Annotated in this window: 103 protein-coding genes, 1 tRNA gene, 1 other RNA gene and 1 riboswitch (1 of these 106 running past the window's edge); of the genes, 66 read left to right on the plus strand and 39 right to left on the minus strand. The window is 62.4% G+C overall.

Annotated elements, in window-relative coordinates; all coding sequences use genetic code 11:
* Nucleotides 1-25: 25 nt before the first annotated feature.
* Nucleotides 26-274 carry a WhiB family transcriptional regulator gene (locus PQ627_RS06560; protein WP_003804966.1) on the minus strand — a complete coding sequence of 83 codons (249 nt, stop codon included), beginning with the start codon at nt 272-274 and terminating at the stop codon, nt 26-28.
* A 238-nt stretch (nt 275-512) separates the two neighbouring features.
* Here PQ627_RS06560 and PQ627_RS06565 point away from each other — a divergent pair, with 238 nt between their 5' ends.
* A complete protein-coding gene (locus tag PQ627_RS06565; RefSeq protein ID WP_274259440.1) occupies nt 513-1,001 on the plus strand; it encodes a hypothetical protein in 489 nt (162 codons plus the stop codon).
* 31 nt (nt 1,002-1,032) lie between these two features.
* On the opposite strand, the gene PQ627_RS06570 is transcribed toward PQ627_RS06565, so the two are convergent.
* A complete protein-coding gene (locus PQ627_RS06570) occupies nt 1,033-5,271 on the minus strand; it encodes an FtsK/SpoIIIE domain-containing protein (RefSeq protein ID WP_274259441.1) in 4,239 nt (1,412 codons plus the stop codon).
* A gap of 154 nt (nt 5,272-5,425) precedes the next feature.
* Here PQ627_RS06570 and PQ627_RS06575 point away from each other — a divergent pair, with 154 nt between their 5' ends.
* The 7 genes from PQ627_RS06575 to PQ627_RS06605 all read left to right on the plus strand — a co-directional run bounded on the left by PQ627_RS06575 (nt 5,426) and on the right by PQ627_RS06605 (nt 13,080).
* Nucleotides 5,426-6,043 carry an acyltransferase gene (locus tag PQ627_RS06575; RefSeq protein ID WP_373458764.1) on the plus strand — a complete coding sequence of 206 codons (618 nt, stop codon included), beginning with the start codon at nt 5,426-5,428 and terminating at the stop codon, nt 6,041-6,043.
* Nucleotides 6,040-7,131, plus strand: a complete 1,092-nt coding sequence (locus PQ627_RS06580; protein WP_144659799.1) for a DegT/DnrJ/EryC1/StrS family aminotransferase — start codon at nt 6,040-6,042, stop codon at nt 7,129-7,131. The genes PQ627_RS06575 and PQ627_RS06580 overlap by 4 nt, the downstream gene beginning before the upstream one ends.
* Complete coding sequence (locus PQ627_RS06585) at nt 7,131-8,117, plus strand: Gfo/Idh/MocA family protein (RefSeq protein ID WP_144659800.1); 987 nt, start codon at nt 7,131-7,133, stop codon at nt 8,115-8,117. The genes PQ627_RS06580 and PQ627_RS06585 overlap by 1 nt, the downstream gene beginning before the upstream one ends.
* 183 nt (nt 8,118-8,300) lie before the next feature.
* Nucleotides 8,301-9,485, plus strand: a complete 1,185-nt coding sequence (glf, locus tag PQ627_RS06590) for a UDP-galactopyranose mutase (protein ID WP_274259445.1) — start codon at nt 8,301-8,303, stop codon at nt 9,483-9,485.
* Complete coding sequence (locus PQ627_RS06595) at nt 9,482-11,491, plus strand: glycosyltransferase (protein WP_274259447.1); 2,010 nt, start codon at nt 9,482-9,484, stop codon at nt 11,489-11,491. Before glf ends, PQ627_RS06595 begins: the two co-directional genes overlap by 4 nt.
* 2 nt (nt 11,492-11,493) lie before the next feature.
* Nucleotides 11,494-12,351: an ABC transporter permease gene (locus PQ627_RS06600; RefSeq protein WP_144659803.1), complete on the plus strand. Its 858-nt coding sequence runs from the start codon at nt 11,494-11,496 to the stop codon at nt 12,349-12,351.
* Nucleotides 12,352-13,080 carry an ABC transporter ATP-binding protein gene (locus tag PQ627_RS06605; protein ID WP_144659804.1) on the plus strand — a complete coding sequence of 243 codons (729 nt, stop codon included), beginning with the start codon at nt 12,352-12,354 and terminating at the stop codon, nt 13,078-13,080.
* A gap of 189 nt (nt 13,081-13,269) precedes the next feature.
* Here PQ627_RS06605 and PQ627_RS06610 read toward each other — a convergent pair whose 3' ends face one another.
* The 8 genes from PQ627_RS06610 to PQ627_RS06645 form a co-directional block, all read right to left on the minus strand.
* Nucleotides 13,270-15,513 carry a hypothetical protein gene (locus tag PQ627_RS06610; protein WP_274259450.1) on the minus strand — a complete coding sequence of 748 codons (2,244 nt, stop codon included), beginning with the start codon at nt 15,511-15,513 and terminating at the stop codon, nt 13,270-13,272.
* 99 nt (nt 15,514-15,612) lie between these two features.
* Nucleotides 15,613-16,641, minus strand: coding sequence for a lysylphosphatidylglycerol synthase domain-containing protein (locus tag PQ627_RS06615; RefSeq protein ID WP_274259452.1), 1,029 nt, complete (start codon nt 16,639-16,641; stop codon nt 15,613-15,615).
* Nucleotides 16,638-17,393: a glycosyltransferase gene (locus tag PQ627_RS06620; protein ID WP_274259453.1), complete on the minus strand. Its 756-nt coding sequence runs from the start codon at nt 17,391-17,393 to the stop codon at nt 16,638-16,640. The genes PQ627_RS06615 and PQ627_RS06620 overlap by 4 nt, the downstream gene beginning before the upstream one ends.
* Nucleotides 17,394-17,605: 212 nt before the next feature.
* Nucleotides 17,606-20,701 carry a chitobiase/beta-hexosaminidase C-terminal domain-containing protein gene (locus PQ627_RS06625; protein ID WP_274259454.1) on the minus strand — a complete coding sequence of 1,032 codons (3,096 nt, stop codon included), beginning with the start codon at nt 20,699-20,701 and terminating at the stop codon, nt 17,606-17,608.
* The gene (locus PQ627_RS06630; protein ID WP_260842356.1) at nt 20,701-21,027 is read right to left on the minus strand and encodes a hypothetical protein; all 327 of its coding nucleotides are present in this window, start codon (nt 21,025-21,027) and stop codon (nt 20,701-20,703) included. The genes PQ627_RS06625 and PQ627_RS06630 overlap by 1 nt, the downstream gene beginning before the upstream one ends.
* Before the next feature lie 285 nt (nt 21,028-21,312).
* Nucleotides 21,313-22,122 (minus strand): hypothetical protein, encoded by an 810-nt coding sequence (locus PQ627_RS06635; protein WP_274259455.1) that lies wholly within the window; start codon nt 22,120-22,122, stop codon nt 21,313-21,315.
* Nucleotides 22,123-22,286: 164 nt separating this feature from the next.
* A complete protein-coding gene (locus tag PQ627_RS06640) occupies nt 22,287-23,633 on the minus strand; it encodes a hypothetical protein (RefSeq protein ID WP_274259456.1) in 1,347 nt (448 codons plus the stop codon).
* Nucleotides 23,634-23,890: 257 nt separating this feature from the next.
* Nucleotides 23,891-26,632 (minus strand): GH25 family lysozyme, encoded by a 2,742-nt coding sequence (locus PQ627_RS06645; protein ID WP_443192744.1) that lies wholly within the window; start codon nt 26,630-26,632, stop codon nt 23,891-23,893.
* Between the two features lie 280 nt (nt 26,633-26,912).
* Between PQ627_RS06645 and PQ627_RS06650 the strand changes: the two genes are divergently transcribed.
* The 14 genes from PQ627_RS06650 (at nt 26,913) to PQ627_RS06715 (ending at nt 38,452) form a co-directional block, all read left to right on the plus strand.
* On the plus strand, nt 26,913-28,136 hold the full coding sequence (locus PQ627_RS06650) for a CpaF family protein (protein WP_144659810.1): 1,224 nt from the start codon (nt 26,913-26,915) through the stop codon (nt 28,134-28,136).
* On the plus strand, nt 28,136-28,990 hold the full coding sequence (locus PQ627_RS06655; protein WP_274259458.1) for a type II secretion system F family protein: 855 nt from the start codon (nt 28,136-28,138) through the stop codon (nt 28,988-28,990). The genes PQ627_RS06650 and PQ627_RS06655 overlap by 1 nt, the downstream gene beginning before the upstream one ends.
* Entirely contained in the window at nt 28,987-29,928 is a 942-nt protein-coding gene (locus tag PQ627_RS06660; protein WP_274259459.1) for a type II secretion system F family protein, read from the plus strand. The genes PQ627_RS06655 and PQ627_RS06660 overlap by 4 nt, the downstream gene beginning before the upstream one ends.
* Nucleotides 29,929-30,016: 88 nt before the next feature.
* Nucleotides 30,017-30,265 (plus strand): hypothetical protein, encoded by a 249-nt coding sequence (locus PQ627_RS06665; protein WP_274259777.1) that lies wholly within the window; start codon nt 30,017-30,019, stop codon nt 30,263-30,265.
* Nucleotides 30,265-30,663, plus strand: coding sequence for a TadE/TadG family type IV pilus assembly protein (locus PQ627_RS06670; protein WP_260842369.1), 399 nt, complete (start codon nt 30,265-30,267; stop codon nt 30,661-30,663). The genes PQ627_RS06665 and PQ627_RS06670 overlap by 1 nt, the downstream gene beginning before the upstream one ends.
* Nucleotides 30,644-31,177: a hypothetical protein gene (locus PQ627_RS06675; protein WP_274259460.1), complete on the plus strand. Its 534-nt coding sequence runs from the start codon at nt 30,644-30,646 to the stop codon at nt 31,175-31,177. Before PQ627_RS06670 ends, PQ627_RS06675 begins: the two co-directional genes overlap by 20 nt.
* A complete protein-coding gene (locus tag PQ627_RS06680; RefSeq protein ID WP_337993545.1) occupies nt 31,174-31,737 on the plus strand; it encodes a pilus assembly protein TadG-related protein in 564 nt (187 codons plus the stop codon). The genes PQ627_RS06675 and PQ627_RS06680 overlap by 4 nt, the downstream gene beginning before the upstream one ends.
* Before the next feature lie 84 nt (nt 31,738-31,821).
* Nucleotides 31,822-32,943: a peptide chain release factor 2 gene (gene prfB, locus PQ627_RS06685; protein ID WP_274259461.1), complete on the plus strand. Its 1,122-nt coding sequence runs from the start codon at nt 31,822-31,824 to the stop codon at nt 32,941-32,943.
* Nucleotides 32,944-33,130: 187 nt separating this feature from the next.
* Nucleotides 33,131-33,895, plus strand: coding sequence for a cell division ATP-binding protein FtsE (gene ftsE / locus PQ627_RS06690; RefSeq protein WP_144659817.1), 765 nt, complete (start codon nt 33,131-33,133; stop codon nt 33,893-33,895).
* Nucleotides 33,892-34,806 carry a permease-like cell division protein FtsX gene (ftsX, locus tag PQ627_RS06695; protein WP_144659818.1) on the plus strand — a complete coding sequence of 305 codons (915 nt, stop codon included), beginning with the start codon at nt 33,892-33,894 and terminating at the stop codon, nt 34,804-34,806. The genes ftsE and ftsX overlap by 4 nt, the downstream gene beginning before the upstream one ends.
* Before the next feature lie 52 nt (nt 34,807-34,858).
* Entirely contained in the window at nt 34,859-36,274 is a 1,416-nt protein-coding gene (locus PQ627_RS06700) for a M23 family metallopeptidase (RefSeq protein WP_274259464.1), read from the plus strand.
* Between the two features lie 65 nt (nt 36,275-36,339).
* On the plus strand, nt 36,340-36,810 hold the full coding sequence (gene smpB, locus PQ627_RS06705; RefSeq protein WP_144659820.1) for an SsrA-binding protein SmpB: 471 nt from the start codon (nt 36,340-36,342) through the stop codon (nt 36,808-36,810).
* Nucleotides 36,811-36,914: 104 nt separating this feature from the next.
* Nucleotides 36,915-37,283, plus strand: a transfer-messenger RNA (tmRNA) gene (gene ssrA / locus PQ627_RS06710).
* Between the two features lie 188 nt (nt 37,284-37,471).
* Nucleotides 37,472-38,452, plus strand: coding sequence for a S1C family serine protease (locus tag PQ627_RS06715; protein WP_144659821.1), 981 nt, complete (start codon nt 37,472-37,474; stop codon nt 38,450-38,452).
* Between the two features lie 7 nt (nt 38,453-38,459).
* On the opposite strand, the gene PQ627_RS06720 is transcribed toward PQ627_RS06715, so the two are convergent.
* Nucleotides 38,460-38,834 carry a hypothetical protein gene (locus tag PQ627_RS06720; protein WP_274259465.1) on the minus strand — a complete coding sequence of 125 codons (375 nt, stop codon included), beginning with the start codon at nt 38,832-38,834 and terminating at the stop codon, nt 38,460-38,462.
* A 31-nt stretch (nt 38,835-38,865) separates the two neighbouring features.
* On the opposite strand from PQ627_RS06720, the gene PQ627_RS06725 reads away from it, so the two are divergent.
* Nucleotides 38,866-40,320 carry an MFS transporter gene (locus PQ627_RS06725; RefSeq protein WP_274259466.1) on the plus strand — a complete coding sequence of 485 codons (1,455 nt, stop codon included), beginning with the start codon at nt 38,866-38,868 and terminating at the stop codon, nt 40,318-40,320.
* Between the two features lie 18 nt (nt 40,321-40,338).
* Here PQ627_RS06725 and PQ627_RS06730 read toward each other — a convergent pair whose 3' ends face one another.
* The 7 genes from PQ627_RS06730 to PQ627_RS06760 form a co-directional block, all read right to left on the minus strand.
* Nucleotides 40,339-41,052, minus strand: coding sequence for a metal-dependent transcriptional regulator (locus PQ627_RS06730; RefSeq protein ID WP_274259467.1), 714 nt, complete (start codon nt 41,050-41,052; stop codon nt 40,339-40,341).
* Between the two features lie 9 nt (nt 41,053-41,061).
* The gene (locus tag PQ627_RS06735) at nt 41,062-41,883 is read right to left on the minus strand and encodes a class I SAM-dependent methyltransferase (RefSeq protein ID WP_274259468.1); all 822 of its coding nucleotides are present in this window, start codon (nt 41,881-41,883) and stop codon (nt 41,062-41,064) included.
* A 102-nt stretch (nt 41,884-41,985) separates the two neighbouring features.
* Entirely contained in the window at nt 41,986-43,389 is a 1,404-nt protein-coding gene (locus PQ627_RS06740; protein ID WP_274259469.1) for an aminotransferase class V-fold PLP-dependent enzyme, read from the minus strand.
* Nucleotides 43,390-43,419: 30 nt separating this feature from the next.
* Nucleotides 43,420-43,533, minus strand: a riboswitch (SAM riboswitch).
* 171 nt (nt 43,534-43,704) lie between these two features.
* The gene (gene hisN / locus PQ627_RS06745) at nt 43,705-44,529 is read right to left on the minus strand and encodes a histidinol-phosphatase (RefSeq protein ID WP_144659826.1); all 825 of its coding nucleotides are present in this window, start codon (nt 44,527-44,529) and stop codon (nt 43,705-43,707) included.
* A gap of 54 nt (nt 44,530-44,583) precedes the next feature.
* Nucleotides 44,584-45,699 (minus strand): ribosome small subunit-dependent GTPase A, encoded by a 1,116-nt coding sequence (rsgA, locus tag PQ627_RS06750; protein WP_144659827.1) that lies wholly within the window; start codon nt 45,697-45,699, stop codon nt 44,584-44,586.
* Nucleotides 45,700-45,701: 2 nt separating this feature from the next.
* A complete protein-coding gene (aroA, locus tag PQ627_RS06755; protein ID WP_274259470.1) occupies nt 45,702-47,069 on the minus strand; it encodes a 3-phosphoshikimate 1-carboxyvinyltransferase in 1,368 nt (455 codons plus the stop codon).
* Between the two features lie 6 nt (nt 47,070-47,075).
* Nucleotides 47,076-47,591 carry a DoxX family membrane protein gene (locus tag PQ627_RS06760; RefSeq protein WP_144659828.1) on the minus strand — a complete coding sequence of 172 codons (516 nt, stop codon included), beginning with the start codon at nt 47,589-47,591 and terminating at the stop codon, nt 47,076-47,078.
* 180 nt (nt 47,592-47,771) lie between these two features.
* On the opposite strand from PQ627_RS06760, the gene PQ627_RS06765 reads away from it, so the two are divergent.
* Complete coding sequence (locus PQ627_RS06765) at nt 47,772-48,575, plus strand: sigma-70 family RNA polymerase sigma factor (RefSeq protein WP_144659829.1); 804 nt, start codon at nt 47,772-47,774, stop codon at nt 48,573-48,575.
* The gene (gene rsrA, locus PQ627_RS06770; RefSeq protein ID WP_018776387.1) at nt 48,572-48,832 is read left to right on the plus strand and encodes a mycothiol system anti-sigma-R factor; all 261 of its coding nucleotides are present in this window, start codon (nt 48,572-48,574) and stop codon (nt 48,830-48,832) included. Before PQ627_RS06765 ends, rsrA begins: the two co-directional genes overlap by 4 nt.
* Before the next feature lie 113 nt (nt 48,833-48,945).
* Here the strand turns inward: rsrA and PQ627_RS20005 are convergent, their stop codons facing one another.
* From PQ627_RS20005 to PQ627_RS06795, 6 genes are all read right to left on the minus strand, one after another.
* Nucleotides 48,946-49,020 (minus strand): 50S ribosomal protein bL37, encoded by a 75-nt coding sequence (locus tag PQ627_RS20005; protein WP_369299106.1) that lies wholly within the window; start codon nt 49,018-49,020, stop codon nt 48,946-48,948.
* 79 nt (nt 49,021-49,099) lie between these two features.
* Nucleotides 49,100-49,714 carry a PadR family transcriptional regulator gene (locus tag PQ627_RS06775; RefSeq protein WP_274259472.1) on the minus strand — a complete coding sequence of 205 codons (615 nt, stop codon included), beginning with the start codon at nt 49,712-49,714 and terminating at the stop codon, nt 49,100-49,102.
* Nucleotides 49,714-50,562, minus strand: coding sequence for a DUF4097 family beta strand repeat-containing protein (locus PQ627_RS06780; RefSeq protein WP_274259473.1), 849 nt, complete (start codon nt 50,560-50,562; stop codon nt 49,714-49,716). Before PQ627_RS06780 ends, PQ627_RS06775 begins: the two co-directional genes overlap by 1 nt.
* Before the next feature lie 78 nt (nt 50,563-50,640).
* The gene (locus PQ627_RS06785) at nt 50,641-51,900 is read right to left on the minus strand and encodes a serine hydrolase domain-containing protein (protein ID WP_443192745.1); all 1,260 of its coding nucleotides are present in this window, start codon (nt 51,898-51,900) and stop codon (nt 50,641-50,643) included.
* 2 nt (nt 51,901-51,902) lie between these two features.
* Nucleotides 51,903-52,550 (minus strand): GDSL-type esterase/lipase family protein, encoded by a 648-nt coding sequence (locus PQ627_RS06790; RefSeq protein ID WP_144659834.1) that lies wholly within the window; start codon nt 52,548-52,550, stop codon nt 51,903-51,905.
* Nucleotides 52,551-52,641: 91 nt separating this feature from the next.
* A complete protein-coding gene (locus tag PQ627_RS06795) occupies nt 52,642-56,445 on the minus strand; it encodes a multifunctional oxoglutarate decarboxylase/oxoglutarate dehydrogenase thiamine pyrophosphate-binding subunit/dihydrolipoyllysine-residue succinyltransferase subunit (protein ID WP_274259475.1) in 3,804 nt (1,267 codons plus the stop codon).
* A 490-nt stretch (nt 56,446-56,935) separates the two neighbouring features.
* On the opposite strand from PQ627_RS06795, the gene PQ627_RS06800 reads away from it, so the two are divergent.
* From PQ627_RS06800 to PQ627_RS06820, 5 genes are all read left to right on the plus strand, one after another.
* On the plus strand, nt 56,936-58,285 hold the full coding sequence (locus tag PQ627_RS06800; protein ID WP_274259476.1) for a hemolysin family protein: 1,350 nt from the start codon (nt 56,936-56,938) through the stop codon (nt 58,283-58,285).
* Nucleotides 58,282-59,349: a hemolysin family protein gene (locus tag PQ627_RS06805; RefSeq protein WP_274259478.1), complete on the plus strand. Its 1,068-nt coding sequence runs from the start codon at nt 58,282-58,284 to the stop codon at nt 59,347-59,349. Before PQ627_RS06800 ends, PQ627_RS06805 begins: the two co-directional genes overlap by 4 nt.
* Before the next feature lie 118 nt (nt 59,350-59,467).
* Nucleotides 59,468-60,469, plus strand: a complete 1,002-nt coding sequence (locus tag PQ627_RS06810) for a metal ABC transporter solute-binding protein, Zn/Mn family (protein ID WP_274259480.1) — start codon at nt 59,468-59,470, stop codon at nt 60,467-60,469.
* Nucleotides 60,470-60,643: 174 nt separating this feature from the next.
* Nucleotides 60,644-61,459: a metal ABC transporter ATP-binding protein gene (locus tag PQ627_RS06815; protein ID WP_186313525.1), complete on the plus strand. Its 816-nt coding sequence runs from the start codon at nt 60,644-60,646 to the stop codon at nt 61,457-61,459.
* Nucleotides 61,460-62,350, plus strand: a complete 891-nt coding sequence (locus PQ627_RS06820) for a metal ABC transporter permease (RefSeq protein ID WP_274259482.1) — start codon at nt 61,460-61,462, stop codon at nt 62,348-62,350.
* On the opposite strand, the gene PQ627_RS06825 is transcribed toward PQ627_RS06820, so the two are convergent.
* Entirely contained in the window at nt 62,347-62,823 is a 477-nt protein-coding gene (locus PQ627_RS06825; RefSeq protein WP_144660014.1) for a Fur family transcriptional regulator, read from the minus strand. The two genes, PQ627_RS06820 and PQ627_RS06825, sit on opposite strands and share 4 nt — an antisense overlap.
* 94 nt (nt 62,824-62,917) lie before the next feature.
* Between PQ627_RS06825 and PQ627_RS06830 the strand changes: the two genes are divergently transcribed.
* Nucleotides 62,918-63,571, plus strand: coding sequence for an MBL fold metallo-hydrolase (locus PQ627_RS06830; protein WP_274259483.1), 654 nt, complete (start codon nt 62,918-62,920; stop codon nt 63,569-63,571).
* Here PQ627_RS06830 and PQ627_RS06835 read toward each other — a convergent pair.
* The gene (locus tag PQ627_RS06835) at nt 63,568-64,650 is read right to left on the minus strand and encodes a PLP-dependent cysteine synthase family protein (protein ID WP_274259484.1); all 1,083 of its coding nucleotides are present in this window, start codon (nt 64,648-64,650) and stop codon (nt 63,568-63,570) included. The two genes, PQ627_RS06830 and PQ627_RS06835, sit on opposite strands and share 4 nt — an antisense overlap.
* 68 nt (nt 64,651-64,718) lie before the next feature.
* On the opposite strand from PQ627_RS06835, the gene PQ627_RS06840 reads away from it, so the two are divergent.
* Genes PQ627_RS06840 through PQ627_RS06850 form a run of 3 tightly spaced genes read left to right on the plus strand, consistent with a single transcriptional unit; the run spans nt 64,719 to nt 67,188 of the window.
* The gene (locus tag PQ627_RS06840; RefSeq protein ID WP_274259485.1) at nt 64,719-65,618 is read left to right on the plus strand and encodes a sulfurtransferase; all 900 of its coding nucleotides are present in this window, start codon (nt 64,719-64,721) and stop codon (nt 65,616-65,618) included.
* Nucleotides 65,615-66,763 (plus strand): NAD(P)-dependent alcohol dehydrogenase, encoded by a 1,149-nt coding sequence (locus PQ627_RS06845; RefSeq protein WP_144659844.1) that lies wholly within the window; start codon nt 65,615-65,617, stop codon nt 66,761-66,763. The genes PQ627_RS06840 and PQ627_RS06845 overlap by 4 nt, the downstream gene beginning before the upstream one ends.
* A complete protein-coding gene (locus tag PQ627_RS06850) occupies nt 66,760-67,188 on the plus strand; it encodes an HIT family protein (RefSeq protein WP_274259486.1) in 429 nt (142 codons plus the stop codon). Before PQ627_RS06845 ends, PQ627_RS06850 begins: the two co-directional genes overlap by 4 nt.
* Before the next feature lie 69 nt (nt 67,189-67,257).
* On the opposite strand, the gene hrpA is transcribed toward PQ627_RS06850, so the two are convergent.
* From hrpA to PQ627_RS06865, 3 genes are all read right to left on the minus strand, one after another.
* Nucleotides 67,258-71,199: an ATP-dependent RNA helicase HrpA gene (hrpA, locus tag PQ627_RS06855; protein WP_274259487.1), complete on the minus strand. Its 3,942-nt coding sequence runs from the start codon at nt 71,197-71,199 to the stop codon at nt 67,258-67,260.
* Nucleotides 71,196-72,176, minus strand: coding sequence for a helix-turn-helix transcriptional regulator (locus PQ627_RS06860; RefSeq protein ID WP_144659847.1), 981 nt, complete (start codon nt 72,174-72,176; stop codon nt 71,196-71,198). Before PQ627_RS06860 ends, hrpA begins: the two co-directional genes overlap by 4 nt.
* Before the next feature lie 147 nt (nt 72,177-72,323).
* On the minus strand, nt 72,324-72,494 hold the full coding sequence (locus tag PQ627_RS06865; protein WP_186313526.1) for a hypothetical protein: 171 nt from the start codon (nt 72,492-72,494) through the stop codon (nt 72,324-72,326).
* 81 nt (nt 72,495-72,575) lie between these two features.
* On the opposite strand from PQ627_RS06865, the gene PQ627_RS06870 reads away from it, so the two are divergent.
* Nucleotides 72,576-73,544 carry a GlxA family transcriptional regulator gene (locus tag PQ627_RS06870; protein ID WP_274259488.1) on the plus strand — a complete coding sequence of 323 codons (969 nt, stop codon included), beginning with the start codon at nt 72,576-72,578 and terminating at the stop codon, nt 73,542-73,544.
* Nucleotides 73,545-73,628: 84 nt separating this feature from the next.
* Here the strand turns inward: PQ627_RS06870 and PQ627_RS06875 are convergent, their stop codons facing one another.
* The 6 genes from PQ627_RS06875 to PQ627_RS06900 form a co-directional block, all read right to left on the minus strand.
* A complete protein-coding gene (locus tag PQ627_RS06875) occupies nt 73,629-73,931 on the minus strand; it encodes a protealysin inhibitor emfourin (RefSeq protein WP_144659849.1) in 303 nt (100 codons plus the stop codon).
* 72 nt (nt 73,932-74,003) lie between these two features.
* The gene (locus PQ627_RS06880; protein ID WP_274259757.1) at nt 74,004-75,044 is read right to left on the minus strand and encodes a M4 family metallopeptidase; all 1,041 of its coding nucleotides are present in this window, start codon (nt 75,042-75,044) and stop codon (nt 74,004-74,006) included.
* Nucleotides 75,045-75,200: 156 nt separating this feature from the next.
* Nucleotides 75,201-75,273: transfer RNA gene (locus PQ627_RS06885), tRNA-Arg, on the minus strand.
* Between the two features lie 96 nt (nt 75,274-75,369).
* Nucleotides 75,370-76,872, minus strand: a complete 1,503-nt coding sequence (locus tag PQ627_RS06890; protein ID WP_274259489.1) for an FAD-dependent oxidoreductase — start codon at nt 76,870-76,872, stop codon at nt 75,370-75,372.
* Nucleotides 76,869-77,741 carry an FAD:protein FMN transferase gene (locus PQ627_RS06895; RefSeq protein ID WP_274259490.1) on the minus strand — a complete coding sequence of 291 codons (873 nt, stop codon included), beginning with the start codon at nt 77,739-77,741 and terminating at the stop codon, nt 76,869-76,871. Before PQ627_RS06895 ends, PQ627_RS06890 begins: the two co-directional genes overlap by 4 nt.
* 5 nt (nt 77,742-77,746) lie before the next feature.
* Nucleotides 77,747-78,253, minus strand: coding sequence for an FMN-binding protein (locus PQ627_RS06900; RefSeq protein WP_262275370.1), 507 nt, complete (start codon nt 78,251-78,253; stop codon nt 77,747-77,749).
* Between the two features lie 247 nt (nt 78,254-78,500).
* Here PQ627_RS06900 and argS point away from each other — a divergent pair, with 247 nt between their 5' ends.
* From argS to PQ627_RS07025, 25 genes are all read left to right on the plus strand, one after another.
* On the plus strand, nt 78,501-80,150 hold the full coding sequence (argS, locus tag PQ627_RS06905) for an arginine--tRNA ligase (RefSeq protein ID WP_274259492.1): 1,650 nt from the start codon (nt 78,501-78,503) through the stop codon (nt 80,148-80,150).
* A gap of 3 nt (nt 80,151-80,153) precedes the next feature.
* A complete protein-coding gene (gene lysA / locus PQ627_RS06910; protein ID WP_274259493.1) occupies nt 80,154-81,626 on the plus strand; it encodes a diaminopimelate decarboxylase in 1,473 nt (490 codons plus the stop codon).
* Entirely contained in the window at nt 81,619-82,935 is a 1,317-nt protein-coding gene (locus tag PQ627_RS06915) for a homoserine dehydrogenase (RefSeq protein WP_274259494.1), read from the plus strand. The genes lysA and PQ627_RS06915 overlap by 8 nt, the downstream gene beginning before the upstream one ends.
* Nucleotides 82,936-84,039, plus strand: coding sequence for a threonine synthase (thrC, locus tag PQ627_RS06920; protein ID WP_144659856.1), 1,104 nt, complete (start codon nt 82,936-82,938; stop codon nt 84,037-84,039). It begins immediately after the preceding gene.
* A gap of 2 nt (nt 84,040-84,041) precedes the next feature.
* Nucleotides 84,042-85,016, plus strand: a complete 975-nt coding sequence (gene thrB, locus PQ627_RS06925) for a homoserine kinase (protein ID WP_144659857.1) — start codon at nt 84,042-84,044, stop codon at nt 85,014-85,016.
* Between the two features lie 301 nt (nt 85,017-85,317).
* Nucleotides 85,318-87,444, plus strand: coding sequence for a transcription termination factor Rho (gene rho, locus PQ627_RS06930; protein WP_274259495.1), 2,127 nt, complete (start codon nt 85,318-85,320; stop codon nt 87,442-87,444).
* A 238-nt stretch (nt 87,445-87,682) separates the two neighbouring features.
* Nucleotides 87,683-88,756, plus strand: coding sequence for a peptide chain release factor 1 (gene prfA / locus PQ627_RS06935; RefSeq protein WP_274259498.1), 1,074 nt, complete (start codon nt 87,683-87,685; stop codon nt 88,754-88,756).
* A gap of 43 nt (nt 88,757-88,799) precedes the next feature.
* Entirely contained in the window at nt 88,800-89,672 is an 873-nt protein-coding gene (gene prmC, locus PQ627_RS06940; protein ID WP_274259500.1) for a peptide chain release factor N(5)-glutamine methyltransferase, read from the plus strand.
* A 12-nt stretch (nt 89,673-89,684) separates the two neighbouring features.
* Nucleotides 89,685-90,422 carry an L-threonylcarbamoyladenylate synthase gene (locus tag PQ627_RS06945; protein ID WP_274259501.1) on the plus strand — a complete coding sequence of 246 codons (738 nt, stop codon included), beginning with the start codon at nt 89,685-89,687 and terminating at the stop codon, nt 90,420-90,422.
* Complete coding sequence (locus tag PQ627_RS06950) at nt 90,419-91,204, plus strand: WecB/TagA/CpsF family glycosyltransferase (RefSeq protein ID WP_274259502.1); 786 nt, start codon at nt 90,419-90,421, stop codon at nt 91,202-91,204. The genes PQ627_RS06945 and PQ627_RS06950 overlap by 4 nt, the downstream gene beginning before the upstream one ends.
* A complete protein-coding gene (locus PQ627_RS06955) occupies nt 91,205-92,161 on the plus strand; it encodes a glycosyltransferase (protein ID WP_274259503.1) in 957 nt (318 codons plus the stop codon).
* Nucleotides 92,162-92,442: 281 nt separating this feature from the next.
* On the plus strand, nt 92,443-93,558 hold the full coding sequence (locus PQ627_RS06960) for an MraY family glycosyltransferase (RefSeq protein WP_144659864.1): 1,116 nt from the start codon (nt 92,443-92,445) through the stop codon (nt 93,556-93,558).
* 117 nt (nt 93,559-93,675) lie between these two features.
* Nucleotides 93,676-94,167, plus strand: a complete 492-nt coding sequence (locus PQ627_RS06965) for a hypothetical protein (protein ID WP_144659865.1) — start codon at nt 93,676-93,678, stop codon at nt 94,165-94,167.
* Entirely contained in the window at nt 94,154-94,489 is a 336-nt protein-coding gene (locus tag PQ627_RS06970; protein WP_274259504.1) for a hypothetical protein, read from the plus strand. The genes PQ627_RS06965 and PQ627_RS06970 overlap by 14 nt, the downstream gene beginning before the upstream one ends.
* A gap of 81 nt (nt 94,490-94,570) precedes the next feature.
* Nucleotides 94,571-95,371, plus strand: a complete 801-nt coding sequence (gene atpB, locus PQ627_RS06975; RefSeq protein ID WP_144659867.1) for a F0F1 ATP synthase subunit A — start codon at nt 94,571-94,573, stop codon at nt 95,369-95,371.
* An 80-nt stretch (nt 95,372-95,451) separates the two neighbouring features.
* Complete coding sequence (gene atpE, locus PQ627_RS06980) at nt 95,452-95,670, plus strand: ATP synthase F0 subunit C (RefSeq protein ID WP_011775261.1); 219 nt, start codon at nt 95,452-95,454, stop codon at nt 95,668-95,670.
* 49 nt (nt 95,671-95,719) lie between these two features.
* On the plus strand, nt 95,720-96,277 hold the full coding sequence (locus PQ627_RS06985) for a F0F1 ATP synthase subunit B (protein ID WP_144659868.1): 558 nt from the start codon (nt 95,720-95,722) through the stop codon (nt 96,275-96,277).
* Nucleotides 96,277-97,104: a F0F1 ATP synthase subunit delta gene (locus PQ627_RS06990; RefSeq protein ID WP_144659869.1), complete on the plus strand. Its 828-nt coding sequence runs from the start codon at nt 96,277-96,279 to the stop codon at nt 97,102-97,104. The genes PQ627_RS06985 and PQ627_RS06990 overlap by 1 nt, the downstream gene beginning before the upstream one ends.
* 84 nt (nt 97,105-97,188) lie before the next feature.
* The gene (gene atpA / locus PQ627_RS06995) at nt 97,189-98,826 is read left to right on the plus strand and encodes a F0F1 ATP synthase subunit alpha (protein WP_144660016.1); all 1,638 of its coding nucleotides are present in this window, start codon (nt 97,189-97,191) and stop codon (nt 98,824-98,826) included.
* A gap of 76 nt (nt 98,827-98,902) precedes the next feature.
* On the plus strand, nt 98,903-99,793 hold the full coding sequence (locus tag PQ627_RS07000) for a F0F1 ATP synthase subunit gamma (protein WP_262275353.1): 891 nt from the start codon (nt 98,903-98,905) through the stop codon (nt 99,791-99,793).
* An 81-nt stretch (nt 99,794-99,874) separates the two neighbouring features.
* A complete protein-coding gene (gene atpD, locus PQ627_RS07005) occupies nt 99,875-101,326 on the plus strand; it encodes a F0F1 ATP synthase subunit beta (protein ID WP_144659871.1) in 1,452 nt (483 codons plus the stop codon).
* A 1-nt stretch (nt 101,327) separates the two neighbouring features.
* Nucleotides 101,328-101,612: a F0F1 ATP synthase subunit epsilon gene (locus tag PQ627_RS07010; RefSeq protein WP_274259510.1), complete on the plus strand. Its 285-nt coding sequence runs from the start codon at nt 101,328-101,330 to the stop codon at nt 101,610-101,612.
* Between the two features lie 10 nt (nt 101,613-101,622).
* A complete protein-coding gene (locus tag PQ627_RS07015; protein WP_144659873.1) occupies nt 101,623-102,054 on the plus strand; it encodes a DUF2550 domain-containing protein in 432 nt (143 codons plus the stop codon).
* Between the two features lie 5 nt (nt 102,055-102,059).
* Nucleotides 102,060-103,358 carry an alpha/beta hydrolase gene (locus PQ627_RS07020; RefSeq protein ID WP_274259511.1) on the plus strand — a complete coding sequence of 433 codons (1,299 nt, stop codon included), beginning with the start codon at nt 102,060-102,062 and terminating at the stop codon, nt 103,356-103,358.
* Complete coding sequence (locus PQ627_RS07025) at nt 103,355-105,856, plus strand: bifunctional lysylphosphatidylglycerol flippase/synthetase MprF (RefSeq protein ID WP_443192746.1); 2,502 nt, start codon at nt 103,355-103,357, stop codon at nt 105,854-105,856. Before PQ627_RS07020 ends, PQ627_RS07025 begins: the two co-directional genes overlap by 4 nt.
* Before the next feature lie 186 nt (nt 105,857-106,042).
* Here the strand turns inward: PQ627_RS07025 and PQ627_RS07030 are convergent, their stop codons facing one another.
* The 3 genes from PQ627_RS07030 to nucS all read right to left on the minus strand — a co-directional run bounded on the left by PQ627_RS07030 (nt 106,043) and on the right by nucS (nt 108,507).
* The gene (locus tag PQ627_RS07030; protein ID WP_018776337.1) at nt 106,043-106,246 is read right to left on the minus strand and encodes a cold-shock protein; all 204 of its coding nucleotides are present in this window, start codon (nt 106,244-106,246) and stop codon (nt 106,043-106,045) included.
* Between the two features lie 274 nt (nt 106,247-106,520).
* Entirely contained in the window at nt 106,521-107,768 is a 1,248-nt protein-coding gene (locus PQ627_RS07035) for an N-acetylglucosamine-6-phosphate deacetylase (protein ID WP_274259518.1), read from the minus strand.
* Between the two features lie 43 nt (nt 107,769-107,811).
* Entirely contained in the window at nt 107,812-108,507 is a 696-nt protein-coding gene (gene nucS, locus PQ627_RS07040) for an endonuclease NucS (protein ID WP_144659877.1), read from the minus strand.
* Nucleotides 108,508-108,556: 49 nt separating this feature from the next.
* On the opposite strand from nucS, the gene PQ627_RS07045 reads away from it, so the two are divergent.
* Together PQ627_RS07045 and PQ627_RS07050 are read left to right on the plus strand one after the other, a co-directional pair.
* On the plus strand, nt 108,557-108,901 hold the full coding sequence (locus tag PQ627_RS07045; RefSeq protein ID WP_144659878.1) for an ATP/GTP-binding protein: 345 nt from the start codon (nt 108,557-108,559) through the stop codon (nt 108,899-108,901).
* A 19-nt stretch (nt 108,902-108,920) separates the two neighbouring features.
* Entirely contained in the window at nt 108,921-109,715 is a 795-nt protein-coding gene (locus tag PQ627_RS07050; RefSeq protein WP_274259520.1) for an alpha/beta hydrolase, read from the plus strand.
* A gap of 81 nt (nt 109,716-109,796) precedes the next feature.
* On the opposite strand, the gene PQ627_RS07055 is transcribed toward PQ627_RS07050, so the two are convergent.
* Nucleotides 109,797-111,101, minus strand: a complete 1,305-nt coding sequence (locus PQ627_RS07055; protein ID WP_274259522.1) for an AI-2E family transporter — start codon at nt 111,099-111,101, stop codon at nt 109,797-109,799.
* Nucleotides 111,102-111,303: 202 nt separating this feature from the next.
* Between PQ627_RS07055 and PQ627_RS07060 the strand changes: the two genes are divergently transcribed.
* The 4 genes in view from PQ627_RS07060 to PQ627_RS07075 are tightly spaced (at most 40 nt apart) and all read left to right on the plus strand, a layout consistent with a single transcriptional unit that may run on beyond the window.
* On the plus strand, nt 111,304-113,061 hold the full coding sequence (locus tag PQ627_RS07060; protein ID WP_274259524.1) for a hypothetical protein: 1,758 nt from the start codon (nt 111,304-111,306) through the stop codon (nt 113,059-113,061).
* Nucleotides 113,062-113,090: 29 nt separating this feature from the next.
* Nucleotides 113,091-114,074 carry a tetratricopeptide repeat protein gene (locus PQ627_RS07065; protein ID WP_274259526.1) on the plus strand — a complete coding sequence of 328 codons (984 nt, stop codon included), beginning with the start codon at nt 113,091-113,093 and terminating at the stop codon, nt 114,072-114,074.
* On the plus strand, nt 114,074-115,174 hold the full coding sequence (locus PQ627_RS07070) for an NADH:flavin oxidoreductase/NADH oxidase (RefSeq protein ID WP_274259528.1): 1,101 nt from the start codon (nt 114,074-114,076) through the stop codon (nt 115,172-115,174). Before PQ627_RS07065 ends, PQ627_RS07070 begins: the two co-directional genes overlap by 1 nt.
* Nucleotides 115,175-115,214: 40 nt before the next feature.
* Nucleotides 115,215-115,343 carry the start of an ABC transporter ATP-binding protein gene (locus PQ627_RS07075; protein WP_274259530.1) on the plus strand. It continues 759 nt past the right edge of the window, so the window shows 129 of its 888 coding nt (coding positions 1-129); its start codon is at nt 115,215-115,217; the stop codon falls past the right edge of the window.

Below are 115,343 nucleotides of genomic sequence, written 5' to 3' on the forward strand. Positions count from 1 at the left end.
CCGCCGCCTCTCGCATCTCTGCCCGTTAGGAGGCGCGACGTGCGCGTGCTGCGCGACGCTTGAGGGCACGCCGTTCGTCTTCACTCATTCCGCCCCAAACTCCTGCGTCCTGCCCGGACTCCAATGCCCACTGCAGGCACGTGTCCACCACGGGGCAGCGGCGGCAAACGCTCTTGGCTTCCTCAATCTGGAGAAGTGCTGGTCCCGTGTTGCCGACTGGGAAGAAGAGCTCGGGGTCCTTGTCGAGGCAGGCTGCGCGATTACGCCAATCCATGCTGATCAGTCACTCCATTCGTGAGAACTAGAAAGGCCTTTTGTGAAAACATTCACGAGAGGCTCCAAAGGAAAGGGGCCCGCATGGGCCCCCTTGGTCGTCTGAGTCAAGCGTTTCATGTTAACGCCTTGTAAACAAGGGGTGTTAGTGGTCGAAATGCCCGGAATCCGTGAGCGATGCATCACATCAGCCGCCAGTGCCCTCACTGCTAGATGACTATGTCCGGTAGTGTGCCAGTGTGTCAAGACCTCCTGTAAACCCTGCCCAGCCCACCTCCGGCCACGATGGAAATGGCGAATCCGACCGCCCGGGTCCGGGCAACGTCGGGTCCTTTCGACCTCGCGGGATACTCATCATTTCGATCGTCGTTGTCCTCGAAGCCACGGCCTTGCTCGCTGCTGCCGCTTGGTACGGTTTTGAACTCCTGACAGGTGCTCCTGTACTGACTTTCTGGGGAGCAGTCTTTACGTTGGTCCTGCTCCTGGCCTTCTCAGCCTGGCTGTTCGCGGTAGGCCATTTCCTGTTTCGCGGCTACCGGTGGACGCGTGCGGCTGCCTTGGTGGCACAACTGTTCGTCCTCACGATTGGCTTCCCCACGATGACAGGTGGCCTTGTACTCCCGGGGCTGGCCATGATCCTTCCCGCGCTTGCCGCGATCATTTTCCTCTTCCAGCGTGATGTCATCTCCTTTGCCTCGCGGACGGGTGGCAGCACCGGCGCGTTGTGACCTGCTCGGTTCCGTGAGGCCGCAATTGCTCTCACTCCCGTCTCGGGAATCCATCGGAGACTACCCCTTGAAAGGGAGCGGCTTCTCCTCGGTCAATGATGAAACCCCGACCCGGACGGCGCGCGGGGTCCGCGGGTAGACGCACACCCAACAGCTCGCCATCCAGAGGGCTTCCATGGGCCAGGAGCAAACCCGTTCCCGACGCCCGCACTTCTTGCACCAAGGAAAGTTGGTGCAGGCGCGCACCGGGCGTGGCCGTCAGGATGACGCCGGCGACCTGCCCGGCCAAGACGTGCAACGCCCGCTGGCCCTCGGCGTCCAGCGAGTCGGCATCGTCCACCAGCAGGACGCTTTTTGCATTGAGGGTTCCGTCGGCTGCAGCCGACGCTTTCGAAGCCCAGAAAGCTCCCGCAGCTGATCCATCCGGAGGGAACAGCCAAGGTATCTCCGGGTTCAGGCTCACCAACGACCAAAGAACAGTGGTCTTGCCGGATCCCGGGCTGCCCAGGACGATGCTGACGCCCTTGGTCCGCAGGGGGAACGCCGCCGGTGAAGCATCGTCTCCGGCAACCCCGATCCACAACGGCATAGGGGACTGTTGAGCCGGCTGGAATTGTTCTTCGGGAGCACCATCGGCTGATGCAACGCCACGCCCGGTCACTCTGTTCGTTGCCCCGGGGGCGGTGACGGCACCTCGAACCCGCTGGAGCGTCGCCCCCGGGGCATTTCCGGAAGGGGCGCACGCCGCCTTGCGGCTAAGGAAGTCTTCATGTGTGAGCAACAGGGGGAGCGGGCGCAAACGAAATGGCGGTTCAGCTGGAGTGCGCTTATGAAACGGCCAGGTACCGGCTGCGGGTGCCTCCTTGAACTGCGCCGTGGCTGGCTGGCCTTCGACAATGTTTCCCGACACGAAAGCGCGCCCTGGAACGGCTTCCATGTCAGGCAAACGGGGCCAGTGGAAGCGTGACTCCTCAGTGGTACCCAGAGGGAAGAATGTGCGGTTTGGTATGGCCGCGAACAGGCGAGAGCTGACCAGTTCCCGTTCACCGGATATCAACAATGTGATGCCCAGGGGGCTTCCGTCCCTGGCAATGTCATGGAGCATTCCCTCCGCAAATTCGTAAGGGCCGCCTCGCAGCGCCGATGACCACGAACACCAGCCGGAGACAATCAGCACAATCGGGGCAAAGCAACCAGACAGATCGTGGGAGGCACGCCTCGTCTCCATCTCAGCTGCCACCCTCGACAGGATCCGTACCGCGAAGCCAAGTTCGTCCATGCCTGTGTAGGCCCCAATTCCTTGGTCAGCTTGCACCTGGTCCAGGAGCCGGTTCGCGTCCAGTATGTACAGGTGGGGTTGCCGTGCTTGGGTTGCCAGCATGGCGGCGACAGACCGGAAGCTTTGGTGCATGCCGCTGGAAGGGCCGCCGACCATCGCAAGATGTCCGTGCTTGGCGGGCAACCAGTACAAGCGGTCCACACGCTGCAGGCTGGGTCTGTCGAGGAGTGCAACGGGTCCCACCTGCCATGATTCTGTATCGTCTTCGGGCACGCCCGGTGGTTCCTCCACCTGCGCAAGCTTCTCATCCCAAGGGATGCGCTGCGGCAGCGGGGCGGCGATGGGGCTCCGGGGCGAGGGCATGCCGAGGTATCCCCAGGTTTCACCTATAACTGACACGAGCCGCCCGACGCCCGTTTCCGTGTGGTTACTAACTGTCTCCGGTCCAGGAACCCCACGCAAAGCCACCGGGCTAACGGTTGCGGGGGACTCGCCGAGCGCTTGGACAGCCGACTGGACCACTGGCCAAAGGGGAACAACAGTTCCGTGTGCCACTTCTCTAAAACTCGAAGGTACGCGGTCCGGATACAGGTTATTCAAAGACGCTGCTTGGAACTCCTGAGGCTCCTTGGATGCTGTGGCAAGGAAGGCCCGCCCAGGGACCTCAACGCTTATGGACGCAGCAGCTTTGGAATTGATGATGTCGACGGACTCCATATCCGACTGGACACGAAGGGCGATGCTGGAGGTGACGTTGGCCCGGATATCGGCCGTCAGCGCCCCTTGCGGTCTCTGCGTGGCCATCACCAGATGAATTCCCAACGAACGACCTATGGTGGCGATGCGCATGAGCTCGCGAAGGGCCGTCGGTGCCTCATCGACAAGAATCCGAAACTCATCAATCACAAGTATCAGGTGCGCCAGCCCAGGGCCTTCGGTACCAACTGATTCCTGGTAGTCAGCAAGATCCGCTGCCCCCTCGACAGCAAAGAGCCTCTCCCGGTACTTGACCTCCCCCCGCAACGACTCCAGTGCCCGATCAATGTTCTGTTGGCTGAGATCGGTCAGCAGGCCCACACAATGCGGCAGCCCGGCCATAGGACCCAAGCCCGACCCTCCCTTGAAATCAAGGAACACAAACGTCGCCTGCTCAGGCGGGACAGTCAGTGCGATGGAAACCACGAGTGTCCTAAGGAGTTCCGACTTTCCTGAACCGGTTGTACCTGCAACCAGGAGATGCGGACCATCCCGCTTGAAGTTGAACCTGAGTGGCCCGTCGCGGCTTTCTCCCAGCAGAGCGGTCACACCGTCCTTCCAGGAGGCGGAGCGCCACCTGCCAAGGATGCGGCGCCGGCCGTAAGGCAGGAGCGCTGCCAAGGAAGAATTGTGGGGAAGATCGCCTTTTCGGCAAGGCTCCGCAACGCTGGCGGCAGCGCCCACGGCACGGCAGAAACGGTCGAAAACATCGGCTGGGACGAGATCGGGTACGAAGTCCAAGCGCTCGCCGTCTGACATGTATGACGCAGCTGTTCCGGAGGGCTCGATGGTGATGGTGCCCGCTGATCCTCCAGCTGAGGTTTGGCAACGCAGTACTTGCCACTGGGCGCGGTGGGCGGCTTGCACTGTCTTCCGCAAGGCCTCGGTTTCGTCGAAGGCGCCGGTTCCCATCACCACGAGCCTCCCGTGTGGCTTATGCCTGAGTCTGTTCAGAGTGGCCAGGGCAGCCGTTGTGTTTGAAACGAGCGTCACCCGGGGCAGGAACCGGGCGCTTAGTGGAAGCCTGCCCGATGGTCCCAGGATGAGGACCGGAGCCCCGGCTGAAACCGGAAAACTGGCGAGCTGCATGAGCATGAATCGAAGGAGGGCTTCGACATGCGCCTCGTCTCCGAGAATCGCAACGCTCCGATGCTCCGGATCCAGTGTGATGGGGCACTGGCTGAGCCGCGGCGGAGTGAAGTGCGGATCCTCCGGAACCACTCGGATGTTCGCTGGGGATTCGGTAGTGCCCAACCGTAACCAGACCGCCTGGTTCTCCGGTTGTGGTCCCGCCGTGGAGTCGGACTGCGGAGTTGGACCAGTCGCAGCGGTTTCGAAACTGCGGGGACCGGGTTCGTTGATGGCGGCGGCGACCATGATCTCCGCGGCGGAGGGGGAGCACCGACGACGCCTCATGGAATCTTCCTCGACGGCACGATCAAGGGCACGTCGGTATTGCTGCCTGCCCTTCCTGCCGAGCATCAACGGGAAAAGTACACCGAGCGCGGATAGGGAAGTAAACGCCAAGTACATCCACATGCCGGTGGCCGCAGCGAGGCCCACGCCGGCAAACAGCGGCAGACCAGCCCCAAGGGCGATGGTTGCACGACCCCCGTGGGTTCTTGTGTGGGGTACCTCAACAGGGTCCTTAACCGAACGGCCCGCATCAGTAGCGAGTGCGGGAAAGCCGCCTCCTTCGGAGGAGAGGCTGAAGGTTGTCCGACCACAAACGATCGATGAACGGGAGTCGACCAGCGAGCGGCGGGTGGGTCGGCCGTCGATATACACCGGATTCGATGCCGAGACGGCTGCTATCTCAAGATGATCACCCGATACGTCCAGCACTGCATGGTCCCTCGACATCGTTGGATCCGCTATTGAAATGTCTGCAGCAGCCCTGCCGATACCGTGCTGCCCCCGCGGAATGCGGAAGACGGAACCCGCGCCAGGGCCGGCATGGACCAGCAGCATCAGAGGCAAGGCAGTGGTGGGAGTCTGTGCCGGCGGCATCCAGCCGTCCACCAGAACAGCCCCGGACACCAAGGGCGGCAGTCCGACAGTGAGCGTGGAAAGATCCTCTGTACCAACCGTAAGCGGGCCGGTATTGCGGGCCGTTTTGAGGAGGGAAGCCAGCCAGGACCCTGGCGTTCCCCGCGGGACGGCAATGGAAAGTTCCTCCGGTTCTGCCGCTGCGGAGGCGGCGGGACTGCGGACCAGCGTGCATTCCAGTGTCATGTTTGTCCTCCCTTTCACCACCATCGTCATAGGCAGTTGACGTCGTCCGCAGCCTCCTTTCGGCTGTATGTGGACAACTTCGTCCAGGCGGGGACGGATCCAGCCTTGACGCCGTGGCTTTATGTCTCGGCTAAGATGAAACTCGTTGTCGCGTGTGCTCAATGAGGAAGGACCTTCACCGGTGATAGTGGTTGCTGAGAGCGCCGATGTTTCAGACGAGGCGGTAATTGGTGATGGATCAAAGATTTGGCATCTGGCCCAAGTCCGCGAGCAGGCCGAATTAGGCGTCAATTGCATCGTCGGACGCGGGGCCTACATCGGCTCCGGAGTCAAGATGGGGGACAACTGCAAAGTCCAGAACTATGCGCTTGTCTACGAGCCCGCGGAACTGGAGGCAGGGGTCTTCATCGGCCCCGCCGTCGTCCTGACGAACGACACCTACCCCCGGGCGGTTGCCCCGGACGGAACGTTGAAGAGTGCCCATGACTGGGAGCCAGTGGGCGTCACCATCCGTGAAGGCGCTTCCATCGGTGCCCGCGCTGTATGCGTAGCTCCCGTCACCATCGGCCGGTGGGCCACCGTGGCAGCAGGCGCCGTTGTGGCCAAGGACGTTCCGGATTTTGCTTTGATGGTCGGAGTTCCGGCCAAGCGCCATGGTTGGGTCGGCAAGGCCGGCTTCCCGCTGCAGCGCAGCGGCGATAACTGGGTATGCCCGGAGACCGGCGCCACTTATGTTGAACAGAACGAGACCCTTCGAGAGGTAGAGGCATGAGCCCCGAATTCATTCCCCCCGCCAAGCCCATCATCGGTGATGATGAGCGCAAGGCAGTAGAGGCCGTTCTGGCCTCCGGCCAACTTGCACAGGGTTCGGAGGTTGCGTCCTTTGAACAGGAATTCTCGCAGGTCCTCCTTGACGGCCGGGCGGCTGTGGCAGTCAACTCCGGAACTTCCGGACTGCACCTCGGGCTCCTCGCCGCAGGCATCGGTCCCGGCGACGAAGTCATTGTTCCGTCCTTTACCTTTGCCGCTACAGCCAACTCCGTGGCGTTGACAGGCGCTACCCCTGTCTTCGCCGATGTGGACATCAACCACTACACGCTGGATCCTGCTTCGGTGGAGTCCAAAATCACTGACCGTACGGCTGCCATCATGCCGGTTCACCTCTACGGCCACCCTTTTGACGTGGATGGCATCGGTGCAGTTGCCGCCAAGCACGGCGTAAAAGTCTTTGAAGATGCAGCCCAGGCCCACGGTGCCGCAGTCAACGGCCGCAAGGTCGGTACCTTCGGCGACTTCGCCATGTTCAGCCTGTACCCCACGAAGAACATGACCTCCGGCGAAGGCGGCATGGTCAGCACCGGTTTGGCCGACGTCGAACGGCGGCTTCGGTTGCTGCGTAACCAGGGCATGGAACGCCAGTACGAAAACGAGCTGGTTGGCTTCAACGCCCGCATGACCAACATCCACGCAGCGATTGGGCGCGTTCAGTTGACCAAGGTCGAGGGCTGGACGAAGACCCGTCAGGAGAACGCAGCGTTCTTCGATGCAAACATCGAAGGTGTCGTCACTCCGAAGGTTGTCGAGGGCTACGAGCACGTCTACCACCAGTACACCATCCGCATCGCCGAGGACCGTGATGGTTTCGCCAAGGCTCTGCGCGAGGAATACAACGTGGGCTGCGGCGTCTACTACCCGATCCCCAACCACCGTCTCGCTCCGTTCCAGACCTCCGACGACCTGCCGGTCACCGAAGAAGCAGCATCCAGCGTGCTTTCCCTTCCTGTGCACCCGTCATTGAGCCAGGATGACCTCGACAGGATCGTTGCGGCAGTCAACGCTGTGGCAAAGGCAGGTAGCTAGTGGCAAATCTGCGCGCTGGCCTCATCGGGCTCGGCATGATGGGCCGTCACCACGCACGCGTTATCCGCGAGCTCGACGGTGTTGACCTTGTTGCCGTTGCCGATTCCTTTGGGGATCCACACAACGTAGCCAGTGGCTTGGAAGTCTGCAGTTCCGTCGAGCAGCTCATCGAGCAGGGCATCGACATGGCTGTCGCAGCTGTGCCGACAATCCTGCATGAGGAAGTTGCTTTGCAGCTTGCTGACGCCGGTGTGCACTGCCTGGTCGAAAAGCCCATCGCAAACGATTCTGTGTCGGGTCGCCGCATCGCCGAGGCTTTTGATTCCAAGGGCCTGATCGGGGCAGTGGGGCATATCGAACGCTTCAACCCCTCACTGCAGAGCCTTCGCGACCGTCTTGGCAACGGTGACCTCGGTGAGGTCTACCAGATCTCCACCCGCCGCCAGGGTCCCTTCCCGTCCAGGATCGCCGACGTCGGTGTAGTCAAGGACCTTGCTACGCACGATATCGACCTCACGGCGTGGCTGGCCCAAAGCAACTTCGTCAACGTGGTGGCCCACACCACCTCCCGCAGCGGGCGTGAGCACGAGGACATGGTCACGGCCATCGGGCACCTCCAGGACGGCGTCGTCACCAACCACATCGTCAACTGGCTCTCGCCGATGAAGGAACGCACCACGGTTGTTCTGGGTGAGCGCGGCGCGTTCATTGCCGACACAATTTCTGCGGACTTGACGTTCGTCGAGAACGGCACCTTCCAAACGGATTGGGACTCCATTGCGGCCTTCCGCGGCGTTTCCGAAGGCTCTTCAACCCGCTTTGCTTTGGCCAAGCGTGAACCATTGAAGATGGAACACGAGGCCTTCCGGGATGCGGTCCTGGGCAAGTCGATGAACATTGTCACAATGGCCGAAGGGCTTGAGACCCTCCGGGTCGCTGAGGCTGTCCTCAAGTCAGCCGAAACCGGCGCCGTCGTCGCGCTTTAGCCGGAGAATAGTTGCACATCTGAACGGGAGGCTGGCGCTGGCCAAGCCTCCCGTTCGTTTTTCAGGTCAATCGCCGCCGTCCTCCAGCGCGCCCCCGAATCGGGATTAGATCGTAACGTCGGGTAGCCTTGACCAGTAGACGTGGGCATTTTTGTGCCCGCACGCCAATACACAGGAGAGTTTGTGAACGCTGATCTCGTCGTCGTCGGCTCGGGTTTCTTTGGCCTGACCATTGCAGAACGCGCCGCTACCGAGTTGGGGCTGAAGGTTGCGGTGCTTGATCGCCGTCACCACATTGGTGGAAACGCCTACAGCGAGAACGAAGCAAAGACGGGAATCGAGGTGCACCGTTATGGAGCACACCTCTTCCACACGTCCAACGAACGCGTTTGGGAGTACGTGAACCGGTTCACCAAGTTCACCAACTACCAGCACAAGGTGTACACCAGCCACAAGGGCGAGGTGTACCCCATGCCCATCAACCTTGGCACCATCAACCAGTTCTTCCGCTCGGCAATGAGCCCCTCGGAAGCGAAGGCACTCATTGCCGAACAGGCCGGCGAACTTGCCGGAACGGATCCCCAGAACCTGAATGACAAGGGCATCCAGCTGATCGGACGCCCGCTGTACGAGGCGTTCATCAAGCACTACACGGGCAAACAGTGGCAGACGGATCCCAAGGACCTGCCGGCGGAGATCATTTCCCGCCTTCCCGTGCGCTACAACTACGACAACCGCTACTTCAACGACACCCATGAAGGCCTGCCCGTTGACGGCTACACCGCCTGGATTGAGCGTATGGCGGACAACCCCAACATTGAAGTTGTCCTCAACACGGACTTCTTCGACGACGGCGAGTTCGGCCGCTCGTCCGTCCTTGGCCAGGTGCCCGTCATCTACACCGGCCCCGTGGACCGCTACTTCGACTACGCCGAGGGCGACCTTTCCTGGCGCACGATCGACCTTGAGGAAGAGGTCCTTCCCATCGAGGATTTCCAGGGTTGTGCCGTAATGAACTACCCCGATGCCGAGGAAAAGTACACCCGCATCCACGAATTCCGCCACTTCCACCCGGAGCGCGACTACACCAAGGACGCTACGGTCATCATGCGGGAGTTCTCGCGTTTTGCCGAGAAGGGCGACGAGCCTTACTACCCCGTCAACACCTCCGACGACCGCCAGAAGCTGCTGGCCTACCGCGATCTCGCCAAGGGCGAGAAGTCGGTGCTGTTCGGTGGCCGGCTTGGTACCTACAAGTACCTTGATATGCACATGGCCATCGGCTCGGCACTGTCCATGTACGACAACAAGATCAAGCCGCACTTCACCGGCGGCGCAAAGCTTGAAAGTGGGGGAGTGGACGCGTGACCGCCACAACAAATGAAAGCCAGGAGATCGCCATGACGGCTTCCACCGCCGCGGAAGTTCCCGTTTCCACGGAAGAAAACCTGCGGATTGTTCAGCGGGTCATTTTCCCAGCGAACCGTGACCTTGACACCCTTCCTCTCTACGTGGATCCCGACACAAGCACGGTCCAAAAGGGCAGCCAGGGAAGCTCCGAAGTGCAGGCAGTCGGCATCGCCCGGCAGCTGCACCCGGAGGACATCCTTGACCGGGGTTCCGTCCAGGTCCGCCGCGGAGAACGCCTCTCTTTCGGTTCCTACTTCAATGCCTTCCCTGCCAGCTACTGGCGTAAGTGGACGGTTGCCACGAAGACTGTCCTCCACCTCGAAACCGAGGGCGAAGGAACCATCATCGTCTACCGCTCCAACGCCCGTGGGGCTTCCCAGCGTGTCGATTCCGTGCTGGTCGAAGGATCCGCCGCGAACGATTTCGAGTTGACGCTGGCCCCGTTTGGCGACGGCGGCTGGTACTGGTTCGACCTGATTGCCGGCGGCGAGGGCATGGCCCTGAAGAGCGCCCACTGGGCCGTACCCGACGAAGGTCGTCCCCACGGCCGCGTCACCTTGGGTGTCACTACCTTCAACCGTGCGGACTACTGCCTGGAAACCATCAAGGCCATCGATGGCGACGCCGGACTCCGGGAAATTCTTGCCGAACTGATCATCGTCGACCAAGGCAACAAGAAGGTCGCTGACGAGGCTGGCTTTGACGCCGTCGCTGAGTCCATGGGTGACCAGCTGCGGATCATCAACCAAGGCAACCTTGGTGGTTCGGGTGGTTTCGCGCGCAATATGTACGAGATGCTCGTGTCCGACAAGAGCGATTACGTCATGCTGCTCGACGACGACATCGAACTTGAGACCGAAGGCGTGATGCGCGCGGTAGCCTTCGCCGACCTGTGCAGGAAGCCGACCATCGTTGGCGGACACATGTTCGACATGTACAACAAGTCGGTCCTCCACGCGTACTCCGAGGTGGTCAACTTCTACCGGTTCCTTTGGGGTCCGGTAGAGGGACTTGGCAACCACGACTTCTCGCAGGCGGGTCTGCGCTCGACGCCGCAGCTGCACCGCCGCTGGGACGCCGACTACAACGGTTGGTGGATGTGCCTCATCCCCAAGGCCGTCGTTGAGACCATTGGGCTCTCGCTGCCTGTGTTCATCAAGTGGGACGACGCCGAGTACTCTCTTCGCGCCCGTGCCGCCGGCTTCCCGACCGTGACCCTTCCCGGTGCAGCGGTCTGGCACGTTTCCTGGGCCGATAAAGACGACTCCGTGGACTGGCAGGCTTACTACCACGAGCGCAACCGCCTCATCGCGACTCTGCTGCACTCGCCGTTCCCCAAAGGCGGTCGAATCCTCCGGGAGAGCCTCAACGCGGACATCAAGCACTTGGTGTCGATGCAGTACTACCCTGAGCAAGCCCGCGTCATGGCCCTGCGTGATGTCTTGGCTGGACCAGGCGATCTTCACAAGCAGCTGCCCACCACCATGCCGAAGCTTCGTGCCATGCGCGACGAATTCCCGGACTCCCAGATCAAGACGGACCCTGCCGCCTTCCCGGAGGTTTTCCGGAAGCGTCCGCCGAAGAAGCCCCAGTCCTACAAGCAGCCCGGTGCGCTTGGCCTTCTTCCGTGGGCAGTCAAGACTGTCTTGAAGCAGACGCTGGCTCCCGTTCGTGACACCGCCAAAGCCAACCCGGAGGCCCACGTGGCCCACCAGGACGGGAAATGGTGGAGCCTGGCGCACCTCGACAGCGCTGTGGTCTCGAACGCTGATGGCACCGGTGCATCCTGGCATTTGAGGGATCCCAAAATGGCCCGCCAGCTGGTGGTTGAGTCTGCCAAGCTGCACGCGCAGCTGTTCTCCAACTGGGAGACCCTCCGCGCACAATACCGTGATGCGCTTCCGGAGATCACCTCGCTGGAGTCTTGGCGCAAGACGTTCGAAGCATCGGAGCCTAACAAGTAGCAATGGCCACTTCCACTGATACATATGCTGTTCCAGGGGTAGGTGCTGGTCTGCTGGACGTCTACCGACGCCGGTACCTCCTCAAGCTGATCGTCCGCAAGGAACTCCGGGTCCGCTACCGGGGTTCGGTCCTCGGATTGGCCTGGTCCTATGTCAAGCCCCTGGTCCAGTACGTGGTGCTGTTCTTCGCCCTGGGCATTGTGCTGCGTGTTGGGGACCAGATCCCCAATTACGCGCTGTACATGTTCTCCGGCGTCATCGTCATCAACTTTTTCTCCGAGGCGTTCTCGAATGCCACGCGCTCCATTGTTTCCAATGCTGCCTTGGTGAAGAAGATCTACTTGCCGCGCGAGCTGTTCCCGGTAGCTTCGGTGTGGGTGGCTGCGGTTCACTTCCTGCCACAGCTGGTGGTATTGCTTGCCGCTGCCCTGCTCACTGGCTGGCACCCGGATGTCTTCCAGCTCATTGGTGCAGCACTGGGCTTTGTCATCGTTGCAGTCACTGCGACTGGTCTTGGCTTGCTGGCCGGTGCCATCAACGTCTTTTTCAGGGACGCTGAGAACATCGTCGACATGTTGATGATGATCGTCACGTGGACCTCGCCCGTTCTGTACGACTGGACCATGATCAGGCGCTTGGCCCCGGAGTGGGTGCTGGCGATTTATCAGCTGAATCCCATCACTGTGGCCGTCGAGCTCTTCCACTGGGCGTTTTGGTACCCCACAGTCAACCGACCCGTTGAACTGCCGCCCCATTTGATGTGGACGGGATTGCTCGGGTTTGGAATGGCGGCATTGTTCCTCATCATCGGCCAGCTCGTCTTCCGACGACTTGAGGGCCACTTTGCGCAGGAGGTCTAAATGGGTGCTGCTGTAATAGTCAAGGACCTCAAGAAAACGTTCAACTTACGCCACTCGCACTCCTTGAAGGAGACGCTAGTTTGGCTCGTGAAGGGACGTCGAGGAGACCTCACCAGGAAATTCGATGCCCTCCATGACGTCAGCTTTGAAATCCAACCGGGGGAGACAGTCGCCTTGCTGGGCTTCAATGGCTCGGGCAAATCAACGCTGCTGAAACTCATTTCAGGCGTTATCCTCCCTGACAAGGGCACGGTGCGCACCAAGGGCCGCGTAGCCGGGCTGATCGAGGTCGGCGCGGGCTTCCACCCGGACCTGTCCGGGCGTGAGAACGTATTCCTGAACGCCGCCATCCTCGGGATGACGGAACAGGAGATCAACGAGAAGTTCGAGGACATTGTCGCCTTCTCCGAGATCGAACAGTTCATCGACACGGAGGTCAAGTTCTATTCCTCTGGTATGTTCCTGCGCCTGGCCTTTGCCGTCGCGGTCCACACCCAGCCGGACATCTTCCTGGTGGACGAAATCCTGGCCGTGGGCGATGAGCCGTTCCAGCGCAAGTGCCTCGCCAAGATCAAGCAGCTTTCGGACGAGGGCCGCACGCTCGTCGTTGTCAGCCACGACCTCGACATGATCTCCAGGATCTGCGACAGGGGAGTGGTGCTTTCCTCTGGCACGGTGCAGTTCGAAGGGCCGGCTGACGAAGCCGTGGCTTGGCTGCGCGAACACTGACCCCTACGTGAGCTAAAGCCTCCGGAGTCCAAAAGGCCGTTATGCCCCTGTCAACACAGAGGCACAACGGCCTTTTGTTGTTGTTCCTTCCCCTTCCGGAAGGGAAAGCGGACTAAAACCATGCATACGAGAAGAGCGTCCATCCCTTTGGGGTGGACGCTCTTTTCGTAGCTGCAGCCGTTGAGGGGCCTACACAGTGACCTTTTCGGCTTGTTCCTGCACTAGCTGGCCGGCAGACTTCCCGCGGCGGTAGCGCCTTACGTAGTGGAACACGGTGAACAGCAGAATTCCGAACCACGCAGCGGCCTGTGCTGCCAGTCCCATGGTGAGTCCCGGCGTCGTGAAGGAGATGTCAACTGACTTGGCACCTGCGGGGAGGTCCACCATGATGACGCCGGCGGGTCCCTGGGTCAGTTTCTGTGTCTCGCCGTCGACCTTGACGGTGTAACCGGGCCAGGCGAGCCGCGCGAAAGTCAGCTTCCCCGCACTTCCGCTGCCTGACAACTCGACGTGTTCGTCGTTACCGTTACGGACTGCATCCTGGACGGTAATACCGTCCGATACCCACGAAACCGTGCCGGGGTGCGGCTGCGGGTTCTGGCGCTGCAGGATGGTCCTTGTTTCATCCGAGGCCACAATGGACCAACCCGGCGCAATGTCCAACTGGTCCGGGGCGATCAGGGTCTTCTGGACGGCGACGGTCTCTACCTGAAGAACGTCGGCCAGCGTCGCGTTGATCTCCGGTGATGCCTGCTTGAACAACTCCGTGTAGGCCAAGGGGCACGTTTCACCGCGGTAGTTCATGCACAAGGCATTGACGTACGTAGTGAAGCTGATTCCGCTGTAGCGGCCCATGCTGTTGTTGATGTCGGCATTGAGGATCTGGTTGCCGTAGAGGAGGCGCCCCTGCGTGAATTCCTCTCCAGTGATCTTCATGGTGTTGAAGATCTGGATGGTATTGCCCTTGTAGTTGCTGGTCGCCTCCCGCAGCGTGTCGGCGTCGACGGGGGAGCCGATGCCGGCCACTGCGTTGTTGGGTACGAACTGCCGGGACTGCATGCCCAAAGTGGCGATGGTGCCGATGACCATGACGGCGGCCAGGCCACGGTACCCGAACCGCTTCCAACCCAGGACAGCAAGCGCCACCAGGACCAAGGTCACTGCAAGCGTAAAGAACTGCCACTTGCCGCCCTCGGGCACCATGGACCAGGCGCGGTAGGTTCCGAAACCAAGGATCGCCACCGTGATCACCAGGCGCTGCTTCCAGGCGGTCGTTTTCAGGCCTGCCGAGGCAACAACAGCCACCAGGACAATGACACCGAGGTACACATACTCGATGAGACGGATGGGCCAGCGGAAGACCAGAACCTGGGAGGGAGCAAACGTCAGGAGGAAGTAAATTCCCGTGATGATGTAAATGCTGAAAATTTGGCGGGACCGGTTGCGGAAGCTCCGGAAGTCAAGCCAGGGAAGCAACGGCAGGACGAACCAGGCCAGGTAGCTCGATGGAACGTTGTCGATCGGGGCCCAGAAGTTGTTGATCCGCGGCCTCATGGAGGAGGTACTCATCGTCAACAGGGAAGACATGTCAGGCGAGAGGAACAGGTCGTTGAGAATCTCGCTCTGTTGCCTCACGGTAACCGCGGAGCTGAGGGGCAGGGGGAAGTAGACCAAGACGGCGGTCAAACCCACCAGCGCGCCTACGATGACGATCGGAATCAGGCGACGCCAGTGCCGCATCAGCATCAACTCGATGGCAACTGCAGCCAGGACGATGATGACGCCGATGGCACCGTAAGGATTGCCCGCGGTCATGGTCATGAAACCAAGGAGGAACGGCAGGAACGGTGAGGTGTTTCGACGCGCATAGCGGCGCACGGACCACCAGAAGACCGTAATCCAGGCAAACGCCATCAGGCCGCCCGGCCAACGGGCGGCCTCGTAGAAGAGGGTAAAGCCGCTGAACGGAATGGCTACGCCTGCGGCAAGGGCCAAAGGCCTGTTCGAGCCGTAATCCCGGGCGAGCATGAAGGTGCCAAAGGCCAGCAGGGCGATGAACTGGATGATGATGAAATAACTCGCCAGCGACAGGTTCTCGAAGTTGGAGACGATGACGGAGTTGACGATATTGACGGGATTGAAGATTCCGTAGCCCACCTCGGCAACAATGTTGCCGCCAACCCAGCCCCCGGGTTCCATCAAGGGGAACCGGCCGGAGCGGATCTCTTCACCCATGTGCCGCCACAGGGGAAGGAATGACTGCATCATGTCATCCCAGTAGTAGAACGTGGGATTGAACAGCCGCGGGATGATGGAGGAGATTGCCGCGATGACGGCGGTAACAATGCCCCAATGCCAATCGTGCTGCATGAGGTAGCGCCGTTTGGTGATCGGTTGGCGCTGGGCAGTGGCCCCGGAGGTTACTGCTGTCATGGTGGTACCTTGCTCCTTAGCAGGCGGCATACGTTTGGAAATAGGCCCGAAGAACGCCCGGGAATCGTGGAAACCCGGGCGCGCCAAAGACCCACAGCATCAGCTGGGCTCTGAGGAGGATTCTCCGGAGGGTTTGGAGGCTGACTGTTGGCGCCACCGGAAATGCACAAAAGCGATGCCAACGCAGAGCAGGTCTGCGACGGTGAACATGATCCGGGACAGCGCGGCAATTGCGGTTGCAGCACCGGCTGTCATCATGCCGGCCAACGCGAGGATGAGGATGGCCTCACGGGCACCAACGCCGGCAGGAAGCAGGAATGCGAGCACACCCAAGGTCATTCCGAGCGCTAAGGCTCCGGTAAGGACGAGGAAAGTGGCCAGGTCCAAGGTTGCCTCGTGACCTACGAGGATCCACAAGTGCAGTCCGAAGCAGAGGTACATAAGAACGCCAAGAATGAAGGCCTTGACCATGGTGTTTGCCTGAATGCGCTCAGGCAGCGGGGGCCTGCGGAATACCTTGAGCACGAAGTTGACCAGGAAGGTCACGACGTTCGGGTTCATCGCCAGGATCACGACGGGCAGGATAACGTACAGCCACTGCAGATTGGGTTCGCGCTGCACGAGGATCGGCAGCGCTGAGGCTCCAACCACCAAGGCCGCGCCGATGGTGATGCCCGTGCTCACCAAGGAGGCCACGAAGACCTGGGCCCTCGCAATGCCGTTCTTGCGGCCGAGCTCCATCTGGAGGACGAACGCCCAGACGGAACCGGGAAGGTACTTGCCGATCTGACCGACGAGGTAGATCTGGTTGAGGACCAAGCCCTGTGGTTCGATATCCACGGCCCTGAGCAAGCTGGCCATGACGACCCGCCACATATACATGCCCAGAAGAACACCCGGAATGAGGGCAAGCAGGGAAAGCAGCACCTGCCACCATTGCAGTGCGAAGACCGTAGCCTGAACCTGGGGCCATTGGACTGCGATGAAGTAGACGGCGGCGGCAAAGACGATAACCACAAGCGCACGCCGGGCAAAATCCACCAGCTTGGCTTTGGTGGTCTTCGTGGGCGGCTGTTCCAGGTTCACGTCGTTCTCGTTCGACGGTGTTTCTGCGATGGATCCCGTCATGGGGCGTGGGTCCCAGCGCTGGGAGCCGCTGCGAGTTCACTCTTCCTGCGGCGCATGGCCACCAGGCCTTTGAACATCTTGACGACGTCGGCCGTACGGATGGTGGTTTCGCCGGGTTCGTCGTCGGGGGCCAAGGTGACGGGTACTTCGACGATGTCGAAACCCTGCTTCTCGGCCGCGTAGACAACCTGGGTGCTGAAGAGGAAGCCGGGATCGTCGAAGCGATGCACCATGCTCCGCAACCAGCCGCCGTCGACGATCAGCGTGCCTTGGGAATCGCCAACCTTGGATCCAAGAATCACTTGCCGAAGCGTCTTGAAGCCGAAAGTGGTCAGTCCCCGCAGGGGGCTGCGCTGGATGTTCGAATTCTTGTGCGCTTTGGAACCAATCACCACATGCGGCTTGGGGGTGAGCTTTGCGTCTTCATCAAGATCATCGGTCCCGAAAGGGAGGTCGTCTGCCGTGAGGAGTACCCGTCGACCGGAACTGGCTTCAATGCCTCTCCGGTACGCGTTTCCCATCCCTTTTTCGCTTTGGAGAACATGGAACGTTACGTTCGGAGTGTCCACCGCGTGCTCACGGGCAACCTGAAGTGTGTTGTCGGAAGATCCGTTCTCCACGATGATGATCTCGGAGCTGCCACTGGTTAGATAGCCGGAAAGGCGCGCCATGGTTGCCGCCAAAATCCGTTCTCCGTTATAGACCGGGATCACAACGGAGAGATCCGGTTGGCCTGCCTGGTCGAAAGTCAAGACTCTCCTCGGTAGTTCGTGCCGACGAATTCTTGACGCCAGCCGCAGCCCGCAACGCTGGCGTCACGAGGTCCTTGCAAACCCTCAGTCTAGTTCATTGCGGCAAACGTTCCGTGGAAGCACGGTGTGCCCACGGAACGCAGCCAACGAAAGGGGTGCACCGGATATTCTCCGATGCACCCCTCGAAACGGCAAGCTGGCGGTTCAGTCCACTAGGGGAGCGACGTGAATCCTTGCCATCCTGTTCCTACTTGTCCCCAAGCAAGCCACCCACCGGTGCCATTGCCTGGGTAGAGCCACAGATTGCCGTTGGCATCCCTGGCGAGGACATCGGGCTTGCCGTTGCCATTGAAGTCGCCTGGGCCAAGCAGGGCCGTCATGCCACCCCAGCCGCTGCCGATCTGGGAGCGGGTGCCCCAGCCACCGGTGCCATTGCCCGGGTACAGCCACAGGGCGCCGCCGGTATCCCGGGCAATCACGTCGGTCTTGCCATCGCCGTTGAAATCGCCGGTGCTGAAGATGGCATTCATGACGTTCCAGCCGGCCCCGACCTGCGTTGCCCCTGCGGTGAACTTGCCCAGGCCGTCTCCCTTGTAGAGCCACAGTACGCCTGAGGCGTCCCTCGCAAGAAGGTCGGATTTGCCGTCTCCGCTGAAGTCTCCGGGAGCGACGACGGCCGTCATTCCACTCCAACCACTTCCCACCGATACCGCCGGCTGCCAGCCGCCTGTTCCGTTGCCCTTGAAGAGCCACAGTTGTCCGGCAGCATCCCGGGCGAAGACATCGCTGCGTCCATCTCCGCTGAAGTCCCGTGTAGGAATGATGAGGTTGTAGTTGTTCCAGGAGGTACCCGTGTTGACCTTGCCCAGCCAACCGCCTGTCCCGTTGCCTGGGTAGAGCCACAGTGTTCCGGCGGAATCCCGGGCCAGGACGTCATTCTTGGCATCCGAGTTGTAGTCCTTCCAGGTGTTGGCGGGGGCCGGCGGCACGGTGTAGGTCTGCGAGGCGACCGCCGATTGGTTTCCTGCGGTGTCAACGGCAAAGTACTTCACCGTGGCGGTTGCCGTGGGCGTGATCGTCACCGTTGTGGTTCCAACCTGGCTGGAAACAGTCGGGGTGGAATTATCGGTGGTGTAGTAGATCTTTGCCCCGGCTTCTGTCGTCAGCGTGACGCTTTGTCCCAGGGTGATGTTGCCGCCCTGGGGGCTGGCAGTTACAGTCGGCGCAACGTTGTCCAGTACGTACACCTGCGTCTGTGGCGCAGAGGCATTGTTCGAAGTATCCACCGCAATGTACTTGAGCGTCTTGCTGCCCATTGCGATGGGAGCGGTGTACAGCGTGCTGGCCGTGGTGGGTGTGCTGCCATCTTCGGTGTAGTAGATCTTCGCGCCCGCTTCATTGGCCGTGAGCGTGATCTTGCTCGAGGGGCCGTAGGTGCCTGCAACGGGATCCGCCGTCACGGTTGGTGGTGTTGTGTCAGCGATGAAGACCGTGAAGTTCACGCCGGCCACCGTCGTGTTCCCCGCAGCGTCCCGGGCTTCAACTTCGAACCTGTTCGGACCGTTGGCGATGTCGGCGTAAACCTTGGGGGAGGTACATGCCGTGAAGGCATCTGTCCCCAGCCGGCAGCGGAACCCGGCCACGTCCGGTGCGGTCGAGGCGAACTGGAACTGGTATCCGGCACCCACTGTGGCGCCACTGGCCGGAGCCGTGATTGCCACCTGCGGAGCCGTCAGGTCCGCTGTCACGTTCAAGGAAGCAGCAGGGCCGACGTTACCGGCGGCATCCGTGCTCCTGATGCGCAGGGTGTGCGCACCTTCTGTGGTCAGCGTGAAGGTGTCACCAGGTACGCAGGCCTTGAAATCAGCGTCCGCCGTGGAATCAACCGAGCAACTCAGCGTGGTTCCGGCTTCGAAGGTCGCGCCGAGTACTGGTTTGCCGTTCACCACCTGTCCGCTGTTCGGTGCGGTGAAGACAGGCGCAGCAGGGGCCACGGTGTCCACGGTGAACGTCCGAGAAACGGGAACGCCTCCCGGAGCTGGCCGTACCGAGAAGGTCTGCGGTCCGTTGGCCAGTACAGCTGAGGTGTACGTGCCACTGGTGCAATCCGTCCAGGCTCCACCGACGGAGCATTCCAAAGCGCTGCCGCTCGGATCCGCGCTGACACCGAACGTTGGTGTGGTGTCGTTGGTGAAGGCGGGGTTAGGTGACTGCGCGCCACTTGCCAAGGTCGGCCCGGAGGTGATCTGGGCTATGACTCCGCCCAGGAGGCTCATCTTTCCTTGGCCGGTAGCCGGAGTCGCATTCAGTTGTCCGGGATCATCCAAGACCAGCAGCTGGCCGCCGCGCATGCCCAGGCCACTGATCTTGCTGAAGCCCAATGCCCAGGAGTTGTCGACAACCCCCGTATCGAGGTTCAGTCGTGACACCTTGTCCTTGCCGGCATCGGCCGCAGTGGTGCCGGTGCTCGTGCCTGTGTAGATGATGTGGGCGTCGTAGTCGTAGTAGATCGACGATGCGACGCCAACGTTGTAGGACGCCAGCGGCACGTAGTTGGTCATGTCGCCGTCGTCCGGGGCTGAAAAGGCCCGAAGCCCGGTGGTTTCCAGCACGTAGACGCTGACGTGACCGTTGCTGTCCCAGCCAGCGGCTACGAGGCCAAGGGCCTTCGTGGTGACCGAGGCGATGGTTTCGATGCTCGGGTGCTTGATGGTCGGATCAACGATCTTGATGATCGACCGCGCATTCGCAAATGAAAGGTAGATGTTGCCGTCGGGTCCGTCGCTGACGGCGTTCGGCCTGACATCTCCATCCAGGATGGAGAGTGTGCTGCTGTACTCGAAGCGGTTAAGGGAAGGGCTCCATTCGGCGCGGACCAAATGCGAGCTTCCCACCGAGGCGTCAGGAATGAACGCTATCTCGTCACCGCTGCCGATCTTGGCGGGTGTGGGATCGTAGATGGTGGCGACTCCGGGCACCTTTGCACCTTGCCCGGATCCGGGCAGGCTACCGCCCAGGCAGGTGTCCTTTTCCACGGTGCCGGGTTGCCCGTTGACTGGCTCGGACATACGGCAGAAGCCGGCCACACTGTCGGAGACCCATATTTTGCCGACGGGGTCCACCACCGTACCGGCAGCCTTGGTAAGGCCGGTGCCGACCACCTGACGCTGTTGGTCAGCGAAGGCCGGGGTGCTGGAAACGACGGCGGTCATTCCGGCAACGGCCAGAGCCGCTGCGGCCACGATTGTTGTCAGCTTCTTACCGCGGAGCAACCTGGGGGTGAAGATACGGGCTGCAGGCTGTTCCATCACGCCACTTCCTTCAGCCACTTGGTCAGGACTGCCGCCTGTGGTGCCATGGGAGCCAAAGTCAGGGCCCCTTTGACGATGGGCGGGCCGCCAAGACCGTAGAGGGCGGTACTGATGGTGGGGGGATTGCTGCGGGTGCATGCCTTGACTATCGCCAGGCAGATATCCGCCCGGTTGCCGGAGGCCCCGGCTTCAATAGCGACGTTGACGGCAGCGTTTTCCTCGGCTTCAAGGACCTGGGGCTGCGGACCGACGTAGGCGACGCGGACATCGGCGAATTTCTTGTACTGGGTGTTGGCCCAGACTTCCGGAAGGCTTGACAGCACTGCGAGCGAATTTCCATCCGCCCCGCGACAGTCAAATTTGTACCTTTTTACCGGTTCCGGTCTTTCGGGACGAGGAGTGTCGGCATCGCCGGCATTCGTTACGCCCAGCCGGAACGGCTCAACATTTTGCGTTACTTGGACAGAGCAGCCCGTAAGAACGAGACCGGCAAGGCCAAACTGGACGACAGCGCGTCTTGGCATATCCACCGAGGGATCCCCACTTCATTCGGATGCTCCCCAGCTCCGCATGCAGTTGGATGTTCGCCCCAGCCGTTGCCGGCTGCATTACTCCATCTTCTCCCATATTCCGCATTTGTCACTACTTAAGACGTCTTTTTCTGCAAGAAGAATTCCGGCTTGTCCTTCGACGGCGCCACCAGCCGCCTTTTGGCCACCATCCGGGCCTGTGACACTCCAGTTGCAGCCTTCCGGGGGCGTTTTCCGGAGATGAAACCTGCCGGCGGCCAGGCCGCCGTCGCCCACTGCATGCTGGCCGTCACCGGCGCGGGCCCCGGCAGCCCACAGGGCAATGATTTTTCCCTGGGGTGCTTTAGGGCAAAGCTGGCTGGCAGCCTGCAGGAGCTGGCGGCTGCTGCCGCCGAAGATTTGCGACGCCGAATCATCGCTGACCCGTGTACAGAGTCCCAACGCCGCCAAGTAGGACTCCAGACCCTGGGAGGGGTCCGTTCCGGGTGCGGCGATGGCGATGATCCTGGCTTCATCTTCCGTGGGCTCGTAGGGCTGTGGACCTTGGTAGCTGGCTGTACAAGAGTCCATGCGCACGTAGCCTGATGAGGCCCAGACCTCGGCCAGGCTCGAGTAAGTGGTGTCGGGCACTGCATTGAGGCTGGTACAGGAGTAGGAGAAGCGGCCCGAGTCATCCGGGTCCCCGGCACCCTGTCCGCTGCCCTCGCCAGGTTCGCTGCTTGGATCCGCTGGAGTTTCCGACGGCGGTGCGGACTGCGGCGGGGACGTCGAAGTGGTGGGGGATGAGGAGGTGGCGGAAGTCGTGGGTGTTGCTCCCGGCGCCGAGGAACAGCCCGAGGCAAGCAGCAGCACAGCTGCAGCTGCTGCTGAAAGGTAGTGAAAACGCATCAGGGCCTCCAGCTCCATGGTTCTCCGGAGCGGTCAGCCGGGTCAATGGAGTGCCCGGCGAATCGGGTATCGATACCGCTACGGTTTGTGCGGCAGGTGACGCAGGAGTAACGGAACGTTGAAGGCCTTGGCCGAGAGCCAAGGCCTTCAAAATCCCTGCGTGCCTAGGCGAGCATGGAATTCAGGGTGTTGATAATGGTGGCCTCCACGCCGCCTGTGCCACCCACGAAGTGGGCGATGTGGCCGTAGACGGTCATTGAGCCGCCAGCGATCCCGGGATAGTCCGGATCCCATCCACCCTCGTAACTTCCGCCCACCGAGTATGGTGGCAAGAACTGCGCGCTCGGCAGGTAGTAGCAAGACTCATTACCGTAGCCGCCCACGATGACGGCATTCGCTCCACCGTATTTCGAGCGGAAATAGGCTGCGTATCCACTGACCAGCTCACCGCCGACAATGCCGATTTTCAGTTGCGGGCTGCCGCCGAACTTCCAGACCTGGAAGGGACACGTTACGGTCGTTGCGTAGCTGCCGCTGTCGATCCGCCCGATCATGACCTGGGCGTGGCGTCCGTACCACGCAGGGTTGCCGTCGAGGTTCGGCAGACGTGAAGCGTAGGCCGCCCTGACCGCCGCAAGGTTTCCAGCGGTGGGCGTGATGTCCAGCGGTATCTGGATCTCTTTGTAGCTTGTCTGCAGCGGACTGCCGATGGTTCGACCAGGCGTCTGCATTGCGATCGACACGGCTGAACCAAGTTTGGTGGCATATTCATCGCGAAGGTCCCAGCTGGGCTCACCCATGGGATTCTGGTCGCCTGCCGCACCCTGGAGGAACAGGGCAAAGCAATTCGTATTGTTGTTTTCGATGTAGTTGCAAGCCCCGGCGGGGAAGTCTCCGTCGAAGAGTGTGCGCATGCCGGCAGCCACAGGATGGCACGCGTAATTGAAAATCACGGCCCGCGCTTTGCCATTCGAGCGGCGCGCGACGATAACGGGGACCGTGTCTTCCAAGTACGGCAAGCCCGCCCTGTTGTAGGCGATGCTCGCCGTCGTGACCTTGTAGTCGAGAGTGACGGCGGTCTGGGCGTTATTGAGTGCCTTCTGGGCAGCGTCCACGAGGTCGTCCTCGAGGTGCTGGCTGTAGGTTTGCACCATCGACAAGTCAGATAGCCCGTAGCACATGAAGGGGTGAAGGGTGTCAACCACTACTGGCCCGTTATGCGTGTGGGTCGACTGGATCAGGATGTCACCGTTGGTCCAGTTGGCCAGCTGAAGGATCCTTGCCCTGGCGCTTTGATGGATTGAGCGCGGTAAAGCAAGAATGTCCACGCTCATGATGAGGTTCGGCGAGCCGTCCTCCCACAGTACGATCGCGCGGACCCACAGGGATTCGTAAGGTGCGCTGCTGGTGGCCTCGCGACCACCGTCGAGGGTCCCGTACCCCGCCATGTACGGATTGACATCGATGGACGGGGAAATGCTGACCTTGGCCGTAGAAACGGTAAACGCCATGAAAGATCACTCCTTGATTGTGCGCTCGTGGTGACCTTCGTTTGCCCCCAAACAAAGCCCGTTTCCCATTGCGCTGAACAGCCAAAACGTGAGACCACCTTCATTAGACCACGCAATGTTCGGATATGACGCCTATCCATTGCAGCGGACATCATTTGTTTCATTTCCGACGCTTTCCGGCGAAAAAACGGAAAGGGCCCGCACGCTCCATTCCGGAGTTTGCGGGCCCTTCCCGACAGGGCGTTCCGTGCTTTGGGCTACCTTGCTGCTGGGGAGAGGATTTTCAGGCCACCCCAGCCGGACCCGATCACGCTGGGCGAGCCCCATGTTCGGTTTTGCCCGACGGGGTAGTAGCGAAGTTCACCGCCGGTTGTTCTACCGATGATTCCGGTTGTGTTCGCTCCCGCAAATCCGCGGATGGCTCCGTAACTGTTGATGACATTCCATCCCGTCCCGACGGTTGACGGAGCTTCCGTGATGAAAGCCCCGTTTCCGTTGGATCGGTAGAGCATGAGGTTGCCCGTGGCATTTTTCGCCAGGAGATCGGCATTGGAGTCCTTATCGAAGTCCATTTGAACGATGTCCAGGCCTGACCAGCCCGTTCCGATTTGGGTACGGGTTCCCAAGGCACCGCCGGAGGGATTGCTGATCTGGAACAAACGGCCGGCCGGGTCATAACCCACGATTCCCGGTCGGGTATCGGACTTCTTCCACCGTCCTACCGTGAGGGTCCAGTCCTGCCAGCCTGTGCCGAGGCTGATGGGCCCGCCGAAGCCCCGGCCTTGCAGGCCCGGGTACAGGCTCAGCCTTCCATCGCTCCATTGCGCGAGGATGTCCAAAGCGCCATCGCCATTCCAGTCGGTGAGGAAACCGGCCTTCAACCCGGTCCATTGCGTACCGATGAGCTCAGGGGAGTTCAGGGAGCCCGACCCTGAACCCGCGTACCGATACAGGTTGCCGTCCTGCCGAATGGCCAGGACATCGGGCTCGTCAACGCCCAGGGTGCTCTCAACATTGACCGGGGCGCCGCCTATAAGCATGGCGTCATTCCACCCCAAGCCTGTCAGGAAGCGGTTGCCCCAGGAACCTCCCACGGCCGGGTAATAGTAGAGGTCGCCGTTGGCAGCCCGAGCCTGCAGCCCCTGTGAACCCGCACCGTTGAAGCCCGCGGAGGAGCTGACCGACGTCATGGCCGACCACCCGTTGCCAATGACCCGTGCTGGCTCTGAAACGAACGAGCCAAGCCCGTTGCTTCGATACAGCCGCATGGTTCCGTCGCCGGTCCTTGAGACCAGGTCCTGGCTGCCGTCGCCGTCGAAATCCAAAAGGTTGAACTGGTGCCCGCTGAAACCAGTGCCGATCTGGACGCCGCCACCCAGGGCGCCTCCAGAGGCATTTTGATACCGGTACAGGTTGCCGTCACCGTCCTGTCCAATGACACCGGGGAAGGCATCCCTTGAGTTCCACCATCCGGCAGCCAAGGACATTTCCTGCCAGCCGCTGCCCACTTGGATGGGTGTGCTGAAGCCGCCCGCGGAGTTACCCCGATAGACCTGAAGGGTTCCGTCCGACCATTGGGCCAGGATGTCCTGGACACCGTCCTGGTTCCAGTCGACAACATGGACGGAGAGGGCGTTGCCCCAGCCGGAGCCGATGGTGACCGGGCCGGATATTCGTCCTTGCCCGTCGGCGGGGAAGTTGTCGAGTCGTCCGGAGGGCATTGCCGCCAGCACATCCGCACCGGATCGGATCGAGGGATTCGAGGGGGCAGGTACGCCGCGTGCAAAGGTACGGAGTTCGTCGTAGGTGCCATTGAAGATGTTGGAGTCACCTTCGAAAGGACCGGTGCTGCTGTATTGCCACATGGAGTAGTCGTTCCAACTGGCCGGCAAGGATCCGGGCGAGTTGGTGGGATTGTTCCAGTAGGAGGCGATCCAGAGCGGGTAGCTTCCAAAGGTGCTGTTGCCCACGCAGGTGTTCCACCAGTCGGTGGTGCTGTAGATGACGGGGAATCTGCCGGTCAGTGCCTTGACGGTGTTGCCGAAGTCGGCTGCCCATTGACCCAGCTGGGCCTTGGACATGTCATAGCAGGTGTTGCCGAAGTAGAAGCCGTTGATGGTCCGTCCGGCATAGGGGTTGTATTCAATGTCCAGGACGGGCGGGAGGGTGTAGCCGTCTGCCGTCCAGCCGCCTCCGTTGGCCACGAAGTACCGGGCTTGGTCAGCCCCCGACGACCAGTTCGGGATGGCGAAGTGGTACGCGCCGCGGACCATGCCAACATTCCGGGACCCGTTGTACTGCTGGGCGTAGTTTTCGTTGAGGTAGTAGTTGCCTTCGGAGGCCTTGACGTAGGCCCACCTTGAGCCCTGGCTCCATTGGCTTGACCAGTCGACATTGCCCTGGTGCGCGCTGACGTCCTGGCCTTGGATCCCGATGGTGGGACGCCAATGGTCCGGATCGGCTGCCATCGGTACCAACGCCTGGACCGCACCACCGACGGATTTGGCGCGCGCAGGTGCAGCCGCATCCTTGCTTTGTTTGGCGGTGACGACCCTGGGCGAGCGCTGGCCCATTTCTGCACCGCCGGCCGGGATGGCAGCGCGCATCGCGGCCTTCATGGTTTCAGCATCCGGCGCATTGCCCGGCATCGCCTTGGGCTGTGCGGTCTGCGCTTCTGCTTTGCTGTCGGTGTCGGGCGCGGGCGTGGTCGCGCCGCCAGGAGAAAGTTCGACGCCGGTGATCGGCGCTTGCTGGTCAGGCAGCTTTCCGGGGGGAGGGCTGTTTTCTGCCGGAGACGAGGCGGGGCCGTTACCTGCTGGTTTGGGGCCCTGGGGTGATCCCGGTGACGGAGCTCCGGAAGCTGGTGCCGGTTGGGGGACCGGGGTCTGGGCCCAGGCAGGTGCTCCAAGGAAACTGCCTGCCGTAAGGGCGACGGCCAGCGCCAGCCCTACGCGCGCCAAGGGAATGCGTCCCGCCGGGACCATCAATTTATGTTTCATCATCACATCCGGCCCTGTACCGCGGCTCAGCGGTGCATGGTGTGGCTTAGGGACAAGCTTCGGGCGCCTGCGCGTGAGACCATAGGCCAGCTCCTAACGGGCTTTACCCTAACATCCTGAAACAGGAGTGACTAGTGGGATTGACGGTGCTGTTGTGACTGGCGATTCCAAGTTATCCACATACCGCGCCGACAGACTTGAGGCGGCCCCCTGGCTCACTTAGCGTAAATCACTCGAGATGCGCCTCTCGTTTACGCCATCATGACCATTGGGGAGAGCTGTGGATGCAGTAAGGATCGTCGAGGGAGAGGTCCGGGAACTGATCCGGCGCCGTGGCTTGGATCCCCTGGAACGGGCCGCGGACGTCCGCTCCCTGGTGGATGAGGCGGTCAGGGATTACGACGAGCGCGCGCTCCTTGCTCCGCTTCCTCCTTTGGGTCATCTTGAGACTGCCCGGCGCCTCATTTTTGATGCCGTCGCGGGCTTCGGGCCGCTGCAGCCGTTCCTTGATGACGATGCCATCGAAGAACTCTGGATCAACGCTCCCCATGAGGTCTATGTGGCCCGTAACGGCGAGTCCGAGCTAACCACCGTTAGTCTGAGCGAGCAGCAAGTCCGCGATCTGGTCGAGCGAATGCTGAAGACTTCCGGACGCCGGCTCGATTTGTCATCGCCCTTCGTTGATGCGGCGCTCCCGGACGGGTCAAGGCTCCACGTTGCCATCCCTGACATCACCAGGAGGCACTGGGCCGTGAACATCAGAAAGTTCACCGCCCGGGCAAGCAGGCTCGAGCACCTCGTTGAGCTTGGCAGCCTGTCACCCCAGGCGGCAAGATTTCTCGGTGCAGCCGTGGCAAGTGGACTCAACATTCTTGTTTCCGGGGCCACGCAGGCTGGCAAGACCACCATGCTCAATTGCCTTGGCGCCCACATTGGTTCGCGGGAACGCGTCATTACTGTTGAAGAGATCTTTGAACTGCAGCTTCCTTTGCGTGACGTGATCGGACTTCAATGCCGTCAACCGAACTTGGAAGGTGAAGGCGAGATCCCACTCCGCAGGCTGGTCAAGGAAGCCCTGCGGATGCGGCCGGACAGATTGATTGTTGGCGAAGTCCGCGAAGCCGAAAGCCTGGACATGCTGATTGCCTTGAACTCAGGCCTTCCGGGCATGTGCACCGTACACGCGAATTCGGCACATGACGCCGTCACCAAGATTTGCACCCTGCCCCTGCTGGCCGGGGCCAACATCGCCAGCGCCTTCGTCGTTCCCACTGTGGCCTCGTGTATCGACCTTGTGGTCCACTGTGGCCGGCATCCCTCGGGGCGAAGGCAAGTCACCGAAGTCCTTGCTTTGGGCAGGCGGGTGGAAAACGGGATCATCGAGTCCTCCACTGTGTTTGGGATGACGGCGGGCCAGCTTCAACCGAGACCAAATGCGATGCCGGCTGCCGAAAAATTCGCCCGCGCAGGCTTCGACGTCTCCGCCCTGCTCGAGGTGAACTGATGGCGCCGCTCTTGGGGATTCTAGGCGGCTTCGGGCTATTCCTTATCTGGTGGTCCACGTGGGAGCCGCCAGCTCCACGGCTTGGAAAAAACAAGCGGCATCGCTTGGAGCAGCTGCTTCTGTCGGCAGGGATGGAACGCGTGACAGGACCCGCACTGCTCCTGACGTGCGGAGGCTTTGGCCTGGCAGCAGCGATTGTTTTCTACGTCGCTACAGGATCTCCTGCAGTTTCGCTGTGCTTCGGATTGTTCGGATCCTGGGTGCCAGTGGGGATTGTTCGGTGGAGGGCGCGAAGGCGGCGCGCATCGCTGCGTTTGCTGTGGCCTGATGTCGTGGATCACCTGCGTTCAGCCATTCGTGCTGGCCTTTCTCTGCCCGAGGCCCTCATCCAGCTCGGTTCCAAGGGCCCGGAAGAGCTCAGATCGCTCTTCCTTGACTTTGGCTCCGACTACCGCGCTGGAGGGCACTTTGAGGAAGCCCTGGACAGGCTGAAAGCCCGGCTCGCAGATCCTGTTGCGGACCGCATCCTTGAAGCCCTGCGAATGACCCGCGAGGTGGGAGGATCTGACCTGGGCCGTATGTTGGGGACCTTATCGGACTTCCTCAGGGACAACGCCCGGACCCGCAGCGAACTGGAAGCCAGGCAATCGTGGACCGTCAATGCCGCCCGGTTGGCGGTGGCCGCACCGTGGATAGTACTGGTGATGATGGCCAGCCGACCGGAGGCGATGCTGGCCTATAACTCAGCGGCAGGTGCAATGGTGCTCCTGGGTGGCTTGCTGGTCTCGGTGCTCTGCTACTCATTAATGCTCCGCGTCGGTGCATTGCCTGATGATGAGCGAGTCCTTCGATGAGCACGTCATTGGCTTTGGCCGTATTTGAGGGAGTGCTGCTTGGAGCCGGGTTTTGGTTGATCCTGGTGCGTCTGCCGTTCATGCGCAGGGTGTCTTTTTCCGAGCGCATCAGCCCACAGTTGAAGGCCAGGAATCTCGAATCCCGCCTACTGGCATACCCGGAACAAGACCTCACCCCTTTTGGGCCGATGGAACGGATACTACGTCCCTTTTTCCGGGATGCCATGACCGCAATATCGCGCCTGAATTTCGGGACAGCGGCCGCCTCAAAGCGGCTTGCCCGTTCGGGTTCCACGAAATCAATCCTTGATTTCCGGGTTGAACAGATTCTCTGGGCCGGTGGCGGAGTGATCCTGGCATTGTTGGTCATCGCGGTCCGTGCCGCAGCCGGACAGTTCAGCCCCGTCCTTTCATTCGTGGCCGTGATCGGGGGTGCCCTCGGGGGCTACGTACTCCGCGATTTTGTACTCGGCCAGCGGATACGACGACGCGAAAGAAGACTGTTGTCGGAGTTCCCCAGCCTCGCGGAGCTCATGGCGCTGGCCGTGGCGGCCGGTGAAAGCGCGTTGGGGGCCATGGACCGGGTAAGCCGCAGCTCCCAGGGGGAGCTCTCCAGGGAGTTCAGTTTGATCCTCGCGGATGCCCGATCGGGAAGGCCACTTGCTGAGGCACTCCAGGCGTTTTCCGGTCGGGCAGAGTTGCCTCCGCTGGTCAGGTTTTTCGATGGCTTGGTGGTCGCTGTGGAGCGCGGGACTCCACTGGCCGACGTCCTACGGGCGCAGGCTGCCGATGTCCGGGATGCCGCGAAACGTGAATTGATGGAATCGGCGGGCCGGAAAGAAATAGCCATGATGGTGCCACTCGTTTTCGGCGTCCTGCCTCTCACGGTTTTATTCGCCGCGTTTCCTGCCATCGCGGCCCTGCAACTGAGCCTCTGAGCCGACGGCCGCACACGCGCCGGGGTGCTGCCCTTCAGTCCGCCCTGGCAACAAATGTCATTAGACCACCACCACGATTGGGGAAACCATGAAAATCATCGCAAGCACGTCGTCCATTGCGTCCACAGCATCAGTCCGGACTCTCTCGGCCCGGAACCGACTCATGAGCGTTGTCCTTCGGGCAGTCCCTGGCCTTGCGGAACGAGAGCGTGGAGACGTGCCTGGATGGGTCATGATCACCCTCATGTCCGCGGCGCTGGTTGCCGGCCTTCTCGCCCTGGCTACGCCTGCTTTGAATGACATGTTCACTCAGGCCATGGCAAAGGTGGGCAAGTAATTCGTGCGTTGGGGCGGCAGGACCGGTGCGCCGCAGAACGGGGGTCGGCTGTGGTCGATTTCGTGCTGGTCGGAGCACTGCTGACCGTGTTTTGCATGTCAGTTATCCAGCTCATGCTGATACTCCATGTCCGCAATACGCTCATAGACGCCGCAGCGTCGGGAGCGCGCTACGGCGCACTGGCCGACCGGTCACCCTCGGATGCCGAAGCCCGAACAGTCGAGCTGATCACATCTGCGTTGAACGCAGGATACGCGCAGGATGTCACCACCCAAGAAGTGGACATCGAGGGCATCCGCACGCTGGAGATTTCGGTGAGGGCACCGATGCCGGTTCTGGGGCTGCTGGGACCTGGCGGATTGATGGAGGTGCGCGGACATGCTGCGCTTCCTGGCTGAACGCGCAGGGGTTGCCGGGCGGGGACTCCGGCAAAGGGCACGCCATGCGCTGTGCTTGGCCGAAATGTCGTCCGATAGCAACCCTGGTTCCCGGAGCCTCGAAAGACAACGGGGGAGTGCGGTCGTCGAGTTCACCTTCCTGGCCATCCTGCTGATGGTGCCACTGGTCTACTTCGTCGTGACCATCGGGCAAATCCAGGGGGCATCGTTTGGCGTGGTCGGGGCGGCAGACCAAGCGGCAAAGGTTTTCGTCAGCCAGGCGGATCCGGCACGGGCCAAGCTTGCGGCTGAGCAGTCAGTTGTGGTGGCCTTGGCTGACTACGGACACACGGCCGAACAGGCAACGGTGGAGATTGCCTGCGATCAGGAAGACTGCCTCGCGGCCGGGGCGAGCGTAACCGTAACGGTTCGCTTGGACGTACCTCTTCCGATGGTTCCGTTCGGGGACAAACTGCATCTGGACGCCAGCAGATTGAGCTCCTCCGCCACCCAAATCGTGGGACGATTCCAGTGAGCAGCGCAGGCGCAGGCCAAACCTCGGGTTTTGCCCCCACGGCCAGTCCCGGCAACGCAGTCCGGACGGGGCGCCGGCTCCGGGACCCAAGCCGACTCCGGGCCCCAAGCCGACTCCGGGACTCAAGCAGGCCCGGCGACGACGGACAAATCACCGTGCTCATTCTTGGATACGTGCTGTTGGCCCTCCTTCTGGCCACCGTGGTGATGGCGGCGTCCGCAATGTATCTGGAGCACAAGAAGCTCCTGTCGCTGGCCGACGGTGCCGCGCTCGCGGCAGCGGACTCGTACCTGGTGGAGGACCTTCAGGGCGGGAACGTGCCTGCCGTATCACTGGCCGATGACCGGGTATTGGCCACGGCGGAGTCTTATCTGAACAAGAGCAAAGCCTTTGCCGCGCATGACCAATTGGTGGTAGCGCAGGGAACCGGGAGCGAACCCGGGGGCACCGCCGTTGTGGTCCTCAGGGCTGTGGCCCATCCGCCGTTGGTCAGCTTCCTGGTTCCCGATGGGATTGTCATTGAGGCGAAGGCAACTGCGCGCTCTAGGCTGACGCAGTGATCAGTGGTTAAACGCAGTAATGATGGGTTGTTCGGATGGGCAACCGCCAGAGCAGCCCGGCCGATAGCGTACGCTGGGATAACCATGGCTGAAATAGATTTTCCCGCAGAAATCCGCGCCCTTCGAGCAACGTACAGCTCCATCGAGAACGTCACCGACGTTGATGCCCTCAAAGCTGAAATCGCCGAACTGAGCGAGCAAGCCGGAGCCCCGGATCTCTGGGACGACCCCGCTTCAGCGCAGGTAGTGACCTCCCGCCTGTCCCACCGGCAGTCGGAAGTCGAACGCCTGGAAAAGCTTGAGGCCAGGATCGACGATCTCGAAGTCTTGGTCGAACTGGGCCAGGACGAGGGCGATGAAGCATCCCTGGCTGAAGCTGCCAAGGAGCTGGAATCCATCCGCAAGGCCCTGGCTGAACTTGAAGTTGTTACCTTGCTCTCGGGGGAGTACGACGAGCGTGAGGCCGTCGTGACCATCCGGGCCGGAGCAGGCGGCGTGGACGCAGCCGACTTCGCCGAGATGCTGATGCGGATGTATCTGCGATGGGCCGAACGCCACGGCTACCCCACCACGGTGATGGACACCTCCTACGCTGAAGAAGCAGGCCTGAAATCGGCCACCTTCGAGGTCAAGGCACCGTACGCCTTCGGCACCCTCAGCGTGGAGGCCGGCACCCATCGCTTGGTACGCATCAGTCCCTTCGACAACCAGGGCCGGCGGCAGACCTCCTTTGCAGCAGTCGAGGTCATCCCGCTGATCGAGCAGACCGATTCCATTGAAATCCCCGACAACGAGATCCGCGTCGACGTTTTCCGCTCGTCCGGTCCGGGCGGGCAGTCGGTCAACACCACTGACTCCGCAGTACGGTTGACCCACATTCCCACGGGCATCGTGGTCTCCATGCAGAACGAAAAGTCGCAGCTCCAAAACCGTGCGGCGGCCATGCGGGTGCTGCAGTCCCGGTTGCTGTTGCTTAAGAAGGAACAGCAGGACGCCGAGAAGAAAGCCTTGGCCGGAGATGTCAAGGCATCGTGGGGCGACCAGATGCGTTCCTACGTCCTGAACCCCTACCAGATGGTCAAGGACCTGCGGACCGAACACGAAGTGGGCAACACGTCAGCTGTGCTCGACGGCGACATCGATGACTTCATCGATGCCGGTATCCGCTGGCGGACAGGTAACCGCAACGCCGCAGCCAGCTCCTAAGCAGGCAGCTGCCAGCGGCCTTCCAGGCTCCTCGTTTATTCGGCGACACGCCCCCTAAAGCCGCAGGATGCGGGCACGCCCGTGCGTATAGTCGAATGGCCGGTGCTCTCACTTCCCCCATCGAAAGCCCGCGCACCGGCTGTTGGACTGGGCGACTAATGTCATGTCCGGCGGGGTACTAAGGGCCATGATCAGATTTGAGAATGTCACCAAGGTCTACGAGCAGAATGCCCGACCGGCGCTCGATTCTGTCAGCCTTGAGATCAACCGCGGCGAATTCACCTTCCTTGTGGGCGCCTCGGGCTCAGGCAAATCCACTTTCCTACGGTTGATCCTCAAGGAAGACAAAGCCTCAGCTGGGTCTGTCTACGTCGCCGGCCAGAATGTTGCCAACATTTCGAGCTGGCGTGTTCCCAAGCTGCGTCGCGGCATCGGTGTCGTGTTCCAGGATTTCCGCCTGCTGCCGCAAAAGAATGTTTTCGCCAACGTTGCCTTCGCCATGCAGGTCATCGGCAAGAGCCGTTCCATCATCCGCGAAACCGTCCCCGAGGTATTAAAGACCGTTGGCCTTGAAGGCAAGGAACGGCGCATGCCGCACGAACTCTCAGGCGGTGAGCAGCAGCGTGTGGCGATCGCGCGCGCCGTCGTAAACCGTCCTGGGATCCTGCTTGCTGATGAACCCACCGGAAACCTCGACCCCATTACCTCGATGGGAATCATGGGCGTCCTGGACAAGATCAACCAAAACGGCACCACCGTGGTCATGGCTACCCACGACGACGACATCGTGAACGAAATGCGCCGCCGCGTGGTGGAACTGAAGAATGGAAAAGTCATTCGCGATGAGGCCAAGGCCCTGTACACGTCCATGATTCCGGTAGTAGGCGAGTCGCGCAGGCTCAAGGATGCCAGTGGCGAGGAACTCGACCGCGCTCAGGGGGCACAGCTGTGAGGCTCCTTTTCATTCTGGGGGAAATCGGCAGCGGGCTGCGCCGGAACCTGTCCATGGTGATTTCCGTGGTCCTGGTGACCTTTGTGTCCCTGACCTTCGTTGGTGCAGCGGGCATGCTGCAGATGCAGATCAACCAGATGAAGGGCTACTGGTACGACAAAGTCCAGGTAGCCGTGTTCCTCTGCAATGACGGCTCGACGGCGGTCGGTTGCGCCTCGGGGCCGGCGACGAAGGAGCAGCAGGACAACGTCCGGGCCATGCTGGAGTCACCTGCCGTGAAGCAGTACATCAATGATTTCCAGTTCGAGTCACAGGCCGAGGCCTACAAGCACTTCAAGGAGCAGTTCTCCAATTCTCCAATCGTTGATTCGGTGTCCGAGGACCAGTTGCCGGCCTCGTTCCGCATCAACATGAAGAACCCCGAGAAGTACCAGATCATCAGCGAAACATTCTCCTCCCAGCCCGGAGTGGAGACGGTCAGCGACCAGAGACAGGTCCTGGAGCGTATCTTCTCCTGGATGAACGGAGCCTCGGTGGCTGCGGTCGGTGTCGCCGCGGTGATGATTTTCTGTGCGGTGCTCCTTATCACCACCACCATCCGGCTGTCGGCCTTCAGCAGACGGCGGGAAACCGGAATCATGCGGCTCGTGGGAGCTTCGAAGACCGTGATCCAGCTGCCGTTCATCCTCGAAGGCGTCATTGCCGCCGTCGTGGGTGCGGTTTTGGCCTCTGTGACGTTGTGGCTGATGGCCCACTTCTGGCTCAACGGCGACCTCTCCAAGCAATTCCTGAACACCCCGTTCATCTCCTCCACCCAGGTCCTGGTGATTGCACCCGTGCTGATCGCACTTGGTGCCGGGCTGGCGGGGATCTCGTCGCTGTTGACACTCCGGAAATACCTGAAGGTATAGCCATGCCCTTGATCTCCGGACTTTCCACTGCTGCAATCGAAAAGGACTCCTGATGACCACGTTGGACCCCATTTCCCTGCGGAGGCGCATTGCCTCGGGCCAGGCACGGATGCTGGGTGCCGTCCTCGCCGTCGGGCTTGCCGTCAGTCTGCTGTCCGGAACGCCGACAGCCCATGCCGACAACCTGGATGACCAGCAAGCCGCACTGGAAGCGGAGGCAGCACGGGTGCAGGCGTCCTTGGAGTTTGTCGACGCCAACATAGCCAAAGCCGCAGGAGACCTCGTGATCTACCAGGGCCGCCTTCCGGGCGCCCAGCAAGCGCTGCTCGAGGCGCAGGGTCGCGTTGCAAGCGCCGTCAAGGAAGTCGAAGCCCTGGCCGCCCGCGTCGAGCTGGCCCAGCAGAACAAGGCCAAAATCACAGAGCAGTTGGAAAACGACAAGCAAAAGATCAGCGATACCAAGAAACTGATCGGACAGATCGCTTCCCAGGCCTACAAGTCCGGTGGCGTCCCCACCAACGTTGCCCTGTTGTTCGGCTCCAGCGAATCCGGAAATCTGACCGAGTCCATGGATCTGGCAGATCAGGCCATGCGGAGCCAAAACGCGGCCATGACCAAGCTGACCCAGCAAAATGCCACCAACGTGAACTCGCAAGCGAGACTCGTGGCAGTCGAGGAAGAAATCCAGGACCTGAAGGCCAAGGCTGACGCCGCGCTTGAACGGGAAAAATCGGCGAGGGACGAGGCCGCCAGTAAAAAGGCCGAAGTCGACAAGCTGATCGAGGACACGACGCGCCTGAATGGACAGCTGCAGGCAGCAAAGCCCGGGATTGAAGCAAACCTTGCGCGTGTCAAGGCAGAGCAGGACTCTGTTGCTGCGGAGATTGTGGAGCGTGACCGGAAGCTGCGCGAAGCATGGGAAGCAGAACAGCGCCGCCTCGCCGCGGAAGCAGAAGCCGCCGCCGCAGCAGCAGCCGCTGCCGCCGGCCGGCCGGCCCCTCCCGAAACGCCGTACGTCCCGCCTGCTGCCGGGTCGCCGTCGGCCTTTGGCCTGCGTCATCCTTTCGCCAGTTACGTTCCCATTACCTCCGGCTTCGGATGGCGTGCGACGCCGCCAGGAACCATCGATTTCTACGGCACCGGCGGTTACATGCACACAGGCATCGACTTCGGTGCCGCCTGTGGAACGCCTGTCTACGCCGCGGCGGCGGGCGAGGTCTTCAATTCAGGATGGAACTCGGCCGATGGAGGTGGGTGGCGCGTTAAGCTGTCCCACGGCGTCGTGCAGGGAAACTCGCTGACCACCATCTACTACCACAACAGCAGCATCGTGGTGGCGAACGGACAGAGGGTTGCGCAGGGCCAGCTCATTGCCTATTCCGGGAGCACCGGTAACTCCACAGGCTGCCACGCGCACTTCGAGACGTGGCTCAATGGCACAGCGGTGGATCCCATGACCCTCCTTTAAGGTCCGAAAATGCGCCTCCGCTGGCGTACACTGGTTCAAATCCGCATCTACTAAGGAGTTCTACCGTGCCCAAGGAAAGTGGCCGTAAGGTAGTGGCCACCAATCGGAAGGCCCGGCATAACTACCATGTCCTCGATACCTACGAGGCCGGCATCGCGTTGATGGGTACGGAGGTGAAATCCCTCCGTGAAGGCCATGCCTCCATGGTCGATGGCTTCTGCACCTTCTACAACGATGAGCTGTGGATGGAAGGCATCCACATTCCCGAATACAACCAGGGGAGCTGGACCAACCACGCCGCCCGCCGTCGTCGCAAGCTCCTGCTGCACCGCGAGGAACTGAACAAGATCTCGCACAAGATCCGTGAGTCGGGCTTTACTGTCGTGCCCCTCCAGCTGTACTTCCTGGACGGACGGGCCAAGGTGGAAATCGCCATCGCCCGAGGTAAGAAGGACTACGACAAGCGGCAGACGCTGCGTGAGCAGCAGGACAAGCGCGAATCCCTGCGAGAGCTGCGTGAGCGCAACCGGCGCTAAAAAGAAGCACGGCGCCAGTGGGAATGACAAGCCGGCTGAATGCGTTATGATTGGTAGTCCGACAGGGACCTACATGGTTCTTGCCGGGTTTGGTAACAAAATACGGGGATGATCGGTTTCGACGATGTTAGTCGCGACAGGTGAAGCGGGCCGAGGATGCAGAATTATCTCGTAAACGCTGTCTGCAAACCAATAAGTGCCGAATCTAAGCGCACTGACTTCGCTCTCGCTGCCTAAGCAGTAAGACAGTCCGTCAGCCCGGGGTTGCTATCGCCCCGGTTCCTGGCGTCATTTAGATAGCCACTGCTGTTTGCCTTCGTCATTGAGGTAAACGGGACTTTTAGATGACTGGGCCCGGATCAGCCACCTGTTCGCAGGATGGCTGGGGCCGAGAAAATCCGACGCGAACTGCGCCCGGAGAAGCCCTGACAACACGACATCGGACGGGGGTTCAATTCCCCCCATCTCCACCCTTGGCAAAGCCCCTGGATCCTCGCGGTCCAGGGGCTTTGTTGTGCTCCGGGCCAAGTGCCGCGATCCAGGCGTTCACCCACGGCGTAGCACGCACAGGACTACCGGCGCGGCGTCGTCCGTTGAAGTGGATAGGCGCTTCGCCGGGTGTGACGGCAGGCAGCGCTGGTCAGTCAGCGGGAGGCACAGGATGAGCATCGAGCCGGATTTCGCAATGGAGGAACCGGACGAGGGGCAGGCCCTCGACGACTACTCGCGGGTGGTGATCAGGGTGGCGGAGTCCGTAACGCCCCATGTTGCCGCCATCGAAATGATGAGTACGGGGCGCCGGGGCCAGGTCCGCGTCGGCAGCGGCTCCGCAGTGGTCTTCACCGCGGACGGGTACATGCTCACCAACGCCCACGTTGTTGCCGGACTCCAATCCGGCAGGGCTGTTTTCGCTGACGGCAAGCAGACGGATGTTGAACTTGTGGGGGCGGATCCCTTGTCCGACCTTGCCGTTGTACGTGGCCTCAAGTCCACCCCTCCACCGGCCCTGCTGGGCGATGCCGACACCCTGCGCGTGGGCCAACTGGTGATTGCAGTCGGGAATCCGTTGGGACTCGCCGGGTCAGTGACCGCCGGCGTAGTGAGCGGCTTGGGAAGGTCCATTCCCGTCCGGGCTGGCGAGCACAGGAGGGTCATCGAGGACGTCATCCAAACCGACGCGGCCCTCAACCCCGGGAACTCGGGAGGTGCGTTGGCGGACACCAAGGGCCGGATCGTGGGGATAAACACCGCTGTCGCGGGCTTGGGACTCGGCCTGGCCGTGCCCATCAATGCGACAACCCAACGCATCATCGGCTCGCTCTTGCGGGACGGCCGCGTCCGCCGGGCCTATCTGGGACTGGTGAGCACTCCTATCCCGCTCGACGCCAGCGCCGTGGTGAGGACAGGCCAAAAGGAAGGCTTGCGGGTGGTGGAGGTCATTGCCAATTCACCTGCCGAGAAGTCCGGGTTGCTGCCGGGCGACCTCGTGCTCCGGGCGCAGGGCCGGGCAGTGTCCAGCGCGGAAAGCCTCCAGAAGCTGCTCTTTGAGGGAGCCATCGGGCAACCTTTCCCGTTGACAGTGCTCCGGGATGGCAAGACCGTTCAGCTGACGGCTTTCCCTTCGGAAATGAGTCAGCAGTGACGGCAGCTCAGGCCTTGTCCTCCGGCACGTCCACGACCCCGACAAAGCGGCTGCCCACGCCGTCGTACTCACTCCGGACTTCACCAAGGAAAAGCTTGGGCAGCTCGTTGTTCCTGTGGGTTCGGCAGTAGACGAAAGAAAAGTCAGGCCACCACTTCTTGGGGCGGACAGCCTCGGTGTAACCGCACACCGTGCAGCTGAGGTGGACCCAGATGGGCCGCTTTCCGGTTCGGTTGGCGCGTGACTGCACCAGCCAGGCCGGAGGATTGTCCTGCAGCTGACGAAGATCGGCCTCGGAGAGGCGGGAGGGAATGCCGTGGCGCTGGGCCATTTCCATCGGAATATCAAGGGCCAAGGCGGCATCACGTCTGCTGATCACCATTCAACGATACGGGACGTGGCGGGCGTAGGCTGTGCTCATGACTGACGCTCCTGCCTTGCCCCCGAGTACCCCTCTGCAAAAACGGGTTCTCGTGGTGGCGATCGTTGCGTCCTTCATTGCCATCCTGGACGGTTTTGTGGTGAATCTCGCACTGCCGGCCATCGGCAGGGAACTGGGTGGCGGCCTAGTGATCCAGCAGTGGCTAGTTGACGCCTATCTGCTGACGCTGGGGGCGCTGATCCTGGTGGCGGGTTCCTTGTCCGACCATTTCGGCAGGGCACGGATCCTTGAGTGGGGCCTGGCAGGCTTTGCTGTGACATCCATGCTCTGCGGTTTGGCGTGGTCCGGCGAAATCCTGGTGGTTTCGAGGGCCCTGCAAGGGATTGCGGGCGCACTTCTGGTGCCAAGTTCGTTGGCGATGATCATTACCTCGTTCTCCGGCCCCGCACAGTCGAAGGCCATAGGCCAATGGTCGGGGTGGACCGGCGCAGCGGCAATCGTTGCTCCCCTGATCGGTGGCGCCGCCGTGGACCTTCTGTCCTGGCGTGTCATCTTCTTCATCAATGTGGTTCCGGCAGTGGCCATCTGGCCGGTGCTCGCGGGTCTTCGTTCATCAGACGCTGCCCGGGACAGGACCAAGCGGATCGACTACCTTGGCGCATTCCTGGCCATGGTCGGCCTGGGCGGACCGGTCTTCGCGTTCATTGAACAGGGTCGCCTGGGGTGGGGCAGCCCCCAAGTGTGGGTGCCCCTGGCACTGGGTGTGCTGGCGATGGTCCTGTTCTTGCTCCATGAAGGCCGCACCGCGGATCCCATGCTCCCGCTGGAGCTGTTCGCCATTAGGAATTTCGGCTGGGGGAACCTGGCAACGCTGGCCATTTACGCCGGGATCTCGCTGGGTTTCTTCGTCATGGGAATCTATCTGCAACAGGTCGGCGGACTGGGCGCCACGGTAGCTGGTGTTGCCTTGCTGCCGGGAACAGTCATTCTGATGGTCGGAGCGTCGTACTTCGGCGGTCTTGCCGGCAAATACGGTCCCCGCTGGTTCATGACGGCCGGACCGCTGCTGTGCGGTGTGGGCTTCCTGATGTCGCTGTCGGTGCAGGAGCCCCTCAACTACTGGACGCAGGTGCTGCCAGGCCAGATCGTCTTCGGCATTGGGCTGGCGACGCTGGTTGCACCGCTGACGGCAGCCATCCTTGGAGCCGTACCGCAGAGCGAAGCCGGGATCGGATCGGCGGTCAACAACGCCGTCGCCCGCATCGCGGGCTTGATCTCCATCGCCTTCGCGGGCGTGATCGTGGGGCCGGTGTTCACCAGGCAAGGGCTTTACAACGCTTTGGTGGCAACAGCGGTTCTGTTCCTGGCCGGGGCCGTCGCGTCCGCCGTCGGGATCCGCAACCCCTCAGCCCCGGCGGCAGCCGCCGCTGACAGTGAACCTGGTGCAGCGTCCGACGACGGCGGTGCAGCCGGGCAGCGCAGCTGACCATTGGTGCCGCTGACGTCAGCGGGCTGGAAGCACGCAGCCTGGATGGGGGCCTGCGCTCTGAACCCATAAAGCAGAGGCGACTTCATCGGCAAGATCAAATTCGCGTCCGTTCTGGCCGCTTCCGATCCTGACCACCAAAGCCCCGCCAAAGGGCTTGCGTCCCAAGACCTCCACGGGAGCGTCCAGCGGAATATCCTCAGCAGCCAGATACCTCAGGAGATCCGGGTTGTCGTCGCTGATGCGGGTGATGCGGCCCGAGTGACCTTGGTCGAGCTCGTTCATTCGGTAGGCATGCGGCAGCTCCACGGTGCCGTCAGCCGCGGGGATGGGATCACCATGCGGGTCGCGTTCGGGATGGCCGAGTTTCGCGGCCATGCGTTCGATGAAGGTATCGGACACCGCATGCTCCAGCATCTCGGCCTCGTCATGGACTTCGTCCCAGCTATAGCCGAGCTCTTCCACCAAATAGGTTTCGATGAGGCGGTGCCTTCGGACCATGGAAAGGGCAAGGCGCATGCCCTCCGGAGTCAGACGGATGGCGCTGTAGGGTTGGTGGTCAACCAGGCCCTGGTCCTTGAGCTTGCGCACCATTTCGGACACCGAGGAGTTGGCGACGCCAAGGCGCAGGGCGAGCTGCGAGGACGTGATCGGCTTGTCCTGCCACTCCGTATAGGAGTAAATGACCTTGACGTAGTCCTCGATCGAGGAGGAGGGCGTACTGGTCTTCACACTCCAAGCCTACCGTGGCAAGGCATCATGGACTTTATATGCCCGCCAGGTCTGCGTCAGGTAAGGCAGCTGCACCGTCTCGCCGGGGGCATGGCCGAGGTGCTCGTAAAGGTACCACTGCAGGTTGCCCATGACTTTGGCCCGTGTGGCTTCGTTGGCGCGCAGATAATAGCTCCGCGACTTGGTCAGCTCCATGATGTCTTCCGGTGACAACGGATCCTCCCACTCAGTGAGGTGGCGTTCCAACCCCTGGAATTCCGGGCCGATAACTGGCCGGAATCCCGGTTTGTGGACATCCCCGGCATGCATGATGCGCGAAAGTCGGTGGACCCAGGGAACCGAAGTGTCCAACTGGTTCCAGATCAGGCCCAAGACGCCGTGGGGGCGGAGGATTCGTGCGATTTCCGTGCTCGCTTTGAGCGGTTCGCACCAGTGCCAGGCCTGGGCAACGCTGACGACGTCGAATGCTGAGTCCGCCAGCCCTGTTGCCTCGGCCGTTCCCTCCGCTGCATGAACATCGGGATACGCCTTGCGCAGTTGCTCCAACATATCGGTGGAAGGATCGACGGCGGCAACCTCAAGTCCGCGTCCGGCCAAAAGGGCAGTGAACTTGCCCGTACCTGCGCCGAGATCTGCCGCGGTTGTTGACCCTTCGGGTACGAGCCAATCCACGGAGTCCTGCGGATATCCGGGCCGCACACGGTCGTAATGCTCGCCGCCGTCCTGGAAGCTCCTGCCTAGCTCGTGCCGACGGGAGGCATGGAGCTTCGGCCCACGGGGGCCGGCGGGGCCGGGTATGCCGGGAGTGCCTTCGGGTGTGCGCAGGGACACGCGGGACTCCTTCACGGGATAGCCAAAAAGGTACCCTACGAATTTACCCTCGGTCCGGGGTTCCCGCTTGGTCAGCCGTGCCTTCCGGCCGACCGTGACCCTTTAGTCCACAGTGCAAGGAGCTGCCCCTGCGGTTCCCGGGGTGTTGGGCGCCCACTCGGGGTAAGTGCGGTGGTCGTTGGCGGGAACCCAGCGGCCTTCGTCAACGACGTAGTCCCAGCCCAAGCCGTTGCGCTTGAGTTCCTGGATGCCGGCGAGCAACCTCGTGGCGTCCTCCAACCGGGAGCCGACGCCGAAGCTTGCCCGCAGGGATCCCGACGGCAGGCCCAGGCGCTTGAGCAAAGGGTGCGCGCAGAAACGGCCATCGCGGAGACCCACTCCGTGCTCGGCGGCCAGATACGCGGCGACCAGCCCGGCGTCGAATCCTTCGACGGAGAAGTTGACCACGCCGATGGTGTCCTCGGAGTCGCTGAAGATCCGGTGGACCGTTACGCCGTCGATGGCTTCCAGGCCCTCAACGAGGTAGCTGCGGATGCTGGCTTCGTGGGCGTGCCAGGCGTCCTCGTCCAGGCCAGCCAGGACCTGGGTGGCTCGGGCGAGTGTCGCCGCTCCGAGAACGTTGGGGGAGCCGCCCTCGTGCCGTGCCGGACCTGTGGCCCAGCTGACCGAATCCAGGCGGGCTTCGCGGACAGCACCGCCACCTGCCAGGTGGGGGACGCCGGCGTCGAGCCAGTCCGCGCGGCCCACAATGACTCCTGCGCCGAACGGAGCATAGAGCTTGTGTCCGGAAAATACGATGTAGTCCACGTCCGCCTCTGCGATGTTGACGCGGCGGTGCGGAGCGAGCTGTGCGGCATCCACGACGATCCTTGCGCCGTACTGGTGCGCGAGGGAGGCCAGCCGGGCAATCGGCAGGATCTCACCGGTAACGTTCGAGGCGCCGGTTACTGCGAGCAGGCTGATACCGCCCTGGGCCAGTTCGGCTTCAATCTTCTCGACGGTGCCGGCCAAGGTGGACTCCGCAACGACGCTGCGGTGCGGGACGCCCTGCCAGGGCAGGAGGTTCGCGTGATGCTCAATGTCCAGGTACAGGACCTCGCCAGCGAACTGGCCATTGAGGTGGGGCAGGCAGCCAGCCAGCAGGTTCAGTGAGTCCGTTGTGTTCCGGGTGAAGATCACGGAGTCATCGGCACGGCCGCCAACAAACTCACGGACGATGTTCCGCGAGTTCTCGTACACGGATGTACTGATCTGCGAGGCGAATCCGGCCCCGCGGTGGACGCTGGCGTAGTAGGGCAGGACCTCGTTGAGGTAGGCGGAAACAACCGTGAGTGCCGGAGCTGATGCGCCATAGTCAAGGTTGGCGTAGCGGACGTGGCCGCCCTGGATCAATGGAGCCTGCAGTTCCGCGCCGGTGACGGCGGCAAGCGGACGGGCTGCGGCAGCTGTGGGGGAGTCTTCGATGAAGGAAGAAACGATGTTTGAGTTGAACGTGGCAGTGCTCATGGGACCTCACTCAAGAGGGACCCCTCAGGGGATCCGCGCTTGCCGCATCCGTTCCGGACCGGCCGGGTCGTCACCCGGGGCACCCCACCGCGAATGGAGGGTTGCCGGCCAGCTAACCGGGGTTTAGCGCTGGCACTCGTGACCTGTAAAAAAGGCTAAGGCACGTCCGCGGAAGGGTCCAAAGCCGCGGAGTTTTGTTAAGCCGTTTGTTACGCGGGATTGAAAAGTCAGGGTTCCTGCGAATAAAAGACGGCGGTCGCCCCAAAACCGGGGCAACCGCCGTCGAAAATTCGATGGATCTCTATGTTCCAGGACTCAGGCCGGAGGCTGCAGGAGATCATCCAGTCCGGGGTTAAGGCGCTTCAGGACTTCCGAATGCAGGATGGAGTTTGTGGCAAGCGCATTGCCGCCGAACGGGCCGTCTTCCCCTTCCAGGGAGGTAAAGCGACCACCGGCTTCAGTGACAATCGGAACCAGGGCTGCCATGTCGTAGAGGTTCAATTCAGGTTCGCATGCGATGTCCACCGCGCCTTCGGCCACCATGCAGTAGGACCAGAAGTCACCGTAGGCGCGGGTGCGCCAGAGGTCCTCGGTGAGCCCCAGGAACTCGTCGAGGTTTCCACGTTCTTTCCAGCCGGACAGGCTCGAGTAGGACATGGAGGCGTCGGCCAGGCGGGAAACGTTGGAGACCTTCAGGCGGGTTGCCGATGCCAGGGACCGGCCCATGTAGGCGCCCATGTCCTTGGCTGCCCACCAGCGTTTGCCCAAGGCGGGAGCGCTGACGACGCCTACAACGGGTTCCCCTTCGTCGACGAGGGCGATCAGGGTTGCCCACACAGGAACGCCCCGGACAAAGTTCTTTGTGCCGTCAATGGGATCGATGATCCACCGTCGCGAGCCATGCCCGCTGCTGCCGAACTCTTCCCCCAGGACGGCGTCACGAGGACGTGAGCGCGACAATTGACCGCGGATGGCTTCCTCAGCGGCCTTGTCCGCATCCGTGACGGGAGTGAGGTCGGGCTTGGTCTCGATCTGCAGGTCCAGGGCCTTGAAGCGATCCATGGTCTGGGCATCGACGGAATCGGCGAGGACATGGGCCAGGCGCAGGTCGTCGTTGTAGGTGGAAGCGGGTTGGGTCATGCCACCAAACTATCCTGAAACGCGCGCGGCGGTGGGGACGTTAAGGCATATCCGTCAGTTAACGGTGCCCAGTTCTTTGGCTTCCTTGGCTTCCAGGCGGGGGTCCGCGCCCAGGAGCCGCCGCAGGGATGCCAGGCGCGCTACACCGGAGGGCCCGGCATGGCCGTCGTTGACCCACGCATCCAATCCGCAGTTCACAGCGGTTGCGTCATGCTTGCAGCCACGGTCGCACGTCTCAGTGCCGGGCTCCAAATCCGGGAACGAATGCAGTATCCGGTCAGGATCCACATGGGCCAGGCCGAACGAACGGATGCCGGGAGTGTCAATGATCCAACTTCCGGACGGTGCATCGGCCAACTTGAGGGCGAGAGCCGATGACGACGTGTGCCGGCCGCGGCCGGTTACGGCGTTCACGCCACCAGTGGCACGCTCAGCGCCGGTCAAGGCGTTGACCATGGTGGACTTACCCACGCCGGAGTGGCCCAGCATGACAGTCACTTTCCCACCCAGGTAGGACCGGAGCTGGGAGACGGCATCCCGGTCCAACCGCGCTGACAAGCCGTCATCTGAGCGGGCATCGATGCCGCTGGCCTCGGAGTCGGCAGTACGGCTGATGATCACGGGAAAGTCGAGGCTGAGATAGTTCGCCAGCAACTCCGTGGGATCCTTGACGTCGGCCTTGGTGATCAGCAGCAGGGGCTCAATACCGGCGTCGTATGCTGCCACGAGGGCGCGGTCGATGAATCCGGTGCGCGGTTCCGGATTGGCGGCCGCAACCACCACCACGAGCTGGTCGGCGTTGGCGACCACTACGCGTTCAATCGGATCTGTGTCGTCCGCGCTGCGGCGAAGCAGCGTCCTGCGTTCCTCCACCCGGACCAGGCGTGCCAGTGTGTCGGGTGATCCGGAGACATCGCCTACCAATGCCACGAAGTCGCCCGGAACAACGGGGTTCCGCCGAAGCTCACGGGCGCGGGCGGCGATGACGACGCGCTCATTGGCAGTGTCCTCATCCACGATCGCCCGGTAGCGTCCGCGGTCAACGGTGATGATGCGCCCGATGACGGCGTCGTCGTGGCTCGGGCGGTCCTTTGTCCTGGGCCTGGTTCCCTTTTTGTTCGGCCGGATCCGGACGTCGGATTCATCCCATGAACGTGCGTCGCGCCCCATGGTCAGTTGCTGTCCCCGTCCGGGGTGGCGGATTCGAGCATCCGCGTCCACATGTCGGGGAACTCGGGCATGGTTTTGGACGTGGTGGCTATGTCCTCCACCTGAACGCCTTCGACGGCAAGTCCGAGGATCGCCCCGGCAGTGGCCATCCGGTGATCGGCGTAGCTGTGGACCACCCCGCCATGAAGGGCCGCGGGGCGTATTACCAGGCCATCAGCGGTCTCTTCGGCGTTGCCGCCAAGCCGGTTGATCTCGGCAACCAACGCGGCGAGGCGATCCGTTTCATGTCCGCGCAAGTGGGCGATGCCCGTCAACCGCGAGGGGCCGTCTGCAAGTGCGCACAAGGCGGCGACCGTGGGTGCCAGCTCGCTGGTTTCGTCGAAGTCGGCGCCGTGGATGGATGCTCCGCCGGTCACCGTCAGGGTTCCCTCGTGCAGGCTGACCGTGGCCCCCATGGCTGCAAGGATGGTGCGCCACATGTCGCCCACCTGGGTGGTGCCTGCCGGCCAGTTCGGGACGCGGACTGTGCCGCCTGTTGCCAGCGCGGCAGCCAGGAACGGGCCGGCATTGGACAGGTCCTGCTCGATTCGCTGGTCGAAAGCCCTGATGGTGCCGGGGGAGACACGCCAGTGGTTGGGTACCGAGTCATCCACGGTCACCCCAACACTCCGCAGAACCTCAACGGTCATGGTGATGTGGTCGAGGCTGGGAACGGGTTTGCCCACATGCTCCAGGTGGAGTCCCTCCGTAAAGCGCGCACCGACCAACAACAAGGCGGAGACAAATTGGGAGGAGGCGCTGGCATCGATGACGAGGTGCCCGCCCCGCACCTCGCCGGTGCCTTCCACCGTGAAGGGAAGGGCCGACGGCGTCCTGCCGCCTTCCGCTGCCACCGGCACTCCCAAAGCAATCAATGCCTCGATGATGGTGCCCATCGGACGGTTGCGGGCATGTGGGTCGCCGTCGAAAATGGTAGCTCCGCTGCGCAGGGCAGCCAGCGGCGGCACGAACCTCATGACGGTCCCGGCCAAACCGCAGTCGATGGCGGTTTCCGCGCTGGAGGCTGTGGGATCCAGGGGAGTGATTTCCAGGTCGGGTCCGTAGTCGCCGTCACCGGGAACCTCTGTGACCGTAGCCCCCAACTGCCGAAGGGCCTGGATCATCAGCGCAGAATCGCGCGAATGCAGGGGAGCCCGGAGGCGCGAGGGACCATCCGCCAAAGCTGCCAACACGAGGAACCGGTTGGTCAGCGATTTTGAACCGGGGACAGTCACCGTGGCATTGACCGGCCCTTTGGCATAAGGGGCCGGCCACAGCGGAAGGTCGGCGGCTTTGCCTGTTGCGGTATTGGCGGAGGTGGTTCCTGTCATGCTTCCTTATGCTCCAACTGCGTTGTCTACGGCCTTGCGCACCGCTTTATCTGCCTTCTTGATCTGCTTGCCGGTCACCTTGCGGGCATCGGCTGCCAGGTGCTCTGCGCGCCAGGCAATGCTCGGCCGCCCTTCAGTGTCCACCGATGCCAGGAGCACGCCGCCGGTCAGCGAGATGTTCTTCAGGAGCTGGGCTTTCCGTGCGCTGCGGGCCTCTTTGGTGCTGATGTCCGCTGAGCGCCATTCGACGTAGGAGTTCAGGGCCGATGTCAACGCCAGGACCGTGGCAGCGAAACGGGAAAGCTTGCCGAGGCCGAGCAGGACGCCTGCGCCGAGCTGCGCACCGCCAAGAACACGGGCGAGAGTCTTCTCGTCGGTTCTGAAGGGCAGTGATTCCGAGGCACGTCGCAGGACAGGGGAGAGCTGCTTCGCGGTGTCGTCAGCGTTCTTGAGCTTGTCCAGGCCTGCCACGACGAAGCTGGACGCAAGCATGGGCCGTGCGAGAAAACGGATAAAAGACATGGTGTGCCTCCTGGGTGGCTTGCCACACTGTTCGATGATTGTTGTGTTCACGGGGTGCAGTCGGGTTCTAGTCTTGCACCTTTGCGGAATATTTACCCAGCAGCGACCGTTGTGAGTTTCAGGTGCGGTGAAGACCGGACTGCGGCACGTTGTTGCCGCTCGCTGAACGGAGTTGGTTTTTTGACTTTGGTGAAGGACCGCATGGTTCTGCCCGAGGCCGGGTATGGGGTGCAGCCGGATTCTCCCAAGCTGACAGTAGACTTGGCAACGATGAGCACCATTGAACCGGCCGCAGCGGCCATGTACGAAGCAGCCGAAGCGACGGACGACGACAACGGTTCGGAACAGGCCGCCGTCGATGTCGCAGCGGAAAGCCCTGAGCAGCGGCGCGAACGTTTTGAACGCGACGCCATGCAGTACGTGGACCAGCTGTATTCGGCCGCCATGCGGATGGCGCGGAACCCATCGGACGCGGAGGACCTCGTCCAGGAGGCCTACACCAAGGCATTTTCGGCGTTTCACCAGTACAAGCCCGGCACCAACCTCAAGGCCTGGCTTTACCGGATCCTGACCAACACCTACATCAACCTCTATCGGAAGCGGCAGCGTGAGCCGTTGCAGTCCAATTCGGACACGATCGAGGATTGGCAGCTGGCCAAGGCCGAATCGCATACATCGGCAGGCCTGCGATCAGCGGAAGCTGAGGCGCTTGACCATCTGCCGGATTCCGACGTCAAGAACGCGTTGCAAGCCATTCCTGAGGAGTTCAGGCTGGCTGTTTACTTCGCTGACGTCGAGGGATATGCCTACAAGCAAATCTCGGAGATTATGAATACCCCGATCGGCACTGTCATGTCGCGGTTGCACCGTGGCAGGAAGATGCTCCGGGACATGCTGGCGGACTACGCCGCCGACAGGGGCTTCAAGGCCCACACCGAAGATCAGGCCGCGGCCGGAAGCAACAATCAGGAGAAAGAGAAATGAGCGACTGCCAGGGATTGGGCGATTGCGACGATACGCGAATGCAGCGGATCTATGAGTACCTCGACGGTGCGTTGACCCGCGAGGACCTCACGGAGATCAAGCAGCACCTGGACACGTGTGAAGAGTGTGCCGAACAGTATGACCTTGAGTGCCTTATCCGCACTATGGTCAAGCGCTCGTGCACCGAATCTGCGCCTGAGAACCTCAAGAACTCCATTCTGGACAGGATTCATTCCATCAAGCCTGTTGATGCCTGATCCAGGCGCTGGTTCGAAAGCAGCCCCGCGTTAGGGGGCTTAACGCCAAGGGCCCCGGAAACCGCATGGTTTCCGGGGCCGTCGCTCTTAAGCCTTGACGCTAAGCCGCTGGCTTAGGTGTTGGGACGCTTGCCGTGGTTCGCGCCGCCGCGCTTACGGTCACGACGCTTACGTGCACGCTTGCTCATAGCTGGCCTCCTTCAATGATTGATACTCAATAGAGCTGCCCTCCAGTTTCGCACATCAGGGTGCCGCGCCGCGAACCGGTCAGCTGTTCAGTGAGTTCCGGATGGAGATACGTGCCTGGTCCAGCACTGCGCGCACGGTCTCCAATGCCACAGGGGTCAGGGGCTGGGATGCTCCGTGTTGTCGCAACTCCACGCGGATATCGTCCCGGAAGGCCTGCACCATCAATTCGGCTTCCTTCAGCATCCGCTGGCCCTCGGGTGTGTGGCCCGCCGTACGGCTCCTGGACGTGGCGGACGCGGCGCTGGCGCGGGCTGCTTCGGCTGTCGCGGCCAGATCGGCACGGAGGCCGCGCATGTTGCTGCGGATATCGGCCCGCAGGTTGTCCGCCAGCCGCCTGACCGAAGCCGAGATGGTGTCTTCCACATCCGCCAGTTCTTCCCTGCGGCTGTCCAATTCAGCGCGTCCGGCGGCGGTGATGGAGTACTTGGTGCGGCGGCCTTCGGCCTCTGTGGCAACGAGTCCTTCCTCTTCCAACTTTCCCAGGCGGGGATAGATGGTTCCTGCACTGGGGGAGTACGTCCCTCCGAAGCGATCGCCGAGGGCTTTGATCAGCTCATAGCCGTGCTTGGGGCCTGACTCCAACAGCGCAAGCAAGTAAAGCCGCAGGGCACCATGGGCGAACACGGGAGGCATCAGAGGCCCGCTTCCCCTGGCGAGTGCGGGCTGTTGCCCGCTGCTGGTGCCGATCCATGGATGATGTACGTTTTGCCGGACACCGTATTCGTGCGGACAAGCATGAGCCGCTCATCCGGTCCCACGATGGTGTGCACATTGCTTCCGGGTTGAGCGTACAGCTGGTCATCGATCACCACAGTTCCGCTTGCCGACTTCGCCACGATGTCCAGCCCCACATCGTGGGGGAGCCTGATGGTCAGGTCGCCCGAGACTGAATTGGCTCCAAGGTCGTTCGTGTAGTCCTGGAGATCGAAGCTGAGGTCGCCGCTGACCGTACTGGCGCGGACGTTCGTGAAGGTTCCCGACGCCGTGACCTCACCGGAAACGCTTTTGGCGGTCAGGACGCCGTCGTGGTTCCTGGCGATCACTTCGCCACTGACGGTGTTGACATGCAGTTCGCCGCTGGTGCCGTCCGCCATGACCGAACCTGACACCGTGTTGAGGCGGATACGGCCGCCGGTGCCGGAGACCATGCCGTCGCCGCTCACCGTTCCAGCTTCGACGTCGACGCCGGGTGGCAGCGCGATCCCGACCACCACTGAGTTGGTACTGGTGTTGTTGACGGTCCCCATCAGGTTGCGGAACCACCCTTGGGGGCCCTGCAGCTGATGCCGTACCTCCAGGCGGCCGTCCACCAGCGTTACCGTCAGGGGGTCGCCGGTGATCTCGCTGATTTCGATGCGCACAAAGGGTTCGTCGTGCGTCACGATGTCGAAGCGGCCTTTGACGATGCCCAGCTTCAGGGAGCGGACATTGTCCACTTCAATGGTTTGCGGGCCCGTCACGGTCCAAAGTTCCTCTGACATGATCCCTCCAAGTTGCGATATATCGCGTTGATAAATTCACGATATATCGCGTTTCCCCGGAAGGCAAGGGTTTCCGGGTCAGGATGAAGCGCGGTACAGCTTGCCGATGAGCCCGCGGGCGATCACCACGGCAGGATCCCGCCCGTCGGCCGCCGGCGCCAGGTTGGTCCAGACAATCAGCGTGACGCCGTTACTGGGGTCGCTGCCCATGAAGGTGTTGAATCCCGGCAGCTCGCCCGTATGGCCGTAGAGCTTCCCGAACTTCGCTATTCCCAGGCCATAGGAGGCGCCGTTGGGGTCGTCTGGTTTGGTAGGGAAGAAGGTCTCGAGGCGCTTTTTCTGCAGCTCGGCATCCAGAAGCTTTCCGTTGACCATAGCTTCGCCCAAGGTTTTCAAATCGGCGGCGGTGGAAATTCCCGAGCCGGCGGCCCATGCCCAGGAGGGGTTCACGTCAGTGACGTCGTTGGGCGCCAGTGCGCCCGATGCCGCTTCCTTCTGCATGTCCCCGGGAAGGGCAGGATCGGTCATTGTCAGTACGTTGTCGCCATAAAAGTAGCCCTTCGGGTGCGGTTCCGGGATGCTGTTGGACGAGATGTCGGGGAAGAGCGTGCCCTTCAAGCCAAGGGGCTCGAAGATGCGCTCCTTGAACAACTGTCCCAGGGGCTTTCCCTCGACCTTCTCGGCAACCAGGCCCAGAAGCACCGTATTCGTGTTGGAGTAGTGGAACCCTTGTCCGGGGGCAAAATACGGGGGATGGGCAAAGGCCAACGCGAGGAGTTCTTCGGGCTTCCACTGCCTTTGCGGCTGGTTGTCCAAGGCCGTGTTGAGCTCAAGGGTTTCGGTGTAGTTGAAGAGGCCGCTCCGCATGGTCATCATCTGTTCAAGGGTGATGGCGTCACCATTGGGGACATCACGACGATACTTGGACACCGGGTCGGTCAGGGCCAGCTTGCCCTCCTGGACCAATTGGAGGACCACTGTGGTGGTCCAGGTCTTGGTGACAGAACCGACGCGGATGTGGTCTTCAGCCGACACCGGACGATCGGAGCCGCGCACCCCTGTCCCGTAGGTCGAGGAGAGGTTCCCATCCGGCGTCTGCAAGAGGACGACGGCGCCGGGCACCATGACCTCTTTGGCGGCGCGTTCGAACTCCGTGCGCAACGTTCCGGCGTCGAACGGTTGCAGGGCAGCGCTTGCCGACGACGGCGAAGCGGTGCCACTGGAAGTTCCTGCCGGAGGAGCAGGAGGAGGGGAACTGCAGGAAACTGTGGTGAGGACGACGGCGAGGACTGCTGCTGCCAACGATGCTCTTACAGAAAGCTGCGCGTTCCGCGTCATGGCTACTCCGGTTGGGCGATGTTAAGCCACTGGAACCAGCCCCGGTGCAGTACCAGCCACGCAATCAATCCGTAGCCTGCCTGGCCCGGTGTTCCCCCATTGGCTGCGAGGTCCGTCCTCCACTGCTCATGATTGAGCAAGGGGGAGAAGGTGTCAACGTAATGATGGTTCCTGCGGGTCGTCACGTCCGCGAACGCCGTATTGAGTTCAGCGAGCCGCTTGTTGCGTGCAGGGTCAAGAGTAGGCGGCGGACCCACGACGAAAACCTCGACGCTGCTGTGGGAAGCGCCGTCAAGGATGTTCGCCAGGTTCAGGCGGCTGCGCGCCGTGGAGAGACCAAACTCAAGGTCCCGTCCGGACAGGCCTATCACCAAACGGTTCTCATGGGTGTCGCTGAAGCGCCGGCCGGCCTCGTCCTGCCAACGCGCTGCCAGGCCCTCGGTGCCTTCCATGGGACAAGGGAGCGCAAAGCTTTCCACCACGACGGAGTCCTGGGGCGTGCGGGCAAGGACCCGGCCGAGCCAGCCCAGGGCGCGGGGATCCCCCAGACCCGCAAGCAGTTCATCTCCAACAGCTGCGATGCGCAGCTTCCTGTCTTCCACGGTTACCTCTTCACACTCGTTACGGTCCTTGCACAATGTCCGGATCATCAGCCGGTTTCAGGACCGGGGTTCAGTCCCATTAAACAGAACTGCCCGGCCTGAGGCGTGTTTATCGCTCCTCAGGCCGGGCAGTTTCGTTTTACTTACGCTCGAATGCCTGCTTGATCAGGGCATCCTGTTCTGCGGCGTGGCGCTTCATGGAACCGGCGGCCGTGGAAGCCGATGCCGGACGCGACACCAGACGCAGCTTGCGGTCGAGTTCCGGTGCCAGGTTCAGGCCCATGAACGGCCACGGACCCTGGTTGGCGGGCTCGTCCTGTGCCCAGACGATCTCAGCGTTGGGGTACTTGGCGAGCTCTGCCTCGATCTCAGCCTTGGGCAGCGGGTAGAGCTGCTCCACGCGGATGATGGCGGTGGAGGTATCGCCGGACTTCTGGCGGTTGGACAGGAGGTCGTAGTACAAACGGCCCGAGACCAGGATGACCCGGTCCACGTTTGCCGGCTGGACTTCCGGATCTCCGATAACCGGCTTGAAGCCGCCCGTGGTGAAGTCTTCGACGGCGGATGCGGCACCCTTGAGGCGCAGCAACTGCTTGGGCGTGAAGATGATCAGCGGCTTGCGCGGACGGCTGTAGGCCTGGCGGCGCAGCAGGTGGAAGTGCGAAGCAGCAGTCGTCGGGTTGGCGACGATCATGTTGTCTTCGGCACACAGCTGCAGGAAACGCTCGATACGGGCAGAGGAGTGGTCCGGTCCCTGGCCTTCGTAGCCGTGAGGCAGCATCAAAACCAGCGAGGAGCGCTGGCCCCACTTCTGTTCGGCCGAGGAGATGAACTCATCGATGATCGTCTGGGCGCCGTTGACGAAGTCGCCGAATTGGGCTTCCCAGAGAACCAGGGCGTCAGGACGCTCCACGGAGTATCCGTATTCGAAGCCCATGGCCGCGTATTCCGAGAGCAGGGAGTCGTAGATCCACAGCTTTGCCTGGTTGTCGGAGAGGTTGCCCAGGGGCAGCCACTCATTGCCATTGGCGCGGTCGTGGAAGACGGCGTGGCGCTGGACGAAGGTACCGCGGCGGGAGTCCTGGCCAGCGAGGCGCACGGGTACGCCTTCCATGATCAGGGAACCAAAGGCCGCGATCTCGCCAAAGCCCCAGTCAATGCCGCCTTCGCGGGACATCTGCTCGCGCTTCTCCAGGAGCTGCTTGAGCTTGGAGTGGACGGTGAAGCCTTCCGGAATCTCCAAGTGGGCCTTGCCGATTCGGGCAAGGGTCTCGGCGGAGATGGCCGTGGAGGCGGGTGAGTTGGTACCGAAGTCGGCCTGCTGGGCGATGGGGCGCTCGATGTCCGAAACCGCAGCAGAGTCCGCAGTGATGATCGGGATGGGGGAGGTCTGCGCAGCGTGGGTCTCGGCGAAGACCCGCTCCAGGCGTTCCTGGTAGTCGCGGAGCAGCTGCTCGGCTTCCTCTTCGGTGATGTCGCCACGGCCGATGAGGGATTCGGTGTACAGCTTGCGAACGGAACGCTTCGCCTCGATGAGGTTGTACATCAGCGGCTGGGTCATCGAGGGGTCGTCGCCCTCGTTGTGGCCGCGGCGACGGTAGCAGACCATGTCGATGACGACGTCCTTGTGGAACCGCTGGCGGAACTCGTAGGCGAGCTGCGCGATGCGCACCACGGCTTCGGGGTCGTCGCCGTTCACGTGGAAGACCGGTGCCTGGATCATCTTGGCAACGTCCGTGGAGTACGTGGATGAACGCGAGGACGACGGTGCGGTGGTGAAGCCCACCTGGTTGTTCACGATCACGTGGATCGTGCCACCGGTGCGGTAGCCGCGCAGCTGGGAAAGGTTCAGGGTTTCCGCCACTACGCCCTGGCCGGCGAAGGCTGCGTCACCGTGGACCATGATCGGAAGCACGGGGAAGGATTCGCCCTGGTCGAGGCGGTCCTGCTTGGCGCGGACGATGCCCTCAAGGACGGAGTCCACTGCTTCGAGGTGCGACGGGTTGGCGGCCAGGTAGACCTTTGTCTGCTTGCCGTTGTCCGAGGTGAAGGTTCCCTCGGTGCCGAGGTGGTACTTGACGTCACCGGAGCCCTGGACGGAGCGCGGGTCCTGGGTGCCTTCGAACTCGCGGAACACCTGGGCGTAGGTCTTGCCCGCGATGTTGGTGAGCACGTTGAGGCGGCCACGGTGGGCCATGCCGATGGCGACTTCGTCGAGTCCGTCGTCGGCCGCATCCGAGATGATGGCGTCCAGCAGCGGGATCAACGATTCGCCGCCTTCGAGCGAGAAGCGCTTCTGGCCCACGAACTTGGTCTGCAGGAAGGTCTCGAAAGCTTCGGCTGCGTTGAGCTTGGAGACGATCCGCAGCTGCTCTTCGCGGCTCGGCTTGGAGTAGGGGTGCTCCAGCTGGTCCTGGAACCACTTGCGCTCTGCGGGCTCCTGGATGTGCATGTACTCAATGCCGGTGGTGCGGCAGTAAGCATCGCGCAGGACGCCGAGGATGTCACGGAACTTCAGCATCGGCTTGCCGCCGAAACCGCCGGTCGGCCACTCGCGGTCCAGGTCCCACAGTGTCAGGCCGTAGGTCAGGACATCGAGGTCCGGGTGCTTGCGCTGGACGTACTCCAGGGGATCGGTGTCCGCCATGAGGTGGCCGCGCACGCGGTAGGAGTGGATCAGCTGCTGGATGCGGGCAACCTTGTTGATCTCGTCAGCCGGATCCACCTGAAGGTCCGGGCTCCAGCGAACGGGCTCGTACGGAATGCGGAGGGCTTCGAAGATTTCGTCGTAGAAGTTCTGCGCACCGAGCAGCAGCTGGTGGACGAGCTTCAGGAACTCGCCGCTGCCTGCACCCTGGATGACGCGGTGGTCGTAGGTGGAGGTCAGCGTGAGGATCTTGCTGATGGCGTTCTGGGCGATGATCTTCTCGCTCGCGCCCTGGAACTCTGCCGGGTAGTCAAGGGCGCCGACGCCGATGATGGCGGCCTGGCCCTTGGACAGGCGTGGAACCGAGTGCACGGTACCGATGCCGCCGGGGTTCGTCAGCGAGACGGTGGTGCCTGCGTGGTCGTCAGCGGTCAGCTTGCCGTTGCGGGCGCGCTTGATGAGGTCCTCGTAGGTGTGCCAGAACTCGGCGAAGTCCATGGTTTCGGCCTTCTTGATGTTCGGAACCATCAGGAGGCGGGTGCCATCGGGCTTGGGCATGTCGATGGCGATGCCGAAGTTGACGTGCGCGGGCTGCACGGCGCTGGGCTTGCCGTCGATCTCGTCGTAGTAGACGTTCATCGACGGGAACTGGGACAGCGCGCGGACCACGGCGTAGCCGATGAGGTGCGTGAAGGAGACCTTGCCACCGCGGGCACGGGCAAGGTTCGAGTTGATGACAACACGGTTGTCGATGAGCAACTTGGCCGGCACGGCGCGGACGCTGGTAGCAGTGGGAACTTCCAGGCTGGTCACCATGTTGGTGGCGATGGCCTTGGCCGGACCGCGGAGGACGGAAACGACATCCTCTTCCGGTGCAGTGGGGGCCTTGTTGCTCTTGGGCAGCTGGGCAGGGATTGGCTGCGCAGTGCTGCCGGCGGCGGGCTTCTTTGCACCGTCCCGGGCAACTGTTGCAGGTTCTTTCTTCGCCGGAGCGGGAGCTGCCGGAGCCGCAGGGGCGGCGGCCGGTGCCGCTGCGGGGGCTGCCGGCGCCGGTGCCGGAGCCGCTGCAGCCGGAGCTACGACGGGAAGTACTTGGGTAGGGGGATTGGCAGCTGCTGGAGCTGCAGAGGTTCCGTTGGAAGAAGTGCCGTCAGCGGAAGCAAAGGATTCGAAGAGGGGCCACCACTTGGTGTCCACCGAGTTCTTGTCCTGCTGGTACCGCTCGTACAGTTCGTCAACGAGCCACTCGTTTCCGCCAAATTCCTCTGGTAGACGGTGGCTGGGCTGCTCTGGCACTTGAAATACGCCTCTTCCATGAGTGTTGTTTTCCCGCTGGCCAAAGTTGCTTTTCCGCAACGATGGGACAGGGTCCGGGTCCCGCGAACTCAGACCCCTGACAGTCTAGTTAGGATCGTTGGTTAACTGCCAATAGTGGTGACCTAAATCATGTCGCTGTCGACTCAGTGGGTTGGACCAGCTTTTCGTGTTGCGAATTAAATCGTTTCATGGGCAGGCCCGAGTAAGCGGACTGTAGACTGAAGTTCTTATGGACAGTAAATCTAGGTGCCGGCCTGGGAACTGTCGGGGGAGCCAACCTGGCAACTCCGCACAGCGTGCCCGTCGAGCCGGCAATACCCGTTCACATGCCCATCATGCGCCGGCGTTCACTGCCGGTGGTGCCGCGGACCATGCGTCCGCAGCACCCGACCAGCCTCCGCCGGGTAGAAACCCCGCGCTGAAGGCCTTGACCCCATTGCACGTGCCTGCCCTTGGAGGGATGCGCTAAGTGGAATGGTTTCTTCTCCTGGCCGGTTTTGCCCTGATTTTCGGGACCGGCTTCTTTGTCGCAGTTGAGTTTTCCTTGGTTGCCCTTGACCAGGCAAGTGTCCAGCGTGCTGTCGATAACGGCGACCACGCTGCGGCGCCCCTGCTGAAGTGCCTCAAGTCGCTCTCCACCCAACTCTCCAGCTGCCAGCTCGGCATCACACTGACCACGCTCTTGACGGGTTTCGTGATGGAGCCCTCCGTTGGCCAGCTGCTCCTGGGTCCGCTCGGATTGCTGGGTCTTCCCAGCGAGGTCATCCACTCTGTCGCGTTGATCGTGGCAATGGCCTTCGCCACCCTGCTGTCGATGCTGCTTGGCGAACTGGTCCCCAAGAACATGGCCATCGCCCTGGCCTTCCCTTTGGGGAAGCGGCTCGCGCGCCCGCAGCTGATGTTTACCGCCGTCTTCAAGCCGGCCATCATCGTGCTGAACGGATTCTCCAACAAGGTCCTGAATCTGTTCGGCCTTGAGGCCAAGGAGGAGATCTCGGGGGCACGTACGCCGGCCGAGCTCGCATCGTTGGTTCGTCGTTCGGCGGAGCTTGGCACGCTGGATGCGGGGACGGCGAATTTCGTGGCCCGGACCCTGAACTTCTCCGGGCGTACGGCAGCCGATGTCATGACGCCACGCATCCGCATGGAAACCATCGACGCCGACCAGCCTGTGACCGACATCCTCGACGCCGCACGGCGCACCGGCTATTCGCGGTTTCCGATCATCGGCGATTCCACCGATGACATCCGCGGCGTGGTGCACGTAAAGAAGGCTGTGGCCGTTCCGGCGGATCGTCGTGCCAATCTCCAAGCAGGTGCCATCATGACCGATATCCTGCAGGTCCCCGAGACCATCCACCTTGACGCCCTGCTCTCTGAACTGCGTGAGGGCAACCTGCAACTCGCCGTCGTGCTTGATGAATATGGCGGCACCGCCGGCATCGCCACCCTTGAGGACCTGGTGGAAGAGATTGTCGGAGAGGTCGCGGACGAGCACGACAAAGTGCGCCCCGGGGTGCTCCAAAGCGCCACCGGCGACTGGTACTTTCCGGGCCTGCTTCGGCCGGACGAAGTATCCGAGCAGATTCCGAACCTCACAGTTCCGGACGAGTCCGCCTATGAAACCGTGGGCGGCTACGTCATGAGCCAGCTGGGCCGGATCGCCAAGGTGGGCGACGTCGTGGAAACACCGGACGGGACCCTGACGGTCACCCGAATGGACGGTCGCAGGATCGACCGGATCTGCTTCCACCACATTGTCCGGGATGACGGGCAAAGCGATGCCGGATCCACCCAGCACGAGGCAGGTGCCGTATGAGTGACTGGGCAGGAATTGTCTGGCTTGTCATCCTCCTGATCGGCAATGCCTTCTTCGTGGGTGCGGAATTCGCCGTCATGTCGGCGCGCCGCAGCCAGATCGAGCCCTTGGCCGAGGCCGGCTCCAAACGCGCGCAGACAACCCTGCGCGCCATGGAAAATGTGTCTCTGATGCTGGCCTGCGCGCAATTGGGCATCACCGTCTGCTCCCTCCTGATCCTTCAGGTTGCCGAGCCCGCCATCCACCATCTCCTGGCCGAACCGCTGGAACTTGTCGGCGTGCCGGTTGAGTTGGCGGACGTCACCGCCTTCGTGATTGCGTTGCTGTTCGTCACGTTCCTGCACGTCACGTTCGGTGAGATGGTCCCCAAGAACATCTCGGTTTCTGTGGCGGACAAGGCGGCCCTTCTGCTGGCGCCACCGCTGATGTTCATCGCCCGTGTAGTCAACCCGGTCATTTGGAGCCTCAACTGGCTGGCGAACCACATCCTGAGGTTGATGAAAATCGAGCCGAAGGACGAAGTCTCTTCCTCCTTCACGCTCGAGGAAGTGCAGTCGATCGTCCAGGAGTCCACCCGGCACGGCCTGGTGGATGATGAGACCGGCCTGTTGAGCGGCGCACTGGAGTTCTCGGAGCACACGGCCTCCCACATCATGGTTCCGCTGGACAAGCTGGTGGTACTCAAGACGGCCTCGACGCCGGTGGACCTGGAGAAGGCAGTCAGCCGTACCGGCTTCTCCCGTTTCCCGATGGTGGACGACGACGGCGAACTCGCCGGATACCTCCACGTCAAGGACATCCTGTCCATCCCTGACGAGGGCCGCCGGCACCCCATTGCCGAAGGGCGCATCCGTTCGTTGGCCAACCTGTCTCCGGACGATGAAATCGAGCGGGCCATGTCCGTTATGCAGCGCACAGGTTCGCACCTGGCCCGGGTCGTCGGCGCGGGGGGTGACACCCAAGGTGTCCTGTTCCTTGAGGATGTCATTGAACAGCTGGTCGGCGAGATCCGCGATGCAACGCAGGCAACAGGCATCCGTCGCTTTGGTGCACAGGAAGCCTAGTTTCGACGACGGATAGCGGTTAAAGGGTGGGCAGCGCTGCCGGAGCGATGCCCACCCTTTCTCCTAAATAGGAATCATTCCTATTTAGGGCTACACTGGTTTCTGCCAGTAATTGTGTTTGATTCTCATTTTGAGTAGATCCGAGGTCTTCGTGCGTCGTTCCGCCGCCCGCCTGTCCGTAGCCGCTTCCGCAGGTATCGCAGCGCTCCTGCTTTCCTCCTGCGCCGGTAACGCCGGGGCCAACAGTCACTCATCTTCCGGGGCCATCGAGGTTGTCACTTCCACCAATGTGTATGGCGACATCGTCAAGGCCGTGGGCGGTGACAAGGTGAACGTCAGCGCCATCATCACCAAAACAAGCCAGGACCCGCACTCCTATGAGGCCAGTGCCCAAGACAAACTCGTGATCTCCAAGGCCAAGCTCGTGGTGGAAAACGGTGGGGGCTATGACGAGTTCCTGCACAAGATTGCCGACGAAACCAAGGTCGGCCACGACAACATGATCAGCGCAGTGGACCTTTCCGGGCTGGCTCCGGCAGAGGCAAGCCACAGCGAAGATGCACACTCCGAAGAAGGCCACAGCCACAGCCACGGCGACTTCAACGAGCACGTTTGGTACAACCTCGACGTCATGGGCAAGGTCGCCGACGCCGTGGCAAGCAAGCTCGGCAGCCTGGACGCGGCATCGGCCTCAACGTTCACCGGGAACGCCGATGCCTTCAAGGCAAAGCTCAAGGAGCTGACCGGCAAGCTGGACGCCGTGAAGGCAGCAAACGAGCATGCACCTGTGGCGATCACCGAGCCTGTTCCGCTGTACCTCCTGGAAGCTGCAGGCCTGGAGAACAAGACGCCCGAGGCCTACAGCGCCGCAGTTGAAGAGGGCTCTGACGTTCCGCCCGCCGTCATGAAGGAAACCACCGACCTTCTCAGCGCCGGTTCTGTCCGTTTCCTCGCCTACAACGAGCAGACCGCAGGCCCCCAGACGGAAACCGTCAAGCGTGCCGCCGAGTCTGCACAAGTGCCGGTCGTGAACTTTACTGAGACCCTGCCCGACGGCAAGGACTACATCCAATGGATGACCGATAACGTGGAGTCGGTTTCCTCCGCGCTGAAGAAGTAGCACTTTCCAGCTCCCACAAATGCGATGCAGGGCCCGGCCGGCGTCCTAAGATGTTCAGGATGGCTGTCGGGCCTTTTGCTTGCCGCCACCGAGGCCTGCCAACAACCACGCCGGATGCCCCGGGCCGGTATTGAACAAACTACGTTCCAGCAACGTACGGATAGAGGACAACTTTTGACACCCGTAGTGAGCCTCCGCGGAGCCAGTCTGCAGTTCGGCAAGAGGACACTCTGGAAGGACCTTGACCTCGACATCAACCCGGGCGAGTTCTTTGCCGTCCTGGGGCCGAACGGCAGCGGCAAGACCAGCTTCCTGAAGGTCCTCCTGGGGTTGCAGGAACTTCACGCGGGAACGGTCTCCCTGGCGGGGCATCCGGTGGAACGCGGCAGCAAGCAGATCGGTTACATTCCCCAGCAGAAGTCCTTCGCACCGGACACCCCCTTGCGTGCACGCGATTTGGTGGGCTTGGGTATGGACGGCCACCGCTGGGGGATGCGGCTCGCGTCCGGAAAAATCAATCAGCGCATCGACGAACTGCTCGAACTGGTAGGAGCCTCGGACTACGCCAAGGTACCGGTTGGCCAGCTTTCCGGAGGCGAACAGCAACGGCTAAGGGTGGCCCAGGCACTGGCCACCGAACCCCAGGTCCTGCTCTGCGACGAGCCGTTGCTGTCCCTGGATCTTCACCACCAACAGGGCGTCAGCTCCCTGATCAACAAACAATGCCACGAACGGAACAGCGCCGTGGTCTTCGTAACGCACGAGATCAATCCAGTCATCGAGTATGTGGACCGCGTGCTGTACCTGGCCGGTGGCCAGTTCCGGGTGGGAACCCCGCAGGAAGTCATGACCACGGAAGTTTTGTCCGAACTGTACAACAGCCATGTGGAGGTCATCCACACCAACGGAAGGATCGTCGTCGTCGGTCTTCCGGATGCCACCACGCACTTCCATGACGATGCCCACGCGACCGCCGGGGAGGAGCTCTAAGTGGACCTGGCCGAGATCCTGCAGACCATCTTCAACTTCGAGAACTACGGCGAATTGCTGGTCCTCGTCCAGAATTCGCTCTGGGCCGGCGCTGTCCTTGGATTGCTCGGCGGCCTGGTGGGCACGTTCGTGATGAAGCGTGACCTGGCCTTCGCGGTCCACGGGATCTCCGAACTGTCCTTTGCCGGAGCGGCCTTTGCGCTGCTGATCGGTGCCGATATCATCCTCGGCTCCCTGATCGGTTCGGTGGCGGCAGCGGTCCTGCTGGGCTTCATGGGAGTGCGGGCGCGGGACAAGAACTCGATCATCGGCGTCATCATGCCCTTCGGGCTGGGCCTGGGGATTCTCTTCCTGGCGCTCTACGAAGGCCGTGCAGCCAACAAATTCGGGCTGTTGACCGGCCAGATTGTCTCCGTGGACACCGTCCAGTTGCAGGCCCTGGCCGGAACCGCCGTAGTGGTGATGATTGCGTTGATCGCCATCTGGCGCCCCCTCAGCTTCGCCAGCGTGGATCCGGAGATGGCAGAAGCCCGCGGCGTTCCCGTGCGTGGCTTGGCGATCGGTTTCATGGTGCTTCTGGGCGTCAGTGTGGCCTTGTCCATCCAGATCGTTGGTGCGCTGTTGGTGCTGGCTTTGCTGATCACGCCGGCGGCAGCAGCCTTGCGGGTGACGACCTCGCCCAAACTGGTGGTCCTTTTGAGTGTTGGCTTCGCCCTGACCTCGACGGTGGGGGGCATCCTTCTCGCCCTCGGCAGCCGCATCCCGATCAGCCCCTACGTCACAACGTTGTCGTTCCTGATCTACGTGGTGTGCCGGATCATTGGCCGGATGCGGGTGAACCGTGGCTTGAACGGCCGCGTGACGCGGGACCAGCCTGCCCGGGCGCTTTAGAGCTTTCCTGCGGCCTTCTTGGCAGTGCACTCGGGGCACAAGCCAAAGATTTCCACCGTGTGGGCCACTTCCGTGAAGCCATGCTCCGAGGCAGTGCGGGCGGCCCAGGTCTCGACGGCGGGTGCTTCGACTTCCACGGCCTTGCCGCAGTTGCGGCACAGCAGGTGGTGGTGGTGCCCGGTGACGGCGCAACGCCGGTAGACGGCTTCGCCCTCGCCGTTGCGGAGGACGTCAATGAGGCCGTCGTCGGCCAGGGACTGCAGAATGCGGTAGCTGGTGGCCAAGGACACCGAGATGCCCTTGTTCTGCATCAGGCGATACAACTCCTGGGTGCTGACGAAGTCGTCCAATTCGTCCAAGGCGGCGCTGACGGCCAGGCGCTGCTTGGTGACGCGCTGCTCCTTGGCTCCGCCGGTGGCCGGAGCAGCCGGCCTGCTCGGGTCGGTCGCGGCGGAATTGGTGCCGTGTGGCATGGAAAGGCTCACTTCCGTGGGGATGCTGGCAAACTTCGATTTTACCAGTTGGCGATGCTTGGACACTGTCACGGGCGGCCCATAGGCTGTCCCCATGAAGCTCACCAAGTACACCCATGCCTGTGTCCGGTTGGAGAAGGATGGAAAGGTCCTGGTCATCGATCCCGGTACCTTCTCCGAATCGGAGGAGGCCCTGGAGGGAGCCAGCGCGGTGCTTGTCACCCACGAGCACAATGACCACATCGACCGGCCCGTAGTGTTGGCTGCCCTGCGAAGCAACAGTGCACTGGAAGTGTACGCACCGGCAGGTGTGGCCGCCGCGCTGAAAGAAGACAGTGACGTGGCCGCGCGCGTCCACTCTGTTGATCCCGGCTCAACTTTTGACGTGGCGGGTTTTGGCATCCGGACTTTCGGGGGACAGCACGCTGTGATCCACCCGCAGATTCCCGTCGTGGCGAACATCGGCTACCTGGTGGATGGGAACGTATTCCATCCCGGGGACTCGTTTGTCGTGCCGGATGGGATCAGCGTCAAGACGCTCCTGGTGCCCATTAATGCGCCATGGTCCAAGGTGGGGGAGGTAGTGGACTTCGTCATCTCCGTTCGCGCGCCCAGGGCCTTTCCGGTCCATGACGGACTGCTCAATGACCTGGGCCGCGGAATCGTGGAAGGCCACGTGACAAGGATCGGTGCCCGCTACGGTACGAGCTACAGCAAGCTGGCCCCGCGCGATTCGGTGGAGGTTTAGCCGGTCCACATTCCGGTGTCATGAAAGCGCTCCAGGACTTGCTCGTGCGGGACAGGGTCCAGGCCATGGGCAGCCAGCCAACCGGCGTCGTAATAGCTGCCCTCGTAACGGTCACCGGCGTCGCACATGAGCGAAACGATGCTGCCCTTGCGGCCCTCTGCCACCATCTGCGCCACCAGTTGCCAGACACCCCACAAATTGGTGCCTGTCGACGGCCCGGCGTGGAGGCCTGTGATTTTGCGGAGGTGGCGCATGGCCGCAACCGACGCGGCGTCGGGCACCTGGACCATGTGGTCGATCACGGCCGGCACGAAGCTTGGCTCCGAGCGGGGGCGGCCGATGCCCTCGATACGTGAGGGGAGCCCCGTAGCGGTTGCGGCCGTGCCGTCCCGCCACGCCGGGTAGAAGGCGGAGTTTTCCGGATCAACCACCGTCAGGCGGGTGGCGTATCGGTGATAACGAAGGTAGCGGCCAATGGTCGCGCTGGTTCCACCGGTCCCGGCGCCCACCACGATCCAATCCGGCACTGGGTGCTCTTCAAGGGCGAGCTGTTCAAAGATCGATTCGGCGATGTTGTTGTTCCCGCGCCAGTCCGTGGCCCGCTCAGCGTAGGTGAACTGGTCCATGTAGTGTCCGCCGCAGGTCCGGGCGGTTTCCTCGGCGACGGCGTAAACCTCCGAGGCATGGTCCACCAGCAAGCATGAGCCGCCAAAGTCCTCGATGAGGGCAATCTTCTCGGGGCTGGTGGTCTTGGTCATGACAGCGATGAACGGCAATCCGATCAGCCGCGCGAAATAGGCTTCCGAGACAGCGGTGCTGCCGCTGGAGGCTTCCACGATCGTGGTTCCCTCGGTGATCCATCCGTTCACCAGGCCGTACAGGAACAAGGACCTCGCCAGGCGGTGTTTCAGGCTGCCTGAGCGGTGCGTGGACTCGTCCTTCAGGTACAGCTGCACGTCCCAATGCGTCGGCAGCGGGACCGCGTAAAGGTGCGTGTCCGCCGAACGGTTGTTTTCGGCCTCGATGGTGCGGATGGCCTCGTTGGCCCAGGTCCTGTCCTGAATACACGAATTGCTCACCGGACAAGCCTAGGCTGGAAACGTGGTTCCGGCAGCACCGGCACCAGCCCCCTGACGAAGGAGAACGCATGGCCACCCTGATGACTGTCCCGGAACTGCACCAACGCCTCGACGCAGGGGAGAGGATCGTTCTCCTGGACGTCCGGTGGGTCCTTGGCCGCAATGACGGGCACGGGAACTACCTCGCGGCCCACCTGCCCGGTGCAGTGTTCGTTGACCTGCCAACGGAGCTTGCGGACCACGCCGTGCCAGGACGGGGGCGCCACCCGCTGCCCTCCCCGGAACGGTTCCAGGAAGCTGCGCGCCGGTGGGGCATCAACGACGGCGACACGATCGTCGCGTACGACGACAGCGGCAGCATGGCCGCAGCGCGCGCCTGGTGGATGCTTCGCAACGCGGGGGCAAAAGCCGTTTACCTGCTCGACGGCGGCCTGGCCGCCTGGCGTGCCGCCGGCTACCGGCTGGAGGCAGGCGAGGTGACCGCCGTCGTCGGCAACGTATCCCTGGGGGATGGCCGCATGCCGTCCATCACCGAGCAGGAAGCCTCGCACTGGAGCCGCCAGGGAATCCTGTTGGATGCCCGGGCAGGGGAGCGGTACAGGGGTGAGGTCGAACCCATCGATCCCAGGGCCGGCCACATCCCTGGTGCACTGAGCGCCCCGACAACTGGGAACGTAGCTTCGGACGGTACCTTCCTCCCGGCTGAGGAGTTACGACACCGTTTTGAATTCCTGGGCCTGGATGACAACTCCAACGTTGCCGTCTACTGCGGGTCAGGGGTAACGGCCGCCCATGAAATCGCAGCACTTGAGATTGCCGGTTTCAACGCTGCGTTGTTCCCGGGTTCCTTTTCGCAGTGGTCGAACAACGCAGCGAACGACGTCGCTGTGGGTGATGCGCCGTTCGAAGACGCTGCGGTAGGCCCAAGTGGCATGAGCCCTGCCGACGGGAGTAGCGTCGAAGCATGAATCCTGGACGCCCCGTGCCCCCACCCCTCGCGAAGACCATCACTTTGGACACCACCGAAGCTCCCGCCGGAGTGCTGGCGGCGGCGTATGGTGCCACCTCGCCGGACAGCGGCCTGGTGCCGTTGACAGTGGCGCGCCGCGAGCCCGGTGATGACGACGTGGAGATCGCCATCGAATTCTGCGGCTTGTGCCACTCGGATGTCCACGCGACCCGCGGAGAATGGCGGGTACCCCCGTATCCGCTGGTGCCCGGTCACGAGATTGTTGGCCACGTAACCCGTGTGGGAACCGCGGTGGAGGACTTCTCCGTGGGCGACCGCGTGGGGGTCGGATGCATGGTTGACTCGTGCCGCGAATGCGACAGCTGCCTCGAAGGCCTGGAGCAGTATTGCGAGCGTGGCAACGTCGGTACCTACGGCGCTGCCGATCCCCGCCATGCCGATGCCATCACCCAGGGCGGCTATTCGACGTCGGTAGTGGTGGACAAGCGCTTCGTGCTGCGGGTACCCGAATCGCTGGACCCGGCAGCAGCAGCACCACTCCTGTGCGCAGGCATCACCACCTATTCACCGTTGAGGTACTTCGACGTCGAAGAGGGCGACTCCGTAGGGGTGGTCGGATTGGGTGGGCTGGGGCACATGGCCGTCAAGATCGCCAAGGCCATGGGGGCCGAGGTCACGGTCTTCACTACTTCCGAGTCCAAATTCGATGCCGCCCGTGAACTCGGAGCGGACCACGTGGTGCTCTCCAAGGATGCCGACGCGATGGAAGCCGCCAACCGCAGCATCGACGTCATCATCGATACCGTCGCGGCCCCCCACGACCTCAACCCCTACTTCCGCACGCTCCGCCTCGATGGGGCGCTGTTCCAGCTTGGCCTTCCCGCCGAGGACATGCCTCCGGTCAGCCCGGGCCTGCTCATCCGCCGCCGCCTCGCCTACGCAGGCTCGTTGATTGGCGGGATCGAGGAGACGCAGGAAATGCTGGACTTCTGTGCCGAGCACGGGGTTGCAAGTGACATCGAAATCGTTGGGGCGGAACAGCTCAATGAGGCCTACGACCGCATGGTGGCCGGCGACGTGAAGTACCGTTTTGTGCTGGACACCGCAACACTTCAGGAACCAGCTGAAAGGGCAGACGCATGAGTACCTTGTTCACGAGGATCATCAACGGGGAGATTCCGGGCCGCTTCGTGTGGAAGGACGCAGAAGTAGTGGCGTTCCTGACCATCGCCCCGATCACCCAAGGCCATACCTTGGTGGTCCCGCGCGAGGAGGTCGACTCCTGGACACACGCTACCCCGGAGCTTCTGGCCAAAGTCATGGATGTCGCCCAAAGCATCGGCAAGGTCCAGGAAAAGTTGTTCTCGGCCAAGCGCGTGGGTGTCCTGATGGAAGGCTTCGAGGTTGACCACCTCCACGTGCATGTGTGGCCCGCCTATTCCACCGCGGATTTTGAGATCCACAATGTCGACCACAACCCGGACCCGGCCGTGATGGATGCGACTGCTGTGAAGCTGCGTGCGGCGTTGCGGGCGGCCGGACACGGCGAGGCCGTCCCGGAGGACTGATTTCCCTCCCAGTTAACCCGGCGGTGCTGTAAAGGCACCGCCGGGTTTTTTGTCTGCGGCCCTGGCTCGCTACGCGGGGGCGAGCGCCTGGTTCAGTGCCGTGCGTATCCGCTTCTCCGACACGGAGTAGGCCGTACCGAGCTCCACTGCGAAGAGACTGACACGCAGCTCCTCGATCATCCAGCGCACCCGGGTTAACTCAGCGCCTGCGCGACGTCCGGGGAGCAGCGCGGACACGGCGTCGTCATAGTCGTCCTCCAAGGCCTGGACGACGCCCATGTTGAGGCTGTCCCGCTGCACATTGCCCGGCAGCTTCTCCAAGCGCTTCTCCATGGCCTGCAGGTATCGCGGCAACTGGCTGAGCTGGGCGTAGCCCGTTTGTGCCACAAAACCCGGGAAGACCAGCTGCTCGAGTTGGCTCTTCATGTCGTTGAGGGCACTGATCAGCGGCAGGCTCGCGTTGGACTTGAGCGCCTTCTGGATGCGGCGGGTACTGGCCAAAATACGTTCGACGACGGCGGTCACCGTGAAGACGGTGTCGATCAGTTCTGCCCTGACTACTTCGTAGAGCGCATCGAAGGACTCGCGGTCCCAGGGCAGTTCCTGCGGAACCAGCTTGTCGATCGCAGCCAAGGCGCAGTCAGCAATGAGGGCGCTGACCGACCCGTGAGGATTCTGGCTGAAGGTCAGTTTTTCGGTGTTGCTCAGGTGTTCCAGCACGTAGCGGTCCGGGGATGGGATCCGCAAGGCCAACAACCGGATGACGCCACCGCGCATGGCGGCTTCCTGTTCGGCCTTGGTCTGGAATACCCGCAATGCCACGGACTTGCCCTCGTCGATCACAGCCGGGAATCCGGTGACTGAGTGGCCCTTGATGCTCCGGCTGACCTGGCGGTCCACGGTGCCGAAATCCCACTCCGTGATTCCGGTGCGTTCTGCCACACCGCCCTCCACCGACGCGGAGTTGCCGGAGGTCGGCGTCGATTGGCCGCCCGGCGCGACCACACCGTTCCCCCGCGAGGCGCGGGACGTCGTCGCGGGCGTAGCTCCCAGCGACTCGGCGATGGCGCGGCGGGTGGCCGGGGCAAGTTTTTCCTGCAATTGGGCCAGGTCCTTGCCCTCGTCCAGGACCTTGCCTTTGCTGTCCACCACTTGGAAACTGACACGCAAGTGGGGCGGCACTGCCTCCCAGTTCCACGAGCCAGGCGGAATGATGTGCCCGCGAAGCCGGCGCAGCACCAGCTCCAGGGAGGGCTCCAGCTCGTCGACCTCGGGATCGAAGCCGGCTTCCAGTGCTTCGGTGGCTTGCCTGGCGACGTCCGGCGCGGGCACAAAGTTCTTCCGGATCTGCTTGGGCAGCGACTTGATCAGGGCAGTGACAAGGTCCACCCGCTGGCCCGGAATCTGCCAGCGGAAGGGGGCGTCGTCCAGTTGGTTCAGGAAAAGCACCGGAACCTCTGCAGTCACCCCATCGGAAGGATTCGGAGCAGAACCCGGCGCCACGGGGTGGAACTCATAGCTCAGGGGCAGCTCAAAGCCCTTGTGAACCCAGGTCTTCGGATAGGCGGAGTCGTCCAGGGCTTCGGCGTCTTCGCTCATCAGCAACGACTGGTCGAAGTCCAACAGATGAGGATCGGACTGGCGCGCGTCCTTCCACCACTTGTCGAAATGCCTTTCGGAGACCACATCCTTGCCGACGCGGGCATCGTAAAACTCGAACAGGGTCTGGTCGTCCACCAGGATGTCCCGTCGGCGCATGCGCGTTTCGAGTTCCTCTATCTCCTGCAGCAAGGCCCGGTTGCGATGGAAGAACTTATGGTGTGTCCTCCACTCACCCTCCACCAAGGCATGGCGGATGAACAGCTCACGCGAGAGCTCGGGATCGATGCGGCCGTAGTTCACCCGACGGTTCGGAATGATGGGAACGCCGTACAGCGTGACTTTTTCATGGGCAAGCACTGCGCCCTGGCGTGATGACCAGTGAGGTTCACTGTAGCTGCGCTTCACCAGCTCAGGGGCGACTTGCTCGGCCCACAGGGGATCGAACTTCGCGGCAACACGAGCCCAAAGCCTGCTGGTCTCCACCAATTCCGCGGCCATGACGTACGTGGGCGACTTCTTGAACAACGCCGAACCAGGGAAGATCGCAAACCGGCTTCCGCGGGCACCCGCGTATTCGCGCTTGCGCTCGTCCAGCAGTCCAATGTGGCTGAGCAGGCCGGACAGCAAACTGATGTGGACGCCCTCGTAATTTCCTACGGGGTCCGCTTCGCGCTTGTTGTCGAGGCTGATGCCCAAGGGCTTGGCCAGTTGGCGGAGCTGCGTGAACAGGTCTTGCCACTCCCGCACGCGCAGGTAATTGATGAATTCGTTGCGGCACAGTCTGCGGAACTGCGTGGAGGAGAGCTCGCGCTGCTTTTCCTGGAGGTAGTTCCAGAGGTTGAGGTAACCCGTGAAATCGGAGATCTCGTCACGGAAGCGTGCATGCTTCTCCGCTGCCAACTGCTGCTTGTCGGTCGGCCTTTCCCTGGGATCCTGGATGGTCAGGGCCGCGGCGAGGATCATGACCTCCCGGACGCAGCCCCGCTTGCCGGCCTCCACGATCATCCTGCCAAGCCGGGGATCGACGGGAAGTTGGGCGAGTTTCTGTCCGACGGCGGTCAGTCCACCGCCGCTACGGCCGTTGCCGCGGGCGTCAGGGGACTTCTGCGCGCTCAAGGCGCCGAGTTCGCGCAGCAGCGTCACGCCGTCGTTGATGGCCCTGGTCTCCGGAGGTTCCACGAACGGGAAGTTCTCCACGTCCTTGGGTCCGCGGGCCACCCCCATCGCGGTCATTTGCAGGATCACCGCGGCCAGGTTGGTCCGCAGGATTTCCGGATCAGTGAACTGCGGGCGTGACTCGAAGTCCTCTTCCGAGTACAAGCGGATCGCGATGCCTTCGGACACGCGGCCGCAACGCCCCGAACGCTGGTTGGCCGAGGCCTGTGACACCCGCTCAATGGGAAGCCGCTGGACTTTGGTCCGGTGCGAATACCGGGAGATGCGCGCGGTGCCGGTGTCGATGACGTACTTGATGCCGGGAACCGTAAGCGAGGTCTCTGCCACGTTGGTCGCCAGGATGATGCGGCGCTTGCCTCCGGGGTTGAAGACGCGGTGCTGCTCCTGGAGGCTCAAGCGGGCAAAGAGGGGAAGGACTTCAGTGCCGGCCAGGCGCCGGTTGCTTTGGATGCGGCCGTTGATGGCCTCTGCGGCGTCACGGATTTCGCGCTCGCCGGAGAAGAAGATGAGGATATCTCCCGGGGCTTCCTTGGCGAGCTCGTCCACGGCGTCGCAGACGGCATCGAGGGGATCGCGGTCCTCCTCGAGTTCGTCGTCGGAGCCCTCATCATCGGCATCGACGGGCTGCGACAGCGGCCGGTAGCGGATCTCCACCGGGTAGGTACGGCCGGAAACCTCGATGATGGGGGCAGGCCCGTCATCGCTGCCGAAGTGCTTGGCGAAGCGCTCGGGATCGATCGTGGCCGAGGTGATGATGATCTTCAGGTCGGGGCGCTGCGGGAGGATCCGCTTGAGGTAGCCGAGGATGAAGTCGATGTTGAGGCTGCGTTCATGGGCCTCGTCGATGATGATCGTGCTGTATTTCCGGAGCAGTTTGTCCCGCTGGATCTCTGCGAGCAGGATGCCGTCCGTCATGAGCTTGATCTTGGTGGCGGCGCTGACCTCGCCGGTGAACCGGACCTGGAAACCAACCTCTTGGCCGATTTCGACGTCGAGCTCGGAGGCAATGCGTTCGGCCACCGTCCGGGCTGCCAGGCGGCGCGGCTGGGTGTGCCCGATCAGTCCTTTGTCGCCAAGGCCCAGCTCGAGGCACATCTTGGGAATCTGTGTGGTCTTACCGGAACCGGTCTCGCCGGCGATGATGGTTACCTGGTTCGCGGCGATGGCCGCCATCAGATCCTCGCGGCGCTCGGATACGGGCAGCTCTGCGGGATAGGAAATATGAAGTGTCATGGCTGCTGCCAGTCTACTGTGGCCGGACCGGCGGCGGCATCGAGCCGGCGGGAGAGGTGCCGGGCGAAGGAGCGGAATTCCTCGGGTTCAAGAATTTCGAAGTCCAGGTCCAACGCCGCCAGGTAGGCTGCCGGTGCGGCGAGGTTATCCCATCCGGATCGAAGGATGGTCGCTGCCGGCCCGTCAGCGGTCAGCGTCGCGTACTGGGAACTGACGACGGCGGATGCCTCGCCAAGCGGCGCGCGGAGCCGCACCACGACGTCGAACCTGTAGGGCGAGCGCGTGATGGATTGCTGCACATATGCTGCCAGGTCCTCCGCCGGCAAGGGCCGGGGCGTGTACTTCCTGCGTTCGCTCGGCAGGGAAGCGAATCTGTCCGCCCTGAACGTGCGCCAATCCCCGCGCTCCACATCCCAGGCAACCAGATACCACCGGCGACCGGTATCCACCAGCCGGTAGGGTTCGACCAATCGTCGTGAGGCGTCGCCGTCGGAAGTGACGTAGTCAAACGTAATTTGCCGGCGATCCGAAATTGCCGCTGAGACCACGGTCAGTTGCTGGGGATCAACGCTTGCAGCGTTGCTGGGAAGCGAGGTGACCGCTTCTTTGAGCATCGCGAACCTGGGCCGGAGCCGGGAGGGGAGGACCTGCTCCACTTTGGCCAGGGCGCGGACGGAGGCTTCGCCGATCCCGGCAACAGGGCCTGCAGCCACGGAGTTCAGGCCCAGGGCCACGGCAAGGGCTTCGTTGTCGTCAAGGAGCAGTGGGGGCAATTGCGCGCCCGCGCCCAGCTGGTAGCCGCCGGCGATGCCGGGGGAAGCGTGGATGGGATACCCCAGGTTCCGCAGTTTGTGGATGTCCCGGCGCACGGTCCGCTCGGTCACTCCCATGCGATCGGCGAGATCCGGTCCCGTCCATTCCCGGCGGACCTGCAGCAGCGACAGCAACTGCAGCAGCCGGGCGGAGGTTTGAATCATGCAAGTGAATCTAACCCATCAGCAGTCCAGGCGGAGGGCCGGCGACACACAAGGACGCCCACCGATGCAAGGATCCCTGCAGTGATCCTTGAAGCGGCAGGCGCCGGATGGATGGGTTGTGCTGATCGTGCATCAGGCCGGTAGGACCTAGTAGATACGGGGATTCCAGTACGGGCCGCTGGGCGCCTCAAAAGCGGACCAAGGTTCTTTTGAGGTGACGGGCGGGTTGTGGCCGCGGCCATCCTTCAGGAGTGCTGAGACAGTAGCTGCGACGGCGGTGATGAGGACGATGAAAAGGATGATTCCGAAGATTTCCATGTCTCCAGACTGCTCCCCGGTGGGCTCAAGAAACAGTGGCAGAAATGCCCCATATGGACAATTTTCTGCCACACTGGAGATATGTTGAAATCAGTGGCAGTGATTGTGGTTCCGGACTTCTCCGTGTTCGAGTTCGGCACGGCTTTCGAGGTCTTCGGCATCGACAGATCCGACCGCGGCTCCGGTGTTCCGGCCTTCGACTTCCGTGTGGTCACACCGGAGCCCGGAGACGTCCGCATGAAGTCAGGGCCCTCCCTCCACGTGGACCTCGGACTCGAAGCTGCGGCGGATGCCGATCTGGTGATCATGGCTCCGTTTGGCAGGGACAAGGATGTCCCTGAGTCCGTCCTGGAAGCCCTGCGCGCGGCGCACGCCAGGGGAGCCTGGGTGATGTCCATTTGTTCAGGAGCCTATGCGCTGGCCCGCGCAGGGTTGCTGGATGGGCGGCGTTGCACCACGCACTGGCACTACTCCCAGGACCTCGCCGGCCGGTACCCCTCCGTCATTGTTGATGAGAACGTCCTTTACGTCCAGGACGGGACCATCATCACCAGCGCTGGCACCGCGGCAGGGATTGACGCCTGCCTGCACCTGGTCCGTGTGGAGCTCGGCGCCAACGTAGCGGCTGCGATTGCCCGCGACATGGTTGTGCCGCCGCATCGGGATGGCGGCCAGGCCCAGTTCATTGACCGGCCCATGCCGAGCTGCGGATCGGCGCCCATGGAGGCTTTGCTCCGGTGGATGGTGGAACATCTGGACGAAGAACACAGCGTGAACGAATTGGCCGCCCGCCTCCACATGTCACCACGCACCTTTGCCCGGCGGTTCCGGGCCGAAACCGGCACAACTCCGGCGGCGTGGTTGAACTCCCAGCGGGTGCTGCGGGCACAGGAGCTGTTGGAAACCACCGAACTCAACATTGACGAAATCGCCCGTGAAGCCGGGTTCGGGCACTCGGTCCTGCTCAGGCACCACTTTGCGAAAGTGCTCGATACCAGTCCGCAAAGCTACCGGAGGGCGTTTCGGGGGCAACTGGCCGAGGCCATCTAGGTCCGGCCAATGGGCTGGGCCGCGGGTCTGTGTTCCGGGCTTGGTTCCAGGCTTGTGTTCCGGGCTTGGCGCCTGTCCGCCGGCTTAGCGCCGTCGGCCCAAGGTGCCCCTGGACTCGGAGCCTTCGGCCTTGGCGCACTCGATCAATTCCTGCCACGGTCCGGTGACAGCACGGTCCGGGAGCGTGGCGCGACGCTGGCCGGCCCTGATGGAGTACATGAAGCGGTCCGGCTCATTGACGGCCCGGGCTTGGCTCTTGGCTTCATCCCAAGGGCAGGCCTCGACGATGGGAAGCCACCGCTCCTTGTCATCGGGGGACACCGCGTCCACGCTCCAAACACGCGTCATCGCGGCGATACCCCCACTGCGTTGGACCGTGATTTTCATGAGCCGCTGCTTCTCGTCCTACCCCTGCTGTGCCAGTACGCAGGCGGACCGGCTACAGGTCCCGCCGCGCGACTAAACCTTGACCTTCACAGTGTCCCACGCCTTCCGGACGGCGTCATGCTCCGGTGAGCCGCTCCCGAAAAGTTCCTCAGCCGTTGCCAGCGTAGTCCTGGCGAACTTGCCGAAAGTGCACGTGGCGGGGAGCGCCCCACTGGTCAAAGTCCCGTACCAAATCTGCCCGGCAGCCTCCCAAGCATGGCCTCCAAGCTCAGCGGCCACCACATAGAAAGCCCTGTTGGGAATGCCGGAGTTGATGTGGACGCCGCCGTTGTCGGCGCTGGTCCGGACATAGCTGTCCATGGAATCCGGCTGCGGATCCTTGCCCAGGACATCGTCATCGTAGGCAGTGCCCGGAGCCTTCATGGACCGCAGCGCTTCACCCTGTACCTGGTCAGTGAACAAGCCCTGTCCGATCAACCAGCTGGCCTGCTCCACGGATTGCTGTTTGGTGTACTGCTCCACCAGCACACCAAATACATCCGACATTGACTCATTCAGGGCTCCGGCTTGGTTCCGGTAGGCAAGGTTGGCTGTGTACTGGGTGACACCGTGGGCCAGTTCATGCCCAATGACGCTGATGGATTTGGTGAATCGCTGGAAGATCTGTCCGTCCCCGTCTCCGAAGACCATTTGGCTGCCGTTCCAAAAGGCGTTGTCGTAGAGCTTTCCGTAGTGGACAGTCGCATCCAGCGGCAGCCCGGCGTCGTCAATTGAATCGCGGCCGAAAATCTCGCCATACAAGCGGTGCGTTCCGCCGAGGCCGTCGTAGGCTTCATCGGCGGCATCATCACCCACGGGTGCCGCCCCCTCCTTGCGAACCAACCGTCCGGGAAGATCCTCCAACGATCCGGCGTCGAAGATGGTCCGTTTGGGAGGCCCGGGCTTGGCCTGGCGGGCACTTGGTGGCGCTGCGGGGATCGTGGCCGTGCGGATGGCCTGCAGGCCCTTGATCTGCAGGAGGGACTCCTTGGCAGCACGCGCGACCGCCCGGAGGCGGGGTTCGTCCTGGGCGGCAATCCTGCGAAGCATGTACGGCGGGACGATGGAACACATCACGGCAAACCCCTTTTGCTATCGGAAAGACCAACTGCAATCAGCCTAGGAGCCGGGGCAGACAATTTTGCGGCGTGGCCCCGGCAAGCCCAAAAGTGATAGTCCGTAGCCGGCAAAGAGAAAACCCCGCCAGTTGAACTGGCGGGGTTTTCGATGTGCCCTCGATAGGATTCGAACCTACGGCCTTCTGCTCCGGAGGCAGACGCTCTATCCCCTGAGCTACGAGGGCATCCAGGGTATCCCTCCGTTGCCGGTGGGACGTCCTAGAGCTTAGCAGCCGTGACGCCGCAAAGGAAAACGGCCGCTCCCGTACCGTGCAAATGCCTCAGTAGCCCGCGAAAGAGTCCACATGGACCCGCCGGGCCCCTGCGCCGCGCGCCGCAGACCTCAGGGAATCGACACTTGCCGGGGAACCGGAGACAAACACCTCCCTGTCCGCGATGTCCGGAACCAGTTGCTTGAGCCGGGCTGCATCGATTCTGGCCGTCCCGGCGTCGAGCATGAACTCCGGGGGAGTGGAACCATCGGCAAGCCGGGCAATCACCGTTGCTCCCGAGGCCTCAAGCTGGTCCAGCCAGGCCAGGTCGTTACGGCTTTTGGCCAGGTACAGGACAACCGTGTCCCGTGAGGTGCCGTCGGCCGCCAGCTGCGACAGGAACGGCGTGATGCCGATCCCTGCGGCTATCAACAAAACCGGTTTGCCGGCGTCGTGCGGCAAAAGGAAATCGCCGCCCACGGCGGTGGCGGAAACAGTGTCACCTGGCCGAAGGGCGAGCAGTGCCTTCTTGGCCGTCGATAACGGCTCCGCCGTGCCCACCCCAAACGTCACTTCGGCAGCTCCCGGAGGGCTGGTGATGCTGAAAATCCGGCGTCGGCCCTTTCCATCGGAGCCTGAGTGCGGCAGGTTCAGTTCCATGAACTGGCCCGCAGCGAAACGAACCGGCCGCGTTGGCTCGAAACTGAATTCCGTGCTCAAGGGCGTCAGGGCCCGCGACCCCTTGAAGGTCAGCTCCACGCCGCCACGCTGTCCCAGGAAGAAAGCGATGAGGTTTCCCAAAAGCAACGCCAGCTCCGGTGAGTTTGCCACGAAGCCAAAGTTGTAGGGAACCGCGAAAACACAACCAACGACGGCGGCAAGCGCCAGTTGCTGCCAACGGCGGGGAGGAAGCGTAAGCGGCTCAGACAACATGAATCCGACAAAGAACAACAGGGGACGTTGGGCCAAGGTTTGCCACAAAGCCTGCCCCAGGGTCATGCTCCGGCTCAGCAGCTCCAGGGTAATGATGCTGGTTGCGACCACGAGGAAAACGGTGGCCATCAGCAACTTGCGGGTGCGGTAGAGGACCAGCAACACTCCCGGGACGAGCAACCACAGCATCCCTGGAGTCGCAGCCCACCAGGTGGCGATGTTCAGCCCGGTCAAACCTGTGATGAATGCCCCTGCGGCTGCCGGATTGAAAATATGTCTGCCACGGAAGGCCAGCGCGTATTTGGAGGCGCTCGCAAGAATGCAAGCCAGCGCCACGCCGGCCATGTCCGTAAGCCCGAAAGCCGGCCAAAACAGGAAATACAGCAGCAGTGCCGTGATGAGCGAGGATTCGGTGTGCGGCTTCACCTTGAAGATGGCGGCGAGCAAACGGTTCGACCCATAGGTGACGCCTAGGCAGAGGACCAGATGCACCAGCATCTCGGGCAGGCCGAACGTCAACCAGCCCAGGACGTTGAGGACCATGCTGTACACCACCAGCACACCCAGGACCCACAGGATCAGGCGGTACATGGTGAAGCGGCCCAGCCAGGTGTCGATACGGGACTTCGCGGCAATCATGTGAACAGTCTCCCCTCAAAGCCGCCCGAATACGTGGCAGCACCCGCAGAGGAGACGCGGAGCCACGAGAATTCGAACTCCTGCTCAAGCAACGCAGGTTCCATCATGAACAAGGCCGTGGCCAGGCCGTCGGCCTCCAGCGCGCCGGCGGCCATGGTCCAGGTTGCCACCGTGGTGTGGATGGGCTTGCCGGTGGTCCCATCCAGGACGTGGTGGAGGCCGTCATCCCATACCCGGCGGTTGGACGCCGAGGCGCACAAGGCGGCGTTGTCCAACTCCACAGTCCCAATGGCCTGTTTGGGATCGTAGGGATGTTCAAAGGCCACCGTCACAGGATGGCTCCCCGAGTGCAGCATGTCGCCGCTGCCATCCACCAGGAAGTCACTGTGTCCTGCCTCATGGAGCAATCCACCCAAAAGGTCCACCAGCTGGCCCTTCCCGGCCGCTCCGATATCCAGCACCAGGGGTTCCTTCGCAGTCATCGCCGTGCCGGTCCATTCAAGGACATCCTCCCAACGGGCAGGTGCTTGGGGCACTCCCGAAGGGCTGAGGGAGTAAGCGGCGTCGTAGCCCAGCCTTTCGAGGCTGCTGCCGATGAGCGGGGTCATTGCCCCCTGGCTCAGGCGGTACAGGACCGAATACAGCTCCTGGAGTTCGGCCGCGTGCTCCGGGAGCGTGATGCTGCCGGGGCTGCGGGAGAGGCCCGACACCAAGGAATCGGACCTGAACCGCGACCACGTCCGGTCATAGGCCTCGACGGTATCGAGCACCGTTTTCGTGAGTGCGGGAGCGAGTGGTTCAGGGGTCGAAATGTCCCACCCCGTACCGATCCCCTCGAAGCTGAAGATGCTCCAGCCCGGGTGGGCCATGATGTCTACTTCGCCTGGGATTTGATCTGCTGGAGGGCGTCGTTGAACCCTCCCGACGTCAGGGAGGAACCGGCCACTTTGGAGACGTTGAGCTCGTCCACGTTCTTCCCGACAATCTGTGACGCGATCCCACTGGCAAACTCGCCTTGGAACTTCTTGGTGTTGGGGTTGGAAGGATGCACTGTGATGTTCACCGCAGAGACCTTGTCGGCGGCAAGCGTCAGTTCAACGCCCACCGTCTCCTGCCCATTGGGGGAGGTGTAGGTTCCGTCAGCACTGTAGGTACCGTCCTTGTAAGTACTGGATCCAGCGGAGGCGATGGGGGCAGAGGACTGAGTCGAGGACGACGGGCTGCTGGTTGATGCCTGGCCGCCTTCCTGGGTAGCGGGGGCCTGCGTGGCAGGTGCCTGGGTGTTGGGCGCCTGGGCACTGGGCGCGCATCCTGCCGCGGTTCCGGCGATGGAGAGGCCGGCGATGCCGACGAAGATGCTCTTGCGAAGTGGCGTAGTCATGGTTCTGCTCGTTTCAACTGGACAAGTTCAACTGGAAGTAGGTGGTCTGGGGCTTGTACATCAGGGACATGGATGACCCCTTGATCAGGGATCCGGCCTGTGCCCATGTTCTTCACAACGTTGAAATCAGCGTAATGGTTCAGTCTGTGGTGGCGGCCAGCCGTTCCTGTGTACCTGCTGTGCTCAAATTATCCACATACGGGTCCTCGAATTCCGCGTCTTTGCGGGCCACCGGTAGGCTAGATCCGTGACTCCCGAAGAACTCTCTGCTGCCATATCCGCCTGCCTTAAGGACGCTGTCTCCACTGGCGAAATCGCCTTGACGGAATCTGCCGTGCCCGACGCCGTGCGCGTAGAGCGACCAAAAAACCGGGACCACGGGGATTGGGCCACCAACATTGCCCTGCAGCTGTCCAAGCAGGCCGGGATGAATCCGCGTGAATTCGCAGGCATCCTGAGCACCCATCTTCAGGACATCCCCGGCGTAACCGGTGTGGAAATCGCAGGACCGGGCTTCCTGAACATCACCGTGGACGCCGCTACCGCTGGCACTCTGGCCAAAACAATCGTCGAGGCCGGCGCCGCGTATGGCACCAACCAGGCGCTCGCAGGCCGCGTGGTCAACATGGAATTCGTCTCCGCAAACCCCACAGGGCCCCTCCACATCGGCCACACCCGCTGGGCGGCACTTGGCGACGCCATCGCCCGCGTCCTGCGTGCCTCCGGCGCGGACGTCACGGCCGAGTACTACATCAACGACGCCGGCTCGCAAATGAACGTCTTTGCAAACTCCGTGCTCTCCCGCCTTCACGGCAGGGATGTTCCGGAAGGCGGCTACCCGGGCGAATACATCCGCGAACTTGGCGACGAAGTCCTGAAGGCGCACCCGGACATCCGGGAGCTCACCGACGAGGCTGCCCTTCCGGTCATCCGCGCTGCCGCCTACGAGGCCCAGATGGCAGACATCAAAGCCACCCTGGCCGACTTCGGCGTTGAGTTTGACGTCTTCTTCTCGGAGAAGGAACTTCATGACGCCGGCGCGATTGAATCCGCTGTTGCCCGTCTTCGCGAGCAAGGACACGTCTTCGACGACGGCGGCGCTGTCTGGCTGCGCACCACCGACTTCGGCGACGACAAAGACCGCGTCATGATCCGTGCCAACGGTGAACCGACCTACTTCGCGGCGGACGCGGCCTATTACCTCTCCAAAAAGGACCGTGGATTTACCGAGAAGATTTATTTGCTCGGTGCCGACCACCACGGATACATCAACCGCCTCAAGGCCATCGCGGCGTGTGCCGGCGATGACCCGGAGGTCAATATAGAGGTCCTCATTGGTCAGCTGGTGTCTGTCAACGGCGCCAAGCTGTCCAAGCGTGCAGGCAACATCATCGAGCTGAAGGACCTCATTTCCTGGCTCGGCAAGGACGCGGTGCGCTACTCCCTGGCCCGCTTCCCCGCCGACTCACCGTTGACGCTGGATCCTGAACTGCTCAAGAAGAACAGCAACGAGAACCCGGTGTTCTACGTGCAGTATGCGCACGCCAGGTCCCGCGGAACGGCCCGCAACGCAGCCGAGGCAGGAGTGGACCGCTCGGTCTTCGACGCAGCGCTCCTTGACCACGCCACCGAAAATGAGCTGCTCTCCTATTTGGGCAGTTACCCGTCCATCGTGGCCAAGGCTGCGGAACTGCGAGAGCCGCACCGCGTGGCACGCCACCTGGAGGTCATCGCCGGTGCCTACCACCGCTGGTATGACGCCTGCCGCGTTTCGCCCCAAGGTGACGAGCCTGTCCAGGACGTGAACCGGACACGTTTGTGGCTGAATGATGCCACCAGCCAGGTACTTGCCAATGGACTCGAACTGCTCGGCGTTTCGGCGCCGGAACGGATGTAGGAAATGACCACAGAAGCCAGTCACGCCTCTCCTCTTGCGCCGGAATGGTTGGCCCTTCCGGAGGACCTCAACGCCCTGCAGTCACCCATGTGGGCTGCCGGGGTGGAAAAGAACGACGCCGGTGTTCTCACCATTGACGGCATTGCCGTCAGCGAGCTCAAGGAGCAGTTCGGCACTCCGCTCTTTGTCATGAGCGAGTCCGATTTCCGTTCCCGTGCCCGGGACTTCAAGGACTCCTTCGATGCCGCCTTCGCGGACATCTGCGGGGGAGTGGACGTGTACTACGCCGGCAAATCGTTCCTGTGCACAGCCGTCGCGAGCTGGGTGGCAGAAGAAGGTCTCCGACTCGACACCTGTTCCGGAGGCGAACTTGCTGTCGCCGCCCGCGCCGGCATTGCAGGGCCCAACCTGGGCCTGCACGGAAACAACAAGTCGGACGCCGAGATCAATCGTGCCTTGGACATGCAGGTAGGCAGGATCGTGGTGGACAGCCTCGATGAACTCGAGCGGGTCGCCAAGATTGCCTCGGGCAGGGGTGAAATTGCCAAGGTGATGCTCCGCCTGACTCCTGGTGTCCATGCCCACACACACGAGTTCATCGCAACGGCCCACGAGGACCAGAAGTTTGGCCTCTCAATGGCTGAAGATTCCACCGAGGAAGCCGGTCTGTCCGCTGCAGAGGAGGCAGTGGCAGCGGCGACGTCCTATGCCAGCATCGAACTACTGGGCCTGCACTGCCACATCGGCTCGCAGATTTTCGAGCCCGACGGCTTCGCCGTGGCGGGGGAGAAGCTTCTGCGGTTCCTCGCCGCCATGCAGAGCAAGTACTCCATCGTCCTTCCCGAACTGGATCTCGGCGGCGGCTACGGTATCGCCTACACCCCGGTGGACACCCCGCGCCCACCGGCCGAAGTCGCGCAGGCGATGGCCGCCGTCGTGCGTTCCACCTGCGACGAACTGGGCATCACCGCGCCGCGCATCTCCATCGAGCCGGGCCGCGCGATCGTCGGCAGCACGACGTTCACCCTCTACGAAGTCGGTACCCTCAAGACTGTCCGCGTTGACGCCCCCGGGGAGGAAGCAGGACAAGAGAACGTTACGTATCCGCGCCGCTATGTGTCGGTGGACGGAGGGATGAGCGACAACGCCCGTCCGGTGCTGTACGACGCGGATTATTCGGCAATTTTGGCTTCGCGCGCTTCGGATGCCGCTCCGCAGCTGTCCCGAGTAGTGGGCAAACATTGCGAGAGCGGCGACATAGTTGTTAGAGATGTATATCTGCCCGCGGACGTGGCAGCCGGTGATTTGCTCGCAGTACCGGGTACCGGCGCCTACTGCTGGGCCCTCTCCAGCAACTACAACTACCTGGCCCGGCCTGGCGTTGTCGCTGTACGCGACGGAGCCGCCAGGCTCATTGTCCGCGGGGAAACCGAAGAAGATCTCTTGAACCGCGACATGGGAGTGGCGAATGTCTGAAGTGCGAACCTTGAAAGTGGCCCTGCTGGGCTGTGGCAACGTTGGGGCCCAGGTCGCGCGGATTCTGATTGACGACGCCGAAGCACTGGCCGCCCGCAGCGGTGCCCGCCTTGAACTCTCCGGTATCGCAGTCCGCAATGTCGATTCCCCACGTGACGTCGAGCTGCCGCGCGAGCTCTTTACGACGGACGCCGACACACTGGTCAAGGATGCGGACCTGGTCATCGAACTCATGGGCGGCATCGAACCGGCCCGTTCATTGATCCTCACCGCAATCCAGAACGGTGCCTGCGTTGTCACCGGCAACAAGGCCCTGCTGGCGCAGGATGGACCCACCCTGTACGAAGAGGCCGATAAAGCCGGTGTGCAGTTGTCCTACGAGGCCGCCGTCGCCGGAGCCATCCCCATCCTGCGTCCCATCCGCGACAGCCTCTCCGGGGACCGGATCACCCGGGTCCTGGGCATCGTCAACGGCACCACCAACTTCATCCTCGACCAGATGGACAGCACGGGCGCACAGTTCGCTGACGCCCTGGCAGAAGCCCAGCGCCTCGGCTACGCCGAAGCCGACCCTACTGCGGACGTCGAAGGACACGACGCCGCAGCCAAGGCTGCCATCCTCGCGTCATTGTCGTTCCACACCCGTTTCTCCCTGGACGACGTCTACTGCGAGGGCATCACCAAAGTCAGTGCCTCGGACATCGCATCGGCCAAGGAAGCCGGATTCGTCATCAAGTTGCTGGCGATTGCGGAAAAGATCGACTCCGAGGACCACGGCAGCGGCATCTCGGTGCGTGTGCACCCCACTTTGCTCCCGCGTGAACACCCCCTCGCGGCGGTTCGCGGTGCTTTCAACGCGGTGTTCATCGCGGCAGAAAATGCCGGCGAGCTGATGTTCTACGGCCAGGGAGCCGGGGGAACGCCCACGGCATCGGCTGTGCTCGGTGACCTCGTATCCGCCGCCCGCCGCTTGGTTCTGGGTGGACCGGGTCGAACTGAAACCACCACGGGCCACGTACCTGCACTGGCCATCGATGCCTCCAACACCAGCTACTACATCGGCCTGGACGTCGCCGACCAGGCAGGTGTCCTTGCCCGAATTGCGCACATCTTTGCGGAGAACGGCGTCTCCATCGAAATCATGCGTCAAACGATCCACCGCGACTCTGAGTCAAAGGTTGAGTCCGCCGAACTGAAAATCGTGACGCACCGTGCATCCGAAGCTGCACTCGCAGCAACCGTCGAGGCCGTCAAGGGCCTTGACGTCATCAATTCCGTCACATCCGTACTGCGGGTAGAAGGGGTCTAAGTGGCTCACCAATGGCGCGGAGTAATCCGCGAATATGCTGATCGTTTGCCTGTAACGGAAGCCACGAAGGTCATCACCCTCGGCGAAGGCGGCACGCCGCTCGTTCACGCCCACAAGCTCTCCGAACTGACCGGATCCGAGGTTTACCTCAAGGTCGAAGGCATGAACCCCACGGGATCCTTCAAGGACCGCGGTATGACCATGGCCATGACAGCAGCTGTCGAGGCCGGCGCCAAGGCCGTGGTTTGCGCCTCGACGGGAAACACCTCGGCATCCGCCGCAGCCTACGCGACGGCCGCAGGTTTGAAGTGTGCAGTGCTGGTACCCGAAGGCAAGATTTCCATGGGCAAGTTGAGCCAGGCGATCGCCCACGGCGCTACCTTGCTCCAGGTCGACGGCAACTTCGACAACTGCCTGGATATCGCCCGCAAGCTTGGCGAATCCTACCCGGTGTTCCTGGTGAACTCGGTCAACCCCGCACGCATCCAGGGCCAGAAGACAGGCGCCTTCGAAGTGGTGGATTCATTGGGTGATGCCCCGGATATCCATGTCCTGCCCGTTGGCAATGCAGGCAACATCAGCGCTTACTGGAAGGGCTACAAGGAGTACGCGGCACCTTTCGAGACCGCCAACGGTACCCTTCCGGCCGTTTCCACCAAGACTCCCATCATGTGGGGCTTCCAGGCTGCCGGCGCAGCACCGTTCGTTGCCGGGCACCCCATCACGGAGCCGGACACGATCGCAACGGCCATCCGTATCGGCAATCCCGCATCCTGGGACACCGCTGTGGCGGCGCGGGATGAATCGGGCGGACTGATTGAAGCAGTCACCGACGAGGAAATCCTGGACGCGCACCGCTGGCTGTCGTCCAAAGAAGGCGTCTTTGTCGAACCCGGCTCCGCTGCAGGTGTGGCCGGGCTGATCAAGAAGCACGCGGCCGGCCAGGTTCCCTCGGGCAAAACCATCGTCATCACCGTCACCGGACACGGACTCAAGGACCCCCAGTGGGCCCTCCGGACCGAAGACGGCAGTGACGTCCAGCCCGTCAAAGTGCCGAACGACGTCGTCACCGTTGCAGCAGAACTGGGACTGGAAGAAAGCTAACAGTGGAATCAACACAGCCCACCGCGACAGATCGTGCCCTCGTCGCGGCAGGCCAACGGCTGACCGTCAAAGTCCCGGGTACAAGTGCCAACTTGGGTCCGGGCTACGACAGCCTGGGCCTTGCACTGTCCATTTACGACACCTTGACGGTGGAAACCCTCAGCACCGGGGAGCTCGAGTTCGAGCTCTCCGGTGAGGGCGCCGACACCCTTCCACGCGATGCCAGCCACCTGGTGGTGCGGGCCATCGATCTCGCTTTGGACCGCCTGGGCTTCCAGCACAGCGGACTGCGGATCATTGCCGACAACGTCAATCCGCACGGACGGGGGCTGGGTTCCTCTGCGTCTGCGGTGGTTGCCGCGGTTACCGCTGCCAACGCCATGGTGCCGGAGGAAGCGCAACAGAACCGGCAGTGGATTCTCCAGCTGACCAGCGAAATGGAAGGCCACCCGGACAACGTCGCACCCGCGATTTTCGGCGGACTGGCGCTCTCCTGGCAGGACAGCGAGCAGTACAGCACCACCCGGGCCGAAGTGGCTCCGTCGGTCACTCCCATTGTGGCCGTGCCGGATTACGAACTCTCCACCGAGACCGCCCGGGGCCTGCTTCCCGCATCAGTTGGCCACCATGCTGCGGCAATGAACTCCGGACGTGCTGCCTTGCTGATCCATGCACTGACTACAGAACCAGCGCTGCTGTTGCCCGGCACCGAAGATTATCTGCACCAGAGCTACCGGGCCCAAGCGATGAGGCCCAGTGCCGACCTTATCGCGGGCCTTCGGTCAGCAGGGCACGCAGCCGTCGTTTCGGGCGCAGGGCCCACAGTCATGGTCCTCGCCAACGGTGGGGACGATGCCGTTGAGGTGGTTGATTTCATCAAGTCGTTTACCTCCGCCAACACACCCGACGTCGGTTGGCGCGTGATGACGCTGGCTGTTGACGTTCAAGGTGCTAGAGTGGAAGTGCACCGCCGGTAAAACCGCGGGCAGTTCCCTGATTTTGGACTTCGGTGTTTCGCCGTACCTTTCGTCAACTGTGCCAACGTTGGTGGTGTCGTCTCTTTCCGGCCTGCATCAGGTCCGCAGAACTCTCTGTTTCCTGAATTTCAGGCTGGCTGTCCGGGTGACCGGTTCCAGTGAAGGCGATCAGTATCCGGCCCTGTTGGCCACAATCCATCAGGCACGGCCAAAATCACCGGCTGCAGATCTGAACTGCAGCCCAGAACAATCATCGCGTCCAGCTCTCGCTCTGGACGCCGTCGAGGGGGAAGGATCCTTCGTGACAGAAACCACTGAGCTGGCTTCAGCTGTGGACACATCATCTTCTGCTGCTGAGTCGTCAACGGCAGCAACCAAGAGCAGCGGCCTCGCAGGCCTCAAGCTCGCCCAGCTCCAGGCTCTCGCGAGCCAGTTGGGTATCTCGGGGGGATCCCGTATGCGCAAGGGAGATTTGGTCACGGCCATCTCTGCCCACCGCGCGGGCACCTCCACGACCAAGGCTCCTGCCAAGGCCACTGCTGCCAAGGCTCCTGCCGTGGCCAAGGAAGCCCCGGTTGCCGAGGCCAAGGCCCCGGAGGCGAGCACGCCTGTTGAGGCTGCGGCGGAGGCTCCCGCCCAGGAGGCCCCCCGTGGTCGCGGCCGTGGCCGCAGCCGTCGGGCAACGAGCGATGGCGTCGTCGCAGCTGCTGAGGCCGCCGCGTCCACGGCTGCCGCAACCACTGCTGCACCGGCCGCAGAGCCCGCTGAAGCACCCGCCGTCGAGACTCCGGCAGCAGCCGAAGCCACCGACGCCGGAACAGAGCGTCGCCAGCCACGCACCCGCAACCGCCGCCGCGGCGAAGCTGCCGCAGCTCCTGCTGAAGCAGCGGAAGCACCGGCAGGCGAACAGCGCACCGAACAGCGTGAGCAGCGTGCAGAACGCACCGAGCAGCGTGAGCAGCGTGCAGAACGCACCGAACAGCGTGAGCAGCGCGAGCAGTCCGACTCCGGCGATCAGCAGCGCGAACGCCGCGACAACAACCGCGGACGCCGTGACGACAACAACGACGGCGACGACACCGGCAACCGGCGCAACCGCCGCAACCGTCGGGACCGCAACGACCAGAATGACCGCAACGACCGCAGGGGCGGCCAGGACAGCCGTGACGGAAACTCCCGCAGCGACCGTTTCCGCGACCGCAACGAACGTCGTCGCGGACGTGCGCAGGGGCCGGACGTTGACGACGTCGAGGTCACTGAGGACGATGTCCTGCTCCCCGTGGCTGGCATCCTCGATGTCCTGGAGAACTACGCCTTCATCCGTACCTCGGGGTACCTCCCCGGTGCCAATGACGTCTACGTCTCCCTGGCCCAGGTCAAGAAGTACAACCTCCGTAAGGGCGACGCCGTCGTAGGTGCCATCCGCGCACCGCGCGAAGGGGAAGACCGTGGACAGCAGTCTGCCCGCCAAAAGTTCAACGCGCTTGTCCGTGTCACCTCGGTCAACGGCAAGACTCCCGAGGAACTCAAGGACCGCGTCGAGTTCGCAAAGCTCGTTCCGCTCTACCCGTCTGAGCGCCTGCGCCTGGAAACGGACCCCAAGAAGATCGGCCCCCGTGTCATCGACCTCGTGGCCCCGATCGGCAAGGGCCAGCGTGGCTTGATCGTTTCCCCGCCGAAGGCCGGTAAGACGCTCATCCTGCAGTCCATCGCGAACGCCATCACCACCAACAACCCTGAGGTCCACCTCATGATGGTGTTGGTTGACGAACGCCCCGAAGAAGTCACGGACATGCAGCGCACGGTCAAGGGCGAGGTCATTGCCTCCACCTTCGACCGTCCCGCCGACGACCACACTACGGTTGCCGAGCTCTCCATCGAACGCGCCAAGCGTCTCGTGGAGATGGGCATGGACGTGGTGGTCCTCCTTGACTCCATGACCCGACTGGGCCGTGCCTACAACCTGGCAGCGCCGGCCTCGGGCCGCATCCTGTCCGGTGGTGTGGACTCCGCAGCCCTGTACCCGCCCAAGCGCTTCTTCGGTGCAGCCCGCAACATCGAAAACGGTGGCTCGCTCACGATTCTGGCCACGGCTCTGGTTGAGACCGGCTCCAAGATGGACGAAGTCATCTTCGAAGAGTTCAAGGGCACCGGCAACATGGAGCTCCGCCTGTCCCGCCAGCTGGCAGACAAGCGAATCTTCCCGGCCGTGGACGTCAACGCTTCGGGTACCCGTCGCGAAGAAAACCTGCTCTCGCCTGAAGAAGTCAAGATCATGTGGAAGCTGCGTCGTGTCCTCTCCGGCCTGGAGCAGCAGCAGAGCCTTGAACTGCTGACCAACAAGATCCGGGAGACGCAGAGCAACGTCGAGTTCCTCATGCAGGTGCAGAAGACGACGCTCGGAGCGAAGTCGGATAACGACAAATAGCTGCTTTACTGAGCCGCTGATTCTGCTGCCCCCGCCCCTACGCGTGGTGGCCAAGTCCTAACGGACTTTGCCACCACGCTCCGGCAGGCCCGAAGCCACTCCCGGGGCAGCAGAATCAGCGGCTCGTCCCGTTTTCGGCTCGCCTTCGCGGGCCGGTTGTTAATACTCGACGGCGGTCGTGTCACCTTCCGCTGTTTGCGCCACTAAACTTGAGCGCAGCGTTGAAAGGTTGTTCTAAATGTTTGAGTCCGTACAGGGATTGCTTGATGAGCATGCTGCTATTCAGGCGCAGCTGAGTGATCCTGCCGTTTATGCCGACCAGTCTGCTGCCAGGAAGTTGGGGCGGCGCTCTGCCGAGCTTCAGGGCATCGTGGAGGCGTACAACAAGTGGCGCGGACTCAACGACGACCTCGAGGCGGCCAAGGAAATGGCTGACGAGGATCCCGAGTTTGCCGCGGAAGTGGAGCAGCTTGAGGAACAGATTCCTGCCGCGCAGGAGCGCTTGCGCCGTTTGCTGATCCCGCGCGATCCCGATGACGCCCGCAACGTCATCCTTGAAGTGAAGGGTGGCGAAGGCGGCGATGAAGCTGCGTTGTTCGCCGGTGACCTTCTGCGCATGTACATGCGCTACGCAGAATCACGCGGCTGGAAGACCGAAATGATCTCTGCCACGGAGTCGGACCTTGGCGGCTACAAGGACGTGTCTGTGGCCATCAAGGGCAACTCGAATGACCCGGCGCAGGGTGTTTTTGCCCGGTTGAAGTTCGAAGGCGGCGTCCACCGCGTGCAGCGTGTTCCCGTGACCGAGTCGCAGGGCCGGATTCACACCTCGGCTGCCGGTGTCCTGGTGCTTCCGGAAGTCGACGAGCCGGAAGAACTGGAAATCAACCAGAACGACCTCAAGATCGACGTCTACCGCTCATCCGGTCCCGGCGGGCAGTCCGTGAACACCACCGACTCCGCCGTCCGCATCACCCACTTGCCCACGGGCATTGTTGTGGCGATGCAGAACGAAAAGTCGCAGCTGCAGAACCGTGAAGCCGGCATGCGCGTCCTCCGTGCCCGCCTTCTGGCGCACCAGCAGGAACAGATTGACGCAGCCAACTCCGAGCAGCGCAAGTCGCAGATCCGGACCATGGACCGTTCGGAGCGCATCCGCACGTACAACTTCCCGGAAAACCGCATTGCCGATCACCGCACCGGGTACAAGGCCTACAACCTGGACGCCGTGATGAACGGGGATCTCGAGCCGGTCATCCAGTCGGCAATCGAGATGGACGAGCAATCGCGCCTGGATGCTATTGGCGAATAGCCGCCCGGCAAGGCCTTTTCACCTTCAGCAAGCAAGGCAATCCATGACGTTTTACCCAGGCCAAAGCCTCGCGGACGCTGTCCGCGAGGCTACTGCCGTGTTGTCCGAGGCTGGTGTCCCCAGCGCACGCGTGGATGCCGAACTCCTGGCCGAGCACTTGCTGGGAGTGGGGTTGGGCCGCCTGCGCGCAATGCTGCTCGGTGATGCTCCGGCTCCCGAGGGATACAGCGAACTGGTGCAGGAAAGGGCGAGCCGTGTTCCCTTGCAGCACATCACCGGCGTCGCCTATTTCCGGCATCTCGAGCTGCGGGTGGGCCCTGGTGTTTTCATTCCGCGTCCGGAGACAGAGTCGGTGGTCCAGCTGGTCATCGACAAAGTTGCCGGTATGCGTGAACCCAAAGTGGTGGACCTCGGGACAGGTTCGGGTGCCATTGCAGGCTCCATCGCCCACGAGGTGCCCGGCGCCCAAGTCCATGCCGTGGAATACAGCACCTTTGCCCACGCCTGGGCCGCGCGGAACCTCGAACCCCTCGGCGTCCGGCTTGTCCAGGGTGATCTCCGGGATGCCCTGCCCGAGCACAACGGAACCTTCGACGTCGTCGTCTCCAATCCGCCGTACATTCCCGCCGAGGCGATTCCGTCCGAGCCCGAAGTAGCCCTGCACGATCCGCCGGAGGCGTTGTACGGCGGGGGAGCGGACGGAATGGAACTCCCGACGGCGGCAGCCGCCTCTGCGGCCCGGCTCCTGAAAGAGGGGGGCTACTTCGTGATGGAACACGCAGAAGTCCAGGCAGAATGGATCGCCGGAATGTTGCAACGCATGGGACGGTGGAAAAACATCACCACGCACTTTGATCTGAACGGCAAAGAACGTGCAACCAGCGCGATACTGGCCAGTGTCGCGCCTGATGAGTGAAAGAATAGCGCTGTGACGACAACCTACAACTGCACTTCCGAGGACCAGCGCGCTGAAGGACTTCAGCATGCCCAGCGCGCCATCACTGAAAAGAAGTGCATCGTGATGCCCACAGACACCGTCTACGGGATTGCAGCTGATGCCTTTTCGCCATTGGCGGTGACCATGCTGCTGGCCTCCAAGGGCCGCAGCCGGCAAATGCCGCCTCCTGTGTTGATTCCCCGGATCAATGCCCTGGATGGGCTCGCAACTGAGGTGCCGGCCGATGCCCGTGCTTTGGCGCAGGCCTTTTGGCCTGGCGGGTTGACGTTGATTCTGCATGCACAGCCGTCACTTGATTGGGATCTTGGGGACACCAAGGGCACCGTAGCCCTGCGGATGCCTGATGACCACCTTGCCTTGGACCTTCTGGGCATGACGGGCCCCTTGGCTGTATCGTCTGCCAACCGTACCGGGCAGGAAGCGGCACAGACAGCGTCGGAAGCACGCTTGCAGTTGGCTGATTCGGTTGAGGTCTACCTGGAGGGTGGCTTCCGCCCGGTCAAGGGAACCGCGGCAGTGCCGTCCACGATTGTTGATGCCACGTCCACGCCCTTCCGGGTGGTGCGCCAGGGGGCCATCGAACTGGAACGCCTTCGCGAGATCGTGCCCTCGATTCTTGGCATCGGCGAAACAGTTGCTGCCGCCGTTCCGGACGCCGATTCCGACACGGCCACGCCCGGGACCGACGGCGAAAACCAGCCCGGATGATTCCTGCACGCCAACGCGTCCCCGTCCTTGACGTGGACGCCACTCCGATGCGCGTCCAGGAGCTTCTGGATGCCATGACCGGACTCATTGAGGCCGGTAGTACCAGCACTGTCGTGGGGCACAACCTCCACAGCGTTACCTTGGTGCATTCCCGTGCCGACGTGCGGTCGGTCTACGAGAACAGCTCCATCGTCCTGCTGGACGGTGCTCCGGTGGCGATGTTGTGGGGGCTCGCCCACAAACGGCAACTGCAGCCGGCCGGTCAAGGGACCATGGCCTACAGGCTCGGTTCCATGGATTGGATCCCGGAGCTTGGCAAGATTCCCGGGCTGCAGCGGATTGCCGTCATCGGGGCCGGACGCGAGGCCAATACCAAGGCAATTGCCCGCCTTCGATCCATCGTTCCAGGAGCAACAGTGGACGGTATGCCCGGCGAAGCATGGGATGAAGCCCTGGAAGGCGCGGTGGTGGACTGGTTGGTGGCGTTCGGTCCCCAACTGGTCCTGTTGGGCCTGGGCATGCCCCTTCAGGAAACGGTCCTGCACCGCAGGCTCGGGCAACTTCCTCCCGCTGTGTACTGCGCCGTCGGTGGAGCGATAGAACAGGTGGCCGGTATCCAAAAGCTGGCTCCGCGGTGGTTGGGCCGCCTGGGCCTTGAGTGGGCCTGGCGCCTGGTGCTGCACCCGGGCAGGGTCGCCTACAGGGTTTTCGTTGAACCGTGGAAGCTGGCCGCCCTGCTGCTGCGACGCCGTTTCCAGCCATCCAAGACCAAAGGCAACTAAATGTCATCGAAAGCTGTCGTGGTCGCTGTCGTAGTGACCTTCAACCGGCGTGAACTCCTCCAGACCACTTTGGAGGGCATCACCGCAGGCACCCGCGTACCTGACGCGATCGTCGTCGTGGACAACGCCTCCACCGACGACACCGCGGCGTTCCTGGAGCAATACCAAGCTCCGGTGACCACCGATGTCGTTCGTTTGAACACGAACGTTGGCGGCGCCGGAGGGTTCGTGGTCGGCATGGAGCGTGCGGTGCTGGACCACCACGCGGACCATGTGTGGATCATGGACGACGACACAGAGCCACAGCCGGCCGCCCTTGATGAAGCCTTGGAGGTTTCCGAGGCTTACCGGCGGGAAACGGGGGAAGCTCCGGCGTTCATTGCGAGTCGTGTTGTCTGGACCGACGGCCGCGACCACCCGATGAACAGGATGCGACCGCGGCTGGGCGCAAGCGAGGCCGCACGCAGCACCGCTGCCCGGATCGGCGCAACCCAGATCCGCAGTGCCTCCTTCGTTTCGGTGCTGATCCGCGCCGAAGAGATCAAGCAGCACGGCCTTCCCATCGCGGACTACTTCATCTGGAATGACGATTTGGAGTACACCGCCAGGATTTCCCGTGACGGCACAGCACTGACCACCGAGGCTTCCGTGGCCAACCACCATACGAAAGTCTTTGGCGACGCCGGGGCGGATCCGGGCCCTCGGTTCTATTACGAGGTTCGGAACAAGCTCTGGGTCTATACCCGCTCGAACGCCCTCGCGCCCTGGGAGAAGATCCTGTTCACCGGAGCTTCCCTGCGTAACTGGACCCGGACGATTGCAGCCTCCTCCAACCGGAAGGTTCTGTTGGAGGGCCTGCTCAAGGGACTGCGCCACAGCCTGAAGGCGCCGCGTTCCAACGCGCAAGTACTGGACGGAATCTACGCCCTGCGAGACGTAAAGGAGCCTGTCCGGTAACAGCCGGACAGCCCGGGCCCAGCGAAAACAAGCTGCGGCCCTGCGGCTGTGTCACAGGGTGGTCACGGCCATTGGCATTAGTATCGTGACTAGAGTCCACGAAAAATCCCGCACTATTCGGCACAGCCGGTGCAGGCATGGCGACGGAGTAGTTCCATTTATCCACTGACAGAATTCCACACCCTGAGCTGCCCTGAGTTGCCCCTCATTGCAGCGCCCGGGCGGCGTGCACCGGTTGTGGTGTCCGCGTCGGCCAAGCGGCCGGTCCAGGGAGTCGCCTCATGATCATGTATCTGCTGATGGCTCTCACTGCTGCCGTCGTGGCTTACGGGGGAACCTGGGGAGCCCGCGTGCTCGGAAACAAGCTCCGCTTGTACCAACCCATCCGAAGCCGCGACATGCACTCCGCCCTGATCTCCAAACTTGGGGGACTTGGCATCTTCGTAGGCTTTTTCGCTGCGCTGGTAGTGGCTTCCAATTCGTTCTTCGTCAAGGACATCTTCAGGCACAACGACGCCCCGTGGGGAATCCTCGCCGGTGCCGTCGTTATTGTCGCGGTGGGGGTAGCCGACGACATCCTGGATATCCGGTGGTGGATCAAGCTCCTGGGGCAGGGGACCGCGGCCTTCATCGTGGCAATTTGGGGCGTGCGGATGTCCGTCGTGCCGTTCATTCCGGAGCCAATCGTCCTGAGCTCCGAGGTGGTCCAGATCGTGCTGACGGCGGGTTTGATCGTGACCACCATGAATGCCGTCAACTTCATCGACGGACTGGACGGTTTGGCAGCCGGGGTGGCCATCATCGGTGGGGGAGCGTTCTTCCTCACCGCGTACTGGGTCCACCGGAACAACCCGTCCACGGACAACTCGGACCTCGCGACACTCCTGATGGCCATCCTTGTGGGCAGTTGCATCGGCTTCCTGCCCCACAACTGGTTCCCAGCCAAGATCTTCATGGGTGACTCCGGGGCGATGCTCATCGGATTGCTCATGGCCTCTGCGGGCGTGGTGGCGACCGGCCAAATCGGTTCAGGATTGTACGACCGCGCCAACGGCATCCCCACCATCGTTCCGATTCTGCTGCCGTTCGCGGTGCTCTCCCTTCCCCTGCTGGATCTGGGCATGGCAGTTGTCCGGAGGACCGCCCGGGGCCAGTCCCCGTGGTCTGCCGACCGAGGGCACCTCCACCACAAGCTGGTGGACCTCGGATACTCGCATCGCACCGCCGTCGTGATGTTGTATGTCTGGACGTCGATCCTTGCCTTCGGCGGCGTGGCTTTTGCCGTCTTCCCCTGGCAGGTGGTGTTGATCGTGGTTATCGCGGCCGCGCTGGTCATGGCCGCGGTGACGGCGTGGCCTTACTTCACCCGGAAAACAGCCGGGCCGGGGGAACAGTAGATGACGGCCGGTTATCGTCCCAGTTCTATCTCATGTAGAATTCTTACTGCGGACAGTCACTCGCCCGTAACCCCACTTTGAGAATATGGCACCTGTGCCACGAGGATTGGTATCCCCATGACATCCAACGCCGATTCCGGACGCCCGTCCGGCAAACGTGTTGTTGGATCTTTGGGTGGCCGATCCTCGCTGTGGCTTAGGCTGCTGGGCCTCAGCGCTGCTTCGGCAACTGCTGCAACGGCGCTCACCTGCGTGATCGCAGCCTTCATGAATGGCGGCCAGGGCGCGCTCTCAGCCGCGTTCGGTGCCGCGCTGGTCATGCTCTTTTTTGGAATCAGCCTCCTGATCGGTCACTTTGTCGGCCGGAACAACCCCTCCGGTGCCGTCGGCCTTTTTGTGGCTACGTACTTCATCAAGGTTGTCGGCTTCGCCGTCGTGCTGTTCGTGCTCGGAGCTCCCGAGTGGCTGCACGCCCGGTGGTTCCTCATCGGGGCAGTCGTCACGGTGGTCTTCTGGCAAGCCGCCGAAATCTATGGTTTCAGCAAAGCGCGCCTCCAGATCTACAACGACCCCTCCGAGCCGAAGGGTGGTCCGGATGTCTCCGCGTAAGCGCTATTCACGCCCGTCCCTCGGCGGTCAGCAACCTGCCAAGCGCAATGACTCGGCTGAAGCCCGAAACGACGGTGGCTACAACGCCGGTCTCGCTGTCTTCAGCTACATCATTGGCGGGATCATTGTCTGGAGTTTGATAGGCTGGGGTTTGGATAATCTGTGGGGGACCCGCTGGATTGTGCTCCTTGGCGCTCTGCTGGGAGCCGCAGGAGGGTTCTATCTTTCCCATATGCACGGCCTCACCAGGCAAAGCTCCTCTTCTGGCGAGAGCAACGCAGACAGCGGTCCGTCCACGGACGGGGACAGTAATGCCAAATAATTTCACATGGAATGTGGATGCGTGCAACGCTTCCGGATTTCAACCAATGCCCAATGATGGACACAGCAGAGAGGAAACGCGTTGATCGCGCTTGCGCTCCCCGCCCAGGATTCGGGGTCCTTCACCCCACCCGGAATCGACGAAATGCACCTGCCGGCAATCCTGCCTTGGGGTGCGCACGACGGATTCTCCAAGCAGATGCTGCTGGTGATCCTTTCGGTCGTCATTATCGCTACATTCTTCATCCTCGCTGCACGCAAGCAGCAGCTGGTTCCCGGCAAGCTGCAGTTCGCCGGTGAGATGGCCTACGGCTTCGTCCGCAACAGCATCGCCAAAGACATCATCGGCGGCAAGGACTTCATCAAGTACGTCCCGCTGTTGTTCAGCCTGTTCTTCTTCATCCTGGTGAACAACATCTACGGTGCCATTCCGTTGATCCAGCTTCCGAGCTTCTCCCACGTAGGCGGCGCCTACGTGATGGCAGGCATCGTGTACGTCACCTGGATCGCAATCGGTCTGAAGAAGAACGGCCTCAAGTACTTCAAGCTCGCGACGGTTCCGTCCGGCGTGCCGTGGTACATCCTTCCGATCGTTGTTCCGATCGAAATCATCTCCAACTTCCTGGTCCGCCCCGTCACGCACAGCCTCCGTCTGTTCGCGACCATGCTGGCCGGCCACTTGATCGTGATGCTCGCCGGTTCCGGCATTGAGTTCCTGGTCATGCAGGAAAACGTGCTCCTCAAGGGCGCGTCGGTCCTGGTCCTCGTCGGTGCCATCGCCATGTACATGCTTGAAGCGCTGATCATGGCCCTGCAGGCCTACGTGTTCACCCTGCTGACCGCGATCTACATCGAAGGCGCCCTGCACGCCGACAGCCACTAAGGCTCCCAACACTTCCCCTTGCGGGGATGAAGCAACCCAAACAACCTGCCGCACGGGCGGCATCTTGAAAGGAAGAAAAAATGGAAGGCACCATCAACGGCTCCCTCAACCTCATCGGCTACGGTCTTTCGGCCATCGGCGGTGGTATCGGTGTGGGTCTCGTGTTCGCCGCTTACATCAACGGTGTTGCACGTCAGCCGGAAGCTCAGCGTGTGCTGCAGCCGATCGCGTTCCTTGGTCTGGCACTGACTGAAGCTCTTGCCATCCTCGGCCTGGTCTTCGCTTTCGTTCTTTCCTAGTCCTAAGAACCAAGCGAATCCAAGCACGAGTAGATAGGACGGGTGAAATATGAATCAGCTGATCATCTCAGCCGCCACTGAAGGCGAAGCGGCCGCGAACCCGCTTGTTCCCAATGTTTGGGAAATGGGCGTTGTCCTCGTCGGCTTTGCGGTCCTCATGTACATCGTGGTCAAGTTTGTTGTCCCGATGTTCGAGAAGACCTTCGCAGAGCGTGCCGAAGCAATCGAAGGTGGCATTGCAAAGGCCGAAGCGGCTCAGGCAGAAGCTTCTGCGGCTCTTGAAGAGTACAAGCAGCAGCTCACCGATGCCCGTGCCGAAGCCAACCGCATCCGTGAAGAAGCACGCGCCGAAGGCGCCCAGATCCTCGCGGACCTGAAGGCAAAGGCTGCAGCCGAGTCTGCACGCATCACCGAGCAGGCACATGCCGCCATCGAATCGGAGCGCCAGGCAGCTGTTGTCTCGCTTCGTTCCGAGGTCGGTACCCTGGCCACCACGCTGGCAGGCCGCATCGTTGGCGAAGCACTCACCGACGACGAGCGCGCTGCCCGCGTTGTTGACCGCTTCCTGGCCGATCTGGAGACCCAGAGCGCAGGTGCAGCTAAGTAATGGCAGGTATATCGAGCGAATCGCTGACCACAGCATTGGCACAGTTGGAAGCCAAGCTTCCCCTGGCCTCGCTGCAGTTGGCTAAGGACCTCTTCGGAATCCTGGGAACGGTGGACAGCTCGGCTGGCTTGCGCCGCGCCCTGACTGACCCGTCCCGTACCGGAGACGAGAAGTCGGCGCTGGTCAAGCAGCTGGTTGGCGGGAAAGTCTCCGCTGATGCAGCTGAAATCGCGGGCGGATTGGCCAGTTCACGCTGGGCGTCGGCACGCGATATCGGCGATGCACTCGAGACCCTTGCCGCCACGGTGGTCATTGCCGTAGCTGAAAACAAGTCGGCCGTTTCTGCCTCCGGTATCACGGGGCTGGAAGAGCTGGAAAACGATCTGTTTGCCTTCAACCAGGCCGTCGCCTCCAGCCACGAAGTACAACGTGCTTTGTCTGAGCCGCAGGCTTCCCCTGCGGCGAAGATCGCACTGGCCGAGAAACTGGTTCCTGGCATCAGCGAGGAAGCCAAGATTCTCATCAGCCAGGCAGTGACGCAGCCGCGCGGTGTCAAGCCGAGCAAGCTCGTCGAATCTTTCGCCAAGCTTGCAGCCAAGCGCCAGCAGCGCTGGATTGCAACTGTCAGCGTTACCCGTCCGTTGACGGAAACGCAGGCCAGCCGTCTGCAGGCCGGGCTTGATGCCCTGTACGGTCGCGAGCTGAAGGTCAACGTCAACGTTGATCCGGCACTTATCGGTGGTATCCGCGTTCAGGTAGGTGACGAAGTACTCGATGCTTCGGTCATCGCCCGCTTGACGGAGCTCCGCCGCCAGCTTGCCGGCTAGCGAAGACATAGCACAACTTAACTGATATAAAACCCGGTCATCGTGAGCAACGATGATCACGAAACAGGAGAGCAGGGACTGCAGATGGCCGAATTGACCATCAACGCCGACGACGTCCGTAATGCGTTGAACGAGTTCGCGGCGTCCTACGAACCCGGTAACGCAGAGCGCGTAGAGGTTGGTCGTGTGACCACCGCAAGTGACGGCATCGCCCGTGTTGAGGGTCTTCCCTCGGTCATGGCGAACGAGCTGCTTCGCTTCGAAGATGGCACGCTGGGCCTGGCCCAGAACCTTGACGTCCGCGAGATCGGTGTCATTATCCTCGGTGACTTCACCGGTATTGAAGAAGGCCAGGAAGTTCACCGTACTGGTGAGATCCTGTCCGTTCCGGTGGGCGACGCCTTCCTGGGTCGCGTTGTCGACCCCTTGGGCCAGCCCATCGACGACCTTGGCGAGATCAAGGCCGAAACCACCCGTGCACTGGAACTCCAGGCACCGGGTGTTACCGAACGCAAGTCGGTCCACGAGCCGATGCAGACCGGCCTCAAGGCTATCGACGCCATGATTCCGATCGGCCGTGGCCAGCGTCAGCTGATCATTGGTGACCGTCAGACCGGTAAGACCGCAATCGCCGTCGACACCATCATCAACCAGAAGGCCAACTGGGCTTCGGGAGATGTCACCAAGCAGGTTCGTTGCGTCTACGTTGGTGTCGGCCAGAAGGCTTCCACCATCGCAGCTGTCCGCCAGACCCTTGAGGACCACGGCGCACTGGAGTACACCACCATCGTGGCGTCCCCGGCTTCTGACCCCGCCGGCTTCAAGTACCTTGCACCGTATGCGGGTTCGGCCATCGGCCAGCACTGGATGTACGGCGGCAAGCACGTTCTGGTGATCTTCGATGACCTGTCCAAGCAGGCTGAAGCTTACCGCGCCGTGTCCCTGTTGCTGCGCCGTCCGCCGGGACGTGAAGCCTACCCGGGTGACGTCTTCTACTTGCACTCCCGCCTGCTGGAGCGTTGCGCCAAGCTCTCCGACGAGCTCGGTGCGGGCTCGATGACCGGTCTGCCGATCGTCGAGACCAAGGCAAATGACGTTTCCGCCTACATCCCGACCAACGTGATCTCCATTACCGATGGCCAGATCTTCCTCCAGTCGGACCTCTTCAACGCCAACCAGCGTCCTGCTGTTGACGTCGGTGTGTCCGTCTCCCGCGTTGGTGGTGCTGCACAGGTCAAGTCCATGAAGAAGGTCTCCGGTACCTTGAAGCTGGACCTGGCCCAGTACCGCGACATGCAGGCCTTCGCCATGTTCGCCTCCGACCTCGATGCTGCTTCCCGTCAGCAGCTGACCCGTGGCGCACGCCTGATGGAACTGCTGAAGCAGGGCCAGTACTCGCCGTTCCCCGTCGAGAACCAGGTCGTTTCCATCTGGGCCGGTACCAACGGTTACCTGGACGACGTTCCGGTTGAGGACATCAGCCGCTTTGAGTCCGAGTTCCTGGAGCACCTCACGCACAAGTCCTCCATCCTGACCACGCTGGCACAGACCAACGTCCTGGATGACGACACCGTTGCAGCCTTGAAGGAAGCCATCGTCTCCTTCAAGAAGGGCTTCTTCGGCGAAGGTGACAACCGCCTGGTTGGCGCCGGCCACGAAGAGCACGCAGCGATCTCCGGCGGCGACGTCGACCAGGAAAAGATCGTCAAGCAGAAGCGCTAGTTCCGACAACCTGCCCTGCCGGGGTCCGCAAGGGCCCCGGCAGGGCAGCACATCGGGAACTTAGGAAAGGATAAGTATGGGAGCCCAGATTCGGGTCTACCGTCAGAAGATCAGCTCGACGACGTCGATGCGCAAGATCTTCAAGGCGATGGAACTGATCGCTACCTCGCGCATTGGTAAGGCCCGCGCCCGCGTAGCAGCTTCACTGCCCTACGCGAACGCGATTACCCGCGCCGTTTCTGCTGTCGCAACTCAGAGCGAAATCGACCACCCGCTGACCACCGAGCCGGAGCAGATCCGCCGTGCCGCAGTCCTGATCATCACATCGGACCGCGGCCTTGCAGGATCCTACTCGGCCAGTGTGCTCAAGCAGGCTGAAGGTCTCACCGAGCTTCTTCACGCAGAAGGCAAGGAAGTCAAGGCGTACCTTGTTGGCCGCAAGGCGCAGGCGTACTTCGATTTCCGGAACCGGTCCTACGCCCGCGTATGGACCGGCGGCACGGACGCACCGGAATTCGAAACCGCGCAGGAAGTCGGAGCTGCTCTTCTCGAAGACTTCTCCACCGACTATGAAGAGGGTGGCGTGGACGAAATCCACGTCGTTTACACCCGCTTCAAGTCCATGGTCACGCAGGAGCCCACGGTGATCCGTTTGCTCCCGCTTGAGGTCGTCGAAGAGGAAGCTGCCTCGGAAACCGAGCTGCTGCCGTTGTACGAATTCGAACCGGAAACGGAGCAGGTTCTCGACGCCCTGCTTCCGCGTTACATCGAATCCCGCATCTTCGCGGCGATGCTGCAGGCTGCTGCTTCCGAGCTCGCAGCCCGCCAGCGTGCCATGAAGTCGGCCGGTGACAACGCTACGGAACTGATCAAGAAGTACACGCGCCTTCGCAACACGGCCCGCCAGGCCGAGATTACGCAGGAGCTTTCCGAAATCGTGGCCGGCGCCGACGCACTCGCGTCCTAGCCTGCACCGATTCGGTTCAAAGCCGCACCTGAACAACAGATAAACTTAACCCCACGCCATCTACTGAGTGAAGTGAGAGAGATGACTGCCACTGCTACCGAACACGTAGCAACGGCCGGTGCCACCGGCCGCATTGCCCGTGTTATTGGTCCGGTTGTCGACGTCGAATTCCCGGCTGACGCAATCCCCTCGATTTACAACGCCCTGACCACCGAGATCACCCTCAACGGCCAGACCAAGACCATCACGTTCGAGACCTCCCAGCACCTGGGTGACAACCTCGTCCGCGCCATCTCCCTGCAGGCAACCGACGGACTTGTCCGTGGTACCACCGTGCAGGACACCGGCGCTCCGATCTCCGTGCCCGTCGGCGACGGCGTCAAGGGCCACATCTTCAACGTCCTGGGCAAGCCGCTCGACGTCGAAGAGTCCGAGATCAAGGCTGACGCCTACTGGCCGATCCACCGCAAGGCTCCGAACTTTGCCTCCCTCGAGGGCTCCACGGAGATGCTCGAGACCGGCATCAAGGTCATCGACCTTCTCACCCCCTACATCAAGGGTGGAAAGATCGGCCTGTTCGGCGGCGCCGGCGTTGGCAAGACCGTTCTGATCCAGGAAATGATCACCCGTGTTGCCCGTAACTTCGGTGGTACTTCGGTATTCGCCGGCGTTGGCGAGCGTACCCGTGAAGGTAACGACCTCTGGGTTGAAATGGAAGAGGCCGGCGTTCTGAAGGACACCGCCCTTGTCTTCGGCCAGATGGACGAGCCGCCGGGAACGCGTCTGCGCGTGGCCCTGTCGGCTCTGACCATGGCGGAGTACTTCCGCGATGTCCAGAACCAGGACGTGCTGCTCTTCATCGACAACATCTTCCGCTTTACGCAGGCAGGTTCGGAAGTTTCCACGCTGCTCGGCCGCATGCCGTCCGCCGTGGGCTACCAGCCCAACCTTGCTGACGAGATGGGTCTGCTCCAGGAGCGCATCACCTCCACCAAGGGTCACTCGATCACGTCGATGCAGGCCATCTACGTGCCTGCTGATGACTACACCGACCCGGCTCCGGCCACGACCTTCGCACACCTCGACGCGACCACGGAACTTTCCCGTGAAATCGCCTCCCGTGGTCTGTACCCGGCCGTTGACCCGCTGACGTCGACTTCCCGTATCCTGGACCCCCAGTACATCGGCAAGGACCACTACAACACGGCTGTTCGTGTTAAGCAGATCCTGCAGAAGAACAAGGAACTCCAGGACATCATCGCCATCCTCGGTGTCGATGAACTCTCTGAAGAAGACAAGATCGTCGTCTCGCGTGCACGTCGTATCCAGCAGTTCCTCTCCCAGAACACCTACACCGCAAAGCAGTTCACCGGCGTCGAAGGTTCCACCGTGTCCATCAAGGACACCGTTGAAGGCTTCACCGCTATCTGCGACGGCGAGCTGGACCACATCGCAGAGCAGGCGTTCTTCAACGTCGGCGGCCTGGATGACGTCGAGCGCAACTGGGCCAAGATCCAGGAACAGACCAAGTAGTATGGCTGAGCTCGAGGTTGAGATTGTCGCGGCGGACCACTTCGTGTGGTCCGGAGCGGCCAAGATGGTGAAGGCCCGCACCAGCGATGGTGAAATCGGAATCCTGCCGGGCCACTCGCCCCTTCTGGCCATCATGGCTGGGGGCGAGCTGGCAATCCAGCCGGTTTCCGGTGGCCGGATTGCAGTAGTTGTCGACGGTGGGTTCTTCTCCGTGGACAACGATCGCGTGGTCATTGTTGCTGACAACGCCAAATTGGGCGAAGCGGCTACAGCGGGGATCCGATAGCACGACCTTGATGGACGATTCCCTTATTCCGTTCATCGCCTTGGCAACAGCGTTCACGTTGCTGATCATTTCACTGTGCCTTCTGGGGGTGCGCCGCTTCAATCTGCGGCGCGCCCTTGGCACGATCGACGCCTCCATTTGCACGGCTGGAAACAGCTGGCAGATGGGGGTTTGTCGTTATCAGGACAATGATCTTGAGTGGTTCCGCTTGATGTCTCTGAGCGTTGTTCCCAAGCACAAGTTCAAACGCAGCTCACTGGAATTGCTGGGCCGCCGCCAACCGACAGAGGAAGAGCTGGTCCGGGTGCAGCCCGGCGTCGTGGTGGTTGAACTGCAATACGAAGGCAGGAAGTTCATGCTGGCCATGAACTTCGATGCCTATGCGGGGCTCTCCTCTTGGCTGGAGGCCGGCCCGGTTATCGGCGTCGGTACCTGGCGTTAGGCGTTATGGACTTCCTTTCGGACGTCAGTCTTGTGTCTGGACCGTTCCTCTGGTTCAGCATTGCCTGCGGGATCGTTGGAGGAGCGTACCTGCTCTGGCGACGACGACTGTCCTGGTTTCTGGTGGTTGTGGGCTCTTTGCTGACAGCCATCGCCGTTGTCGCCTTGGTGCACTGGATCCTGGTGGATCTCATGGCTGTCTTCTCGGAGAACCTGCCGTTCGAGACGGTGGCGTGGACCGTGCCGGCAGTAGCCGCCATTGTGCTCAGCGCTGCACGTATTCCCCGCAATTCCGCCAAAGGGCGCGTGCTGAGTGTAACGGCCATGCTGGGAGTGATCTTGCTCTGCATGGTCCAAGTGAACCTGTACTTCGGATTGAACAACACGGTCGCTGACCTTCTAGGCACCGCGGTGGCACGAATCCAGCCGCTTGAACAAAGCCTCAAGCGCTCTGCAAAGGCCACTCCGGCTCCTCTGCCGTCGGCGTGGAAAGCGCCCGACTCCATGCCGCAGCATGGCATTCTGCGTAAAGCCACGATCCCAGGAACCGTCTCAGGTTTCACTTCCCGGGATGCGTTTATCTACTTACCGCCGGCTTATCAGACCGACCTCCGGCCCAGCTTGCCGGTACTGGTGCTTTTCGCAGGGCAACCCGGAGCACCAGCTGACTGGTTGACAGGAGGAAGACTCCGCGCCCAACTGGACCGTTTCGCAGAGGCGCATGGCGGTATTGCGCCGGTCACCGTGGTGGTGGATCCGAACGGATCCGGCAACGCCAATACCTTGTGCATGGACAGCCGGATCGCCCCGGCCGACACCTTTCTTTCCCAAGATGTGCCCGCGTGGATCACGGACACCTTGGACGTCTCCACCGATCACAAGCAATGGGCTGTGGGCGGATTCTCCTTTGGTGGCACGTGTGCGCTGCAGATGGGAACCGCGCACCCCGACATTTTTCCCTCGGTGCTGGCCTTCTCCGCAGAGCGCGAACCGGCCCTGGCCAAGGACAGGAACAAAACCATTGGGGACTCGTTCGACGGCGATGTCGCAGCTTTCGAATCAAGGACGCCATTGGTGTTGATGCGGGACCGCGATTTCGCCGGCAGTGGCGTCTACTTCGCAGCCGGCGAGACGGACAACGAATTCATTAACTACATGCATGAGCTCGGCGAAGCGGCGAAGAACGCCGGCTTCCAGACCGAAGAGCACACGATCCGGAAGGCCGGGCATTCCTGGGATGCCGTGGTGAAGGGAATGCCGGAAGGCCTCGATTTCCTTGCCGGTCGATGGGGGCTTCCGAAATGAGCCTTGCCGTAAAGGGTGTTGTCCTGCCCGCCTTGAGGCAAACCGGACAGCACGTGCGGTCCACGCCCTTCACGGCCGGCATTCTTGTGTTGTTCGTTGCCCTGTCCATCATCTCCGGCAGTTTTGTCGCCGGGCCGCCAGATGGATGGCTGCGGGTGGCGGGTGTGAGCCTGTCCGGTCTGAAGTCCGGCGACTGGTGGTCCATTTGGACATCGCTGTTCTTTACCACCAACCCTTTGGCCTATGTCACCGCCGTGCTGATGATCCTGTTTCTTCTGGGCCTGGCCGAACGGCGCTTCGGCTCCCTGAGGACTGCCGCCGTCTTCTTTGGCAGCCAGTTCGCCGCAGTCTCGGCATTCCTGTTGGTCACCCAGGTAGCGCAGACGTCCGACGACGGCTGGCTGGCCCGCATGGGCGATACCCGCCTGATTGGGCCGTACGCCGCCATCCTCTCGACGTGCCTGGCGGCCAGTGCGCTCCTGCCTACGCTGTGGCAACGACGACTGCGCACAGTGGCGTTGTCGGTCTCCCTGCTCTTGCTGCTGTACGTGGGCCACGCGGAGACGGTGGTGGGCTTTCTTGGGGCATTGATCGGCGTGGCGGCCGGTTGGTGGATGCAAAGCAGCCAGGGTCATCTCCGCCTGCACAGGTCCACTGGCAGGGAAGTGCGGAACCTGTTGTCCCTAACGATGGCAATCTTCGCGGTTGGTCCCATCGTGACGGCCGCTGCCAAGAGCCCGTCCGGTCCGCTCGCTTTGCTGCGGGACGTCATTTTGAATCCCATCCCCACGTTGGGCCAGCTTGAGAGCAACTGCGGCGGCAGTATCGATGTCTCATGCCTTGAAGTCGGACGACAGGGCTACACGGGCCCGTTCGGCCTGGCCCTTGCCGTGGTGCCTGTCGTGCTGCTCTTGATCTGTGCCGACGGAATGCGGAGGGGGCGTCGGCTTGCCCTGGGGATCGCCATTGGCGTGCAGTTGGTGGTGGTGGCTCTCTCGGCCATTTACCTTGGTCTCTTTGCCAACATCCCGAGGCCGCAGGGGCGTCCCCATGTGGGGATGATGAACTCGGCCGTAGTCCACCTCATCCCGCTGGTGCTGGTTCCCTTGGTCCTGGCGGTACTTCTTTTCCTCTATCGAGGACATTTCAGGGTCGTCTCCTCTGATCGTCTCCGGCGGCGGGTGTTCTGGCTTGTCGGCCTGACGGGCGCAGGTCTTGGCATCAGCTACTGCATTGTCTGGTTCTCTTCGGGGGGAATGTCCAGGGACGGCGGACTGCTCGGCCTCGCCGCGGAACTTGCCCGGCAGTATCTTCCTGTTCCGCTCCCGGGCTCCTACCGGAAGGTCTTTGCGGAGCGGGACGTTCTGGAAGTCTTCCTGTTCTCCTACTCCGGCACCGTGTTCTGGCTGGTGGCGTTGGTTGGCGTATGGATACTTTTCATCCGCGGGCACCATACCGGTGGCAGGGATCACCAGGCGCGCGATCGTGCCCGCAGCCTGGTGAAGGCCGGGGGCGACTCTTTGTCCTGGATGGCGCTGTGGGAGCCGAATAAATACTGGTTCGCCCCGGACCATGCCGGGGGAGTGGCCTACCAGCAGCACGGGCACGTGGCATTGACAATGGCGGGTCCTTTTGGGCCGACGGACAATCACGTGGCCACAGCAGCCGGTTTCCTTGGGTACTGCTCCGAGCATGCGCTGATTCCGTGTCTGTACTCCTGCACGGATGAGCTGTGGCCAATGCTGCAGGGGCGGGGCTTCCGCCGCGTGGCTGTTGCCCAGGAGACACGCCTACGCATCCGCGGCCTGGAGTTCAGGGGCAAGGAATGGCAAAACGTCAGAACGTCCCTCAACCGTGCGGCCAAGTTGGGGGTGACGGCCAGGTGGGGTACGTTCTCCGGATTGCCCCACGGAATCCGTGCCCAGATCAGTGAGGTCTCGGAGGAATGGGCTGCGCAGAAGGAGATTCCCGAGATGGGCTTTACTCTGGGCGGCCTGGACGAACTCGAAGACGATGAAGTGTTGTGCTGTGTAGCAGTGGATGACGCCGGCTTTGTCCATGGCGTGACCAGCTGGCTCCCGGTCTTCGAAGACGGCAACGTGGTCAGCTGGACCCTGGACTTCATGCGGCGGCGCGGGGATGCGTTCCCTGGGGTGATGGAGTTCCTGATCGCCTCGGCTGTTCTTCATCTGCGGGAATCCGTGGAGGTAATCTCGTTGTCGGGTTCGCCGCTGGCCCAGGAGAAGGGCGAGATCGAACAACAGGCCAAGGGCTTGGCGGGTCTGCTCGATGTCGTGGGCCAGGCATTGGAACCGGTTTATGGTTTTAGGTCCTTGGCGTCCTTTAAGTCACGATTCCAACCCGAGTACCGGACGCTGTACCTGTATTACCAGGACCCCTTGCATCTTCCGGCAATGGGACGCGCTCTCAGCCGCGCTTACCTCCCCGGGTTGTCAGTTCGTCATTCGGCCAGGCTGCTTCGGACTTTGGTTGGTTGAATTGTCAATGCTTTTACGAGCATGCATTTCTTCACGTTTAGTAACAGTCACAATCTGAATATGACAGAACCGGCGGCATAAACGATCTTGTCTGCCTTAAACAGCTTGGCCCCGGCTCGGAAGCCGGGGCCAAGCTGTTTGTCTCTTCTGCGCCAACTCGAATCTACGCAGAATCAACGGGTAAGACTAGACGACGGTAACGCCGGTGGCCTGGGGGCCCTTGGCGCCCTGGCCGATCTCGAACTGAACGCGCTGGTTCTCATCGAGGGTCTTGAAGCCACCAGTCTGGATCTCGGAGTAGTGAACGAAGACGTCCCCATCCGAGTCGTCCGGGGTAATGAAGCCGAAGCCCTTTTCAGCGTTGAACCACTTTACGGTTCCCAGTGCCATGTATATCTCCTCATTATGGAACTTCAGTCCGATACACTTCGTACCGGCCTTGTTACTCCGCGAGAAGACCTGAATTTCCTTCCAGGAGACCTGGCTGGATTCGCAGGAGCTTCACGCTCGCAACTCGTCTTGCGAGCATGAAAACCACCTACACAAAGACTGCTACAACACTTTCATGTGCTCTGCCGGAGGTCAACGGTGTTTTGGGCAATTCGAGAAAAATTTAGGTAAAAAGAAGGTAACGCGGCGCTGCCCCAATTGCGCAAGTGCATGCCTAGGAGAGCCATTGCCCATTGCGCATCACGCCGGTGAGCTCGAGGTCTTCATTGGTTAGGACGACGTCGGCACGCAGTCCACGTCGCAACCCGCCTATTTCATCGGAAAGGCCAAGAATGGCGGCGGGAACCGCGGTTGCCGAACAAACGACGTCAGGAAGCGCGACGCCGGCAGCTACCGTTTTTCGGACAACGTCCAGGAGGGTGTCGGTACCGCCTGCGATCGATCCCGTGGCATCCAGCGTGGCTACGCCATTGCTGACGGTCACGGGAGAAGGACCAAGCATGTAATTGCCGTCAGACAAGCCAGCCGCGGCCATGGAATCGGTCACCAGGACGATGTTGCCCGCTCCAACCAATTGGAAGACGGTGGCAACCGTACTGGGTGCCAGATGGGTCCCATCCGCGATGAGTTCCACTACCGCTTTGCCTTCTTGCGCCATGCGCAAGCAGGCGGCGACCGGCCCGGGCGCGCGGTGGTGCATCGGAGGCATCCCATTGAAAAGGTGCGTGACGGTCGGAAGCGAGCTCACGCCGTCGAACCCTGCTGACTCAAGTCCTTCGCGAGCGGCAGCCAGCGACGCGGCTGCCGTGGCGTCGTCGCAATCGGTGTGGCCCAACGAGGGCGTCACGCCGTGGGAGGTCATGAGGTCCACCAGGGCAGCGGCGCCCGGGAGTTCGGGCGCGTACGTCATGGTGGCCAGTTTGCCCCCGGCGGCGCCGACCAATTCGGTCATGAGGTCCAGGTCCGGCTCAAGCAGGTACTCCGGATTCTGCGCCCCGCAGCGGGCATGGGAGAGGAAAGGTCCCTCAAGATGGATTCCTGCTACGAGTCCCTCCTCCGCCAGCTTCACGTAAAGCTCTATGCCCCGGAGGAGGTCTTCCCGGGGAGCGGTGACCATGCTGGCGAGGAACGTGGTGGTTCCGGAGCGGTGCAGGAACTCGACCGCCTTGCGCGCGGACGTCTCTTCACCGCCCGGGAAATCGCCTCCATTGCCGCCGTGGCAGTGCACGTCGACCAGCCCCGGGATCAAGTAGCTCCCGCTCGGCACGCCAAGACGGATCGCCCCCTCGAAGCCGTCGAAAGCTTCGGGGTCGAAGTCGTCGGCCGGACCCGCGTAGGCAATCCGGTCGCCGTCGATGGCCAGCAGGCCATCCTCCACCACCTCGCCGTCGCTGACAAGCGTTCCTTTGATGATCTGATGGCTCGGCGCGGACGAGGAAGCGAAACGGGTTGGGGCAGTCATGTTTTGATTCTAGTGGCCTGCGGCACACTGGCCGCCGGTGGCCTCAGAAGAGGCGGGACTCGCTGTCATCCACTCCACGCATGGCGTCATAATCCAGGGTCACGCAATCGATTCCGCGGTCATTTGCCAGGACTTTGGCCTGGGGCTTGATCTGCTGCGCCGCGAAAATGCCCCGGACGGGCGCAAGCAGGGGGTCGCGGTTGAGCAACTCCAGGTAGCGGGTCAATTGTTCAACGCCGTCGATGTCACCACGGCGCTTGAGTTCGACGGCGACGGTGGCACCGTTGGCGTCGCGGGCCAGGATGTCCACGGGGCCGATGGCCGTGAAGTACTCGCGGCGGATCAGGGAGTAGCCCGCTCCCAGGGTCTCGATTTGCTCGGCCAGGAGGCGCTGAAGGTCCGCTTCCACTCCATCCTTGATCAGTCCGGGGTCGACGCCGAGATCATGGGAGGTGTCGTGGAGTTGTTCGTAGATGTTGATGATGAGGCGGTCATCGGTTTTGGCCGACTGCACTGTCCACTGTTCCACCACGCCCTCTTCGACCTCGGTCTCCTCCGGGGTGGTCACCCGCAAGGTGGCGGGCGGGCTCATCCAGTTCAACGGCTTGTAGGAACCGCCGTCGGAGTGCACCAGCACCGAGCCGTCCGCTTTGACCAGCAGCAGCCTGGTGGCGAGGGGGAGGTGGGCCTTGAGGCGGCCAACATAATCAACAGAACAACGGGCTATCACGAGTCGCACCCGCCCCACATTACCGTCTGGGGCCAGTGGTTTGGGGCAGAATGGAGGTATGCCCCGCTCCAACCGACCTCGCCGCAATGCATCCGGCGCACGCTCTGGCAACGCTGGAGGCAAGTGGAGCGAACCGGTGCCCGAGCTCGACCTGGAGCGGGCCCGCGCAGGAATTGCCCGCCGGGAGAGCGCTCCGGACGGCGATTGGATGGTCCGGACCATGACGGCCAAGAAGGCCGAGAAACAATACATTTGCCCGGGTTGCTCGACGGCCATCCTGCCCGGTATCGCGCATCTGGTGGTGTGGTCCGACAACCACCTGTTTGGGCCGGCTGCCGGCTTGGCCGAGCGTCGCCATTGGCACACCAACTGCTGGACATCGCGGACGTACCGGTACCGCTGAAGCGCTTAGGCTAGGAAGCATGACTTTCGACCCCGCCTCGTTCGTTTTTACCCCACAGGACGCGCCCTCGGAGATCCGTGCCTCGACGGTGCTCCCGGCCAAACGCGAGAATGTGGAGATCACTACTGAGGACGGCAAAGTCCTGGTGGGCGAGCTTGCGCTTCCCGAGTCGGGTGAGGTCACGGCAACCCTGATCACCCTCCACCCCCTGCCGACCCATGGCGGATTCATGGACTCCCACGTGTATCGGAAGGCGTCCTACAGGCTCCCCGCACTCTCCGGCGTCGCCGTCCTTCGCTTTAACACCAGGGGCACGTCGTCTCCTCGGGGGACCAGCGATGGGCACTTCGAAGAGGGCGTCGGTGAGCGCTACGACGTCGAGGCGGCCGTTCGGTTCGCTGTTGAACGGGGCCTGCCCAACCGCTGGCTGGTGGGATGGTCTTTCGGAACGGAACTTGCGTTGATGTATGGCGCCGTGGAGCCTGTGGCAAGCCAGATTGAAGGAGCAATTCTCCTGTCTCCGCCGCTGCACCGGGCCACGGATGTCCATCTCAAGGAATGGGCCGCCTCCGGCAAGCCGCTGACGGTTTTGGTGCCCGAACACGACGATTACCTGCAGCCGGAGGAAGCGGCCCAGCGGTTCAGCCTGGTCCCGCAGGCCCGGCTTGTCGGCGTCGACGGCGCGAAGCACCTGTGGGTGGGGGAGAAGTACGCTGCGCGGGTCCTGGACGAAATCGTCGACGACGTTACTTCCGCGGGTGCCGGCGTCGACGGCCTGCCGCGCCAGTGGGCGGGGCCGGTAGCGAGCGCCTGACCGGTAGCGAGAGCCTGACAGGTAGCGGGTGCCTGACAGGTAGCGGGTGCCTGACCCGCCCCTTGGGAGGGGGAGGGCCGGTCAGTGCCTGTCCTGCCGGACGATGAAGACTTCCTTGATCAGCAACATGATGGCTGCGGCGGTCGGAATGGCAATGAGCGCCCCCAGCACGCCCAGGAGGCTGCCACCGGCAATGACGGAGATGACAGCAACCGCGCCGGGCACAGCCACGGCACGTTGCATGATGCGCGGCGAGATGAAGTAGGCCTCGAATTGGAGGTAGGCGAAGTACGCGATCGCGTAGATGACGGCGGTCTGCCAGCCTGCTGTGAGGGCCACCAGGATGACGACCACTGCCGCGATCATCCCGCCCACCAGTGGAATGAACGCGAGCAGGGCCACCACGAAGGCCAGCAGGACGCTGAACGGTATGCCGAGGATGGTCATGACGATGAAGGCGAAGACCGCGTTCAGCAGGGCCACGCACGCCTGGCCGATCACGTAGTTGCCCACGGAGTCGGTGATGGCCTCGGACAGGGCTTCAACCCTGGGGCGGCGTGATCGGGGAGCGAGACGGTACGCCCACTTCTTCATCGAAGGCAGCGCTGCCAGGAAGTAGAGGCTCAGGACAAGGACGATCAGCGATCCGAACAGGCCGTTGGCAACGGTGGAGCCGAATCCGACAACTCCGCCAAAGATGCCACCCATGGTTTCGGGATCCTTGACGAATTTATCCAGTTCCGTGGTGATCCGGTCCCGGACGCCGAATTGGCTGTCCACGGTGCGGAAGAAGTCCGAGTCGAGGAAGTTGCGGATCCAGTCCGGAGCTTGCCGAACGATCTCCGACACCTGTTCAACGATCGTTGGGATCAGGGTTGCGAAGAAGCCCGCCACCGCCAGCACCAGAGCGGAAACGGAAATCAAGATGCCTGCCGGCCGCGGGACCCTGTGGGCCTCGAGCCAGCGGACCACAGGATCAAGTCCAAGGGCAATGAAAAGGGCCGCCACGATCCACAGGATCAGCTGGGTGGTGTTGCTGGCAATGTAGAACACGGCCAGGGCCATTCCCACGCCGGCCGTTCCCATGAAGCCGACATAAAGGGGGTGCTGCGATGACATCCGAGGACCGGGAGCCCCAAAGCCGTGATCGTCCTCGGGACTGGAGCCATCCCGACCGCCGTCGCTGTCGTCCTCCGGCGGCATCTCAAAGCGGACGCGGTTGCGGGCCCCTGGAATGGGTTGCCTGAGGCGGCGGCTGATGGCGGCAAGACGTCCGGTCCGGACTGGTACAGCGGCGGCAGACCCTTCGGACGAGGCATCCACCGCGTCCGAACCGGCAGCTGACCCTGGCTCATTGACGGGACGGGACTCCATGTGGTCTTTCACGGGGTTGTACAGCCTTTTCATTGGTGGTGCAGGGTCAATTCAGGCCAGTTACTGCCCGGATATCATGATCATCGCCACACTATCAGGAGCATGGAATCGGGCTGCGGCGGCGCCACGGCAGGGTTTTTGGGGTGTCGCCGGCGTCACGCCGATCTGACTCTTTGATAACAAAACGGTTACCCTTGAAGTTCAACGACCGCTGATGATAGGTGATCCTGTGCGTTTGAAGACTGCAGCCTTGCTGGTGCTGCTGGGCCTGCTGACGATGCTGGCCGGCATTGGCCAGCTGACTTTTTGGGCCCCCGCTGAAACCGTGACGGCTTCGGTTCCCGGCGATACCAAAGCTTCCCCACTGACCGTGATCGATCAAAAGCTGATCGACCTCCATGACGGCCCGGTGAAGATCAAGATCCAGGGCGAGGGCAACTACACCATTGCCACCGGCCGCCCGGACGACGTCGACGCCTGGGTGGGCAAGACAGCCCACACCACGCTGACCGGTGTCTCCGCAGACCAGAAGTCCCTCGAAGTGACCTATGCGGACGGTGAAGCAACAGCGCCGTCCCCGGCCGGATCCGATCTCTGGGTAAGCACGGAGGACGCGAGCGGCGACTTCGAATACACCTGGAACCCTCCCGCTGACGGCGAATGGTCACTGCTCGTGGCAGCCGACGGTACCAAGCCCGCACCGACAGCGATCTCCATGACTTTCCCGAACAAGGCAACCACGCCGTGGGCCGTGCCGCTGATCGTTCTGGGCATCATTATCATCCTGGTGGGAGCGGCCCTGCCGTTCATCGCCAAAGCATTGAGCAGCCGCCGCAACAACGGCGAGGGCGATGGCCCGCACGACGGCGAGGCAACCACAACGCTGCCCGTCCAGTCGCCCGCAGGTGATGAGGGCCGCCGTCGTACCGGAGGTGCCGAAGGCCCCGCGCTGCGCGTCACTGCCGTAGCTGCCGCCCTTGCGGCCGTCATGGTTGGCGGGACGGCAGTAGCTGCCCAGGCAACGTCCTCTCCGGATGCCACCCCCTCGGCGTCGTCGACCCAGGCTGCCGATGGCGACGGCGGAACCCCGGTAATGCTCGAATCCCAGCTTCAGCGCATCCTAGAGCAGGTCGCCAGCACCGTTGACGCGGCCGATGCCGCGAAGGATGCGGCCAAGCTTGCCCCGCGCGTGGACAAGATGGAACTTCAAATCCGGACGCAGAACTACAAGATCCGGTCCACTGTCTCGGCTTACGAGGCACGCATGCCGGTCCGGGCCACCAAGCTCCAGAGCAGCGTCATCAGCACCAAGAAGGACTGGCCGAGGACGGTGTACGCCCTGACGCAGGGTGAGGGAAATGTTGTCCCGCAGGTCCTGACACTTGTGCAGCTGTCGCCGCGGGAAAACTACAAGCTTTGGGGCACAGCGCCTCTGCAGCCCGGCACCAACTTCCCGTCGTTCCCGGTCCCGCGCAAGGGCACCACACCTGTGCCTGCCGGCGACAAGGACGGCTTGGCCTACAGCGGCAACCAGGCGTTGGAGATCCTGAGTGAAATGCTCACCAACCCGGATTCACCCAACCGGAGCAAGCTCGCCGACGGCCAATCGTCCCCGTACATCGCAGGCGCGCTCGCTTACCAGGCCGATACCGTGAAGAACGGAACCAGCGCCAACTTCAAGTTCACCCACACGCCCGTGACCAACCAGACCGTTGTGTTGAAGACAGCCGACGGCGGAGCGTTGGTAGTGGGACGCCTGGACTTCTCCTTTGAGGGAACTCCAAAGGCAGCAGGTGACAAGCTGATCCTGGAGGACGACTCCGCTGTCTTTGCCGGCGGCAAGGAGACAACCACCGGCATGGTGTTGAACTTCGCTGAATCGGTTGCCGTGTACATCCCACCGGCGGGATCATCCGATCCCATGAAGCTGGTGGCTGCCACCCGCGGACTGGTTGGCGCCAGCTTCAAGTAGCCAGGCAGGCAGCGGCTAGAGTGGACGGTATGAGTTCGCCCGGATACCGACCCACTCCAGCCGCTGCCAGCCAGCTCAACCTGCGCGGCGCCGTCGACCTCTCGTCGTTGCGCCGCCCCACTCCGCCGCAGGGCCCACCGGCTCCCGTGTCCGCGGACGGAGAGGCATCCCAAGGCGGTGGCACCGGCAAGGCCCCCCTTCGCGTGGATGCCACGGAAACAAACTTCCAGGATCTGGTGCAGTTGTCCGCCCAGATTCCTGTGCTGTTCCTCCTTTGGTCGCGGTATGCGGCCGAATCGCCCGGTGTCCTTGATACCGCTCAGCGCGTTGTTGAAAGCTATGGTGGCCGCCTCGTGCTGGCCGCTGCCGACGTGGATGCCTTCCCGCAGTTGGCCCAGGCCTTCCAGGTAGAGGCCGTCCCCACCGCCGTCGCCGTGATCAAGGGCCAGCCCGTGCCGCTGTTCCAAGGACCGGCCGACGACGCGCAGATCCGCAGCCTCATTGAGGAACTCCTGAAGGTAGCTGCCGCCAACGGCGTCACCGGAAGCATTGGCGACGCCGGACAAGCCGACGACGCCGAGCCCGCACCATTGCCGCCGCTGCACCAAGCCGCCGTGGATGCGATCGAGGCCGGCGACTTCGACGCCGCGGTGGCCGCTTACAAACAGGCCCTTCTTGAGCAGCCCGCGGATGCTGAAGCAAAGGCAGGCCTCGCCCAAGTCGAATTGATGGCCAGGCTGGAGAAGCTCACCGCCCCCGAGGCCGAGGCTCTCCGCGACCTCGCTGCCAGGGAGCCCGATGATCTCCAGGCCCAACTGGGCGTCGCCGACCTCGATGTCTCGGGCGGACACATTGAAGACGCCTTCAACCGGATCATCGGCTTCATCGGCAGGAACTTTGGCCCCGAGCGGGAAACCGCCCGTGTGCGGCTCCTGGATCTCTTTGAAGTTGTCGGGGTCAAGGACGAGCGCGTGGCCAAGGCCCGTCAGGGTCTGGCGAGGGTTCTCTTCTAGTGACGTCGGCGCTTTTTTCCCCGCTCAAGCTTCGTTCGCTCACCATCGGGCACCGGGGCTGGGTCTCGCCGATGTGCCAGTACAGTTGCGATCCGGAAATGGGAGAGGGCGTCCCGAACGACTGGCACCTGATGCACTTGGGCTCCTTCGCCGCGGGAGGTGCCGCGCTGATCATGACAGAGGCTGCGGCGGTGAACCCGGTGGGCCGTATCAGCCCGCGGGACGCAGGGCTCTACACCGATGAACAGGCTGCCGGTTGGGAACGCATAGTGCACTTCGTGCACCGGCACGGCGCCGTCGATTGCAGGATCGGTGCCCAACTGGCGCATGCGGGGCGGAAGGCCTCCACCTACTGGCCTTTCGCCGGCCACTCGGGTTCGGTCCCGGAGTCCGACGGCGGTTGGCCCACCGTCGGCCCGACGCAGGAGCCCTTCGACGGCTACGCGGCGCCCTCTGCCATGAGCGAAGAGGACATCCAGGCCGTGGTGGCAGATTTCGCCGCCGCTGCTTCCCGGGCCGTGGATATCGGCTTTGACACTGTCGAGATCCACGGTGCGCACGGGTACCTCCTGCACCAGTTCCAGAGTCCGCTGATCAATACGCGCACGGACGGCTGGGGCGGGAGCGAGGAAGGCCGGAACCGCCTGATGCTCACTGTGGTGGAAGCCGTCAGGGCGGTCATCCCCGACTCCATGCCGCTGCTGCTTCGGATCTCGGCCTCCGACTGGGCAGAAGGAGGCGTGGACGTGGACGCCTCCGCCAGGTTGGCGCGCGCGGCGGCCGACCTCGGCGTCGATCTGGTGGATGTCTCCAGCGGCGGTGCTGTGGCCCATCAGAAGATCAACGCGGTGCCCGGTTACCAGGCCGGCTTCGCCGAGCAGGTAAAGCGCGACGCCGGCATCCCCACCGCCGCTGTGGGACTGCTGACCAGTCCCGCCCAGGTCGAGGACATCGTAGCCAACGGCCGTGCTGACGCCGTGTTCATGGCGCGGGCTGCCCTGCGCGATCCGCATTGGTGGTTGCGCGCGGCCTACGAGCTTGGACACGATATGCCGTGGGTTCCGCAGTACCAGCGGGCCGTGCCCCGCCACGGTTTCTAGAACTCCAGCCACTGCGCGCCCGCGAGGCTAGGCTGGTCCCATGACGGAACCACGCCATGAATCCATGCCCTTATCCACCCCCGCCCCGGCATCCGAGTCCCCGCCGTCGACCGCTACGGGTGCCAGCCAAACACCGCAAGAGGCACCGCAGCCGGCGCCCCCGGCAGAA

It is taken from the genome of Paenarthrobacter sp. AB444 (assembly GCF_028736865.1).
Lineage (GTDB): Bacteria > Actinomycetota > Actinomycetes > Actinomycetales > Micrococcaceae > Arthrobacter > Arthrobacter nicotinovorans_B.

Bases quoted from the DNA above. Each gene is read 5' to 3' on its own strand.
- PQ627_RS06560 (WP_003804966.1), bottom strand. From the start codon at position 274: ATGGATTGGCGTAATCGCGCAGCCTGCCTCGACAAGGACCCCGAGCTC.
- PQ627_RS06570 (WP_274259441.1), bottom strand. From the start codon at position 5,271: ATGACACTGGAATGCACGCTGGTCCGCAGTCCCGCCGCCTCCGCAGCG.
- PQ627_RS06580 (WP_144659799.1), top strand. From the start codon at position 6,040: ATGAGCCCCGAATTCATTCCCCCCGCCAAGCCCATCATCGGTGATGAT.
- PQ627_RS06600 (WP_144659803.1), top strand. From the start codon at position 11,494: ATGGCCACTTCCACTGATACATATGCTGTTCCAGGGGTAGGTGCTGGT.
- PQ627_RS06605 (WP_144659804.1), top strand. From the start codon at position 12,352: ATGGGTGCTGCTGTAATAGTCAAGGACCTCAAGAAAACGTTCAACTTA.
- PQ627_RS06610 (WP_274259450.1), bottom strand. From the start codon at position 15,513: ATGACAGCAGTAACCTCCGGGGCCACTGCCCAGCGCCAACCGATCACC.
- PQ627_RS06615 (WP_274259452.1), bottom strand. From the start codon at position 16,641: ATGACGGGATCCATCGCAGAAACACCGTCGAACGAGAACGACGTGAAC.
- PQ627_RS06625 (WP_274259454.1), bottom strand. From the start codon at position 20,701: ATGGAACAGCCTGCAGCCCGTATCTTCACCCCCAGGTTGCTCCGCGGT.
- PQ627_RS06635 (WP_274259455.1), bottom strand. From the start codon at position 22,122: ATGCGTTTTCACTACCTTTCAGCAGCAGCTGCAGCTGTGCTGCTGCTT.
- PQ627_RS06640 (WP_274259456.1), bottom strand. From the start codon at position 23,633: ATGGCGTTTACCGTTTCTACGGCCAAGGTCAGCATTTCCCCGTCCATC.
- PQ627_RS06645 (WP_443192744.1), bottom strand. From the start codon at position 26,632: ATGAAACATAAATTGATGGTCCCGGCGGGACGCATTCCCTTGGCGCGC.
- PQ627_RS06655 (WP_274259458.1), top strand. From the start codon at position 28,136: ATGGCGCCGCTCTTGGGGATTCTAGGCGGCTTCGGGCTATTCCTTATC.
- PQ627_RS06660 (WP_274259459.1), top strand. From the start codon at position 28,987: ATGAGCACGTCATTGGCTTTGGCCGTATTTGAGGGAGTGCTGCTTGGA.
- PQ627_RS06665 (WP_274259777.1), top strand. From the start codon at position 30,017: ATGAAAATCATCGCAAGCACGTCGTCCATTGCGTCCACAGCATCAGTC.
- PQ627_RS06675 (WP_274259460.1), top strand. From the start codon at position 30,644: ATGCTGCGCTTCCTGGCTGAACGCGCAGGGGTTGCCGGGCGGGGACTC.
- prfB (WP_274259461.1), top strand. From the start codon at position 31,822: ATGGCTGAAATAGATTTTCCCGCAGAAATCCGCGCCCTTCGAGCAACG.
- ftsE (WP_144659817.1), top strand. From the start codon at position 33,131: ATGATCAGATTTGAGAATGTCACCAAGGTCTACGAGCAGAATGCCCGA.
- PQ627_RS06700 (WP_274259464.1), top strand. From the start codon at position 34,859: ATGACCACGTTGGACCCCATTTCCCTGCGGAGGCGCATTGCCTCGGGC.
- PQ627_RS06715 (WP_144659821.1), top strand. From the start codon at position 37,472: ATGAGCATCGAGCCGGATTTCGCAATGGAGGAACCGGACGAGGGGCAG.
- PQ627_RS06720 (WP_274259465.1), bottom strand. From the start codon at position 38,834: ATGGTGATCAGCAGACGTGATGCCGCCTTGGCCCTTGATATTCCGATG.
- PQ627_RS06740 (WP_274259469.1), bottom strand. From the start codon at position 43,389: ATGAGCACTGCCACGTTCAACTCAAACATCGTTTCTTCCTTCATCGAA.
- hisN (WP_144659826.1), bottom strand. From the start codon at position 44,529: ATGACCCAACCCGCTTCCACCTACAACGACGACCTGCGCCTGGCCCAT.
- rsgA (WP_144659827.1), bottom strand. From the start codon at position 45,699: ATGGGGCGCGACGCACGTTCATGGGATGAATCCGACGTCCGGATCCGG.
- aroA (WP_274259470.1), bottom strand. From the start codon at position 47,069: ATGACAGGAACCACCTCCGCCAATACCGCAACAGGCAAAGCCGCCGAC.
- PQ627_RS06760 (WP_144659828.1), bottom strand. From the start codon at position 47,591: ATGTCTTTTATCCGTTTTCTCGCACGGCCCATGCTTGCGTCCAGCTTC.
- rsrA (WP_018776387.1), top strand. From the start codon at position 48,572: ATGAGCGACTGCCAGGGATTGGGCGATTGCGACGATACGCGAATGCAG.
- PQ627_RS06775 (WP_274259472.1), bottom strand. From the start codon at position 49,714: ATGCCTCCCGTGTTCGCCCATGGTGCCCTGCGGCTTTACTTGCTTGCG.
- PQ627_RS06780 (WP_274259473.1), bottom strand. From the start codon at position 50,562: ATGTCAGAGGAACTTTGGACCGTGACGGGCCCGCAAACCATTGAAGTG.
- PQ627_RS06785 (WP_443192745.1), bottom strand. From the start codon at position 51,900: ATGACGCGGAACGCGCAGCTTTCTGTAAGAGCATCGTTGGCAGCAGCA.
- PQ627_RS06790 (WP_144659834.1), bottom strand. From the start codon at position 52,550: ATGATCCGGACATTGTGCAAGGACCGTAACGAGTGTGAAGAGGTAACC.
- PQ627_RS06805 (WP_274259478.1), top strand. From the start codon at position 58,282: ATGAGTGACTGGGCAGGAATTGTCTGGCTTGTCATCCTCCTGATCGGC.
- PQ627_RS06825 (WP_144660014.1), bottom strand. From the start codon at position 62,823: ATGCCACACGGCACCAATTCCGCCGCGACCGACCCGAGCAGGCCGGCT.
- PQ627_RS06830 (WP_274259483.1), top strand. From the start codon at position 62,918: ATGAAGCTCACCAAGTACACCCATGCCTGTGTCCGGTTGGAGAAGGAT.
- PQ627_RS06840 (WP_274259485.1), top strand. From the start codon at position 64,719: ATGGCCACCCTGATGACTGTCCCGGAACTGCACCAACGCCTCGACGCA.
- PQ627_RS06845 (WP_144659844.1), top strand. From the start codon at position 65,615: ATGAATCCTGGACGCCCCGTGCCCCCACCCCTCGCGAAGACCATCACT.
- PQ627_RS06850 (WP_274259486.1), top strand. From the start codon at position 66,760: ATGAGTACCTTGTTCACGAGGATCATCAACGGGGAGATTCCGGGCCGC.
- hrpA (WP_274259487.1), bottom strand. From the start codon at position 71,199: ATGACACTTCATATTTCCTATCCCGCAGAGCTGCCCGTATCCGAGCGC.
- PQ627_RS06860 (WP_144659847.1), bottom strand. From the start codon at position 72,176: ATGATTCAAACCTCCGCCCGGCTGCTGCAGTTGCTGTCGCTGCTGCAG.
- PQ627_RS06865 (WP_186313526.1), bottom strand. From the start codon at position 72,494: ATGGAAATCTTCGGAATCATCCTTTTCATCGTCCTCATCACCGCCGTC.
- PQ627_RS06870 (WP_274259488.1), top strand. From the start codon at position 72,576: ATGTTGAAATCAGTGGCAGTGATTGTGGTTCCGGACTTCTCCGTGTTC.
- PQ627_RS06875 (WP_144659849.1), bottom strand. From the start codon at position 73,931: ATGAAAATCACGGTCCAACGCAGTGGGGGTATCGCCGCGATGACGCGT.
- PQ627_RS06880 (WP_274259757.1), bottom strand. From the start codon at position 75,044: ATGTGTTCCATCGTCCCGCCGTACATGCTTCGCAGGATTGCCGCCCAG.
- PQ627_RS06890 (WP_274259489.1), bottom strand. From the start codon at position 76,872: ATGATTGCCGCGAAGTCCCGTATCGACACCTGGCTGGGCCGCTTCACC.
- PQ627_RS06895 (WP_274259490.1), bottom strand. From the start codon at position 77,741: ATGGCCCACCCGGGCTGGAGCATCTTCAGCTTCGAGGGGATCGGTACG.
- PQ627_RS06900 (WP_262275370.1), bottom strand. From the start codon at position 78,253: ATGACTACGCCACTTCGCAAGAGCATCTTCGTCGGCATCGCCGGCCTC.
- lysA (WP_274259493.1), top strand. From the start codon at position 80,154: ATGACCACAGAAGCCAGTCACGCCTCTCCTCTTGCGCCGGAATGGTTG.
- PQ627_RS06915 (WP_274259494.1), top strand. From the start codon at position 81,619: ATGTCTGAAGTGCGAACCTTGAAAGTGGCCCTGCTGGGCTGTGGCAAC.
- prfA (WP_274259498.1), top strand. From the start codon at position 87,683: ATGTTTGAGTCCGTACAGGGATTGCTTGATGAGCATGCTGCTATTCAG.
- prmC (WP_274259500.1), top strand. From the start codon at position 88,800: ATGACGTTTTACCCAGGCCAAAGCCTCGCGGACGCTGTCCGCGAGGCT.
- PQ627_RS06950 (WP_274259502.1), top strand. From the start codon at position 90,419: ATGATTCCTGCACGCCAACGCGTCCCCGTCCTTGACGTGGACGCCACT.
- PQ627_RS06955 (WP_274259503.1), top strand. From the start codon at position 91,205: ATGTCATCGAAAGCTGTCGTGGTCGCTGTCGTAGTGACCTTCAACCGG.
- PQ627_RS06960 (WP_144659864.1), top strand. From the start codon at position 92,443: ATGATCATGTATCTGCTGATGGCTCTCACTGCTGCCGTCGTGGCTTAC.
- PQ627_RS06965 (WP_144659865.1), top strand. From the start codon at position 93,676: ATGACATCCAACGCCGATTCCGGACGCCCGTCCGGCAAACGTGTTGTT.
- PQ627_RS06970 (WP_274259504.1), top strand. From the start codon at position 94,154: ATGTCTCCGCGTAAGCGCTATTCACGCCCGTCCCTCGGCGGTCAGCAA.
- atpE (WP_011775261.1), top strand. From the start codon at position 95,452: ATGGAAGGCACCATCAACGGCTCCCTCAACCTCATCGGCTACGGTCTT.
- PQ627_RS06985 (WP_144659868.1), top strand. From the start codon at position 95,720: ATGAATCAGCTGATCATCTCAGCCGCCACTGAAGGCGAAGCGGCCGCG.
- PQ627_RS06990 (WP_144659869.1), top strand. From the start codon at position 96,277: ATGGCAGGTATATCGAGCGAATCGCTGACCACAGCATTGGCACAGTTG.
- atpA (WP_144660016.1), top strand. From the start codon at position 97,189: ATGGCCGAATTGACCATCAACGCCGACGACGTCCGTAATGCGTTGAAC.
- PQ627_RS07000 (WP_262275353.1), top strand. From the start codon at position 98,903: ATGGGAGCCCAGATTCGGGTCTACCGTCAGAAGATCAGCTCGACGACG.
- atpD (WP_144659871.1), top strand. From the start codon at position 99,875: ATGACTGCCACTGCTACCGAACACGTAGCAACGGCCGGTGCCACCGGC.
- PQ627_RS07010 (WP_274259510.1), top strand. From the start codon at position 101,328: ATGGCTGAGCTCGAGGTTGAGATTGTCGCGGCGGACCACTTCGTGTGG.
- PQ627_RS07015 (WP_144659873.1), top strand. From the start codon at position 101,623: ATGGACGATTCCCTTATTCCGTTCATCGCCTTGGCAACAGCGTTCACG.
- PQ627_RS07020 (WP_274259511.1), top strand. From the start codon at position 102,060: ATGGACTTCCTTTCGGACGTCAGTCTTGTGTCTGGACCGTTCCTCTGG.
- PQ627_RS07025 (WP_443192746.1), top strand. From the start codon at position 103,355: ATGAGCCTTGCCGTAAAGGGTGTTGTCCTGCCCGCCTTGAGGCAAACC.
- PQ627_RS07030 (WP_018776337.1), bottom strand. From the start codon at position 106,246: ATGGCACTGGGAACCGTAAAGTGGTTCAACGCTGAAAAGGGCTTCGGC.
- PQ627_RS07035 (WP_274259518.1), bottom strand. From the start codon at position 107,768: ATGACTGCCCCAACCCGTTTCGCTTCCTCGTCCGCGCCGAGCCATCAG.
- PQ627_RS07045 (WP_144659878.1), top strand. From the start codon at position 108,557: ATGCCCCGCTCCAACCGACCTCGCCGCAATGCATCCGGCGCACGCTCT.
- PQ627_RS07050 (WP_274259520.1), top strand. From the start codon at position 108,921: ATGACTTTCGACCCCGCCTCGTTCGTTTTTACCCCACAGGACGCGCCC.
- PQ627_RS07060 (WP_274259524.1), top strand. From the start codon at position 111,304: ATGATAGGTGATCCTGTGCGTTTGAAGACTGCAGCCTTGCTGGTGCTG.
- PQ627_RS07065 (WP_274259526.1), top strand. From the start codon at position 113,091: ATGAGTTCGCCCGGATACCGACCCACTCCAGCCGCTGCCAGCCAGCTC.